Below are 87,433 nucleotides of genomic sequence, written 5' to 3' on the forward strand. Positions count from 1 at the left end.
TCAGGTTAGCGGTATTATCAGCAATGTCAACTGCAACCGTTTTCATGCCGCTAAATGCAACGCTTGCGGATATGGCATGGGACTTTACTCACCCTCTCACGAGAGAAATAGATGATATGAAGAGGAAGATGCGTAAAGAAAGAGATGATGCGACAAGGGAAATTGATAAGAAAATTGATGATATCTGGCGTTCCCGTTTTTCTAGCTCCCATTGTTCTGATAGCAAAAATGTCTGTCATTCTGATGATTTCCAAAAGTTTGTTGATGATTTCCGCAAGCTTTCTGAAGAAAACTCTAGAAGATTTAAAGCCAAACATAATAGGACGGAACAACAACAACATCAACATCATCATCAACATCATCATCATCATCATCATCATCATCATTATTATCATCATGTTGAAAACAAAACATATCATCACATTGAGCGTAAAAAGACAAAACACAGTAATATTCATATAGACAACTCAGGAGATGCTTTAGCGGTGGGTATTCTTGGTACAATTTTAAAAAAACCAGAACAACCACAAGTGGTTTATCAAATAGTACCACAAAATCAGGTAATTTATCAAAAAGTTCCGCAAAATCAAAGAGTTTATCAGGTGCAGCAAACGGTGGAATATGAGCCACTCCAGCAATCATTAGAATCTGATTGGCTTAACTATTGCAAGAAAAAATACCGTTCCTTCAACCCTAAAACAGGGACTTTTCGAGACCGTAATGGTTTGGAACACATTTGTTATGCCCCAATAAATTAACTTCTGTTCTACTAAAAAAGTCTTAAATGGCACAAAAAAACGCTTCAAAGCGTTTTTTTGTTTGCTCATATATTAAAATCTTGAAGAAAAGAATTATTTTGGCGCTCATAGCCTATGCTACTTTTAGGACCATGCCCACAGATAAAACAAACATCATCGCCTAAGGGTAAAACTTTTTCTCGAAGAGAGTGCATCAATTTTTCATGAGAACAGAAGGGGAAATCAGTGCGTCCAATAGAACCACGAAAGAGCACATCACCCAAGAGAGCTAAGCGTTCTTTTTCATTGAAATAAATAACATGACCAGGAGAATGTCCTGGGGTGTGAAAAACCTTAAACACATGTCCAGCAAAATGAACGCACTCACCATCTTCTAACCATTGGTCAGGAATACAGATGCACGCATCAGTGATGCCGTAATTTCTTGCGCTTTCGCTCACGGCATCCATCACAGGCTTATCATCGCGATGTGAACCGATAATTTTTACATTAAGCGCCTCTTTCGCTTGCATTGCTGCTCCCACATGATCAAAATGACCATGTGTTATCCAAATAGCCTCAACGATAACGCCATTCTTTTCGATTACGTCTTGAATCCGCGGCCAATCACCACCGGGATCAACGAGAACCCCCGTTTTACATTCACTATCAAAAAGCAAAGTGCAATTTTGTTGGAATGTCGTAACTGGAATAATATGTGCACTAAGATTCCCCATGACGTCCTTTTCAAAAGTAAAATTTTACTAAGTTTATAAGGAGCATTCCTCTCCCTCTACAAAAAATAGTCTGCTCGACAGCTTTATACAACTTATGTAAACTTGCATCTTGTGTAAACTAAATTTTTATCAAGGTTTTTAAGAATGACCAATCACGTTCAAGTTTTGTGTGACGATGCCCCTCACCTTCTTGTGATTGATGATGATACTCGCATTCGCAATCTTTTATTTCAATTTCTCATTAAAAATGGATTTCGTGTTTCAGTTTCAGCCAATGCTAATGAAGCAAGACGACTGTTGGCAAGTTTAGATTTTGATCTTCTTATTGTTGATGTCATGATGCCTGGTGAAAACGGTATTGATCTTACTCATTCACTCCGCCAAACAAAAGATGTTCCCATTCTCATGCTAACAGCTTTATCAGAAATAGACAATCGTATCCATGGCTTAGAAGCGGGTGCAGATGATTATCTTGCTAAGCCGTTTGATCCTCGTGAACTTCTCCTTCGTATCAATGCCATTTTACGGCGTGGCTTTCCCCTTAGCCAACCAAAAATTGAGCAGATCGTTTTTGGACCTTATATATTTTCAATTTCACGGCGCGAACTCAAAAAAGGGGGAGAAATTATTAAATTAACAGATAAAGAACAAGAAATGATGGTCATTTTTGCCGAAAATGCAGGCGATACAATTCCGCGCCATAAATTCGCGGCCGATGACAGCAATATAAGTGAACGTGCCATTGATGTACAGATCAACCGCCTTCGTCGTAAAATCGAAAAAAACCCAACACTGCCTATATGGCTCCAAACCGTACGAGGAATAGGGTACAAACTCTCTATTGAATAGGCACAAGAATGATCAAACCTTTAAGATTTTTTCTTCGATGGTTAACGAAAAAAATGCCTAAACGGCTTTATGCTCGCTCTTTGATCATTATTATCGCTCCAATGGTACTGCTGCAAACAGTCATTGCTTATGTCTTTATGGAACGCCATTGGCAAATGGTAACCGAGCGTCTTTCAATGGCTGTCGTGCATGACATTTCAGCCATTATTGATATTCTTGAAACATATCCACAACAAGATAACTATGGAGATATCAAGCGTATTGCACAACAACGCATGGGATTAAACATTTCTATTCTATCTCCTACCTCCTTACCCCCTCCAGGACCTAAGCCATTTTTTGCAATTCTTGACTATTTTTTAAGTGAAGAAATCACCCGCCAAATTAACCGTCCCTTCTGGATCGATACCGTAGGAGATTCTGATCTTGTTGAAATCCGTATCCACCTTGGTCACAATATCTTACGCGTCTTTGCTCCACGCAGCCAAGCCTACGCTTCCAATACTGCTATTTTTTTAAGCTGGATGGTAGGAACAGCTCTTGTTTTATTACTGATAGCAATTTACTTTTTGCGCAATCAAATTAAACCTATTCAACAATTGGCTGAAGCAGCAGAAAGCTTTGGACGCGGTCGTCCTTTACCAAAAGGATTTCAACCACAAGGAGCTGATGAAGTCCGTCGTGCTGGCATTGCTTTTTTACGTATGCGAGAACGTATTGAACGCCAAATCGAACAACGCACCATGATGCTCTCAGGAGTAAGCCATGATTTAAGAACCATTCTTACACGCTTTAAACTTCAGCTAGCATTAGTAAATACTGACTTTGATACTAAACCGCTTGAGCAAGATGTAAGTGACATGCAAAATATATTAGAAGATTATCTTGCTTTTGCTCGTGGTGAAGGAAGTGAAAGTGTCAAGACTTTTGATTTAAATGCTCTTATGCAAAAATTCTCCGCCGATGCTCATCTTCACAAACGTCAATTTTCTTACACCATTGAAGGTCCTACAGAAATACAAGTACGTCCCCGTGCTTTCACACGCTTGGTCAGCAATCTTGTATCAAATGCATTTTGTTACGGCACAACCGTTAAACTAACAGCTAACTCTCAACAAGAATCTTTTATATTGATAATCGATGATAATGGACCTGGAATTCATGAAAATATGCGTACAGAAGTTTTTAAGCCATTCTTTCGACTTGATAAAGCACGAAATCAAGATGCAAGTGGAACAGGACTTGGTCTTTCTATTGCTCAAGACATAGCACGCAGCCATGGTGGCAATATACAATTAGATGAAAGCCCACTTGGGGGATTACGCGCTATTCTTGATATCCCCCTATGAGCAATATTTCAGCAAACCATCTGTAAAAATAACAGACTGTGTATTTTAGGCATTCCCTACAGTTTCAAACAAAGTGTACTGCAGTGCCTTGTAAGCACTTTCTCCCGACAAAGCAACCATCTGAAATGCAACATAATGGCTTTCACAGACTTTAAGTGCATGTATCAACAATGTTTCAACCTGTATATGAGATGGATGCATCCCACCAGCCAAAAGAAGACCTTGCCGATAAATAACTGAATTATTCCTTTGCCAGTAATCAAAATGTCCCAACAACAACTTTTCATTAATTGCTAGCAATAAGCGCTGTATTTCAGCTGTTCGAGCATTTTTAATAGAGAGATCAAACGAACAAGCCAAATGAAGTGCTTCATGCTCTTCCATCCATGAAAAAGCAAGACGATAATTTGCGCGCTTTCCTTCCACACAAACGCTAATTTCATCTTGCGCATCCCGCTCAAACGACCAATCATATTCACAGGCAATCTGTTCGATAAAGTCAACAGGGTGCTCTTTTCTCTCTGTGGCGCAAAATGCAAGCCTCATCACAATCCTCAATCATCTTAAAAACATTGTCAACAGAATATAAACCGCCTAAACTGTAACAATATTTTGCTACAATCAGAACCTTTACACCAAACAAATACACATAAAAACATCGACAGTACACAAACACCCAGAACACAATCGCGCTGTTTAGGGCAACCTGATAGTCATAAAACGAATCATCAAGTCTTTTCAGTGTATTGATACAATTTCATAGCGCCAGCCCCCCTGATTCAAAAAAATGTATTTTACCCAAAAAAAAATCAAAAATAAACAAATGCTCCACTCTAACAGACTCAAGATTAAGCATTTTTTAGTTTCACGCATCATATTGAAAAATTGGGGATATTTTTTTGAAGATTCTTTTTTTTAAGAAACTATCTTACTTTTTTGTGTCTGCGTTTTTTAAATCATCTTTTTTTAAATCATCAAGGCGCCTTTTCAAATCAGCATTATCAGCATGGATTTTCAGCACCATCTCCTTAAAAGTCTCAAACTCTTCGCGAGAAACAAGATCAAGTTTGTTTGCTATCTTTTCAGCCTGCACACGAAAAGCTGTTCCAGCTTCACGTCGTATACCTTGCGCGACGTCAGCAGCATCTGTTGCTAATTTTGCTAATTCATCAAGAATACGATTTGATCCATTACGCATAACATTTTTCCTTAAATTTTAATTATTGACGCACGCATTATAGCGTATTCTCATAACATTTAGATACTGTAATTTGTTCCTTTTACCCTATATTTTACATACTGTGCAGATTTTTCATGACGATCTTTTTAAGATTTTTTAATATTTCTTTTATCACCATATTTTTTTACCGCGATAAACCAGTGGAAATCTATCCCCCTTTCTGACTAGCCTCCCTACTGACTTGACCATTGCGCATTCATCTGTCATTTCTGACCATTAGAGTCACTTCATATTCATCTCGTATAATGTAAGATGCTTAATTCATGAATAATCTGTCTTGTCCAGCCATTGCTTTTCCGTCTTTTCTTGATCCTGTCATTATCCAGCTAGGTCCCATAGCACTTCATTGGTATGGACTTGGTTACGTGGTGGGTATTCTTTTTGCTTGGTGGTATGCGCAAAAATTATTAAAAAAAACATCTCTATGGTATAGAGACCACCCTCCTATGGATAAAGAAAAGATCGGAGATTTTGTTGTCTGGTCTGCCATAAGTGTTGTTGTCGGAGGGCGTTTAGGACAAGTTCTTGTATGGGATCCCATTTACTATTTTAACCATCCAAGTGCTATCATTGCCGTATGGGATGGGGGAATGTCCTTTCATGGCGGACTTATTGGTATTATCATTGCTATGATCTGGTTTGCCCGTAAAAATCATATTAACATACGAGCCATGTTTGATATCATTGCTGCAGGTGCTCCTATCGGTATCGGCATTGTACGAATTTGCAACTTCATTAACCAAGAGTTATGGGGCAATATTACTACACGTCCTTGGGCTGTTTGTTTTCCTCTCGATCCTCACTATCTACCGCGCCATCCAAGCCAACTTTACGAAGCTTTCATGGAAGGATTTCTTCTCTTCATCATCTTATGCCTTATCATTTTTGCCTTCAAAGCATTAAAGCGCCCTGGAGCTGTTGCAGGAACATTTATTATAGGCTACGCAGTAGCGCGCAGCATTTCTGAAGTTTACCGTGCGCCTCAAGAAGATCCAGAATGGTTTTCGACTCTTTTCCATTCTACTGGTTTTACCTATGGCATGGCTTTATCTCTTCCCATGCTTCTTTTAGGGTTTTATCTTCTTCTCCATGCCTTTAAATATAAATCGACAGAAAATGGCCAATCTAAAAGAAAAAATTAAAGAAATTATTGCCCTTAATGGACCAATCACTGTTAGCCAATATATGACGTTGGCACTTACCGATCCTCAATTTGGTTATTATCAAACACAAACACCTTTTGGACGTACCGGTGATTTCATTACAGCACCTGAAATAAGCCAATTATTTGGAGAAATGATCGGGATTTGGGCTCTCGCAAGCTGGAACGCTCATGGTTCTCCTCGCCCTTTTATCCTCGCTGAAATAGGTCCAGGACGTGGAACTCTCATGGATGATGTTTTGCGTACCATTCAAAAATTATCCACGACAGCATTTGAATCTGCTGAAGTTTTTCTCCTTGAAATAAGTAAAAAGCTTGCAAAAGAACAAAAAAAGCGCCTTTGCCCTTATCAAAAACAAATCCATAGCATTGAAAATTTTAATCAAATTCCTTCAAAACCTCTCTTCCTCATAGCTAATGAATTTCTCGATACACTCCCTATCAACCAATATATTAAAGTCAATGGAGAATGGAAAGAGCGCTGCATTACAGTCAATCAAGATGGAGATCTCATCTTTATTGCTGCCCCGCATAAACTTCCCTCTTCTTATCTACAAACCTATTGTTCTAAAGTGCCTGACGGAACAATTTTTGAATATGCCCCCTTACGGCATCAATTCATGCAACAAATCAGCCACCATTTAGTGCAAGTGACAGGTTCTGCTTTGCTCATTGATTATGGTGCTGCTGATCTTGCATTTGGCGATACCTTGCAAGCACTGTCAAAACATAGATTTCGTGATATTTTTGATGCCCCTGGTGAACATGATTTAACATCCCATGTTGGTTTTTCTTTTTTAAAAAACATAGCCCTTGAACAAGGTTGTTTTGCTGAAATCTTCGAGCAAGGAGATTTTCTTTTAAAAATGGGGCTACTGGAGCGCGCAAAACAGCTTGGAGTTGGCAAAAGTGCTCCTTTGCAAGACAAAATCCGCCAAGACATCGAACGGCTCGCTGGTCAAGATCAAATGGGAAAATTATTTAAAGTTTTACATTTCAGTGATAAAAACATCTCCATACCTCCCCAATTTTGATGATCGGCGCTTTTGTCAATAAGCACATCATTATCTGAAATATTCATTGATAAATATGAACATCTCCACCCTCACTTCAAATAATCTCCATAAGGAACTTTTATGAAATCTATTCCTCATCCCATTCTTGCAAAAAATCTTTCTACTTTACACACCCATGGGATAGAACATGGTTTTTTTACTCGTCAAGGTGGTGTTTCAAAAAGCCTTTACCAAAGCCTTAATGTTGGACAAAGCTCAAATGATCACCCTGAACATATTACACAAAACCGCACTTTGGTCGCTCATTATTTTGATGTTGAGATACAAAATTTAGTCACTGTCAATCAAATACACTCTTGTGAAGTCATTGTCGTTGATAAAGCTTTTATCGGCTCCCCTCCTAGAGCCGATGCTCTCGTTACCACCACACAAGAACTCGTAATCGGCATTCTTACAGCAGATTGTGGACCCATTCTGTTTGCTGATCCACAAGCAGGTGTCATCGCTGCAACTCATGCTGGCTGGCGCGGAAGCTTAAATGGAATTATCGAGAAAACAATTGCTGTTATGGAAAAACAAGGTGCCAAAAGACAATCAATAACAGCAGTCCTTGGACCTTGTATTGGTCCTTGTCACTACGAAGTAACAAGTGAATTTTACGACCAATTTATTGATTGCCACTGCAAATACCAAAAATATTTTATAAAAACAGACAAAATAAATCACTTTTACTTTAATCTGTGGGCATTCATTATGAATCAACTCATCAAAGCAGGCGTTAATGCTTCTTGTGTGGAGCTTTGTACCTACAAAGATGAAAAGCGTTTTTTCTCCTATCGCCGTGCAATCCACCGCAGCGAACCTGATTACGGACGGCAAATTTCTGCTATTATGCTAAAAAATAAAAAATGATCCTCTTTTATGCTTTAAAACAATACCAAAACTGCAAAACTAAACTTTTTACTCAAATGTAAAAATAAATCCCATTGTATTTTGCTTTGCTTTTTTTACAAAATCATTTACCAGCCCATAAAATATGATAGCTTTTTCTCTGAATCATCTTCAATGTTTGGTTATAATGATTGAAGGCAAGATGATACTCCTTTTTATTTACTCCCCTTCATTCATCTTAAATATGAAACATTCCCCATATTGAAAGCATTTTTTATGACGTAATAACCAAAAAGCTTAATCAATATGTATTTATTTGCCGCATGGAGAAAAAACTTTGCTCTAAAAGAAACAAACTTTTGGAAAAAGAAAAAACATACCGCATAGCTCTTTAACAATAATCGATAAAATTGTAAGGCTTTTGTACTTTTGTAATTGTTCTCTTGCAATTTAATAAAAAGAAATTAAAACCGTGTCGCATTCCCACCATGATGATTCAGAGGTTCTACTATGAAACTTTTCTGCGGAAATTCTAATCCACGCCTAGCTGAAGATGTTGCAAATTATTTGAACATCCCCTTAGGCAAAGCCACCGTAAAACGTTTCGCTGATCAAGAGATTTTCGTAGAATTGCATGAAAATGTGCGTGGACAGGACGTGTTTGTTTTGCAATCTACATCCTATCCAGCCAATGATCACTTGATGGAATTACTCATCATGATTGATGCGCTTCGTCGTTCTTCGGCACGTCGCATCACAGCTGTTATCCCTTATTTTGGCTATGCCCGCCAAGACCGTAAACCTGGTCCGCGTACTCCCATTTCCGCAAAACTTGTTGCCAACCTGATTACTGAAGCAGGGGCCCATCGTGTTTTAACATTGGACCTTCATGCAGGACAAATTCAAGGTTTTTTTGATATCCCTACGGATAATCTCTATGCTGTTCCTGTTATTTCTCGCGATGTCAAAGTACATTATTCTCTTGAAAATGTTATTGTTGTTTCACCTGATGTGGGTGGTGTTGTACGCGCACGCTCGCTCGCCAAGCGTTTGAACAGTTTGCTTGCTATTGTAGATAAACGTCGTGAACGTCCCGGTGAATCAGAGGTTATGAATATCATTGGAGATGTATCGGGAAAAGATTGCCTTTTGCTTGATGATATTGTTGATTCAGGTGGAACTTTATGCAATGCAGCAAGTGCCCTGCTTAAACATGGTGCCAATAGTGTCACGGCTTATATCACGCACGGTGTTCTTTCTGGTAATGCAATCGAACGAATTACCAATTCAGAGATGAAAGAATTGGTTATTACAGATTCAATTATGCCAACACAAACTATTGAGAAAGCCCATAATATTCGTGTTTTGCCCATTGCCGACCTTATTGGGGAAGCAATTGCAAGGACAGCAGCAGAACAATCGGTTTCCAGCTTATTTGGTTAAAGAGGTTCCTTGGGGTCTCCTGGTGCTGTTTCAACACCAAGATCAGGAAATGCAACAATACGTTGGCCACTAAAATGCGTATGAATAACAATAAGACCACGCTCTTCAAAGTAGGTTAAAAGTCGGCGTGCACGACCTAAAGAATGAGTCCCATAAAGACGTGCTAAAAATGCATCGGATGGACATGGCTTTCCCCCTAATGCAGCCTGTGCTACATTCAAGAAGACTCCTTGGACATCTTCTTCTAAACTTTCTGATATCTGCAAAATATGTTTCCAATGTTCACTGACAGCCGTTTGTTCATCAACAAAAGCCTGAGCAATAGCCAATTTACGCCGAAACTGTGAAAGATTAAAAGGAACCTTTGACATACCATGGATACGACAACGAACTGAAAAATCTTGATAAAGCACCGCTGTTGAACGATAAAAAGCCTCAGAATCCTCAAGAATTTCCCGAATAATATGTTCTGCTTGGCCGTCACGCTCAACATCAGAAAGTTCAGGAAATAAACTCGGGGTTTCTTCCAACAACTCTTGTTTTTTATGCACTACCTCCTCTAACATCTCGTGCATTGATTTTTCCCTCATCGGCTCTCGTGTTTGTTTAAATGGCTTTAAAATTTCCTCTGGTGAAGCAGTAAAAACGAGCTCTTGCACATCATCCCGCTCTGTTGGAAGTGGCATTAATTTAGGGCTAGAAGAGCGTGCCAAAGTTTCAACAGAACCGATAATGATTGGTAAAGGACGTCGTGATAAAGCGGGGCCTAAAGCTATAAAATTCCCCCGCTCAAGATCTCTAAACATTTCCGCTTGGCGGCGCTCCATTCCTAAAAGATCAGCAGCGCGTACCATATCAATATCTAAAAAAGTCCGCCCTATTAAAAAGTTTGAAGCTTCAGCAGCAACATTTTTGGCCAACTTAGCCAATCGTTGTGTCGCAATAACACCAGCAAGACCACGTTTACGCCCTCGACACATAAGATTGGTCATAGCACTAAGAGAAATCTTACGTGCTTCATCAGAAACTTCTCCTGCCGCAGTTGGAGCAAACAATTGTGCTTCATCGACAACGACAAGCATAGGATACCAATAATCACGTTCCACATCAAACAGTGCTCCAAGGAAAGCCCCTACAGCACGCATCTGTTGTTCAGTATCCAAACCTTCAAGATTAAATACCACTGAAACCCGATGTTGTCGAATGCGATGGGCAATACGAGTCAATTCTAATTCACTACGTTGAGCCTCTACAATAACATGACCAAATTTATCTGCCAAAGTTACAAAATCGCCTTCTGGATCAATTACACAATGCTGAACCCACTTAGCACTTTGCTCCAAAAGACGGCGTAAAAGATGTGATTTCCCTGAACCGGAATTACCTTGTACAAGAAGACGTGTCGCCAATAACTCTTCCAGATCAAGAAGTGCTGGCATCGATTTATGCAAAGCACGACTCTCTGACATCTCACCCAAGGCAATCTCAACCTTCATAACATCTCCAGTGTTTGATTTTGAACATATCAGTGCCAGCGCATATTGGCTGATTCTCCATCCACGCCGTAATTTGTAACATTTCCTCCTTTTTAAGGGTAGAAATCATCGATTTTTCCCACAACTCTTGCATCTATGAATAGTTTGAATTATAGAACAAACTTCTGTGTAGACACCCTTGGAGGCAACGCAGAATGGAGCGATCGCTGTTAGTTAGCGCATATCTTCATATCCATGCAAAAACTATTACTGTTTTTGAAGGATCTCCAATCATGTAAAAAGGACTTAAATTATGAGCAAAAGCTACACTCTTAAGGCCGAAAAACGCGAGCGGGTTGGTAAGGGGTCCTCCCGTGAACTTCGCCGCAACGGTCTTATTCCTGCTGTCATTTATGGTGAAAAACAACCTCCCTTGGCAATAACAGTTCCCTATAAAGAAATTTTCTACAAAATTCATGCCGGTGGCTTTCGTACCACCATTGCAACGATTATTCTTGACAAGCAAAAAATTATGGTTTTGCCAAAAGATTATCAATTAGATCCCGTGCGTGACTTTCCCCTCCATGTAGATTTCTTACGCATTTCAGCAAAATCCGTTGTAGAAGTGAATATTCCTGTCCACTTCCTCAATGAAGATACAGCACCTGGACTTAAAAAGGGTGGTGTCCTCAATATTGTTCGGCACGAAATTGAATGTACGGCTCCAGCAAGTGCTATTCCTGAAGCTATTGAAATTGATCTCTCCAGCTACTCTATTGGTGACTCTATTCACATTTCAGCAGTGCAACTGCCAAAAGATGTGACTCCCATCATCCAAGATCGAGATTTTACCATTGCAACCATTGCAGCTCCTGCTGGCATGGATGTCAGTGATGAAACTTCTGAACAAGAAGATGAAGAAGAAGACACGCAAACTTCATAAAACTCAAAAGGCGGGAATTTTTTCCGCCTTAATTTATGAGACATTACCCTTACTCATACTTTGACTGAAGATACACATGTGGCTTATCGCTGGTCTTGGCAATCCTGGTTTACAATATCAAAATAACCGCCATAATATCGGTTTTATGACTGTTGATGCCATTTATCAGTCCTTCTCTTTTTCTCCATGGTCGAAGAAGTTTCAAGCAGAAATCTCTAATGGTTTCATAAATAATGAGAAAATTTTTCTTATCAAACCCCAAACTTTCATGAATCTCTCTGGTCAAGCTATCGGTGAAGCTTTGCGATTTTATAAAGTAGATCTGAAGAATTTGATCATCATTTATGATGAGTTAGACCTGTCACCGGGAAAAGTTCGTATAAAAATTGGTGGAGGAAATAATGGGCATAATGGTATTAAGTCTATTGATGCCCATTGTGGCACTGACTATTGTCGTATACGCATAGGAATTGGTCATCCTGGAAGCAAAGAACTTGTTCATCAGCATGTTCTGGGAAATTTTACCAAATCTGATCAAGAGTGGTTATCCCCTCTCTTAGAGACAATTGCAAAAAATATCGCTCTCCTTATAAAAGATGACAAATCCCTCTTTATGAATGAAATTTCACAAACGATAAAAAACAATCAAAACCATTGACTTGCGTGTCACAGTCGCGTGAAGCATATGGATAAGAACTCTTGAAAAAAATGTCTCTTATACACTTTCTCAAAGGCAAAATCTGTTGGCAACCTGAGAAGCTAGAAAATAAAATAAGAATACAAGCTTATACACACTTTTGAAAAAGAAAGGCTTATATTCTCTCTTGAGAGAAAGAGAAGATTGAACAGCAAACCAAAATACTCAAACAGTTCTCTTCAATTTTCTCCCCTAAATTAAAAAAATTCATTTGGCTGAATGGTCGACTGTAGCGGATCATAGCCATTTGATTGTTGACTATAAACTGTAGGAATATTCCTATTGTTTTGTAATACCACAACACGCGAACCAACGGGAACACGATCATAAAGATCAATAATATCTTGATTAAGCAAACGAATACACCCACTTGAAATAGCACGCCCAATTGACCACGATTCGTGTGAGCCATGAATACGGAAAAGTGTATCTTTCCCATTTTTGAACAAATAAAGTGCCCGCGCACCTAATGGATTATCGGGTCCTGGTGGCATTCCTTTCCCAAGATGACCATAACGTTCTGGTTCTCGAGCCATCATAGCTGCAGTAGGAGCCCAATTTGGCCAACGACGCTTGCGCTGTACAACCCCTTCACCTTCAAATGCTAAACCTTCCTTACCGACCCCAATCCCATAACGTAAAGCCTTTCCATTTTCACCAATAAGGTAAAGAAAACACTCTTGCGTATCTACAACCAATGTTCCAGGTGGATAAGATGTATAATAAATCACTTCTTGTCGCCAAAACTTTGGATCAATTGTCGCAAGATCAACAGCAGGTAACAAATAGGTCTCATTCGTTACAGGACCGTACAAAGCCTGTATTTCTGGTGGAATGTATCGAACTTGTTGAAAAGGAACTGATGACATATCTGACTGATGTGTAGCACATCCAGCTAAAGCCAAAAGTGCTGCAATTAAAAAGACACAACGAGATAACACTCTTCTATTTTCTCCGATTAATTATTTATGCAGATTTGCATACCATGAAAAACTTAGCACATTATTAACATTAATTCGAAGTTTTCTTATCCTTGAGACTAAGGAGAGCATTAAGATAAGAAGAACTAAGGTAAAAAAAGCAAATTATCTGTTACTTTAGACTTTTTTCTCACTTATCGCAACACAAAGACTATAACTCTTCTAAAAATATGCTATAAAAAAGAAGCTTTATCTTGACTATAAAATCAAAAGAAAAGAAAGACTCTCATGGGCTTTAAATGCGGTATTGTCGGATTACCTAATGTTGGGAAATCAACTCTTTTTAATGCATTAACAAAAACAGCCACTGCACAGGCTGCCAATTATCCTTTTTGTACCATTGAACCCAATACCGGTGAAGTTGCTGTTCCAGATTTACGAATGGAAAAAATTGCATCAATCGCTGGTTCAAAAGAAATAATTCCTACACGCATTAACTTCGTCGATATTGCGGGGCTTGTACGAGGAGCTTCAAAAGGCGAAGGTTTAGGAAACAAATTTTTAGCCAATATTCGCGAAGTCGATGCCATTGTTCACGTTTTACGCTGTTTTCAAAATGAAGATATTACCCATGTAGAAGGACGTATTGATCCTGTTTCTGATGCCACAACCGTTGAAACAGAACTCATGCTTGCCGATCTTGAGAGCCTTGAGCGACGAATCGTACAAATCCGTAAACGTGCAACCGGAAAAGACAAAGAAGCTCTCACAATTTTACCCATTATGGAAAAAGCATTAAACATACTGCAACAGGGAAACCCTGTCCGGTTATTACTCAAAGATATCTCTTCCGATGAACACCACATTCTTAAGAGTTTAAATCTTTTAACCTCCAAGCCTGTACTTTATGTTTGTAACGTAAGCGAAAATGACGCCGCTCATGGAAATAGCTTTACCCAAACAGTTGAAAAAATGGCAACAGAGCAAAATGCGCAAAGCATTATCATTTCTGCTTCTATCGAAGCGGAAATCACACAACTGAGTGATGCTGAAGCATCAGAATATCTCAATGCTCTAGGACTCTTTGAACCAAGTTTAAATCGCCTTATTCGTGCTGGTTACCATTTACTTGATCTCATTACTTACTTCACCTGTGGGCCTAAGGAAACACGAGCATGGACAATTACGCGTGGTACAAAAGCTCCCCAAGCAGCTGGCGTTATTCACTCAGATTTTGAGCGCGGTTTCATTCGTGCCCAAACCATCAGCTACAATGACTATATTGCTCTGGGTGGAGAAAGCGGTGCAAAAGAAGCAGGAAAAGCCCGCGATGAAGGAAAAGAATACATTGTGCAAGATGGCGATGTCATGTTATTTAAACATAATACTTAAATCTTCACTCTGTCTTAATAGTTTATCTTGAAAACTTTGTAATAGGTCCTTGGAATCTTGTCGCAAAAGCTCCCAAGAATTTTTTGAACAAAAAAATGTTGCTAGCATATTATTATGATAGCAACAGTTTTATCCATTAAAGAATGGGAATATAAAATTAGCGCGTCCAACGCCCTTCGTATTTAAATGTTGGAGCGTCCTTTAAAGAATCCTTTGTCGCATTTGTAATGAGTTTCCATTTACCATAATCATTTGTCATCTGGATTGTTTCTGGAGAAACGACCACATAACTCTCACCTATGCCAAGAAAACCACCAACAGCAACAACAAACCCTGCAATATTATTTTCACGTAAAATAATATCTTTTACTTCACCAATATTTTCATCTTCTATATTATATACATTGGCGCCTATAAGGCTGGAAGCAACAAAATCCGTTGCTAAAGGTGTCACATAACGCACAGACTTATCTACCCCCACCTGTACAATACCCGTCGAAGAGATCATTTCAGGTTTTGAAGGCACTTCAAAAGACTGGGCGTAAGTACTAGAAACCATCAAAATTGACATAAGAGTAGTACATGCAATTTTTTTCATTTTAACATCTCCGTTTTTACTTTATAAAACCTCAATGCATCATAAACAGATTTGTTCCTTATGCTCTTTATACTCTATACTCTTTCAAGCCTTGTCGCTTTATCATTTTCTCTTTATTTCGTCTTTTGTTTCTTTCTCTAACTCTTCTTCTAAACCACACCAAATACGATTTTTTAAAATATAAACAAGCCCGGCAAAAATGATTAAAAATAAAATAACACGAAAACCGGTTTTTTTACGAATTTCCATATGAGGATCGGCAGCCCACATCAAAAAAGCAGAAACATCGCGCGCGTAGTGTTCAATGATTTCTGGGGTTCCATCTTCATAAACAACCATACCATCACTCAAAGGAGGAGCCATAGTTAAAGAATTACCGGCAATAAAATAAGGATTATACCAATAACCATCCGCAATTTTTATCTCCTTCGGTGCCTTCTGATATCCTGTTAAAAGAGCTGTAATATAATCTGGACCAGCTGTATCATAATGAGCCAATGCATCAGTAATTAAAGCAGGAAACGGCAAAGATACACCACGTGCACGTGCCATCAATGACAAATCTGGAGGATAAGCACTATTTAAAATAAATCTTGCTTCTTCTTCATGTGCAAAGGGAGAAGGAAAATAATCCGTTGCAACCCCAGCACGTTTAAAAAATTTTCCTTCTCGATTAGGACCATCGCGCACTTCATATTGCCGCGCCAAAGCTTTAATCTGTTCTTGATCATACCCAAGAGCTTTTAAATTGCGAAAAGCCACATATTTTAGCCCATGGCAGCTGGAACAAACTTGTTTATAAACCTTTAATCCACGCCTCAATTGCGCCTTATCATAAAGCCCAAATGGACCTGAAAAACTCCATTCTTGTTTTTTAGGAATCCTTAAAGGAAAAGAAATAAATTCCTCCTCCTGATCAGAGGCATCCCCCGCTAAACTCTGAGCAGAAAAGCTCATAGCAACGATAACAATCAGTCCGACAAAAACATTTACCATAGTCTCTTTTTTTTCTGTTTTAAATCTTGCATAATTGAAGAAGGAAGAGAACAATTTTTTTCAAACGCTGGCAAAGTCGGCAAAATAACCAAAAAAAATATAAAATAATAAACCGTAGCTAATTGCGTCCATAAAAGGATTTTGTCATTTATTTCTCTTGACCCCAACCAACCAAGGAAAACGACATCAATAACCAACGCCCAAAAGAAAATTTTATAAACAGGTCGATATCTTGCTGAACATATTTTAGAGCGGTCTAACCATGGCACAAAAATTAAAATGCAAATCGAACTGACAAATAAAACAAAGCCCACAAAAGTTGAAGGGAAAATACCAATATCAAAAGTTATAGCACGAAGTATCGCATAAAAAGGCAAAAAATACCATTCTGGAACCACACGAAGAGGTGCCTTTAAAGGATCTGCCACACTATAATTTTCAGCCTGCCCCATATAATCAGGCATATAAAACAAAAACCAGGCAAAGAAGATCAAAAAAACAGTAATAGCAAAAATATCTTTGATAAGCGCATAAGGTGAAAATGGAACCGTTTCCTTATCTGATTGTATAGCAAGACCCGTTGGATTGCCTTGCCCAACACAATGGATTGCCCAAATATGCAGCCCCACAAAAAGAAGCAAAACAAATGATAAAACATAATGGAAAACATAAAAACGATTCAACGTTGGTTGTCCTACGCCATAACCACCCAGAAGTGTCTCATGCAACCATGTCCCCACAAAAGGTATCGTTTTTAAAAGCCCTGCAATCACTGAAGCCGCTGAAATAGACATCATCCCCCAAACAAGCACATAACCAAAAAATGCTATTGCCATCATGATGATATAAATAAAAATACCTGTAACCCACACCATTTCTCGCATATTTTTATAAGAACCATAATAAAGTCCACGTGCCAAATGGATATAAACAGCAATAAAAAAAAACGAAGAGCCTACAGAATGCCATGGACGAAAAAGCCAACCAAACTGCCCTTCACGCCGAAATCGTTCACTAGTTTCAAAAGCCAAATGAATATCTGGAACATAATGCATAGCCAAGACAATACCAGTCAAGAGCTGTGATAAAAGCATAATGGTCAAAATACCGCCAAATGTGTAAAAGTAATTAAGATTACGCGGAACAGGAAAAATCACAAATGTATTATAAAAAAAACGAGGAAGAGGAAAACGCTTATCAAACCAACGAGCAAGAGCATTTTTAGGACAATAAGGAGGAAACCTTGTCATAACCTTATCCTATTTTGAGCAAAGTATCAGAAAGAAATTGGTAAGGTGGAATAGCCAAATTATAGTTAGCTGGACCTGACCGCACTCTTCCAGCGGTATCGTAAACAGATCCATGACAGGGACACAACCATCCTCCAAATTTACCCGATTGCCCAAGTGTTACACAGCCTAGATGCGTACAAAGATTAATAACAATAAGCCAATTTTCACGTCCTTTACCTGCTGAACGCGCAAAATCTGTTGCTTCTTTTTCACCTTCAAGATTAGGATTGCGCGCTTGACGATCTTTTAGAAGACTCAATTCAGTAGCGCGCGCATCAGCAATTTCTTTTGTTGTACGGTTTCGAATAACAACAGGCTGTCCTCGCCACTTTACCGTCACCGACATCCCCTCTTCAATACCAGAAAGATCAACCTCAACAGAGGAAGATGCCAAAACAGCTTGATCTGGACGCAACTGACGGATAAAAGGCCACGCAACCGCTCCCATTCCAACTGCTCCTGCAACAGCTGTTACCAAAAACAGAAAATCCCGCCTCGTTTGCTCACCCATGGACTTAACTTAAAGAGACTATTTGCTAAAACATTCTTCTACCATACCCTCTCCCATTGTACAATGCTTGATCACTCAGTTGCATCAACCATAAAAACATCCCCGTAAAAAACTTCTGCCATTTGTATGGTCTATACAAAAAACTGTTTTATAATGATAATTCATCGTTTTACAGAGTGAATGAAATCCTGAAACACCGTAAGTTTCTTTCATTTCAAACCTATTCATATTAATCAATCAAAATTACTCCCCCGCCTGTGAAAAACGGAGATAGCGTGTAAATAAACACTCCTAAAGAAAGAAACATAGTCTTATTATGACCAGATCTCAGTAAATAAGTTGAGCTTATCGGTTATTTCTTTAACACATTTACAGCATCTCTCCCTCCCTCAATTCCAACTGGTTGAATGAGTATTTTTTCCGCTTCTGCTTTTGCATAAAAAGCATATTTTGTTGATTTTCATTAAAATGGATGATCTAACCTCATTAAATATCCCACTTTTCAACATAATGAGCCAATCCATTTCATGTATCGCTCAATAAAAGGAAGTCCCTAATAGGGAGATTCTCTCTTATCCCAAACAAACCTGTGTACATAACTTTTTCCCTGAAATTTAAAGTGAATAAAAATAAAACATAAAAAAACATGTATTTCTCAAAGCATATTTTTCGAATAAATTGTAACGCTTCTTTACAAAGTTGAAAGAAAAATCATATTACAGAGAACATGACACTTCATATAGCTCTTTTCCAACCTGATATCGCTGGTAATACCGGAACGATTTTACGTCTTAGCGCTTGTTTTGGTTTACATGTGCACATTATTGAACCCGCAGGCTTTAATCTGTCGGATCGTAATCTCAAACGCGCAGGATTGGATTATCTCGAATATGCTTCCTTAGAACGACACATTGATTGGCAACATTTTATAAGCTCCATGAAACACTTTAACCGCCGTCTGTTGCTTTTAAGTACAAAAGCAAAAACATGCTATACGCAGATATGCTATCAAAAAAATGATGTTTTACTTTTTGGTCGTGAAACAGCTGGCGTTCCCGATTATGTTCATGAAACGGCCGATTACACATTGAAAATTCCCATGCAACCACAGGCACGCTCTCTAAATCTCGCCATGTGCGTAGCCATAACAACGGGAGAAGCATTACGCCAAATTGGTTATCATGAAAGAAACTGTAATCTATAAAAACACAACAATTCCATTAAAATCTTTAATAGAACAATAAAAATACATGAAATATGGTTTTAAATAATTAAAAAAATCTTTTTTATAGAATATAGATAGTAATTAAAAGCGCATAAAGTTCAATAATACTTTTGGAATAACTTATAGAATGCCTATAAAAACTCATAAATTATCACGAAAAACAATATACAACATATCAAGAATAGTTAGAGCGTATAACGCTTATCATTTTCCAACAATCAAGTGCTGATAAAATAACATTTCTTAGTGCCCATCACATCCATTTCATATCACCACTTATGAATGATTAAATACTCCTCATAGTAAAAATCCATTGGACATCCCCCTCTTTATGCTCATACAAAGTGCAAACTGCTATCATTATTCTCTTTATCCGTTTTCACTTTCGAGAATCCTTATCTTTGAGATGGTTCATAAGAGACATTTTTTCTCTCTGTAATCATTTTTCCTCACACGGCTTCCCCCACTTGTAACGTGTAAGGCTATAATTTGGATTTATGTAATATGAACAGGTTTGAAATAACCTCACAATATTCGGAGCTCTTGTTTCACATGACGAATAATGAATTATTATTATAAATCAATTTTTTCTAATAATGCATGACGATCCATTAAAAATCCGCTTTCGACCCATATCATTTCTAACTCTTTAAGCTTTTTTCCTAAAAGCACACCTTTAGCAAAACCTTTCTTTATTAAATCGTTACCATTAATGGGAAAAGTTGGAATCTGCCATTTTTTGGCAAGCTGATGAAGCTTGACATAATCCTCTGCTCTTTGCAAAGCATCACTTTTTTCCAGATTATCGAGATGTGATGCAGCGACAGACAACGATAATTGATCTAAAACTGGCTGTCGTCCATGAAAATAAATCAGTTTTTGCACAAAATGATCAGAACAGTTTTGGTTTATTATTTCTAACTCTGCCCATTCTTTTAATCGTGTTGTTTCTTTATGGGAAAAATGCAAGCGCTGTGCCATTTCATGAAGACGTATGGGGTCAGGAGGAAGAAGGCTTTCTAGCCGTAACAATGGATCAACTTTCCAACCAAAAGCGTGTTCTGTCTTCACCAATGCGTGAATTGCATCAATACCCCATCGTTCTGTTTCAGGAAAAATAAGTGCCAAAATTCTGCTTTGTCGCATCCATAAAAGAGCACGCGTTGGATCAAACGCCGCAAGAAGCTTTTTCATTTCTGCCCAAATACGTTCAGAAGAAAGTTTTTTTAAACCGTGTTTTAAACTAACACATGCCTTCAATCCTTGTACATCAGGTCGCCCTGCTCCATACCATGCAAAAAAGCGAAAAAAACGTAAAATACGCAAATAATCTTCGCAAATACGATCTTCTGCAATCCCAATAAAACGAACTGTTCGGCTAGCAATATCACTCAAACCTCCCACATCATCATAAAGATTGCCAGCAGCATCACAATAAAGCGCATTTATCGTAAAATCACGCCGTTCAGCATCTTTTTTCCAATCACGACCAAATGCCACTTTTGCATGACGACCATCTGTTTCAATATCGCAGCGAAGCGTTGTAACCTCATAAGAACATGAATGAGCAACTACTGTTATTGTACCAAAAGCAATCCCTGTAGGAATAGCTTTAAATCCTGCTTCTTCTACACGTGTAATAACCTGTTGCGGCAAACAAGTTGTTGCAATATCAATATCACTAATAGGCTGCCCTAGCAGTTGATTGCGCACTGCTCCCCCTACAATACGCGCCTCTTCTCCCTCCAAAGACAAAACACGAAGAAGTGTTTGGATATCCTTTTGTTGTAACCACGCAACCTGTTTGAAGTCCTGTCTTATATTCACCCTTTAACCTTTCAAAAAAGTTGTCTTCATTGCTTTAAAGAACTCTCTTCATAAAACAAAATTTTTAAGACATCCCTTATAAAACACGTCTATTCCTTCCAAAAAAAACTTTTCTCTTCTTGTATACGAATATGAAAAAAATGGCATATGATACTTCATTTCTTCTCATTTTCTGTTACAAACAATAAAATATCCATTATCATGCAGAGAAAATTACCATTTTTGCGACAAACGCCTTAAGGAAGAAATATGAGTCAACATGATCTATCATCCAATTCTGTAAAAAAGGTCAATATCAATCATGAGGCTCAAGTCATTATTGATGATATTGATATGGCACACAAAGAATTGGATATTTTACAACAAGAAATTGACAAAGTTATTTTTGGGCAAAGTCAGGTAATCGAATATGCTTTAATCTCTATTTTTGCTGGTGGTCACGCCCTTCTTGTCGGTGCTCCAGGACTTGCAAAAACACGTCTTGTTGAAACATTGGGAACAGTCTTAGGGCTTGATGAAAAACGCATCCAATTTACTCCTGACTTAATGCCATCGGATATTATTGGTTCTGAAATTATGGATTCCGATAAAGACGGTAAACGTTCTTTTCGGTACATTCAAGGTCCTATTTTCACGCAACTTCTCATGGCCGATGAAATCAATCGTGCTTCCCCACGGACACAGTCAGCCCTTTTACAAGCTATGCAAGAATATCATGTTACTGTTGCAGGTATCCGTTATGATTTGCCACAACCTTTTCATGTTCTTGCAACGCAAAATCCTCTCGAACAAGAAGGGACCTATCCACTTCCTGAAGCACAACTGGATCGCTTTTTGATGCAAATCGATATTGACTATCCTGACCTCACAACAGAGCGACGGATCATTTTAGAAACAACAAAAGAAAAAAAATCAAATGCAAAACCAATTTTATCCGCCAAAAAATTGCAAAAAATTCAAAATATCGTTCGCAAAATGCCTCTTTCAGAAAATGTGATCGAAGCTATTTTAAAAATTGTCCGCTCAACTCGCCCTCATAAAGACAATAGCCTTGCTAATACTTATGTTTCTTGGGGACCTGGTCCACGGGCATCACAAGCCCTTTCACTTTGTGTTCGCGCCCGTGCTCTTTATTATGGACGCTTAGCCCCCTCACTTGATGATGTTGAAGCATTGGCCTATCCCGTATTACAACACCGCATGGCTCTTAATTTTTCTGCCCGTGCTGAAGATGTAACTGTAAAAGATATTATCAATAACCTTGTGAAAGATGCTCTTTGAATGGCTATTGGCAAAAAAGTTTTACAAAAGCCTCCATTGTCGCTGGCAAATGAACTGGATAAGGATACTGGCAAAATGCCATATTTCCTTTTACAAGCACGTCATATCGCTAATACACTGATAACCGGATGGCATGGACAACGCAAACGCGGTAATGGGGAAAACTTTTGGCAATTTCGTCCCTATGTTGAAGGAGAATCCATTACCCGCATTGATTGGCGGCGCTCAGCGCGTGATGAAAATACATATCTCCGCGAACACGAATGGCAAATGACACAAACCGTTTGGCTCTGTCCTGATCAGAGCGCATCAATGCATTACTGTTCGCGCTTTTCTAAAATCTCTAAAGGTAATCATGCCATTATTCTTACCCTTACCCTAGCATCACTTCTTGCTCGCAGTGGCGAACATATTGCTATTCCAAACTTAATGTCCCCCACAATGACATCCAATGTCGTAGAGCGAATAGCCTTTGCTTTAGAAAATCATTCAGATGAAAATTCATTTCCGGATTTTTCAACGATTACACGCTTTTCACATGTCGTTATAATGAGTGATTTTCTCGACTATCCTGAAAAAATCATCCAACATTTAACCGTTTTAACTACAAAACAGGTGACAGCTCATTTAATTGAAATTTCTGATCCCGCAGAAGAAAGCTTTCCCTACGCAGGTCACACAGAATTTTTTGATCCTGAAACGAAAGAGAAACATGTTTCCACAAAAGCAGAAGATCTTCGTAAGAGCTATTGTAAACTATATCACGCAAGGCGACAAGAGTTGGCAAATTTTTGCGCACGTCAAGGATGGTCTTATCACGTTAGTAAAACGGATCAACCTTTAACAGAGACCATTTTTCATCTTGCAAATACAATGGGCGACTCTCCATTGCAAAAAAGGAGGGCCCTTTGAGTTTTGCTGCTCCCTTTCTGTTACTAGGGCTTTTGTTCCTACCGGTCATTTGGTGGCTGTTGCGGATAACTCCTCCATCTCCGCGTAAAGAGCTTTTTCCTCCGTTACGCTTCTTACCCAAACCAACTCATCAGCAGGAAACAGCAAAACATACACCTTGGTGGTTGCTCTTGTTGCGTTTAACCATAGCGGCACTTGTTATCATAGCGTTAGCACGCCCCACGTGGGATCAAAAACCAATCAGCTTTTCCGGATCTCAACCCCTTGCACTCATTATTGATAATGGTTGGGCTTCTGTAAAAGAATGGAAAAAGCGCATCTCTATCGCTGAAATGCTCCTTGCTCAGGCAGAAAAACAGCAAAAAAATATTTATCTTATTGCAACGGCTGAAAATGATATCTCCAATATAGAGCCGCAACCCGCCAAGATTATAAAACAGCATTTAATGCATTTGCAACCGCGTCCTTGGCCTGTCAACCGTGTGCACGCACTGAAAAAACTCAGAAAAATAACCAAAGGAAAACCTCTTGATGTTGCTTATTTAAGTGATGGATTACAAACAAATGAAGATGAGCAAGCTTTTGCTTTGCTTGAAGAATTAAAACCTGAAAAATTCTTATGGTATTTGGCTGATATTTCCGATTTAATCGGCATAACATCCGTAGAAAATAACGATGGAAGCATGGTCGCGCGTATTATCCGCTCAACAACACACGGCAAAACTTCCGCTACACTCAACCTCTACGATTCAAACAATCAACTTCTCGGTCAATTTACGAAAAATTTCTCTGAAGGAGAAACAACAGCTCTTGTTCCTTTTGATGTACCACTTGAACTACGTAATGATATCGCTTGGATAAAAATGAATAATCAAAACCATGCTGCTGCAACTTTCTTGGTAGACAGCCATAACAAGATAAGCCGTGTTGCTCTTCTATCACCCGATACCAATGAAATGGCACAGCCTTTACTTTCTCCATTTTATTACATTATCAAAGCATTACAGAAATATACACAGCTTATAACCGCCGGTGGAAGAGAGCTTTCAACGGATATTGATTATTTGCTTAAACAAAATCCATCTGTTTTCATTATGAGCGACATGGTTAACATGCCTGAAAAAGCAGAAAAAAAACTTTCTGATTTTGTGAATAAAGGGGGAACACTCATCCGCTTTGCAGGAGAAAAACTCAGTAGTGCAGAACATTATGATAGTCTCCTTCCGATACCGCTACGTCAGGGGCAACGTTTCCTTGGAAGTATTATGTCTTGGACGAAACCACAAAAGCTTGCCCCTTTTGCAAAAAATAGCTTTTTCTTTGATCTTCCTTTTCCAGAAGATGTCACTGTCTCGCGCCAAATCCTCGCAGAACCAACCCCAGATCTTTTTGAAAAAACGTGGCTTAGCCTTTCGGATGGAACCCCTCTTATTACCGCAGCCAAACGTGGTAAAGGAACCCTCATTCTCATTCATGTTGCTCCTGACCCCACATGGTCTAATCTTCCTCTTTCTGGCTTTTTTGCACAAATGTTGCAAAAACTAATCACATTAGGGTCTAACGAAAACACAAACCTAACACACAGAGAAAAAAGAACAATGGTACAAAACCCGTGGCGAACCATAACCGCTGACGGACAATTACAAGTACCGCCCTCTCATGTTGTTCCACTGGTCTTTGACTCTCAAAATCCACCCCATCCTTCCTATAATACTCCCCCAGGACTTTATGGTGTCAAAAGCGATTTTTATGCACTCAATCTCTTAACTCGTTCGTCGCACTTGATGAAACAATCATCATTGCCAACTTCTCTTAATAAAAGCCCTTTATCTTACGATACAAAAGAAAAAAATCTTATCGGTCCACTTTTAGGATTAGCCATCTTATTATTCGCCTTTGACAATTTTCTCATTTTATGGATGGGAGATATTTTTTCTTTCATGAAACGGCGTAATATGTTTCTCCTCCCTTTTATAAGTCTTATTGCCTTGTTTTCATATGATCCAACTCTTTATGCACAAACGAAAGAAAATCATCATGATAGTGTACAAGCTGCTGGTGCAACACATCTTGCCTATGTTATAACCAATAATCATGAAATTGATACAACGAGTAAAAGTGGTCTAGAAGCGTTAAGTCAATTTATCGCAGAACGTACAATGCTTACCCCAGGCTCTGTTACAGCACTTGATCTCGATAAAGATGAACTCTCTTTTTATCCTCTTATTTACTGGCCAATTGATGTTAAGAGTCCTATACCTACTCCCAAAAGTCTTGAAAAAATAAATAACTTTATGAAACATGGGGGAACAATTTTATTTGACACACGCGATCAGATAAAGAGCAATCTTAATCTTGAAGGAGATGCCACTCCAGAAACGCAACGATTACGAGATATCTTAAAAGAGTTAAATATTCCATCCATTGAGCCAGCATCAACGGATCATGTTGTTGCACGTTCTTTTTATATTATGCCAGATTTTCCTGGTCTCTACCGTGGTTCACCTTTATGGATTGAATCCTCATCAACAAACAAAAAAAATAAAAATTCTCTTGCTAGCGGTGATAATGTAAGTTCTCTTCTCATCACCGCCAATAACTTTGCCGGTGCTTGGGCACTGGATGAAAAAGGGACATGGAAATATCCCCTTGTTCCCAATGATCCAATGCAACGTCTATGGGCATTTCGTGCAGGTTTAAATATTGTCCTTTATGTTCTTACAGGAAACTATAAAGCGGACCAAGTTCATGTTCCAGCACTCTTGGAACGCTTTAAAAGAGAAAGAAGGCAATGATATCATTTTTCACTTTTCAGCCTTTTTTACCACTCATTTGGATTCTGTTCTTAAGTGGAATATCGATGCTTTTTGTCGTTGTTGGTCTTGTTACGCAACGTCAAGGTTCTTTATTTCGTCTGATGGCATTAAGCGCCCTCATCCTTGCTTTGCTCAATCCAATGATCATAAAAGAACAGCGCGAACCACTGAAAAGCACAGTAGGTATTGTCATTGACCGCAGCAAAAGCCAAACATTTGGAACACGTACAAACGATAGTGATGAAGCGCGCGCGCAATTAACGCAAGCATTGGCGCATTATCCACAATTTGAACCACGCTTTATTGAAGCTGGAAAACTTGCTGATAATCAGTATGCGCCCTCAACGAATTTGTTTGATGCTTTAACACAAGCAGTATCTGATGTGCCGTCCTCTCGTTATGCAGGAACCATTTTTATCACCGATGGACAAGTACATGACATCCCTTCCATTTCAGACCTTCATCATAAAGCACCTCTCAATGCTCTGATTACAGGACACTCAGATGAATTTGATCGCCAAATCAAGTTTATTTCTCCTCCACGCTTTGCCCTTGTCAACAAACCACAAACGCTCTCCATTTTGGTAGAAGATAAAGGCCCCGCCAAAAAAACAATACCACAGAAAGCAAATATTACACTAAGCGTCAATGGACAAAACATTGGCCATTATTCTGTAACTCCTGGCGTGATTTTTCAAACTGAAATTACCCTTCCTCATGCTGAAAAAAATATTATCCAAGTGATAACCGATCCACACAAAGGTGAACTAAGCTTTGAAAACAACCGCGCCATAACAATCATTGAAGGAATCAGAGAAAATTTACGCGTTCTTCTTATTTCAGGTGCTCCTTATAATGGAGAACGGACATGGCGAGACCTTTTGAAAGGTGACTCCAATATTGATCTTGTTCACTTTACTATTTTACGTCCTCCCACCAAAGCAGATAATACGCCCTTAAGCCAATTATCCTTGGTGGTCTTTCCGACAAGAAAACTCTTTGTTGAAGAGATTAATAACTTTGATCTCATTATCCTTGATGGCTACCAGCACTCTGCTGCTCTACCCTTAATCTATTATGATTATATCGCCCAATATGTACAAAAGGGGGGTGCATTGCTGATGGTAACAGGACCTGAATTTACAAAAAACAACTCACTTGCGAAAACACCTTTAATAAGCATTCTACCGGCATTGCCCAATGGAACTATTATTGAAAAGCCTTTTCGCCCCACATTAACCAAAGAAGGTGAACGCCATCCTGTCACAAGGGGCCTTGCAACACTTAACCTTCCAGCTTCTCAATGGGGGCAATGGTTGCGACAAATTGCTATTCAAAACATAAATAACGGAATCGCCCTCATGAAAGGAGCCGATGAACAACCACTTTTACTTCTCGCGCATGTTGATAAAGGACGTGTAGGCATGTTGCTCTCCGATGAAAGTTGGCTTTGGGCACGAGGTTTCGAAGGCGGCGGTCCTTATGCAGCTCTTTATCGTCGTATTGCCCATTGGCTCATGAAAGAACCAGAGCTTGAGGAAGAAAAATTAAGTGCAACTAGCAGCCATCATCATTTAACAATTCACCGCCAAACTCTAAAAGACCATCCAGAACCCGCTGAAATAACCTTTCCTTCTGGAAAAAAAGAACATATCACTCTCACCAAAGAGCAAGAAGGTCTCTTCAGCGCAACTGGGACCACTAATGAAACAGGAATTTTTACCATTAAAAATGGCGATTTAACAATACTTTCTTCTGTAGGGATGCTCGATAATCTTGAATTGTTTGACTTAATTTCAACACAAGAAAAACTAGCCCCCATTATTAAACACACCGGTGGTTATATCGGACGGTTACATCCTGAGGGAAAAGAAAACATTCATCTTCCTCCATTCAAGCTGATTCAATCAAAAATAAACCCGTCTTCTTCCCCAGCACATTCAATTGTTCTGAAAGAAGCGACAGAAACCCGTTTAATTAATACCTTTTATTTTTCGATATTTTCTGGTTTCTTGGCGCTGCTTGCTTGCCTTTTACTGTTGAGCAGCATGTGGTATCGTGAAAGCCGTTGAAAAATCTGAAATTTCGTATAATAGTCTTAAAATTTAGCTTATTTTTTTGTGTATTTTCTTGTCTTTTACAATTAGATAAAAACATTGATCTATAATGATAATTTATCATTATAGTCATATTGAGTCATTATTCCCTGTAGGATTTTTCTTTTTTGTAATACTTTCTATATTAAATTAATTAAAATCACTCGCTTGCACATCATTAAAAGAGGTCTGTATGAATAAAAACCATTGAAGAAAAGAGTAAAGTACCTCTTATGAATCCTCTTAAAGCAAGGATTTTCACAAAATTGGGAGGGGAATAGTATAATGGTTTTACTTTGCACCTTGTATAAATGTAAAATGGTGGCGCATAATAAGCCTTATAAACGGGGCTTTTCATAGTATTGAGAACTTTCGTGAAATGGAATCAAGCGCACTGGGAAATATCTCTTCAAAACAAATATATGAATGTACAGCACAATGATATTTTATTTGGGATATTCCTCTTGAATCGTTCTGTTTTGCGTGAAAAAATCTCCCATTAAAAGCAATACATGGCAGCCCAAAACCGTAAAAATTCCTGATAAATACAATACATTCTTTTGCATTTTATACTGAATAATTAGATTTTTTATGATAATGTGTAGTCGTATAAAAGCTATTTAAAAGTCTTAAAACTTTATGACCATCATTTTAAAGTCTATCCCATCATACAAAAGACATATCAATTGCCAAGAATGATATGTTGTATTATGTTGCTCTTTTCATAAAAAATACAATACAGCGTTAATTCTTCAAAGAATTTTCTCATATTTTCAACAAGCTATTTTTCATTTTACAATCCTTCTTGCCTTTAAGTATCAACTTATCTTATGCTTATTCTCTAAATCATTTTTAATACTCTACGAGCTTTTATGTTTTATCTTGCCCATATATCGGATGTACATCTTTCCCCTCTCCCGCAACCTTCCCTTTTTGAACTTTCTGGAAAGCGTCTTACCGGTTATCTGAATTGGCAAAGAAAACGTAAGAGTCAAATGGTAACAAATGTCCTAGAAACTTTAATAGATGCCTTAAACAAAAAAAAACCTGATCATCTTGTGATCTCTGGTGATCTTGTGAATCTTGCTCTAGATAAGGAATTTGAACAAGCACATCGTTGGCTACTTAACTTAGGACAACCTCAAGATATTTCCTTGACATTTGGAAATCATGACGCCTATGTCCGCGGTGCTTTCCAAAAAGCATGTACTCTTTTTAAACCTTGGATCACAGGTGACGTCCCTCAAAAAAGCGCCTTTCTTTTTCCTTATATGCGCATTCGCAAAAATGTCGCCATTATAGCAACTTCTTCAGCCATCGCGACACCACCTTTTCAAGCTTCTGGTTATTTTGGTAAAATACAAGCGCAAACTTTACCACTCTTTTTAAAGGAAGCAGCACAGCGTAACCTTTTTCGTGTCGTCATGATTCACCATCCCCCCTTTCCCAAGGCAACATCTTGGCATAAAAAACTACGAGATATAAAACGTTTTCTAGACGTTATCAAATATCACGGTTGCGAACTTATTCTTCACGGACATACTCATTTACCTACATTGAATTACATTGAAGGACCTATAAAAAAAATTCCTATTGTTGGTGTTCCTTCCGCATCACAAGCTTTTGGTGATAAAAAACCACCCGCAGGCTTTAATTTATTTTCCATTGAACGCTTACAAAATCAATGGCACTGCCAATTGCAACGTTATAGCATTATAACCCCCCAAAACGAGATTGCATGTACTGAAACAATTAATCTTTAAACACCTTCATAGTTGCCAAAACAACCAAAAACATAGTTGCCAAAACAACCAAAAACGAAAGTATTTTTATTTCATATCCCTTTGGAAATCATAATTCTTATTTCTCTTTAAACGACAAAGTTCCACTTTCTCTGTCGATAAATCAATTTCTCTCAGAGAATTCCATCTGCTAACCCCTCTTATATGACTGGCTTTACAAACTCATTGGTTTACTTCCTTCCCGTCCTAAAGGACGAAAATTTCTACCACACCTGATCTATAAATAATCCAGATTCTTGTCGCACGGATTCCACCTGCTAATTGTGCATGTGATTTGCTTCACAAAGCTCTACACACAAATCCCGCCTTGAATTTCATCATACACTCCTCCAAAAGCATCTAATGCATAAAATCCTTATACCACTACAGTGATGATATTTTATAGAATAATAGAGAAGCTTATTCAGCTTCTATACCTGAAAATCAATGACTAAAAAATCCCAATAATAACTAAAGTATATAATTTCAATAACCCAACCTATTTGTAATTGATAAACAAACGATGCTGATTGATTTATCGTAAATAGATTTGAAATTATTCTCTCTTATTTCACTCGACATTTATTATCGTACATTTAAAAGATTTATAAAAAATTATAGATTCTATTTCGATAACAGGCATAGGTAACAATGTTTTTTATGTCTCGATAAATTTCTAATTTTCTATCTATTTTTCCTATAAATCACTTTATAATACTCTTTATAATTATTTTATTATTATAAATTATTATTTATAATATTAAATAAAATATTTTACGATAACGAAAAACAGAAAAGTCGATTGTATGAAAGGTATTTCAAATAAAACAAAACGCCATTAAGTTGCCAATTCATGTGTTTGTTAAAAAAGCATCTTTTAAAGCACCCAAATCCATTTCCCCATGGCACCTATGAATAATGTAATGATAAGTCCATTTAGTAGCACCATCTTTACATTTATGAAAAAGCAAACTAGTATCAAATCTCACACTTTGCCAACCCCAATCTAGCGACAGCCTTTGGCACTTGAGATGGTTCATAAGAGGCATTTTTATTCTTTCTTTAATGTTTTTTATCTCACGGCTCTCCCTCCTTTGACGTACAAAAAACATGGTTTTGATTGGTTCAACATGGTATAGGTTAAAAATGAGAAAATCTTATGATACTTGGGGCTCTCACTCAACATAAAAAGGTAAATTATATTTACAAATCAAAGTATTGTTCGAATAAAATAGTAGCTCTTTTGAGTGAAGGATATTTTCCAGCACATATCTAAAAAATAAAAGCCTCATTCGAAAATGAGACTTTTGAATTTTTAATTCTGCAAAAATTTAAAATTTATAAGCTACACCTACGCGGAAATCGTTTGTCTTGTAGCCCATTTCAAATTTATCATGCACGAACTTCTTTTTACCAAAATCTGAATAACGGTATTCTGCACGCACAATAACATTATCAGTCATTGCAAAATCAACACCACCCCCGAGGGTATAACCAATCATGGTCTTTTTTTCATCATGCAACCAATCAGAAAAATTAACTGCTCTGTTGTTGCTATCAGCAACTAACCCAAAAATATTCTGAAGCTGCGTATAAGCAACCCCTCCAGAAACATAAGGCATCACACGCTCAATCGCAAAACCAACTTTCACCCGCGTAGCACCAGCCCATTTTTGTTTTAAAGTATGGCGTACAGCTTCAATAGGTATTGCCGAATCCTCCTCATGAGAATCTCTTGTTAGATTTGTTTCTTCTGAAGAAGCTTCTTCAGTTTGACTTTTTTTTGGTCGATTAATATCTTTTGTACTCTTTTTATCAGACCACATAATATCCGTATCAATACCTATAATAAAACCATTATCGATATCAATATTGGAACCTGCATAAACTCCCCCTATAAAACCAGAAAGTTTAGGTAAATCCTCCTTTCCAATTGGATTCCATATCCCCGTCTCATCTTTTAAATAACTTGCAGTTGTTTTACCTGAAAAGCTACCAATCTGTCCTCCAAGATAAAATCCTGTCCAAGAAAAAGCAGGAACTGCAATAACAGGAACAGGCTGTTCAGGAGTAATGACATCCGCCGCTTGTACTACAGAAATTGAAATTAAAGAAAAGATAGATGTTGAGACTAAATACTTTGTAATCATAATTGCTCCCCTAAAAGCTAATGTGATACATAAATAATAGTAAATCGTTTCACATTTTTTTTAAAAAATCTATAGCAAAAATGACACAGTTACAAAAAAATAAAAGTAGTTTTAATAAATAATATTATAAAAAACTTTAAATATGCTTTGTATTTCCATTAATTATTACATATTATCTTTTATAGCTTCATATTAATCATTATTATCCATAATTATACAAATAATTATAATGTCATTTTTTTGAAAAAATGAGGTATGTAATCAATAAAGCTTTTTATCATATTGATTTCAATATGTTGGTATTATTAGTGTAATGAGACATAATCTCTATAAGTTTTTATATAAATCTGTACGATCAAATACGATCAAAATACTCTTGCATATATTCTTGTGTTGAATATCTCTTAATTCATAAATGTATCTGATATACTGCTGCTTAATAAATGACCCATATGCTTTTTCATATACAGGAGATAAGATTCATAAAGAATATCATTCACTAAACTCGTCACTCATCGCTTTTTGTATAAAGAATGACACCTAGAATGGCACATTTAACAGAGAATTTTTTTCATCACACTTGAGAAATCAGTAGAGAACTTCACTCTAACCCTCTCAAGCGTGTAATGAAATAAAAGACAAAAATTAATATATAAAAATCGAATTAATAATTTTTATTATTCTTATAGAATTATTTTAATGTTTCATGATTTTTGTAAAAACTGAACAGACCAATTGCCCAGTTTCTGCAATTAACTTTTCAACACGAAGCAAATCAGGTTCCCCAACACTATTTAACAAAAGGTCACTTAATCCAGGTGGCATATTATTGGGATCAAGAGAATCATTTAAGCAAAGCCGTATAATTTGACTCAAATTTGTATAAAGACGATAGGCATAATGTAAATCAGCAATACATGACTGATTAAGAAAACTGTTTGGTAAGTGATCTAAAATATCAGCTGTTGTTGCTCCAATTTGAAACTCAATGACATGCGTAATAAGAGAAAATTGAGCAATAAACTCCAAATCCATAATGCCACCAGACATCGTTTTTAAATCCCATTGATTTTTTGGCGGCTTTTCTTTTGCAATCAAGGAACGCATTTCACATACTTCTTTTGCAACTTCCTTCTTATCACGAGAAATAGCAATAATTGCACACACTTCATTTTCTAGCTTTTGTAAAAAATCAGGATCTCCTGCAATGCCTCGAGCCCTTGTTAAAGCAAGATATTCCCATATCCATGCTTCTTGGCGATAATACTTTTTAAAAAATGGAAAAGAAACAGCAACAGGTCCTTTATTGCCTAACGGCCGTAACCTTAAATCAACGACATAAAGAACACCTTGGCTTGTAAGAGTGGATAAAGCAGAAATGAGGCGCTGTGCTAAACGCGTATAATATTGAGAGATATAAAGAGGCTTTTCTCCATCAGATATTTCTGCATCATCATCGTGTTCATAAAGCAAAACGAGGTCAACATCGGAATCTGCCGTCAATTCGCGACTTCCAAGCTTCCCCATACCCAATATGCCAACACGCCCCCCTTTAACACTACCATGAAGACGAGAAAATTCCTCTTGAACGGCAGCAAATGTTTTTGTAATCATAAGATCAGCAAGCGCAGTAAAAGCAAAACCCGCTCTTTCTCCTGTAATTGCACCATTCAAAATTCGAATACCAATCAAAAAACGTTGTTCATCTGCAAAAATTCTTAAATGATCGAGAATTTCCTCATAAGGAAAGATATTTTCAAGAAAATATTCAAGCCGTTTTTCTAAATACATTTTTGTTGGTAATTCTGAAAGAATATTCGGATCTAACATTCCATCAAAAACATGGGATCTGCGTGTAATAATTTCTGCAAGACGTGGAGCAGCGCCCATAATAAGGACAAGCATATCCAAAAGAGAGGTATTAGACTGCAAAAGACTAAAAAGCTGAATTCCTGAAGGTAAGCCCTGTAAAAAACTATCAAAACGCAACATCGCCTCATCAGCTCGTTTTGTCCCACCAAAAGCTTTCAAAAGAGCTGGTGTTAATTCCGTTAATCTCTCGCGTGCTTCGGCTGATTGCGTTGCTTTATAACGACCACAATGGAGAGTACGCATAATACGACAAATATCACTTGCTCTTTCAAAGCCTAAACGGCTTAACGTTATTAATGTCTCCGGATCATCTTCTTCACCTGTAAAAACTAAATTACCAATTTCTAAACCAAGTTCTTGCTCATTCTCAAACAGTGCTGCATAATGTTTTTCAACAACCTGAAGTGTTTTTAATAAATCACGGATAAAACTGCTGCTGTCTTGATAACCCATTAAATAGGCAACACTTGTGAATTGAGCAATATCATTTGGAAGAAGGTGTGTTTGTTCATCGAAAAGCATCTGAATACGATGTTCCACATTTCGAAGAAAAGCATAACTTTTTATAAGGCTATTTCTGGTTTTCTCACTGATCCAACCAAGCGTGTGAAGTTCTGCTAACATTGCAACTGTCTGGCGTCCACGTAATTGAGGAAAACGCCCACCAGCAATGAGCTGTTGTGTCTGAACAAAAAACTCAATCTCACGAATACCACCACGACCTAACTTTATATTATGCCCATAAGCTGCAATTTGACCGTAATTTTTATGCGCATGAATTTGACGTTTGATCGAATGAATATCAGCAATAGCAGCGTAATCTAAATATTTCCGCCACACATAGGGAAAAAGCTCTTTAAGAAAGTTAAAACCTGCCCTCTTATCGCCAGCAACTGGACGTGCTTTAATCATGGCTGCTCGTTCCCAATTTTGCCCACGCCCTTCGTAATACCGCAAGGCAGTCCTTACTGGTAGAGCCAAAGGAGTTGATCCTGGATCTGGACGAAGTCGAAAATCAAGACGAAAAACATATCCTTCCGCAGTGCGTTCTTGAATGATACGGATTAATCGGCGTACCATTTTAGAAAATACGTCAACACTTTCAGAAAGATTACCAATATGAGGTGATGTTTCATCAATGAAAACAATAAGATCAATATCAGAAGAATAATTAAGTTCCCCTGCTCCTAATTTTCCCATCCCTAAAATAATTAAACCACAGTCTTTTTCTGGATTTTCACGGCTTAATAAATTGATCTTACCATGATCATGCGCTTCTCTTAATAGAAAACGCAGCGCTACACTTAATGCTGCTTCGCCCAAACGTGTCAACCAAACACATGAAACTTCGTAAGTAAAAACACCACTCAAATCAGCTAAAGCAATGAGAACATGCGCTTCTCGTTTTTTGCGCCTTAAAGCAGCCATCAATGAAGTTTCATTTATAGATTCATCCTTATCAATAGCCGTAATATCATCTATAATTTCGCTCAGCCTTGTTTCTATATCAACATTTAATAAAGCACTAAGATATGATGGATTGGCAATTAAAACCTCACGCAAAAAAGGAGATAAGGTCATAACCGAACTGATAAAAACTATCTGCGTTCCACTCTCTGAAATAAGGGAAACAAGCGATTCTAAACCTTCTTTCCTTGCTTGTTCTTCCATGTCTTTTAACCATTGGGAACCACTTTTATCGAGAGGGCATAAAGGGAGAAGCTGTGTTTTTAAAAAAGCTTGTTTCGTCTGCGCTCCCTTGAAAAGCATTTTGCCTTCCTTTCTATTGCTTTATACTTTTAAAATAGTTGTTACGTATGAAAAGAGAAAAGTGAAGAAAAATGTCTTTAAGGAAATAACAAAACAGCCCTAAGCCCTGGATTTGCATTTTCAAGTAACAATTCACCCCCGTGAAGCTTCATAACTGCTTTTGCTATACTTAAACCAATCCCAAACCCAGGTTGTGTACGGCTTTCTTCAAGACGAACAAATCGTTCTGTCACTTTTTCAAGTTTATCCTCTGCTATTCCTGGTCCATTATCACTCACAACAACTAACAAATGTTCATCACGATATTCCATTGATAAGCAAACCTCCGCTTTCCTTTTACCTTTAGAAGCATATTTAATGGCATTATCTATAAGGTTAAAAATTGATTGTGCAACAAGCTCACGATTCAACTTAAGCTCTTTATCAAATATATTCCCCAACCGAAGTAAAACACCTGACTCTTCAGCAAAAGGTTCGTAAATCTCAACAGCATCTTCAAGGATCAGTTTCATATTCATCATTTCAAGATGCTCAATTGCACTGCTGGCCTCAATACGTGAAATCATTAAAATCGCATTGAACGTACAAATAAGTTGATCTGATTCTGCAATAACCCTATCAAGGACCTGACGATATTCAAGCTTTGTCTTATTTCCTGAAAGCGCTTCTTCAGCGCGATTTCTAAGACGCGTTAACGGCGTTTTCAGATCATGAGCAATATTATCTGATACTTGACGTAAACCAATATTTAACTCTTCAATGCGGTCTAACATAACATTAAGATTAGTTGACAATCGATCAAACTCATCCCCTACTCCAGAAACAGGTAAACGCCCACTGAAATCACCATCCATCAGGCGCTGTGATGCAGCCGTTACATGATCAATCCTTTGTAAAGCTCTCCTGCCAACAAAAAACCATATGAGTAAAGCGCCTCCAACCATTGCAGCAAGTGCAATGATCACAGCTTTACGAATAACCACTGCAAAACGTTCTGGCTCATCCAAATCGCGTCCTATAAGAATCTTCATAGCATTAGGTAAATCAACAATAACCGCCAAAGCGCGATGTTCACTTGTTTTGCCATGTTCTCCAAAACGAGAATACAAAAAAGAGGTAGAAATAAAACCACTCTGATTCAAAAGACCTAATTCAATACGTGCTACATTTCCTGCTAAAATACGCCCCATAGAATCCGTGACAAGATAAAGAAATGCTCCTGGTTGTCTTGAACGATAATCAATAGTGCGCATTAATAAGGATAATCCCCCATAATTATAAGCATTTTCAATATACTTTAATTCTTCATGTAAAGCCTGTTCAGTTTGCTCTGTTAACAATGAAGCAGAAAATGCCGTCATATAAATAGAAAGCCCTGTTGCCACCAAGCCAAACAATAAAATATAAAGTGCTGAAAGCCTTAGCGCCGTCGTGCGCATTATATTAATCAAACGATTCATGCTTTGTTATCTGGTGCTTTCAGCATATATCCAGCTCCACGCACGGTATGGAGAAGGGGAACATCAAAATCTTTTTCAATTTTGGCTCTCAAACGGGAGATATGGACATCAATGACATTCGTTTGTGGATCAAAATGGTAATCCCAAACATTTTCCAAAAGCATAGTGCGTGTAACAACCTGCCCCGCATAGCGCATCAAATATTCAAGTAAACGAAACTCTCGTGGTTGCAATAGGATGTTTCTATCACCCCGTTTTACCGTATGTGCTAGCCGATCAAGTTCAAGATTACCTACACAATAAACAGTTTCTGCTTCTTTAGGATTTTTCCGCCGTTGTAAAACTTCAACACGCGCAAGAAGTTCAGAAAAAGCATAAGGCTTTGTCAAATAATCATCTCCCCCTGCACGCAACCCCGTTACACGATCATTAACTTGCCCTAAAGCCGAAAGGATAAGAACCGGTGTTTCATTGCCTTTAGCGCGCAATTCAGCAATAATAGAAAGGCCATCACGATGCAAAAGCATTCGGTCAACAACCATAACGTCATAATTTTCCGTGGTCGCTAAAGCGTATCCCGTATCCCCATCATAAGCAACATCAACAGAATGCCCTACTTCCAAAAAAGCCTTTTCGAGATAATGCCCCGTCTCATGATCATCTTCAATAACGAGTATCTTCATAAAACGTATCTCCATTATTTTATTATGTTGTAGGACAAACATTTAATAAACATTTGTCCTACAACTAAAGCCTTATTTTTTCAAAATTGGAAGAGCAACAAAACGATTTTGATCATTTGTTCGCACTTGTAAGAGTATAGCCTTTCGTCCTAACTGCTGAGCATTTTTGATTGTGCTAACAATATCAGAGACTTTTTTAACCGGTTTATTATTTACTGTCACAATGATATCTCCAGGGCGTATCCCTTTATCTGCAGCATCTGAATCGGTATCGACATCCGTTACCACAACCCCTACACCATCATCAGAAGGTATAACAATCAGACCATAATCTTCCAATGTTTCATCTAAATCACCCCGTTCATTTGAATGTTTTGAAGCCTCTTTCTTACTTTCATCTTCAGACATTGAAGCGAGTTTAACCTTGATACTTTCCTCCTTACCTGATCTCCAAATCCCTATGGTTACCGTTTCTCCTGGTTTAATATTTGCAATACGTTTCGCCAGATCACGTGCATCAGCAACCTTTTCATTATTCACGGAAATAATTACATCACCCGCTTTAATACCAGCCTTTTCTGCCGGCCCTTTTAACGGATCAGTGACCAAAGCACCTTTGGCTTCTTTCAAACCTATTGAATCGGAAATCTCCTTTGTTACCGGCTGAATCTGAACACCTAACCAACCACGTTGAACTGAACCTTTTTCAATAAGTTGTTGTACAACCTGTTTTACAGTCGCTGCCGGAATAGCAAAAGCAATCCCAACATTTCCTCCAGAAGGAGAAAAAATTGCTGTATTAACCCCAACAACCTTTCCATTAAGATCAAATGTTGGGCCACCAGAGTTTCCTCTATTAACAGCAGCATCAATCTGAATAAAATCATCATACACACCAGTGCCAATATCACGTCCACGTGCAGAAACAATACCTGCTGTCACAGTTCCACCAAGACCAAATGGATTCCCAATGGCAACAACCCAATCCCCAACACGAAGCTTTGAATCATCACCAAAATCAACATAGGAAAATTTTCTTTTATCACTTACTTTTAATACGGCAAGGTCGGTTTTGGGGTCTTTCCCAATAAGCTTTGCGTTCAATTCTGTACCATCATCAAGAACAACAGTATAACTTGTTCCGTCAGAAATCACATGATCATTGGTTACAATGTAACCATCAGACGAAATAAAAAAACCCGATCCAAAAGCAATAGGACGGAGTCTCCGTGATTGGTGGGGAAATTTATTTTTAGGTTTATCAAAATCATAAAACTCTTTAAAAAATCTTTTCAAAGGATGTTGGTCTGGTAATTGATCAAATCCTGGACCACTAAAAAAGTTGCTAAAGAACCTATCTTCTTTCTTTTTATTGCTCTTTACTTGTACTGCTACAACTGCTGGTTTCACTTGAGCAACAATATCGGCAAATCCCTGTTGTTGCATTAACGAAGTAAATACAGAACTTGCATGAGCCTTTGTCATCAACAAGCTTGATGTACATCCACTAAAAAACAGTGCACTTTCCAATATCGCAGAAAAACTCACTGCGACAAACGTTTTAAAGAAAGCCTTTTTAATCATTTACTCTATGCTCCTATTCAATTATACCTTTATTCCAATTGCGATCACTTATAAAATACTAGACCTTACCGTTTTCTGTCTAAATTATTAAAGTTTTGTAAGGTTTCAGTATCCCCTAATATAATTATAATAAGATTGTATGCTCATTGCAGATGAGCCGATTTTTTCTTTTATGTAACATCTTTTTTAATGCAATGGCATTTTTGACTGTCTTTTTCATTCAGATAACTCATTATTTTCTCATGATTATTCCGTTTTAAGTGGAAAAATATGATATTTGTGCCAATGATGATGATGATCAAAGGCGAAAACCATAAAAACCAAGTTATTTTATTCAATGGTGGTTTCAAGAGAATAAATTCACCATATCGTTCAACAAGAAAGTCAGTGACTTGCTGGTTACTATAGCCCATTTTTAGCCTTTCCCGAATTAAAAGCCGTAAATCACGTGCTAGAGCAGCATCTGAATCATCAATTGATTGATTTTGACAAACCGGACAACGTAAATGTGATGAAATATGGCGTGCTCGCGCTTCAAGAACCTTATCCTTTAAAATCTCATCCGGCTCTACTGCTATTGCTAATCGAAAAGGAAACGTTGCAATTAAAAAAAATAAAATCCAAAGATTTTTTTTCATCTCAATGTCTTTTCCAAAAATTTAAAGCAAGCAGTACCCTATTGTACATGCCAATGCGAAACCAATACCCCAGAAGAGAAAGACATCCGCCTACAGCCATCATGAATGCCCCTAACCAAATACATATTACATAAGGCTTCCACCATATGTGTACAACAAGACCCCGATTATCGGTATGTCCTGGTACAATATATAGCTGCGATAAGCCATGATTTTGAAGACCAACTTCTGTTGTTGATGTATTTTGGCTTGAATAAAATCGCTTTGAGGCTGTTACATGACCCACAATGTTTTTATTTTCATATATTTTAAAATAAAACTCCATTGCCGAATAATTCGAACCAACACCTTCATACACTGCATCAAAATGAAGCGTTTTATCCGCTATCGTCACCCTATCCCCTACGTTCATGATTAAAATACGTTCTTGCCCAAAACTTGCCACACAAACAATACCAAATAATGTAACACCTAATCCCATATGTGCTATTGCTGCACCAAAAGTAGACCATGGCAATCCAAGAAATCTCTTAACGCGTATTGAAAAAGCTCTCTTGCCATATCCACTCTTTCCCCATAGATCCGCTAAACTGCCTAGAAAAACAAACGCTGAAAGCCCAATCCCTAAAACTGCAAAGATATCACGCAAAGATGTCGCATAAAATATTATAAAACAGACGATAGCAGCCAATACAAAAACAAACCATAACCGTTCAAAAACTGCAAGAAAATCACCGCGTTTCCATGCCATCATTGTTCCAAACGGAACAAACAACAACAGCAAAATCATTAGCGGTCCACAGGTAAGGTTAAAAAAAGCAGCCCCTACAGAAATTTTTTGTCCTGTTAATATCTCAATAAAATAAGGATAAAGCGTACCAATCAATACTGTTGCTGTTATTGTTGTAAGTAACAAGTTATTTAAAACAATAAACCCTTCACGTGAAATTGGTTGAAAAAATCTTTCTGTTTTTAAAATAGGGGTGCGCAAAGCAAAAAGAAGAAAAGCCGCTCCCGTAAAAAAAAATAAAAGCGCAAGAATTGCTTGCCCCCGTGCTGGATCAACAGCAAAACTATGAACAGAAACTAAAAGCCCCGAACGCACAAGAAAAGTTCCCATCAGAGAAAGAGAAAAAGTAAGCAGCGCTAAAAACAAAGTCCAACTTTTCAATATTTCTCGTTTTTCGAGAACAAGAGCAGAATGTAAAAGAGCCGTTCCTGAAAGCCAAGGCATAAACGAAACATTTTCAACAGGATCCCAAAACCAATAGCCCCCCCATCCTAGCTCATAATAAGCCCAATAGGAGCCAACCATAATACCCAATGTTAAAAAACACCAAGAAAGTAAAAGCCACGGACGAATCCCACGCGCCCAAACTCTATCAACATGTCCCATAATCAATGCCGCAACGGCAAAAGAAAAACAGAGTGAAAAACCAACATAACCTAAATAAAGTAGCGGTGGGTGAATTGCTAATGCGATATCTTGTAAAAGAGGATTGAGACCATTTCCCTGCAATGCTGGTGGATTCACACGTAAAAATGGATTGGATACAAAAAGAATAAATAAAAGAAAAGCACTTGTAATCCAACTTTGGCAAATTAAAACAAGCGTCTTAAAATCTTCTGGCAAATGTTGGCTAAAAAAGGCCATCAATGCACTAAAAAAAGCAAGACTTAAAACCCATAACAACATAGAGCCTTCGTGGTTGCTCCAAACACCGGTAATTTTATAGAGCATCGGTTTTTCTGAATGAGAATTCTCAACAACGTTCAAAACAGAAAAATCAGATACAACATAAGCATAAATTATCACTAAAAAAGATAAAAGCAGTAATGTAAAAGTGATATATGTTAGAGGAACAGCTGTTTGCATTAACAAACGCTCTCTCCACCAAAAACCTAAAGCAGGTAAGAACGCCCCTAATAAGCTTACTGAAAATGCTGCAGCTAAAAAAATATGACCCAGTTCGACAAGCACACTCGAATTATTTCTCCATAATGTAATGTTTTTTTAAACGATCAGCTGTTTCTTTAGGCATATAAGTTTCATCATGTTTTGCTAAAATACGCGTCCCTACAAAAAAACCCTGTTTATCGAAATGCCCTTCTACAATCACCCCCTGACCTTCACGAAAAAGATCCGGTAAGGCACCGTTGAAAACCACTTTTTCATGTTTTTTGTTATCCGTTACAAAAAAAATAACGCCTCTCTCTCCAACATATTGAACAGTCTCCTTTTCAACAAAGCCACCCAAACGCAAAGGGCGCCCCGTTAAAATATCTTCTCTTGTAATTTCAGAGGGCATTCTAAAAAAACTGACCGCATGACGCATTGCATACACTATAAGACTTGCTGCAACTGTCATAACCAAACAACATAATAATATGATCAGCAAGCGCTTTTTTTTTCGCTGCTCTAAAATAACCTTCAACGAAGAAGAATTCTTTAAAGATTGACTTTTCATAGACACTCTACGAAAAAATTAAATATGTTATAATGAGTATCGATATTTTATTTTTTAAGAGCTTTTCACATCTTCTACATAGGTGCAACTTTTTATCCAATACCTCACCTTTGCTAACAAGCTTATCAATATCTTTCTTCCTTTTTTAGTTTTACAACCAATTTTTATTTAACCTATAACCACTTATATCACGCTCTTTACATTCTTCATTTCTGTTCTTCAATCTTCTTCACAAACACCTACTTCTAAGAGATTACTTCTCTTGTCTTTCTAAACAGCATTTCTCTTTATATTTCATCATCTCAATTGGCGATGATTGCTTTTCTTTGTATGCTCACTCGATAAATCATGTAACTGAATCATCATTTTTTTAACACGTGATTGTCCTGAAAAATTTTCAGGCATTGTATCAAGAAAGCTTTGTAAAAATTGCACTGCCTGCGCAGTTTTTCCTGCTTGATGCAATGCATCGGCCAACAATAAACGTGGATAAAAATCTGTTGGCGCTAAATCTGCTGCTTTTTGAAAAGCATTTTGTGCTTCTTGTGTTATCACTCCCCCTTCATAACCAACCAATGCTAAACCATATCCTACAAGCCTTGGAGCTGTTTCTCCATTCAAACGAAGTGCGTCTAAATAAGTATTCACAGCCTCTTGAAAAAGGCTTTCTTCGAGATACCCTACCGCTAACGCATCTGCTAGCTTGCCATCATGAGGTGCACGGAAAAAAAGCACTTGTAAACGAATAAGCTTTTCTTGCTTACTAAGAGTTTTAGGATCCTTATCCATTAATTCGCTAAAAAAATAACTTTTCACTTCTGGACTGCCTGTCAGCCCATAAATATTCCATGTCATAAGAAGAACAAATAAAATACTTAAAGCCTTAAGAATATTTCTTTTTTTATAATGCATATAAAGCTTGTTAAACTCAATCGTATGCTTATGACTTCTATAACCATCCACGGTTTGAACTTTCCATTCTTTCTTTATCTCATCGTCAAAACGTAGTGAACGAAAAAGAATACTTGCCAGAAAAGTCAGAAAAAATGCTGCAAAAATTAATAAGAGCATATCACTTTTTTCCAATACGAACAGAGAATGTCTCGCTTACATTTTACCCTCTTCATGAGAAGAGTGATGTGAATTGATAAAAATTCATTTTTTCATGGAAAATATTATAAAATCTATTGTCCATTTTTCTTATATATATCAACTAAACAAAGAAACTAAAAACAATGTTTCCCTACTCTTTATGTATTATCTGAAAATACTGCTTTACAAACTTTATAGACATTTCTTGCTTAAGGAGAAAATATGTTATTCTCCCATCTTAGGTAATAAAACTTTTGCATACAACCCACCCAAATCAGAACGTGATAAAAAGAGCTTGCCACCATATTCACTGACCATATCTGAAACAATTGCTAGCCCTAAGCCTGCCCCTAGTTTACTTTCATTAAACCGCCGCCCTCTTTTTAATGCTTCCTCCATTTTGTCTTCTGTTAAACCAGGGCCATCATCTTCTACAAAGATACTAAAATATTCTGTTTCTTCAACATTTTCTTCTAAACAACAAGAGATCAAAACCTTTGCTCGAGACCACTGAGTAGCATTTTCAATCAAATTCCCTATAATTTCTTCTAAATCTTCCTTCTCTCCAGAAAAAACAATATCATCAACATCCATAATAAATTGAATTTGTTTTTCAGGATTAAGCTTTTTCATAACCCGCACCAAACGTTCAAGCACACTGCGAACAGACGTATGATAGACAATACTATCGCATTGTGCTGCAATCCGCGCACGCTGAAGATAATGATTGATTTGAGCTTGCATTATTTGCGTTTGCTCTCTCAACAAACAAGCCTTTTCTCCGCGCATCTTATCTGTCTCATTCATAATCACGGATAGAGGCGTTTTCAATGAATGCGCAAGATTACCAACCTGTGTGCGAAATCGCTCAATAATACGCTGATTATTATTAATGAGAGCATTCATCTCTTGTACAAGCGGCATCACTTCGCTTACTAAATCCGTATTCACATAGTGAACTCTTCCTTCGCGAATATCATTCAATGCGCGTCGAATAAGCTTCAACGGTTGAAAACTAAAGAAAATAATAGCAATATTAATAAGGACACTCCCGATACCAAAACTCCAAAGAAAAATTTGCAAAGTTCGCTTAAATTCCTTTACTTGGGCATGAGCTTCATCGATGTTCCCAACAAGCCGAAAACGTGCAATATGATTTTTATTATCAAGAACAACATCACTCTCAATCACTTGTAGCTTTTGACCATTGTTCCCCTTTATCCGATAAGAGCGAAAGAACTTATTGTCAAAAGGTATATCAACATCACTTGGTGTAAATATCTCGCCTGTTCCCAATGAGGGGGATGTCAATCTTCCTTTTAAATTATGGGATATCGCAACAACTTCCCAATACCATCCTGTTGTTGGATCAGAATAACGAATATCATCAATCCCAGCCCCTCCTCTCAAAGTACCTTCCGATGACACCGTCACTGTTGCAATAAGACTGTAGAGTTGAGCAGAAAGAATACGCTCTAGGCTTTGTTCAGTTGAACGTTTATAAAATAAAATACTTACTGCAGAAATCGATAAAAGAGAAATAACAACCCATAATGTTGATAAGACCATAACACGTAAACTGAGAGATCGAGTAATTACAAAAAAGAACCTCCTACACCAATTATTCTCTTCGAAAGTATTCATTAATCACCTAGCGTTCTCACGCGATACCCCATTCCTCGAATAGTTTCAATCAAATCCACTCCAAGCTTTTTCCGTAACCGACCTACAAAGACTTCCACCGTATTCGAGTCCTTATCAAAATCCTGATCATAAAGATGTTCAGTAAGCTCTGTTCTTGAAATGACCCTGTCACAATGATGCATGAGATACGAAAGCAGTCTGAATTCATAAGATGTTAGTTTAATCAACTGACCATCCACAAAAACACGAGACGTCTTCGTATCCAACAAAACATTTCCGCAACATAATGCACTTGTCGCATGTCCCGTAGCGCGACGAATTAATGCTCGTAAACGTGCCATCACTTCCTCCAAATGAAATGGCTTCACAACATAATCGTCAGCCCCAGCATCAATACCGTGCACCTTATCAGACCAACGGTCTCGCGCCGTTAGCATTAAAACAGGCATGGAGTGCCCTTCTTGACGCCATTTTTCAACAACACGAATACCATCAATATACGGTAAACCTATATCAAGTATCACCGCGTCGTAAGACTCTGTGCTCCCTAAAAAATAAGCCTCTTCACCATCGAAAGCACTATCGGAAACATATCCTGCACGTCTTACAGCTTCTGCTAATTGATGGTGAAGATTCCGATCATCTTCAACGATTAAGATACGCATCACAACACCATCTGCCAAAGACTAATCAGCAGGAACAAAAAACTCAACACGACGTAACTTTTCCCCATTACGGGCTGGTACAACAATCACAATTGCACACATGCCCTTTCCATCCTGAACAACTGGGTTTGAACGGACGAGAACCCCGCTCTCTTGCGCAGCAACCTTCTTCCCTACTTCAGCACACCCAGAAGCCAGAACAGAATCTGCTCCTAAAAAAGCTGCTATTATTACGAACAAGAATTTTTTTTTCATCATAAATATTTCAATAACCCACCTCTTCTCTTCCTTGATAAAGGATAAAAGAAATAATGGCTTTTTTGGGTCGATTTAAAAATCACAAATGGAATAATCTATCCTCTATCTTACAGAAGAACGCATTAACACTACTCTAAATTTTAAAAAACTCAAAATAAAATATTTTTAATAATGAGAATAAAATTTATTAGATAAAATAATAAAATCTTAATACACTATCTTACGAAAAATGAATAATTCTAAAATCAACTCTTTCTCTGTTAGCACTATAGCAAAAAAATACTTCTACTCCATATAATTATTGTAGATTTGTTTGGTTGTATTTCTTTGCCATAGGCTCTCTTTAAATGTTTGATTTTTTTAAAAAAAAGAAAGGGAAACATCGTAAGCCATTTCACAGTCCTGCTCTCATTGAATTAGACGCACGATTAGATACAGCGCTTTATCACATTCGTTCTGCTAACAGTTTTTTCTGGAAAAAGGCAAAAATCATCTCACAAAATTTTCATCTTCAAGGATGGAAACGTTTTATCGTTGAAGTTCTCGATGAAATACTGACATTAGGGTTGATGGGCTTTACTCTTTTCACTATTTTGGGCATTTCTGTTTTTGAACTGACCAAAACAGATTGGTCTTCTCCTAAAAACTTTTCCATTCTTTTTCTAGATCGCTATGGAAATTCCATTGGGCACCGTGGTGCACTGCCGGCGATCTCTGTCCCCGTTGAAGAAATGCCTGACACTGTCATTAAAGCGGTTCTTGCTACAGAAGACCGTCGTTTTTTCGATCATTGGGGTATTGATTTTCAAGGACTTACACGGGCAATTTCACAAAATATGCAAGCTAAAGGTGTGGTGCAAGGTGGTTCAACTCTCACACAACAATTGGCTAAAAATTTATTCTTAACAAACGAGAGAACCATAACACGTAAAATCAAAGAAGCTTATCTTGCTCTTTGGCTAGAAGCAAATTTTAGCAAAAAACAGATTTTGCAACTTTATCTTGACCGCGCCTATATGGGAGGAAACAATTTTGGTATTGCAGCAGCTGCAAAATTTTATTTTGGAAAAAACATACGTCATGTATCTTTAAGTGAATCTGCTATGTTAGCAGGACTCTTTAAAGCTCCAACAAAATATGCTCCTCATAGTCATCTCTTTGCAGCTCAAACACGTGCCAATGTAGTCCTTTCTAATCTTGTTAATAGTGGCTTTATGACGAAGAGCCAGATTATCAATGCGCATCGCCACCCTGCTAGGGCACTTCCCCAAATAGAAAATAATCAGGCTGATTATTTTCTTGATTGGGCATTCGAGGAAGTCAAAAAAATGCGTAATCAACTTCCAAGCCATAGTTTAATTATTCAAACGACCCTTGATCCGAATATTCAAAAAGCAGCAGAAGAATCAATTGCATATCATTTACATCAATATGGTCAACAATATCGCGTAACACAAGCTGCCACTGTTATACTCGATAATAACGGTGCCGTATGCGCAATTGTTGGAGGACAAGATTATAAAAAGAGCCAATTTAACAGAGCGACACAAGGCGGACGGCAAACTGGTTCTTCATTCAAACCTTATGTTTACGCAACCGCACTGGAACACGGACTTTCTCCCTCAACAATCGTTTTAGATGCTCCTATTAATTGGGGAGGTTGGACACCCAAAAATAATTCTGGTCGTTATTTGGGGAAAATTGATTTAGCAACAGCTTTAGCTTTTTCCATTAATACAGTCCCTGTGTATCTCACCTATCAATATCTTCACCGCGATACCAAACCCATTATAGATCTCATCAAGAATATGGGGATTAACGCGCATATTTTATCACACAAAACGATGGTTCTTGGCACTTCCAACATGACCCCCATGGATCAAGCAACTGGCTTTAATGTCTTTGCGAATGGCGGGATAGCTGGTAATCGTCATGGGTTCACGCAAATCAGAACAATCGATGGACATGTGGTATGGGATTTCGAGCATAATGGAAATAAGTTACACCGAGTTCTCAGCAGACAATCAGCTGCCTATATGAACCAAATGATGGTGGGTGTCACAACACGAGGGTCTGGTAAGCGTGCTGCTCTGCCTATGACTCTTGTCGCTGGGAAAACTGGAACATCACAATCCTATCGTGATGCTTGGTTTGTTGGCTTTACAGGCAATTATACTGGAGCGGTATGGATGGGAAATGATAACTTTTCACCGATGAATCGTGCTTTTGGGGGTGGAGTCCCTGCCATGATATGGCAACGCATCATGCTTGCTGCACACCAAAATATTATGCTCAAACAACTCTATGGTGTTAAAGATTCTCTTCTTCCTTATCATCCCCCAATACTTTCCTCCCATGTAGATTCTGAATTTTTTCCCCCAACACCCTCTACGCTTTCTCCTGAAACATTGAATATTGTGCGATTGATCAACAAAGATCTGAAAAAAACATCTGCAATTTCTTTGAAAATGAAAACAACTGGAGATTCAACATTTTGAATTCAAGATATTCTATGATGTTTTTTAATATCACCATTTTCTTTTTTATCTTCGCTTTTTCCATTTTATGTGGAAAACTGAGTGTCGATTACGTGCTCAATTCCTTTCATCATTTTGGACTCTTTAGAATTGGAAAATGGAATGCTTATCCACAAATGGGAACCGCCAATATGGATCCTTATACCCGCGCCCACACCGCTAAACGAGGCATAGTTTCACTCGGACGCACTGAAGGTATTCAATTCCAGATTTGGCAAGATAACCAAGGGCGTCCACTCCACTCTCGCTGTCATTATTTGCTCAAAGGAACCATCCCTGAAACCCGTCTTTTTACCCTTTATACAGCTGACAAATCCCTAAAGCCCTATACTTCATCCAAAGAAATACCTTTTGAACTCCATACGAACGCTGTTACTTATGAGCATGATGGCTCATTGCACATCAATATTTCACCTACACCGCAAGCCGGAAATTGGCTTGCAACAGTTAGTCAAAAAGAATTCGGGCTTATTCTTACCTTATACGATACCTCAATCATCTCTGCAACGGCATTACAAAAGCTTACAATGCCCTCAATAGAACAAACTCCATCAGGACAAATAAATTGTGACTAGATTCATTTATATCGCACTTCTTGCAATCATTGGCGCTATTATCGTTCATATTTGCGTTCTCTTTCTGATCCCCTATTGGGCACAAAATAATATATGGACAGCACTTAAAAAATCCGGAGCCCCTTATCAATTTGTTGCTTTTACTCCCGATAATCCTATTCAACAATCTGCTGATCCACTCTTTCTTCTTAAAGTCTGCAGATTTAATCTTGAAAATGGACCTGTTCATTTAAAAGCTTTGAAAACACGACAATTTTGGACATTAGCAGCTTACACACACAACGGAATTATTTTCTATAGCCTTAATGACAGAACAGCCCCTGATAATATACTCGATCTTATTATTGGAAAACCAATACAAATAATAGAACTCAAAAAATCAAAACCTAAAAAAAATGCTAATTCAGTTTTGCTTGCTAAAAATTTGAATGAAGGTTTTGTCATTTTACGTATTTTTGCTCCTTCTTCACTTGCAAAAAAGGAAAGTGAATCTTTCCTTTCATCTGCGACCTGCCGCATATTTTATGAATAAAAACGGACTAACCTCTCATTTGTACAACACCTTACTTTCTATACAAAATAAACAAAGCCTATCAAAATGGTTATCTTTTTCCTCTATTAATCGAATATTCGAATTCAGGTTTGTCTGATTGTAGATCCCTAAATTTTTTATTGAAGTAGTATGAAATCTCTGTTGCACATCATCATATCCTATTTGATACACATTATCTGACAGAAAATACTCCCCGCAATCAGAAGAGAAAAATCAAAATTCTAAATAAATATGCTACTAACAACCGTAAAACTTGTTATTTGAATTTATTTCTTTTTATTTACAAACATTCCCATAAAATTCGCATCAATGACATGATAAACTATAGAAGAAATACTGATTACCTTCAATGAAGTGCCAAAATAATCGCTGGAAACTTATAAGACATTACGCATCCTTGACCTCAAAAATAAGTGCTTTATTTTTGTTTTATGAGCATAAGCTTTTTGTAAGGTATACACTCTGAAAAAACTTGGCTTATAGTTTACAATTGAGGGGAAAAAACTTCATGAAGAAGAGATATGTTCGGTTCGTTTCAAGAGCAGCAGTATGGTCCCCTCGATTTGGTGGATTGGCGTTCTTTATTTTATTATTTTCAGTCATTTTACAACGTTTTTCCGTCATTAACGTAACCGACTCCATAATTTTGATAGGTATCTCTACTGGCTGTGTGATTATTTCTCTTTTTCTTGCTGTAAAAACACTTTACAGCTTATGGGTCTATGGAGCCCTAGGGGGAATGAAAGCTTTAAAAGGGATCATTTATTCATTAATAACTGCTACACCATTGATGTTATTTTTTGGACTTTGGTTTACCTTACCGGCTCTTTACGATATTTCTACCGACACACAAAGCCCGCCAGCTTTTTTTCGCACAATACGTCCCAGCGATGCTTTACCGCTCAAGAGTGTATTGACTGAACAAGCAGCAATACAGATCTCACAATGGCCAGAAATGTCAGGGCGCCGTTATGATGGTTCACCTGATCGTATTCGCGAATCTGTTCTCAATGTTTTAGCAGCCTATGATTGGCCTGTTGTGGCACAACGAGAGTTTAAAGGTGAAGAAAATGCGCTTTATATTGAAACAATGGCAAAAACTTTTTACCTTGGTTTCATTTCAGACATTATCATTCGTTTAACTGATGAAGGGGATACTACTTTTGTTGATATGCGTTCTGCTTCTCGTTATTTACCAAGAGATTTGGGAACGAATGCTGCTTTTATTATCAATTTTATGGATGCACTTGATACAGAAATCGCCTCACTTCCTCTTTCTGAAGATAATGAGTAGAGGCTAGAAGTATAGTAAGTTACATTTACTAAATTAGCTTATTTCAAAAATAAATTTTGAGACGTGCGGAAACGAACAAATCAGTTATCGTCTCTCGACGGCCATAAGCATTACTGACAAGTTCTTTGAACACCCAAAAGCAACTTATAGCCTCTTTTTAGCGCGTGACATATAGATAAAATATTTGAATTCAAATTCTAAACTTAAATACTATAATTGATTTTACATATATTTTTTATGCTCAGAAATCTCATCATAAAAGTAAGAAAGAAGACTTCTCTAATAAGGAAATTAAGCATTTCTTACAGGCTTATTTTTCCAATGAAAATAGAAAAATATATCTTCATCAAGAAAGATGAAATACATTTATCATAAAATATGACGCATATGTAATATAGTTACAGAAAAATCAACAATAAAATACACATAAATTCATCTGTATTTTATAATAAATGATTATTGCAATTTCATAAAGAAATTTTATAATAATAAAATAAAAATTATATATAATTACAAATAATATAAACTTATTTAAATGAAAATCATTTTTATAAAACATAATTTAAATATAAATACTAATATCTAATATATTTAAACGCAACATAAATAAAACAAAACGCCAAAAATAACAAAAATAAACCACTAAATGTCTTAATCGCTTCCTTTATACTATTTTTCCAACTGTCACCACTGTATCTATAAATTAATGAAAATGAAAATATAAAAATAAATATTGAAAATAAAATATCAAAAAGATTATTATATAAAGATAATAAATAATCATTTTTCATATAAATAACGTATACAAATAAAAACTGTTATAGAAAGTAATATAACAAATATAATGAACAAAAATGTGCTTAAAAACATTTTTTTCACAATTTCTTTGTTACTATAACCTTTAAATTTATACCGTAAAAACATTGCATAGAAAAATATAAAGAAAGCACATGTAGAAGATAATAATTCTGCAATAATACGAATAATATCACTCATAAAAAATCCAAATTAAAAATATAGATAACAAATAAAATTTCAAAATTAACCTATAATTATAAATTAATAATCATTGTTCATAGAAATAACGTATATAAATAAAAAATGTCATAGAAAATAATATAACGAACAAAAATATTCTTAACAAAATTTTTTTCCAAATTTCTTTTTTACTATAACCTTTAGATTTATAATATGAAAACAATGTATAGAAAAATATAAATAAAGCACCTATAGAAAATAATAATTCTACAATAATACGAATAAGATCATTCATAAAAAAATCCAATTTAAATATATAATTTTGTAAAATTATGCACCTAAACCTTCCTGTCAAGTTTGTAGACACATAATTATGCCTACAAGCTTGTTCATTTTAGAAATATCTGCTGATTTTTATATTAGCGATAACATCCATAGGCTGTATTTCCTATACCTGTGGCAAATCCTACTGTAGAGCCAACTCCTCCTCCTAATGATAGACCTTCCAAAGCGCCTATTGGTCCTCCAACTGACCACCCATAAGTCCACCAACTACCACTCCCATATCATGTCCCCTATGTCCCATTGAAAATCCTGCAGAGAGATAATCTCCAACAGTACACCCAGGTCGTGATCCACTGCTTGAAAAATTCATTGATGAAATATTTGACCACGTATTAGAAACATGAGACCAACCATTAGAAAAACTAGAACCAAATGGACGAAACATATAAAACCTCTTTAATTATTGTTAAAAATAACTGTACCACAATGATACAGTGACAATTTCATTATTGTGCTGTTTAAAAAATGTCAAATATAATTTGTAAAAATAATAATAAAATACTGTATAAATAATAAATAAATTATGTTAATATCTTATTCACACAAAGTATATACTTTTTATTTAGCAATAATACTATTTACAATACTTTTTAAATATGCGACATCAATCGCTCTTTCTCTTAAACAAAATCATAAATTCAAATGAATCACTCACAAGAAAAGCTAGTATCGTTCTCTTGGTTTACAAGAACAACAAAGAAATATATCTATTATGTCATCGAACTCAGTTGCGTTGCTGTTGTTTTGCGTTTGCTGGGCTTGGTGAATCCTTTTATTTTTCAATCGATTATCGACCGTATTCTCCCTTTTCAGCGTATTGAAAGTCTCTATGCTATCGTTGTCTTGATGGTTGCTATCATGCTGTTTAGCACTGCTCTTAGCACTCTTTCAGGTTACTTAGGTGCCTATTTAGCCAATCGGCTTACATTAGAATTTGGACGGCGCGTTTACACCCATGTGTTAAGCCTCTCCTTGCCTGTTTTACGCACTTGGCAAGTGGGGGAACTGTTCACGCGAATCGGAGAAGTTGATACAATTCGTGGTTTTTTAACAGGAACCATTGCCACAACTGTGCTAAATGTTCTCTTTGCCATTATTTATATTGCTGCACTCTTTTCCATTAGTCCAAAACTGACCTTTATTGTCCTTATCATTTTACCTTTACAAATGGGTTCTTTAGCGTTGGTCGGTCCCTTCTTGCGCCGCCAATTACGCCGTGCTTTCACTCTGCAAGCCGCCCATCAATCGCGCCTCATTGAAAGTTTTACCAATCTTGAAGCCATAAAAGCGCATGTAAAGGAGCCAGCCCATACAATACGCATGCAAGAAACTTTAGCCCGTAGTTTAGATCAAAGCCTTACAACCAGTAAATTGCATCTTCTCAATGGAGCCATGAGTCATATTTTTGGTGATCTTTTCACTATTTTTATTATCTTTTTTGGTGCTCAGGCAGTTCTTCAAAACCAAATTACGCTAGGGCAACTTATTGCCTTTCATCTCCTCGCTGGAAATGTTTCTGGTCCTATCTTAAGCCTTGCATCCCTATGGGAAGAATGGCAGCATTTGAAAATCTCTCGTCTTCGTTTGGGCGATATTCTTAACTCCCCTTCAGAATGGGAAGAAGAAAAGCCGCCTCTTCAACTCAGCGCTCCTCCTCATCTTGAAGCCAACAATCTCTGTTTTTCTTATGGAGATAAGCCCATTATCAATCATCTTGATGTCTGTTTACAACCTGGGCAACCAATTATGTTACTTGGTCCTTCAGGGTGCGGAAAAACAACCTTGGCGAAGCTCCTTTGTGGACTCTACCCCCCAACAAGCGGAAAGATATTAATTAACGCCCAACCTTTACAGAATTTTGATGTCCGTAGCGTGCGTGAAAAAATCGTGTATTTTCCTCAAAATCCTTGCCTTTTTTCCGGAACCATTCTTGAGAATATGCTTCTTGCTAAACCAGATGCCACTAAAGATGAAATCGACGCTGCACTATATGTTAGTGCTTGCCATGATTTGATTGCTCTGTTGCCTTTAGGACTTCATACTCAAGTAGGAGAGCAAGGTGGTTTTTTATCAGGTGGTCAGCGCCAACGCTTGGCTTTAGCTTGTTTCTTTCTGATAAACCCAAGCCTGCTTATTTTGGATGAACCTACTTCCGCATTGGATGACACTGTCAGTGCACAAATTGTTGAGCATTTATATAAACTTTCGCAAGAACGTATTGTTCTTGTTATTACCCACAAAAGTGACCTCTTTCCTCAGCATGCAACCGTCTTAAACTTTACTGATTTGGAGGCAAAAAATGGCAGATAAAGCTCCCTATTTGCGCCCTTTGTCACCAACGCTTCATATGGTGGTTGCTGTTTTAGTCACCTTATTTCTCTTTATTGTGATCGGCAGCTTTATCGCAAAAACAGAGATTGTTGCACGGGGGCAAGGAAGTGTTATTCCCACCGCTTACGTTCAGCTGGTCCAAGCGCAAAATACAGGACGCATTGAGAAAATTCTTGTAAAAGAAGGGCAATTTGTTCATCAAGGCGATCTTCTTATTCAATTAGATCCTCGTGAAGCCCTCAATGAGTGCGCACGTGTTCAAGCAGATATCGCGCAACAAACCCTTCAAGCACAAATTGCAACAGCTATTTTAACAGCTTTGCATGAAAGTGATCCTTTGGATGAAGATTTTGTGACCAAAGGGCTTGCCTATCTGCCAGTTCCTCCTTCTGGCAATCAGACTGCAAGAATAGAAGGGGAAAAACTCATTAGCGCTGCCCTTCAATCTCTCCAAGATAAATTAAGAGCGCTAAAAGCACAAGCGGACCGCGTCGAGCGCAGCGGTGCAACACAACATGCGCAATTAGATAGGTTGGAAGATGATCGTCAATTAAGCCAAGGAAAATTAAAAGCTGCAAAAAGCCTGATGGAAACAAAAGTCATTAGCCAAGCGGTTTATTTAGAGCGTTTACATGACTTTAAAAATGTCGAGCATGAAATTTTAACCAATCAAAGACGTTTGGAAGAAAATGCCGCCGAAATAAACACTCTCCGCCAACAACGGAAAAGTCTCATTTCCGATGAAATCGCCCGCTATCGCCAACTTTCGCGTGAAACAGAACTGAATCTTCAAGGATTAAAAGCAAAGCTTGATAGCACTCAATACCATCTTGACCACTTATCACTCTATGCGCCTGTTGATGGACGTATTGATGATTTAAGTATCCATACTTTGGGCGGCTTTGTAGAAGCTGGTAAAACGCTCATGCGTATTGTCCCTGGTGCGGGCGGTCTCATTGTTGAAGCGTTTTTTGATAATCGAGATATTGGTTTTTTAGAAAAGGGCCAACGTGCTTACATCAAGTTTTCTGCCTTTCCACCTGAACGTTTCGGTGTTATCCACGGTACAGTCGTTAATGTAGGCGCTACAGCGCGCTATGATAAAGAAATTAATGGTGCCTACGCTGTTTTAATCAAAATTGACCAAGATCACATCACTTTGAATAACAAACATCTTAAATTTATCCCTGGCATGACTGTGACAACGGATGTCATTACCTCAAAACGTCGGCTCATTTCTTATTTCTTTGAACCTATCACCAAAATTTTAGAACAATCTCTAAAGGAAAGATAATGTCTGTAAATGAAAATTCATCACCTTCACTCATAGATCCTCTTACAGCGTTAGGAGCTATGGTTGTTTTAATGCTTACATCTCCCTTATACCGCCGCTGGCGAATCTGGGATATCGAACGAAATTTAGGACCAGCTTTACAGACTGGGCAATATAAACTCTATAAAAATGAACGTGGAGAATTTTGCGCCTTTATCACTTGGGCTTTTTTAGATGAAAAAAATCATCAATCTATGCTTGATAAGGGAGAGCTTTTGTCCGATGCGGATTGGCAAGGCGGAGAATATATGTGGTTTATTGATTGTGTGGCACCCTATGGACATGCTGCTGGTATGGTACGTGACATGCAGCGGCATGTGTTTCCTAATCAGCATTATTGCTACGCTGTTCGGCGTAATGAAGATGGTGGAATACGGAAAATCACCCGCTGGTGTTGCTATAGAGCAAAAAATCCAGCTAAATAGTTTTTCTAAAGCAAGTGCGCATAAATCATTTACCCCTCGTTTTATAGAAAAGAATCTTTTAAAAGAGCTCTTTAAGTGATAGCTATAGCAAGAGAACCTTACCATATTTAGAGCTAACCCGCTACAAATAGGTGTTTTTCAGCTTACCAGACTTGCTATGAATAGCAACAAATTCTTAAGAGATTTAATCCACTCTCAAGCTAAACTTTGATTAATTTCACTAGAATTGGCTGGGGTACCTGAATTCGAATCTTAAATTTAACTGCAATAAGATATTGATTTTATTTATATTTTTTAAGGTTAGGGACCGTATAATTAGGTTCGGGAATAGGATTTTCACACTTTCCTTTACAAAGCGCATTCTTTTTGCCAGCTTTCTCTAATAATTTTTTTAATAGTTCTAAATCTTCTTGTGAAATAATGTTTATCAGTCTAGAAAACATACCAACAGCTTCACATCTGAATGTATAAGAAGGCTTTATAGTGAAGCTTTTACGACAAGCATCTGATTCTCTTCTCAAAATTTCTGCTACCTCTTGATCTAAAGCATAGAGTTCAATTACCTTTTCTTCCAGTCCTACAGGAACAGATCTTTTGCCAATTTCTACAGAAGATAAAAATGATATAGATATGTCTAATTTCTTAGCCATATCTAAAAGGCGTTCAGAATGATCAATACGAAGTTTACGTAAGGTTTTACCAAATGGTGTTAGCATCTAAAAAAAATCCTATTAGAAAAAGAAGCTCTTACGTGATTCTAGCAGAAATTTTTAGGTTTTGGTTAGCTCCTTTTAAAATTAACTTCCTACCCTCCTTAATACACAAGGTTGTACGGCGTGATGGATAAATCTCTTGACATCAACTTTAATTGTAGTACATTGTAGTACAATTAAATAGGAGATTTAGCAATGGGAAAAATTCAAGCCCGCATACCTGATGAAGTTCAAGAAATTGCAAGTGCAGTTATTAAGTCTACGGGTTTAACTGTATCAGATGCAGTACGCATGTTTATGACCCGCATTGCTAGAGATCGAGCATTACCGCTTGATCTATTCCAACCAAATCCGGAAACATTACAAGCTATCGAGGATGCCGAAATGGGACGCGTTAAACGCACGTCATTAGATGGCTTAAGAGCCATGATTCGCGAAGATAGAACCGAAGCGCGTAAATCTGAAAAGCAAATCTAAGCTTGCTATGCGGGAAATTGTCTATACTCGGTCGTTTCGGCGTGATCTCAAACGTGAAAGCAAAGGTAAATATGCTAATGTACTAGAGGAGGATTTGCTGCTTGTGGTCAAAGCGTTAGCAGAGAATGAACCGCTAAAGGTGCATTGGAGAGATCATGCACTAACAGGTCAATGGCGCAATTGTCGTGATTGTCATATCAAGCCAGATTTAGTTTTGATCTATCGAAAACCAGATACAAAAACACTAGAGCTCTTACGACTTGGTTCCCATTCTGAACTACGCTTATGATTAGATCTCCTAAGAGTTTTTCGAAGTTTTTTCTTTTATGAGAGTTTTTCAATTTTTTGAGAACCATTGTTTTAAATGGACAAAGATACTGTCTATCGCATCCATGAGACGGGCAAAATCAAGGATCAACAAAAAGATAAAAAATACAATCCATTTCATAAAGCGAGACATCATTTTCACACTTTGGTAGGTGATGATCATTTCTTGAAGCATTTCTTTTTCTGTTTCTGTAAGCTCGGTGTATTTTTCAGTTTTTCTTCTGGCCATGTTTCCATCCACACAAATACTCACCCTGCTTGTTATGCTTTAAGATCTCTCTTGCTAAGTGCGAACTGATGGCATTCAGATCTTGCCGGCTTAAATAAATTGGCAACCAGCCAATACAAGAAGAAGCATGTTTATTTGTCGCGCAGCCAGTGAGAGAGAGCAGCACGCACATCAGCATCACTTTTTTTGTTAATTTCATTTTCTACCTCAAGCCGTGCTGTTACTGCCTTTAAAGCACTTTCTGTTTGCTTTTGCTGTTCAACCTTTTTCCCAAGGGTAAAGGCTCTAGCTAAGGCAATAAAAAAAGCGGCTAAAGCCGCACCTGTTACCATCAGATTTCTTTTCATCCATAAGATCATAGGCGGTGCTCCTGAAAGCGTTTAGCAACAAAGAAAATGCCAGTACATGCGGCTAAAACCATAATAGCGGCTAAAGCCCATTGGATTGGTCCATTGCCCGCTAAAAACCCACCAAGACCTGAGAAAGAACCAATAATCGGTGCCAATGCTTCTGCTTTGAGAAACCCTGTTGGTTGTTTCGTTTCTACTGTTTGATAATTGGAGGAAACATAAGCCCCTTTCGCCCATAGCCCTGCCTCTGCTACACGCCGGTGTACGAGACCTTGTAAACGTTTGCCTCCTGCTTTGGTCCATTTCTGCAATTCGGTTGGTACTGCTTCATAATCCCCCCGATTAAGCCTTTTAAGCAATGTAGAGTTTTGGAAAGCTGCAATACCTACATTATAACAAAAGGAAACAAGAGCGCCGAACTGCTCGTCGCTTAAATTCACACAAACTGCTTTTTCTACCGCTCTCTCATATTGCTGCAAATCTGCTAAAAGCATGGTTTCGGCTTTTTTTTCCGTAATCACCATACCCTCAACAACTGTTGGTTGACCGGCTTTTTTCGTATGACCATAACCAATCGTCCATATGCCAGCAGCATCTTGATAAGCCTGCAAGCGCAAACCTTCCCACTTTTTTAAACAGTATAAACAGTCTTTACTTATTTTCCGTGCCATTGTTCAATTCACCTTATAAATATACCTTTATGAGTACTGCTCCGTCACCACCGTCGCCGCCAATTTTGTCGCCTCCGGATTTCCCATCGAAATATCCCCCGCCGCCGCCGCCACATTCTTTACCACCTCTACCACCGTTACCACCTTTGTAACTCTCACCACCCTGCCCCATGATAGAACCCTTACATTTACCGCCACCGCCGCCGCCACCGCCAAGAAAAGAACTTCCACCAGTACCAGCTCTCTTGCCGTCACTTCCACTCCCGCCACCATTACCACCAGAAAAAATAAAGCTCTCACCACTGCTGCCCTCCCTGTTTCCTCCTCCATCGCCACCTTTCCCTCCAAAGTTAACGAGAGCCATGGAGACGGAATATCCTCCTTCTGCTGTAACAAGCCCTTTGATCATTGTTCTACCACCATTGCACAAAATGTTACTGTCATTGCCTTTACCACCACGACCAATGTAAGCTGTTTTTAATTTATCTAAATCAGAACCTTTCATTTTAACATGCACGCATTGACCGCCGCCGCCACCGCCATCTTTAACGCCACCACCTCCACCGCCCCAAGCCCATACTTCAATATCGGTGTCAGCAGTAATACCATCAGGCAATGGAATATCTCCGCTTTCTGTCATCAGAATTTCAACAGGTTTCCTAACCCCGCCACCATTGTTGCCGCTACCACCGCCGCTGCTATTGCTACTATTTGCTTTGATTGAAGCCATCAATTTGGCTGGTGAGATAAGTGCATCCACTGTCTTTGTGCCATCAATCCAGTCTTTTTTTGCAAGAGGTTGAATGAGATCAACTTTTTTCTGTACACTATCCGCTGTTTCTTGTGCGACACTTGCCACAGCTTGTGCCCTGTCTCCTGTTTTTTGTGCGGACTCAGCTATTGTTTGTGCAACATCCGCTGTATTGAATGCAGCACTCCCAATACTCTTTGCCTCACTTGCTGCATAAAGCCCTTGTTGTGCACTTTCCTGTGCGTGCTGTGCCACATCTTCAATTTTATCAATTTTTGCAACCTGTGCACGTTCTTGAGGGGTTAAAATAAGATGCGTATTCCCCTCTTTCATATTCTCCATATCAAAGGCATCTTTTTCTATTTTATCTAGATCATAAACTGATTTTGACATACCAACAGACTTTGAGCCTACAAAATAACGAATGGTATTTTTGAGATCTACCGGAGATATGGGATAATAAACACCTTCATCTCCCCTCCGCCATTTTTCCATCGTTGGCTGCGTAGAACTCAACCATCGTAGCTTTGATCTTTCCTCTGTGGTTAAAATCTTTTTGGTAGGACCCTCGTGCATATTTTCCATAGAAAATGCATTTGCCCCCACATTGTCGGGATCATATGTAGCAGCCTTCATATCGCCAATCCCTAAAGGCGATATTTTTACCCAGCCAGCGCCTGATAAAATCGCATTCTCATGCGCTTCACCACTTGCTTCAATATCGTTGATTGTGACCTTATCTTTGTAAGCAAGAGCTCCAATATCTCTCTTTGCAACAGCATCATCAGCCTTTTTTCCTTGAGCAGCAGTTGCAAAATACTCTACCTCATAAGCTGCTGCACTCCCCACTGAAACGGGTGCAAGAGCCTTACTATCTAAAACACCTTCTTTAACTTCTTTCTTTGTTGCTGGTTCAAGCTTAAATATATGCGTATGATAGGGTAATGGCATCGCGTTTCATTCCTTAGTAAGTTTGTTTTTGAGGTTGTGGGGGATGAGAGACTGTAATTCATCAATAAGTTTTTGCATGATCTCTATGCGTTTATCTGTTGCTTCTTGATACTGTGCCAAAGCGCTTAAAAGATCATGCTGTATATCGTTTTTGACAAGATCAAGAATCTTATTCAATGGCGCATGAACCATTCTATTGCTTGCATAAAAAAGGACGCGGATTTGCTCCGCGTCCGCAATATCATCAATAGCAGACGGATTATTGATCATCTGAAAACCTTATGATTTTATGGCATAAACAACCGTAGCATTAACAGGGCGCGTTTCTGCCTCGCCCGTTGAAGAAAGTGTTACCTTGTGCGTGTGCACTCCAGCAGGTTCTGTTGTCCCTGTAAGGGTTTGATAGTGATAAAAGGGATTCCTTCTGCCAATATCATTGGCGCTCCATCCAACTCCAGCATACTGAAAATTGTGTGCGTGCTGTCCCGCCGATTCAACACTACAAGCATGTGTGTGCGATTTAAGGCAATCTTGCTGTATATTGGCAAATTTTCTACTTCTGTCCAAACCTCGACCATTGTCAAAGCCGCGCAAAAATACTCCTCTAAAATCTGGAACTTTAAAGGTTGTATCGCTGTCTTTTCCCCATTTATCCCCTATCGCCTTGAATAATTGCGGATAATCCTTGCGTTCATAAGTAGCGCCATCACATAAAAGCCATCCGTTTGGGACTTCTTGCATAGCAAAGGTCGCAATAAACCCACAAGGAAAGGTTTCGACCTTTGGTGGTGGAATGGGGGTAGGATTTAAAAGATACCAGCCCTCAAGACCTTTTGTTGATGCGCCATCATTATAGACTATTTCATAAATGCCCCCTGTTTGTAACTCACCGCCTGTCAATGGTACTATCCCCGTGCTGGTGGCTTTATAGAGTGGCTTTGCTCCTATATTATTCATGTTTATTGTTGTCGTACCAATATTTATACCACGCGCCTTAAAGCGGATAATGATATCGTTTTTATATTTCGCTATTGGCGACACCGTCGTCAACGTGATTGATGTTGTTTGTTCCTTTCCATTCACAATAAACTTTGAGTCAAGAGAACCACCATTATCGGCAAGATATTCACGTATACGCTGCATCATGACCCGCGCACTATCATTAACAGAACTAGGCGGCTGCCCTTCTGCCCAATTAATCATACTATCGGAATTGGCATTTTGATCAGCTGTGAGTGACCAGTCATAAATATCAGACATGATAAGCCCCCGTTCTTCTTAATAGCTCTTCGCGCAATTGCTCTTCTTTTTGCCGCCCATAGGAACCAACAGATTGCCGCCTAGAGGGATCAATGAGAGCTGTTAAATCTGTCGGGCGCCCAGTCGATTGTGAGAAACCCGCCATGACTGGTTGCTGCAACATTTGTTGCTGTACCATCTGTGCCTGCTGTTTTTGTCTTTCTCCATTCTCTCTCATTAAATGAAGCAAGCCGGAAAAGCCCTTTTTAAGAGCACCTGCATCAATACCTTGCCCTTGCAATGGTGTGGTTTCCATAACCCGTCCTGTTAAATTGTCTCTGCTTTCAGGTGCCATCATTCTGTTTGGGAATGGCGTGTCATATGCCATTAATTGGTTGCCCCCTTGATTACCTTGACCCACCTGATTACCTTGAAGTGTCTTTTGAAGCCTCTCAACCCCACGCAAAGGACCCACCTCGTTTGGTGCTGCTTGTCCATTGCTTTGGTTTTGCTGTATCGTTCTCTTCAAAGCATCTCCCGTTTTATTGTAAAGCCCATAAATATGATTCATAAAAACCCCTGCTGTAGCTTCCATGTTGCCACCGTTGAGTGTGACTGCCTGTCGACCTAAAAGCTGACTTGCTGGAATATGTGGATTTTTGATAAGTTTTACTGCCCCTGCTGGTCCTTGTTGGTGTGCGAGGTAAAGCTCTGCCTCTGATGGCTCTCTGCCTAATGCTGTGGCTAAATAACGCGTATTATCCTTCGTTAACCGTGCCATAGCATCGGTTGCTTGAAAGGGATCAAACTTATCATTCAGTTGATAGTGTTTTGCTGTTGAATCTAAAAATTGATACAGCCCTCCCGCACTGCTGTTCTTATTTTTTGCATTTGGATTACCATTACTTTCTATCATAGCAACACATTCAAGAAAGCTTTCTGGCAAACCATATTTTTGTGCTGCCTGTGAGATAGCACGCTTCACATTAGGATGAAAATTGATCATTAGTTTATAACCATTCTATCAGCACTGCTATTCAAAAGAATTCCAAGAAAATTGATGAATTTTGTGTGATCTTCTTTTGTTATTAAGCGTTTCTTTTCTGCTTCATGAAACTTCTTAATTAATTCAACAGCTTTTTCCCTTGCTAACCCAAAATCTCCTTTTTCCCGTGCTGTTATGAGAGCCGCAATATCTCTCTCAGTATCTTTATGGACGCTTGAGAATTTGCGTCCAAATTTCCCTAAGAAATTTTTTACAACTGCCTTGATGAAAGCAATCTTTCCTATACCCATAGTCTGTTGTGCCCCCCTCTCTTCCACTTCACCCATATGGTTTGGCAATCGTGCAAAAAGCTTTGTTCTTTCCACTTCTGGTCGCAACACTTTCATAAGTTGCTTAGCTTTATCTTCACCAAAAATACGCTGTAATTTTTCTTGACCATTTTTTGTGTCAAACAAACTCAAAAGATTGTGGTCAAAATTCTGTGCATTGCCTGCCGCATGTTCTACTTGCGACCGTATACCTTTTTGAAACGCATCTTTTTCCATCAACCCAAAATCCGAAAGTTGACTGTTGATTGTGTCGAGATTAACGCTCTTCTTCAGCGCTTGCTCTCCCTGCTCGAGGGCATCACCAATAGTACGCTCGTCATAATAAATTTTCCGTGCTTTAGCATAATCTGGAGAGGACGTATCCAAAACGTCCAGAATGCGTTGTTTGAAATCAGTCAAATCTCGCGCATATCCTTGTTTTCCTTTGATGCGCGCAGAATTAATTTGATCATCCAAAACCTCTTTCATCTTATGTAAAATTCGCATATTCAGCTTTGGATATCCATTGCTCCCTATAACTGTTGCATCCGCTTCATTTGGCATTTGCGCAATTGCTTTTTTATAGGCTTTTTGGAAGGCAGGAGTTTCTTGCAACCGCGATAAATCTTTACTGACAGCATTAGAAATAGGAGAAGCTTTCGCCCTCTCATAAAATGGTTCAGCCTTTTTCTGTGCTTGTTTGATAATCTCTTGCTTTAAATTAAGCGTATCTACTTTTGGACCCATCACACCTGTCAACGCATCCTTTACCCGCAGTGCACTCGCATCTTGTCTTTCATTCAAACGATTACTTATGAGCGAATATGTATCATGGTCTTTTTTTGCTGCCTTAAAAGCTCTTTTAGCAAGCTCATCATGAAGATCAATAATCATTGAATCAGGACCTCGCTGTTTTAATGCTCTTTCAAGTTTATCAACACCTTCATCCCCTAAAGTTTGGCTTACATCCCTAAGCGCTCTATCGCTTATCTGAAATGCTTCTTTTTCTACACCTTGTGTTATTGGTTCAGTTTTACCAAACAATTTCTCAGCTGTTTTTTTGACAACAGCAGATGTTTTCTTAACACCAGAAGCCGTTACTTTGAATGGTTTTGTAACAAAAGGTGTAACCTTTAAAGCAGAATGTGCCACAAATGGTGTTGCAACGCCTAACCCTGCACCAAACCCAGCAGACACTAGAGTATCTGCAAGCCCTTCCCCTTCACCACTGCCTGCTATTCCACCATAAATGGCTCCAGTTTTTGCTGCACGCCCCAAGCTAAATTTTGCCGCCTCTTTACTTGCTACTGCTTTCATTGCTGCTTCACCTGCAGCTTTTGCCGCTGCCCGTTCCGCACCCTCTGCTAAAGCAGATTGCACCGCCCTTTCTCCTGCTGCTAAAGCTTTACTGGTTATTTGTGCTCCTGCAACACCAGCTCTTCCTCCCAGCACAACATCAGCCCCAATTGCCGCACGAGCAGCCGCAGGAGCGCCAAGACCTGGTATTAGAAAAGGAATTGCAGCACCCGCTAAATTCCCCGCAATAGATGCATAAAACTGATCTCGGTTCGCCGCTCTTTGATAGTCACGCCATCGCTTTGTCACTTCATTATATTTTTTAACTGCTTCTTCATCTCCCATCCAATAATTAATAGGTCCCAGAGGTCCCGAAGCGAATACTCCAGCTATTTCATCATCATACCCCATAGTTAACCCATGAAGAGCTCCCCATCCAAAAGCACCCGCTGCACTTGGATGTGGACCATCTTCCTCTGTTGCACCATTATTTCCTGTAACAGAACCACTTAGCCTTTCCTTATTCTTCGCGAAAAGCTCTTGAAGCTGTTCTGGTGTATAGTCACTTATATGCCCAATGACTCTTGTGTTTTTACGATTAATAAGAGGGGGGATTACTTCAGCCATTGGTTTGTTTCTCCTTAATGCGTCCATCTCTATCAACGAACAACATGCCTTCCGGCAATGCTTCTATCTGTTTTTCTAGTGGATCATTTGACTGTGCATGATTTCCCTTATAAGCATCTTGCCCATAGGCGGCTCGAACGAGCTCGTTTGTTGCTTCTGCACCACCAAAAAGAATTGCGCGCGTTGCTGCATTGGATTTATTGAAAGTGTCAATAACTGTTTTTAAAGATTTCTTCATTTGCTCTGCAGAAAGATCTTGATACAACGCCGCTACAGAGTTTTGCAATGCTTGCAATTCCATATTAGACAAATTCCCAAAGCCAGATGCACCATTTGGTGAAAATGCCTTTGCTTTTCTCAAGGCATCAAGCCCGATACTCGCCTTCAATGAATCGAGCATATGCCCGAAATCTTTTGCCTGAGAATTAGGAAGGAACGACATTATAGGACCAGTGAAACCAACAACATGCGGGTGTTCCTCAACAATTTTTAGCAATTCTTTAGATGCCGAAAGTATACGATTTGACCTGTCTGCTGTTTCCAAAATTCGCATTTGCGTTTGTTGGTTTTTACGCTCCTCCTCCTTCTGTTCTTGAATTAATTTATATTCTGCACCACTGCCTGCAATTGGCACCGCACGTATGCCACCAAGTGCATTTTCATCCTTAACATACATATAACCTGCTTCAGGCTTTGACACTGTGCCCCCCGCATTACTCCCAAATCCAGAAGCAGTGGAACGTTGTCCCCCTTGGACAGGTATAATTTTCCCTGTGCTTGTTGAGACTTGGAAAGTCATATCCTCAGGCAATCCCTGCTCTGCCTTTTCTTCTGATGTCAATGTTCTATAGCCTTCTTGAGGGCTTAACGTGTTGCCTATAACTTTCATGGCAAGATCTGGATATTGCACAAGGGCTTGTGCGTCTTTATCACTATATCCTTTAGAGCGTAAAAACTCAAAAATTGGTCTATTTTGAACACGTACATTATTGCCCTGCCGCATAACAAGTGCCGCATTTGAAAAACTTTCTTGCGGTGTTTTTCCTGATGCTAACCCTGCAAAAAAATCCATTAAATGCTCGGAAAATTCTGATTTTCTAAAACGCTCCCATAAACTACTTGGGTCTGCATCTTTATGAATAAAGTTTCCAACTGCGTTTACATAATCCGTTGCCTGTTCGGGCTTAGCATTTGCTTTTAAATGTTCTTCTTCTGGAATAGGCGTATGAGAAAGTTTTTCTTCATTGACAGGGCTGCTCTCCTGCGAATTTTCTGCCATAGATCTGTTGTTGATCTCTGCAATATAATCCGTCACATCTTTTTGCTGTCGCCCAGCTTCATCCCCACTAGACTGATCAATGTTCGCAACAAGTGGAGATTGAGGAATCATTGATGCAACACCTCCCTGCTCTGAGACGTCATGCTTTTGTTGCTCTGGCGCCTCTTGTATCTTAACAGTATCCTTTGAAACATCCGGTAATGGAGGCATTTGGCGCTTTAAATCATCCGTAGACATAATCAATTCTGCTGGCGTTTTTTTCCCAACTTCTCCTCCTCCTGCTTGAGAACCACGAATAAGCTCTGTAGGACTCAATTTTTGTGGAGTATTATCCCCATTTCTCGCATCAAAAGGGTTTGTGCTAAAAGCAGCACGTTCTAAAAAACTTGGCTTGTATCGCCCTTCCAACGGCGTGCTTGGAGGCGTAGAAAGCTGTTCGAACAAATGCTTTGGCAATTGAGGTATGACCTGATACATCAAGGGACGCAAAAATTTTGGATCAAACAACTTTAAAAGAGAATTTGTGTTTTCTTGTTCCATCACTGCACCCTTTCCATCTCAAAGCCAAGAGAGAATTTGTGTTTTCTTGTTCCATCACTGCACCCTTTCCATCTCAAAGCCAAGCTTGCCATAATCCACATGCAAAAAGCCTGTCGCCTTATGCAAGAAAACAGCTTCTGGCTTTGACTTCAAAACATCCTGCGCCATCACCCCACGATAGCGCTCTGGATAGCCCTTGTAATTATACTCATAGAGTTTGTGTCCATCTCGCTGCCCCACTTGCACGATATTTTCTTTCGCTCTGATGTCGCTAAGCCCAGCAAAAGTACCAAGGATAGTTCCAACATTTCCAACAATCTCCCACGGATTAGGTTTTGGCTGTGGAGTCAATGTCGTCATTTGTCCTGTGCGCGTTCCATAATTTCCAGCAACAGCCCCACCAGCTGCGAGCAACTTACTTAACTGGTCCCAATCAAGATTGTTCTGCTGCTCCCATTTTTGCCGCTCTTCATCTAATTGCCGTTGATGATTGGCATCAAGTACACTCCCTCCCGTCAACGCATTAAGATTTGCCTGACCTTGACCTTGAAAAAAGTTATTGGCTCCCGCCAACTGATTTTGGTTTGCTTGGTCAATGAGACCATTGGCATTCATCATGTTGTTGACATCTTGGTTATATTGCTGTGATAAAGCTTGTGTTGCTATGCCCCCCAATTCATCAGCCAAAACCCCAGTATGCGCCCCAGAACCATAACGCCCCGCACCTGCCAATGAACTATTAATAGAGCTTGTTGCCTTATTTAATGTGTTTTGAAGCGCTTCATCAAAGTAAGGGTTATTGCCTATTTGTTGCCCTGAAGCCATGTTCTTTAAGTTTTGGCTTGTTGAATTTTGCCCTGTGGCTAATCCATTTAAATAATTGTTATCATAGTTATGCGTATTATTGCTAAGCCCATTAATCGCATTCTTTGTTTGATCACTTAAACCCGCAACTCGCTGCCCGTCATAAACGGCTTTTCCGCTGCCTTGGTTATAAAAAGTCATGGCATCTTGAGCTGCGTGTTCAAAAATACCTTTTGCCCATGCAGGGGGTTCATTTGTTTGCGTCGTGTTTTGGGTATTCTGGATTGGTTTAGAACTTTTTCCCATATTAAAGCTGCTTTCTATATTCTAAAAGATTAACGAGATATCCATGCGATTTAAGAGATTTTTCCCACCCTCGCCTGCCTATGATGACAAGCTCTTTTGCCCCTTTTTTCTTGTAATAGGCTTCAATCTGAGTGATAAGCTTTGTTAAGGGCGCTCCTCCCTTTCCACCAAGCGTGACAATAACCGCCCTTAATGCTCCAGTGACGAGTTCCTGTAACTGTGTTGTGACATGCGCCATAAAGTTTTCATGCGCATCAACGATAATCCAAAGAACTTTTTCTCCCTTCAAAATATCGTTTAAAATGGTCTCTGTATTATAATCATCAGGGAATTTTTGATTAAAGTAAGCTATCGATTTTATGACATTCTCAAAATAGGGCGCCATTTGTTCAGCGCTCCATTTTTCTGTATTATAGATCTTAAAACTCATCTTATGCCCGCGGGTTTGAGCGTTACATCAAAGCCTGTTATATGTGTCCATGGCGTGCCTTCTGGTATTCTCAGACGCAAGGCGTGATAACGCGCCCGTGAGCGGATATTATACATCCCAATATTATAGCCGGCATAACGCTCTTTAGCCCAATTTAATTGGTTCTTGTTATCAATGATAAATGCCGCCCCAACACTTAAAAAACCTTTTGTTGTATCCGCTTGAACAAAAGCCTCACTCATCAGGTTGATTTGCCTGCCCGTATCCCCCACAATTTGTGAAGCAATAACTGCTTCCATCGGAGGACCTGCAAAAAAACCAAATTTGTTGTCTGGCGTAAAGGCTCCCAAAACAGGCGCACCATTTTGCCACATTTTACTATCAAGAGAAGCTGGTAAATCTTTCAAGCTCTCTTGTACTTCGTCTAAGCCTTCTAATGTATAACCGGCTGCAAAAAGGGGAAATAAGAGAAGGTTTTGCCCCTTAATGACACTCCATATTTGCAAGAGCCAATCATAAACATAAATATGCATCCCTTCAGTGTTGTCATTGATAGAAAAATAAACACGAGAATAGACCGGATCAATACATGCCCTCATCTCATCAATGGCAAAGTTATTGTAAAGTGTGAAGATAGTTTTATCGACTTTTCCAAAGCCAATAGGAAGCATTTCACCAGCACTGTTGATTTGATAAAAACCATCATCAGATGCAAAGAAAGTACAGTCTCCACGGCTTGCAATTGCTGTACTGCTTTTCGCCCCTATTTTGTCTTTTATTTTTGCAAAACTGAAGATAATTTTAGAGCCTGGTACAAAGGTTGCGTAATAAATGGCGGAACGCATAAAAATAAGTGGATTTGTTGATTCCGTAGACCCTTGAACATATTCTCCATCAGGAAAATCTTGATAATCGCAACTTTTCTCCCCAACTGTCCAATGTGTTGCATCATTGAGACCTGACCACTGAACACGGTTTGGCTTATCTGTTAGTTGCATCAGGCAAACAAAATCACCCCACACACGCACAAGTCCAGCACGCGGGGGATTACCGCTCAAATCACAAAACCTTTCATCCGTTTTTAACGAAAGCATTTGTGGTGGGTCATTGTTATTAACAGCAATAATATGATCACCAAAAGAGGCAAAAGACCAAAGCGCAGTCTCATTGGCGTGATATTGTGTGTGAGGCTTGCTAATGTCTTTCCAGCCGCGCGTACTGTTGTCATATTCATAAAGCTTTGTTGGGGCACCCACAATGATGCGCACACCACCCAATGAGCGCACAGCATAGACCCCCAAAATCACATCCGGAAAAGGATCTGAGACCGGCGCAACCATGGGAAACGGAATATACGAATTTGGTGCAGGCAAAACATTCACTATCTCATGAGAATAACCGCTATTAATAAATGCGGTGTCTGGTCTATATTCAGCAATAGGGATAAACGTCATCAGAAGTCCGTGTGTTGAATTTTGAACAGATTTTTGCGCCGCGAAGTCTCAATTCTCAATGCATCTAACTGTTCTTGGAACATGGCAAAAGCTGCTGCTGCCATCTGTGGTTCTTTAATAATATTGGTATAAATTTCATATTTTGCGCGGGTTTTGATCAATTCATAGGCTTCACAAAACCATATGGACGCTTCTTGTGCGCTCTCAATGTCTTTTATTCTCACAGGATCAAGAATAAGCCTGATGGAATAAACTCGGTCTGGTGTTGGATACAAGACAAACTTTTGTTCAAAATAGGCATAGCGCGTAGGCATGCCATGGTGAGAGTCATCCTCAAGGCTCTCAATGAAGAGCGCGTCCCCATGCAAAAGCTTTGATTTGCTATGATTATCCTCATAAATATAAGCATCAACAATTCGAACAGCCCCTGTTATAGAGGAATGTACCTCTGCGCCATAACGGCTTTTGCCCTTTAGAGTGGTGAAAACAATTTCACGGCTTTCATTGAAATAAAAAGGCAATCGTTCACAAAAGCGAATAGCCGAAAATATCGCCCTTTGCACTTGATCAACATACTCATCTGTTTGATCATCTATTTCATCCTGAATATCGTTTAACATCTGGATAAAATTTTTATCCCAAGGAACAATGGTCTCTTTTTCTCCAATCGGACCACCTGTCTGTACTATTATTGTCATATCACCCTCTTCCAAATGTCTTGGGGCATCTTGTATGGGAGGGGGACGCAAGCAATAAACGCCCCCTTGCCTTTAACGATTGGTGTAAAACTCAACAATCACCTCAGCATCCCCTTTGGTGCTTTTCTTGTCTCGTGTCATGTAAATCGTATTTTCAGCTTCTAATGGAACATCTCGTTCCTCCATGGGTATGTACACATTGCCATTGGTAGATTGCGTAAGCCCTACATCTCCATAATCATTACCATGAGGCTCTTTTCCAAATGTAGCGTTTACATCTTCAAAATCCTCCATGGTATAAGCTGTAATGCTTTTGATAAAAGCGCCTCGGGGTAGAACACCAATTTTTGTTATCAACCCTTGGTCTGTACATTTAATACGCGCCCGTAAAAAACTAACCTGCTGCGTAGAGTTGTTGCGTCCTTGCAAAACAGGTGGCAATCCCTCATCTATCATGCCAACGGTTTCAACAGTCTCAACGGTCTCAACGGTTTCAACAGGTTCCTGTGTAATTAGCGATTTTTCTGCCATAATTGTCATCCTTTAATAATTAGCTTGCTTCAGCAAAAGAAGGGATGACAATGGTACCAAAATCCTGTCCCCCTTGATCAGAATGAGGCAAGGTGTAGCGTGATTTTTTCATGCCGATAATGGTTTTAGCTGCAACCCCAAATTCACGTTGATAATCAAACAGTTCTTCAACAAGTTTATAGCGTGTTCCCCCTTTCCCATCGCCTCCTGTTGCTCCATTGCCAACGCGCCCATAAGCCATGATAACACTTTGCGCACCAAGCAACACAGCACGGCGAACAGATGTTAAAGGCTCTTGTGTCTTTGAATTGATACCATTGGGGACATGTTCAGCTTCACGTAAGATAACTCCATTATACATCCCCAGAGAGCCCTCAAAAATTGGGTTCTTAGCTCCAGAGCCATCATAAGCTGCCTTAGTAATGTCTAACCATTGCCCGCTCTTTGTATTGGTACGCAATTGGGTCACCTGTGTTGGGTGGAGATACATCACATATGCCGATTTTCCATCAACACGAACAGGGCGCAAACGTGGATTAGCAAGTTTATCGCGTTCAACAGCCCGATCTATAAGATCTAATGTAAAAACATCGTCTTTTGTAAGTTCTTCATCAGTCTTTTTCTTAGCTGGGCGAATAATACGCAGTTTGCTTGGCTCTAATGGAGCATTAAAACCATAATGTACCGGTTTAAGGGTTATGGTGCGTCCTTCGAAATGAATCCACGGTGCTGTATAACCTGCTGCCTGAATGAAGAACATCAAACTTAAACGGTCTGCATACCAATCAACAAGCCCATCCTTTGCTTCTGTTCGTAAATTAAATAAAACACGTTGTTGATCAATGGTGCCCTCATATTTTACGCGTACAGCATGAGAAAGCTCGTTAATACGCACCGTTTCATTCATAAATTGGAGTGCTTCTTCATTGCCTTCCAGCGTTTGTCCCTCGCTAACGCCATCCCCCATAAGTTGGACGCGTAATCCGCTCGTCACAGAGTCACCAGCGGATTTTCCTAGCATATCCAATACTTGAATAATGCTGTTTTTGCCTTTTCCCATCAGCGGTGCAATGGGCAACGCTTTTGAAGTTTCTGTGTTTAGCATCTTAGCCCAAACGCCAACGGCTAATGGGTCATTAAGATTTACCTGTGTTACTGCCATTTCAATCAATGCCTTTCTTGGTTTTTAAAACTCGCCTTGCGGCTCCCCAAACGATAACAATCACTTGGTTCTCTCTGTCGCGTCACCACGCACATCTCACGCTCTGCTCATAATTTGTTCAAATTTTTCGGGATTTTTCTCAACCCATACAGCAAATTCGGCTTCTGGCATGGAAAAGAGCGTTCTCACATCCATACCGCCGGTTGGAACTTGTCCGCCGCGCGCTGTAAGCGTCCGCGCTGCTTGAGAGCGCTCTTGAAGGGCTCCCACTTCGTCCTTAACTGGCGCTCCACTATAGCCAAAAGCTTTCGCTTTTTGCACCAGCACCTCAATTGGATTTATACCGGCTTTCTGACACTGCTGGCATATTTGGCGCAATTCAGCACCAATTTGTTGTTGCCGTGCCTCTGGGTCTTTCCATTGCGGATAAAGGCTTGCTTGCGCTTGTAAGACACTGTCTGCTCTTTCATAGAGATAGTCTGTGATACTGTCTAAATCTGGATATTTATCTTGTACTTGCGCTTTGGCTTCCTCGAAATAATCCCCCAACTTTTGGCGTTCATATTCCTCTTGTCTCATGCGCTCTTGGCTCTCTTTCATATGAGAAAACTCATCAAGCAATTTCTGTTGTTCCTGTACCTTATGACTAAGCCATGCAAAATGTGCTTTTGGGGTGTCTTCTAGGGAGGGAATATTTTCCTCACGGCGGCGCGTGATTTCTTCCTGCATTGCGGCATATTTTTGCGCAAGTTCAATAGCCAATTCACGCGCTTCAATGGCGCTTTGTTCTGCCTTTTGGCGTGCTTGCCGCTCTTGCTCTAATTTATCAGATTCTATTGCATCAGAATTTGGCTGCTCTTGAAGTGGTTCTACAGCTGGTTGTTCAGAACTTTCCTCTGCATCAAAAACTTCCTCAACTTGTTCAGGCTCGACCAACTCAACGGCATTATCACTGGCAAAATGTTCATCATAGATTGCTTGTTCTTCAGGCGTAAACTCTTCTTCCATATTCTGTCCCTTCAATGTGCTATTATATTTTTTGTCAAAACTCGATAGTGTTCCAACTGTGCCTGTAAAGCTTTGCGTTCTAAATCACGCTGCGCTATCTCATTTTTTGCCTGTTGCAATTCAAGCTGCATCCGCGCTTGTTCTTGTTTCAAGAAAAGTTCGATATTTTTCTGCTGCAATGCCGCTTGTTTCTGCTGCGCATCAAGTTGATAGAGTGTGCTCTTTGCTTGTGCTTCTTGCTGTAAAACAGCAATCTTTGCTTGTTGCTCTGGAGTTAATTGCGCCCCTTGACTTTGTTGCATCATTTGCTGTTGCTGTTGTTCTTGTTGTGCTTGCTGCGCCTTTGCGGTTAAACTTGCCACAAGTGTTGCCGGTAGTGGGGAAAGCTTTAAAAGATCTGGAATCATCTCCGGTGTTAAGAAACCACCAAGCAACGGCAACATCTGCGTAATTGCCGCAAAAGTTTTCTCTTTTTCATTGGGGCTTGTCGGTGAATCATCAACAATAATGTCATACTCAAGCGTCGTAACAGCTTCACGCGTCAACGGCACATATTGGGCATTCTCTTGTCCAGAAATACGTACCAGACGCCCATCAGAGAGATAATTCTGAATGAGATAAAGGATAATCTTTCCCTGCCTACACCGATAAAGCTTGAGATTATCAAACAGCCCCGCAAGCAAATTAAGCGTTGATTGCCGGCGTGTATTTTCCAGCACATTGGCTTGGTTGACCTCCCGTGTTCCAATAAACTCGGCCGATAACCCTGTTACATGCGTTATCGCTTCACGCGATTCATTAAACAGCTGGAAAAATCCATTGGGAAATTGTGCACTTGGCTTTGGTTGAATTTTCCCTCCTGTAAGCGCACCATTTTTAACCCAAGTAATCGTATCCGTTCGCGCCCAGCTTTCCATGGCTTGGCGATCATCATCGAAAGCGCCTCGTTCTGCCATCAAGCCGCCCTTAGACTGGCTATTAAGGATATACATCACTTGGCTAAAATATTTATTCGACCATTTTTGTGGGTCTTTTGCGGGGCGAACAATCCCGTAAAACTGGTTTTTAAGCTTATCCAGCGTGCCCGTGATACACTCCCACCCAAGTTGCCCATCAGGTGCTAATGGCTTATCGGGCTGGCTTAAAAGACGTCGTCCCAGAAAAGCGCGTCTCACCACTTTTTTATTAAAACACACCCCTTGTAGTTGTGGCATTACCCTTTGAAGCTGTTCAAACTCCCGTTTGCTATAGTTGCGCATCTGACCTGTTTGAAGGTCAGGCGCCTTGTAAGTGGTCTCATATTCAAACCAACGGCACTCAACCAGCGTAACATAGCGTTTCCCAGAACACGGCTCTGAGAGAGAAGTCGCATTGGAGTCATCTTGATACGCATCAAGAGACACATGAGAATCCTCAGAAGCGGTTGTACTATCGATAGCCCAATCGGCGTTAAGATCTTCAACAGCAACATCAGGAAAAAGACTTTTCGCATCCTCAACGGATTTGCGATCAACATACCACATACGCTGTGCGTCAATGAGATTTGGTCTTACAGCATTGGCATCCCAAACCATTTTTAAGGGATCTAAACGTTGAACAGCAGGTATCCCTTCGGGATCTGTATCATAATCAAGCCGCGTATCTGTCCAGCCCATACCGCAAATAACCATATCCTGAAAAGCATCGGAATCGGCATATTCCGCCTCTGCCTCATCACGAAACCATTCTGCTGCTCCAGTAAGCAATTCATTGGGTATTGCTGCTCCCATTTGCCGTGGTTGAAACTGTACTTCGCGCTTATTATTACGCTCCGCCCCAACAATAGCATTCACAAGGGGTGCAATGCGGTTAAAAGTCATGACAGGACGGCGTTGCTCTTTTAAAACCGCAAGATCTTCCTCTGCCCATTGACGACCATTATAAAAATCAAAATCTTCACGCGCCTGTTCACGCCATTCATTAACATGTTCAATATCTTCTGCGTACCAAGACTTTAAACGCTTATAGATTTCATATTCATCGAGGATTGTCGTTTTTTGAAAGTCTTGATCTAGAATGCCATCCATGATGCCGCTTCTCTTTCCATAGTGCAATAACGCTCTTGCTTGGGTTTGACACTGGGTGCTTCATAGACAATGCACATTAAACCAAAGGCATCCGCCCCATGGCTCGACCAATCATGCTCTGCACCCAAACCAATGCCGCGCTTCTCATCCCATTTCTCGTGATACCAATTCAGTGCTTTGCGCCCTGCTATCGTCATCTCTTCATTGAACCAAACAGACGGCAAAATACGCCGCACCGCCTCTATACGCATTTTCACAGCGCCTGCCCCTTGATTAGGGATCACTTGCGTTTCAAAACCCGCATCATTTAAAGCACTCTCAAAACTCACATTGTGCACACGGTCTCTGGTCGCACCATCATGGGGGAGAACCATCAATGCCTTCTCATAACCATTTTGACGTAACCACCCTATATGCTCCGATAACGGCTGCCCCTGTGCTTCGTAATAATTAAGCACTCTGATCTCTCTACCAACAAATTGCGCTATCCATATCGCTGTGGCATCTGCCTTGGCGCCCGTGCCCCCAATATCCCAAAAGGCGCGTATTTGCATCAAGGGGTCACGAGCAACACGCCCTATCCGCCCCTCTTGCTCGGCTGCCAACATTTCCTTTTGATAATAAGCGCCTTGAACCGCTGTAAGATAATCCCCTTCCCAGATATGCTTATAGGTCTCTGGACGGTTTCTCAGATCATCAAGTCGTGCTTCATTCAAGATCTTGGGAAACTTCGGATTGTCTGACCAGTTGATCTCCACACGCTTGATTGCCTCATTGTCTGAAAAGCGAAACCGCTTCTCAACGGGGGCATTCTCTCGCAATGGATTCCATGTCACCCATAACTCTGCCCGCCATCCCTCTCCCTCTTCTCGCAAAGTCGGTATAAGCGTTTGCCAAGCTGTCTCTGTAACGGGCTCTGCCTCATCAACCCAACAAAGCAAAATACGCCCCATGGATTTGATACTTGCAATATTCCGGTCAAGTCCAGAAAACTGAAAGGCTATACGACCATCAATTGACTTAATCGAAGATTCCCCAACCTTGTAATAGTCCTTTAAAAAGTCATGCGCTTCAATGGCGCGTTTAATCTCCTCTAATGAACTTTCTGCCAAAGAATTTTGAAACTGCCGTGCACAAAGGATAGTGCCTGATATCCCTTCCCTACCAAATTGATAGCCTTTTAAAGCAGCCATCAAGGCAAATGATCTTGTCTTTCCAGACCCTCGTCCACCCCAAGCAGCACGCACCAAAGCCGTACCTGCAAAAATAGGAATGAGTTTTGGTACAATATTAATCTGTCGTGTTGTCATTGACCAAAGGCGCGATTTCTACACGCGTTATCATCTTAATGGCTCCCCCATCTTCCCCTGTCACTTGAAGAGGCAAAATCTTCCCCAACAATGCCAAATAAGCAGCGGGGCATTTGATTGCCTGTTTTTCGAGATAAGAGATCAAACCATCATCACCATATTTCTTACCAGCGCGCTCTGCTGCCTTAAGCACTGCTTCTTTCAAAATACGTGTCGTTTTATTTGGCACGCCTTTTACCCGCCCTTGACCTGCCTTTGGGGGCGTTCTTTTTGCAAGTTTTTCAGTGGTTTTCATGTGTGTTTCTTTTTGTAAACAAGACAATAAAAAAACCCCGCAAAAGCAGGGCTCTGAACAATCAGATAAACTTATAAGAAAGGTTATACCTTTACCGTAATTCTAGACGCAATTCGACTAGTACAGCAACGCCGTAAAACACTATTTTTCATATCCTGTCAACAAAAAAATCACTATATTGTGTATTTTTTATTTTTTTCACCTAAATCTAGTGTCTTTAACAACCAACCACTCACAATTGTATCATCTCAACGAATCAATTATATGACTAGAAACTAATAAAAAGCGGGGGAGAACAATGCGTGATATTGTCATAGTAATAGTGGGTATACTCATACTATGGGCTATAGTCTCTGACATGTGGGAAGAAGCAGAGAATGGTCGGAATACAGAATTTCAAGGTACTCTTTTATTAGTCATAGTACTCGGGGTGCTTTGGTATCTTGAATTTTCAAGAAACTCTTTATTAGTGGTAGCAATTTTGTTGTTTGCTTGGAGAAATTACCTAGGAATAATAGCAAATTTGGAACATGATCGCTTAGTCGAATACTCTCAGATGGCGTTTGATTATGAGAATGAAAAAATTAATAAAGCGATTATACAACGAAACGAAGCAGTTAAGGAAAACAGTAGGATGGTCGATAGACACTACAAAGCGATTAAGGAACAAGAGAAAATAATTGAGGAATTATACGAAAAGCTTTGGCAACAACAGAAACAGATAATGATAATGGAAAAACAGAATAAATCTGGTTGAGAAAAAATCAATTATATGGAAGCACTAAATTATTGATTAGCAAAAAGTGGGGGGGAATTAATGTTATTTTTCAAAAAAGCAGATTTATGCAGAATTAAAAAGACATTTACAAAAATATTTGTATTCAAAAAGAACATATTAACGATTGCGTTTTTTATGGCATATCTTTTGCTAACGGCACATGGTTATGCCAGTATAAATGAATTATTTTGTTCTAAAATAATTGAAAAACTGAACCTAGAAAAAGATGCAAAAGAAAATGCGGAAAGGGGATGGAATGACACACAGAAGTTTCTAGAAATTACCCTCAATGAGTGGTAAACAATAGCTCAAGAACAGGATGCCCTGACTATAAAACTACTCAATATGAGTCCAAGACAGGATCAACAAAAGAATTATGGATTGTACACTATAATTCATACACGAAATAAAGCAATCAAAGCAAGACATGAGACAATACAATCCATTTTTAGCCTTGTTCAAAAGCGGCACATAGTGCTTCAAGCCATGGCAAAAGCATCTAAGTCTAAGCACACATCTGATGTGTTGAATTATGAGGCACAATTTTTTGAACTTCATCAGAATATTGAAAAAGTAAATAACATGATTGATGCACTGAGCAATGAAATTGATAAGATGGATCACCTTATTAAGAAAACTCTTAATCTTTAATATATACTTAAACTCCAGCCATAAAAGAAATAATGAATTATTTATCAGCAAAAAAAATAAGTTACTTATTAATCATAGTAATCAGTGTGCTTTTTCTTACCAACTGCGGACAAAAATCAGATGCAGATGAGAACCGCATTCCAAATAACCTAGCTGATGCAGTTGATATGTTTGATGTTGGTCCTCGAAATTTATATGATCTTCCAAACGAAGTGCTCGAAAAATTTGATATTAATCGATACAATCTATGTAAAATGTTAAAACAGCAACATAAAGATTACTATGGTTATGATAAATTTCAAGATGTTGATTGTAATAGCTATAAGTGAAGAATAAAAATACTAAAAATCATAAAACAAAACAAATACTTCATATCTTTCTTATTTTTAGAAACAAAAAGAGGCACTTCTGCGTACAATAGAATGAATTATTTTCCTTAGTCTTTTACAAGGCGTTATACAGAGAAACGTTTCACGTCACATTGCTTACTTTAGCATCGTTCTTAAAGATGCATAAAAAAACTATGTTAGAAATGTTGATAGCTTGGCAAGCACTTCATTCATAATCATGGGGGGAACTGTTTCCATTTTCCTTCCCTGACGCGCTGCTATATCGAGAGCTCGTGGTTGATCACAACGTATCACACCTGTGGTATGTAATCCTGTTCCTGCTAATGAAACAGCAAACCCTGCGGTTCTCGCAAAATTTCCTCCACTTGTAATAGGTAAGACAATTGGTGTTTTTGTGACACGATTAAACGCCTCCGGTGACACAACCAGTACAGGACGCGTTCCTTTTTGCTCATAACCAGAAGTTGGGTCAAGCGATACAAACCAAATTTCGCCCCGCTTCATTACAAGAGCTCTCTGCCAACAGGTTTGACATCAAACCACTCCATATCACCATCCGCAAAATCATCTGAAGGATTACATTGCGCTAACAATTCTTCAAGAGTATAGCTAGGGAATGCCTGTGGTTTTACAACCAATTTTCCATTGTCAATAGCCAAACCCACTTGCGTGTTTTCAGAAAGATGAAGAACATCAAGCAATGCGGGCGGTATAGAGAGCATAACAGACCCTCCAACTTTACGTAATTTTGTTGTGTGCATAAAACACTCCCTTTAATATTATATAAAAATATAACATTCTAATGCATATTCTTCAAGAGCTTTTCATGCTTTTATGGAAAAAGAACAATAAAACATTTACCATTTAGTTTTTCTGTCAAAATATTTATGAAGCGCGTTAAGAGCGACCCGCAATGAATTCACAAGATGTGGTAATGTTTGGTCTTCGATAACAATATATTGTATTGCTGCATAAAGATTATACTGTCTATAGAGATGTTGTGTTTCTTTTATCACCTCTTGCATATTAGAAAACTGTTCTGTTGCAAATTCAACCCATTTTTCTCTTGCTTTGTCATCAGAAGATGATGGTATTTCATCATAAACAGCGCTTGGTAAACCTTTTGCACACAAATAGTCATTTTTCACTTCAAGATATTTTTGCGCAGCATCATACTGGTCTTGAGTAAGCATGCCCTGCAAACAAAGCCGCCCAACATAAGTACCAGCAAGCGGATTTTTAGCCTCTTCAATCGTCAAACCAAAGCGTTTAGCACGCATTTCAATTGCCAATTGATTAACAGGATCTTGACGTACTTTCACTTGTGAAATGTAAGCATCTTTCTTTTTCATACATCCCCTAATCTGTGGGAGCCCACATACTTCTCTTTGTTATATTTTATCAATCAAAATGGTATGCTGTCATTAAGAAATGCACTATGATCAGCAGCACCTGAAGCGATAGCATAATTTTGAGAAGTAATAGATGAAGGGGCAGATTGCTCTTTCTTTGCATCAAGCAAATACAACTCGCCTTTGAATTGTGGTAAAATAATCTCTGTTGTGTAACGGTCATGCCCATTTTTATCTTGCCATTTGCGTGTCTGTAATTTGCCTTCTACGTAAACCTTTGAACCTTTGTTGAGATACTGAAGCGCTATTTTTGCTAAATGTGGATTAAAAATCACCACGGAGTGCCATTCTGTTTTCTCTACTTTTTGATTGTTTTTTTATCTGTATAGCTCTCAGAAGTCGCTATACTAAAATTGACTATTTCTGCTCCAGAATTCATTGTTTTGCTTTCGGGATCAGCACCTAAACGCCCGATTAACATCACTTTATTTAGCATGTTTTTTCTTACCTTAAATTTGTATTTTAATACATACAAAATCCTAGCATGATTTTAATATTTTTTCAATTATTTCAAAAGGATATTATTGTTTTTTAACATATAAAATTATGTCTTAAAGCGCTCTTTGATAAATAATCAATTGACATAAATGCATGGTGTATAGTATCAAGTATCAAGAGGGTATATATGGCAATCGTTAGTTTTAAGCATAAAGGGTTGAAATTATTCTTTGAAAGAGGAGTCTGCAAAGGCATACAACCCGCGCATGCTAAAAAATTAGCAAACATTTTAGTAATTTTAGATACAATATCCGCGCCTGAACAAGTTACTCTTAAATCGTATCGTCTACATGCGCTTACAGGCGATTTAAGAGGTTACTGGTCAATGCGTGTCAATGGAAATTGGCGTGTTACCTTTCGTTTCATTGGGACAGACGTTGAACTGGTTGATTATCAAGATTACCATTGAGTTTTGAGGTGTTATTATGATGTACAATCCTCCACACCCTGGCGGCATTTTGAAAGAAGAATTGCTTGATGAATTAGGGTTAACAGTAACAGAAGCTGCAAATCGTCTTGGTGTTGCACGTTTAACTTTATCCCGCGTCTTAAACTGTCATGCAGCGATTAGCATTAACTTAGCTTTACGGTTAGAAAAAGCGGGTTTAAATGATGCGGAATTCTGGCTTAAATTGCAACAAAAGCATGATTTGTGGCAAGCTCGGCATAACAGCCCAATCCCACATATTTCACCTCTAGAGCAAGTAGAGCATCTTTAGAAATACTTAGTCCATCTTTCTTCACACCTAGAGGTCATGTTCTTTAAAATCAAGCAACTTCTGATAGTTTTTTTACGCCTTTATTGATCTCGTCTATAAGAGGTTCGTAATTGAGAACGCTTTTCGGAATAGCACCACCGTAAACCCAAGCTTTTACTTGTACTTTGGTACTAAAATCCGCATTTTCTGGTGTGGTATAATACTGTCCGCCATCAAACTTTTCACACTCTCTTGTGCCGTCTTCATATTCGTAGAGGTTGTAAAAATACTCCTCTGCTCCGTCTCCCCAAGGAACATAACCAACAGCTGTTGCAACAAACTCTTTTTGCATGGGTTGTTTACGCTTTTTTAAGAACAGGTCTTTTAATATTCTCATGTTTTTAATCCATAATTTTACCAATTGGTCTATTTACCTAAAATTTGACCGTACAGAGCGTTTTATATTGCGGACATGTTTTTCGTCGTAAAATCTTTAAATCGCTTTGTATGGTACATTTTTGTCGATTTAAACACATGCCTAATCGTAAAATGATCAGCACTTTTCACTAGTTTGCTGTTTTAAGCCGCTTTAGAATTGCTACTGTTATGTTGCTCTTCACTAGGCTTGCCTATTCTCATGAATGAAATGCGCTTGCCTCCTAAAGCCAAATTACGGGTATTTTCAACTGCTATAAAAACTCTCTCAGCAACACCATAAAGCCTGCTTTCTAAATCACGACAATACTGCGCTAGATCAGCGCATGAGGGCACAAATGTTGTGGACATGCCTTTTGCTTCACCACGTATAAGATTTTTAACAGCTTGCAATAAAGACCAGAGTGAAATGCCGTTAAGAGCTGAGATATAAGCCTTTGCACGCGCTTCTACATTCGAAACTTTTTGCATTGTCAAACCACCTTCAAGCACATCAAGAGCCTCTGCTATGTCTTCAACAGACGCTTTCACGGTAAGTAAGTTTTGAACAGTCTGATAAGCTTCTAAAGCTTGTTTCTCTAGGTTTTTTGTCAATTGAATGCCATTTCTCAAGGTCCATGGGAACTCCAGAGTTACACATTTCTCTATCTGTTGCACGGTATCTTGTAGAGCGTCACTAAGCTGTGTTGCACCGATAAGATTACGGATTGTCTCTCCGGTACCACCGCGAGTTCTTTGATCTTTTGAAAAGTTTCCATTGTTTCCACCATTGTTGTTCGTATTTTTTGTTTTTTCTAAATCCTCGATAGCCTTGCGTACCCAGTTTCTCCATGCTGCTTGCCAATCACGTTTGATAGCATTCTTTCCTGCACAGGCTTTCCAATAATCTCGAAACTTTGCGATTTCGACTTTGACACGCTCTGGAGGCAAACCCTCTGCAATGGAAAAATCGTAATCGGGTTCAAAATCCTCAGGCAATCGACAACCGCGATTAGCTTGCGCTCGTTTTGCTTTTTTGGGAACGCTCTCTTGCTCGTGAATGGGAGGTTGGTTGGTTTCTAACGTTTCGATTTGCTCTGATTGGCTTTCAACAGCAACCTCTGTTGGCTCGTCAACCTGTTCGTTTGTTTCTAAACTTTCAGAACCAATTTCTTTTTTTAATAAAACGTTAGTTTTATTTTTTTTATATATATTCTTATTCTGGTTCTTTATAGCTTGATTTTGCTTAGCATTTGCTTCAGCAAAATTATTAACATGTTGTTTTGTATTATTTTTTGCTTGCGCACCTTTTTTACCAGCCTCACTACGAACTTGCGATATATGCTCTTTTTTATCAGCAAAATCGTTCAGCTCTTCTTCAACGCGCGTATTCCACAATCCATTATCTGTCTCAACAAGTTTATTATTTCTCATGAGATATTCGACAATAGCTGCAAATTTTTTCTGCGAACAATGACAAACGCGTGCAAGCGTTTGAAAATCTGTTTTAAGTGGTTCTTTTTTTTCATACATGTAAACGAGAAGGGTTATATAAACCCCCCGTTGTTCAGATGTCATTCCATTTGTACCACTTATCCAGTCATACAAATGGAATCTTATCCATGGCATACCATTAGACATGCGCATCCCCTTCTTTCTTTAAATATAAATTAGTGATCATAATCCCCCCTTAAGGCTGTTGCGTATTTATGCGTGCGCATGGTGACGCGTAATCTATTAATTTTGTCTCTTTATTTTTGCCTGTTTAAGAATGTGAATGGTGCTGTTGATGTTCATCATTATCTGTAGGAGCAGCAATAAAAGCAGAACTAGAGCCAGAACATCCTTTCAGTTGTTGCAGCTTTAGATAATTTATTACGGAGATAGATCCTCTTTTTTCCCACTTGCAAACAGCTGCTTGAGTTACACCAAGCATTTTCGCCATTTCTGATTGTGTCCAATTAAATTTGCCCCGTATTGACTTAGCCAAATTCTTAAAATCTTCTCGTTGATCCATTTACAAGCTCCAATTACAGCTTTGTCTTATTTTATTCATATAATTATAGTTATATAAAGTCAAGGAAATTTATCTTTATCAACGATAAAAAAATAAGGTAAGCAGAAGTATGAGTAATAAATCTAATATCATAAGCACATTAAAAAAGATTTTGACCGAGTTTAACTTAACGCAAGAAGATGTAGCCAAACGGTTAAACGTAACACAAGCTTCAGTGTCTAAGTGGTTAAAAGATTCTGATCCACGCGGCTCTAATCGAGATGCCATTTTAGAATTATACAAAGAACTAAAAGGGGATAATCACTTAACAACTTTTGTTCCTCTTATGGGGTATATTGGAGCAGGAACACAGATAGATCCAAGCTTTGAACAAATCCCTGAAGATGGTCTTGAACAAGTAGAAATTCCTTTTGCTTTACCTGATGATATGGTTGCTTTTGAAGTTAAAGGAGACTCTATGCTTCCAGCTTATAAAGATGGAGATATGGTTATCGTAAGACGGCGCCAAATTAAAACAATAGAATCCTTTTTTGGCAAAGAAGCCGTTATTTTAACACATGATAATAAAAGATATATAAAGCAGATTAGCAGGGGCATGAATGGTGAAATAGATCTGCTTTCTTGGAATGCCTTACCCATTAAGAATGTTAAAATTGTGTGGGTTGGAGAGATATTTGCTATTTTGCCAATAAGTTCTTACAGCAAGATGATTCGGACTTATCGCTAATTATCCCCCCCTCTTATTTAGCAAGATATTATAATATTTTTTATAAAAAATATAACTTTTTATAATTTTTTGCTTGCTATTTTATAATTATAGTTATATAAATAATTATACAAACCGCAAATAAACAATCGCCAAGAGGCGTTAGGGAGGAAAAATTATGGATAAGCCAATTCTTATAAATTCCAATGAAATTTTATTAGTTGCCTACGATAAAGATCAACACATTGCAGAGTCTGGACCACTTGATGCAAGCCAAATTCTAAGCATTGTTGATGAGGTAGATGATGCAATCCAAATCTTTCGTATAAATCCTTCTGAGAATAATTGTGAAGATATCTCTGAAGAGATTGCAGACGCATATGTAGAAGCAAATATCGAACATCTCCATGAGGATAGTAAGGTTCATTACTTTGTACGTGAAAGTGATGCTTACCACGATCTTTTATCTGATTTAGCAAAAGAAAAATATAATGATGAGATTTACGGTACTTACGAACAACAACACCGTTTGCGTGCATGTGATGTGCTTTAAAAATTCTAAAGGGCGCTTTTAAAAGCGCCTCCCCTTTTCCCATCAATAATTGATTAGAGTAAACTTATGACCACACATGATACTCATATTCATAGTGAAGGATATCTCATACCTGAAAACGAGGTAGACAACAAAATTGGTTGTGTCCAAATGGTTAATGCCCATGTAATGCATAGGCACTTACATTTGAAACAAGATTTTTCCACTTGGTTTAACGATTGTGTTGAAAAGCTTGATCTAAAAGAAGGCGTGGATTTTGTTTTTACAAAACAAGAATGGAACAGACAGAAGATTTGTCCAAAATCTGAAATAGAAACAGATAAAACTGATAATCATTACTTAAAAATTCACGCAGCAAAGAAAATCGCTAAAGCAGAGCGCCATAGAAACTATGGCAGAATATTATACCAAAACTTATGTTTTTCTTAATTAAGGGGGTGATGATGCGAAACTTTATTACAATACCTGAAAACAATTTTCAAAACACAACAGTTCAAACGATGTCTAGTCGTGAAATTGCAGAGTTATGCGGTAAGCAACATGCGCATATTATGCGTGATATTCGGCAAATGTTAGGAGAATTATATCCTGAAGGGGGTCAATCCAAATTTGGATCCACCTATTTAGATAAACAGGGTAAACCCCAAAACTGTTACAACCTCCCTAAGCGTGAATGCCTTATCTTAGTTTCCGGTTACAGCATGACATTACGTGCTAGGATTATAGACCGTTGGCAAGAATTGGAAAAGCAAGCAGTAATACCACAAATCGACTATTCAAGTCCAAAGGCTATGATTGGCTTTTTGAATTACCTACAAGGTCAAATAGATCAAAAAGACACCATCATTGAAGATTTAACACCAAAAGCCATGGCTCTTGAAAGCTTACAACGTCATGACGGACTCTTCGGTCTTACAGAAGCCGCTAAAATACTCGAGATGCAACCAAAACAGTTCATTCTCTTCTTACAGAAAAAAGGTTGGGTTTACAGACGAGCAGCAGGTGGAAATTTGCTTCCTTACCAAGACAAAATCCAAAAGAAACTTATGGATTGTCCAACCATCACACTTCAAACCGCAAGTGGAATAGAAAAAGTCATTCCTTGCGCAAAAATCACAGCAAAAGGAATTGGTGTGCTGTCTCAAGAGCTTAAAAGACAAAGCATGCATTAAGAGCAACAATCATGGAAAAGAAATACGAACGACTAGTCTTATAGTATCTCTATAAGCCGTTTCTAACCACACAAACAACTTTTAAACACAAGCGTGATTCACGCCACGGGGGAATTGCGCTCAAATAGGAGGAAATCAAGATGAGTGAACAAAACACTAACCTAACAGAAATTGAAGAAACACATCATTTAGCCGTCGAACAAACTGCTATGGAACGCATTTTAAATAGAGCCTTAGAAAATGACGTCGGTATTGACCGCCTACAACGTCTTCTTGATTTAAGAGATCAAGAAATAAAACGGCAAAACTATCAAAACTTTGTCCGTGATCTTTCGGCTATGCAAATGGAATACAAAAATATCGAACAAAACGCCATTAATACACATACTAAAAGCCTCTATACAACGCTTGATAAATATATTGATGCAATCAAAGAACCTCTTGCAAAATATCACTTTGCCTTGTTCTCTCGTATCAAAGACCAGAGTTCAAATGACATAACTGTAGAAATGACT

General features: G+C 38.6%; 85 protein-coding genes and 3 pseudogenes. 36 read left to right on the plus strand and 52 right to left on the minus strand.

The genetic code is table 11. The features are described 5' to 3' along the window. The coding region (locus tag ACFIKD_RS01635; RefSeq protein WP_375647044.1) for a BA14K family protein at positions 1–758 on the plus strand (758 nt) is incomplete at its 5' end. A gap of 65 nt (positions 759–823) precedes the next feature. Here ACFIKD_RS01635 and ACFIKD_RS01640 read toward each other — a convergent pair. Further along, complete coding sequence (locus ACFIKD_RS01640) at positions 824–1,474, minus strand: MBL fold metallo-hydrolase (protein WP_375635713.1); 651 nt, start codon at positions 1,472–1,474, stop codon at positions 824–826. A gap of 144 nt (positions 1,475–1,618) precedes the next feature. Here ACFIKD_RS01640 and ACFIKD_RS01645 point away from each other — a divergent pair, with 144 nt between their 5' ends. Next, positions 1,619–2,323 (plus strand): response regulator, encoded by a 705-nt coding sequence (locus ACFIKD_RS01645; RefSeq protein WP_375647045.1) that lies wholly within the window; start codon positions 1,619–1,621, stop codon positions 2,321–2,323. 8 nt (positions 2,324–2,331) lie between these two features. Beyond that, on the plus strand, positions 2,332–3,672 hold the full coding sequence (locus ACFIKD_RS01650; protein WP_375635715.1) for an ATP-binding protein: 1,341 nt from the start codon (positions 2,332–2,334) through the stop codon (positions 3,670–3,672). Positions 3,673–3,717: 45 nt separating this feature from the next. Here the strand turns inward: ACFIKD_RS01650 and ACFIKD_RS01655 are convergent, their stop codons facing one another. Beyond that, positions 3,718–4,218 carry a YbjN domain-containing protein gene (locus ACFIKD_RS01655; protein WP_012754893.1) on the minus strand — a complete coding sequence of 167 codons (501 nt, stop codon included), beginning with the start codon at positions 4,216–4,218 and terminating at the stop codon, positions 3,718–3,720. A 382-nt stretch (positions 4,219–4,600) separates the two neighbouring features. After that, the gene (locus tag ACFIKD_RS01660; RefSeq protein WP_012754892.1) at positions 4,601–4,870 is read right to left on the minus strand and encodes an accessory factor UbiK family protein; all 270 of its coding nucleotides are present in this window, start codon (positions 4,868–4,870) and stop codon (positions 4,601–4,603) included. A 305-nt stretch (positions 4,871–5,175) separates the two neighbouring features. On the opposite strand from ACFIKD_RS01660, the gene lgt reads away from it, so the two are divergent. The 4 genes from lgt (at position 5,176) to ACFIKD_RS01680 (ending at position 9,424) form a co-directional block, all read left to right on the plus strand. Further along, positions 5,176–6,054, plus strand: a complete 879-nt coding sequence (gene lgt / locus ACFIKD_RS01665) for a prolipoprotein diacylglyceryl transferase (protein WP_375628150.1) — start codon at positions 5,176–5,178, stop codon at positions 6,052–6,054. Beyond that, positions 6,029–7,108, plus strand: coding sequence for a class I SAM-dependent methyltransferase (locus tag ACFIKD_RS01670; protein WP_375635716.1), 1,080 nt, complete (start codon positions 6,029–6,031; stop codon positions 7,106–7,108). Before lgt ends, ACFIKD_RS01670 begins: the two co-directional genes overlap by 26 nt. Before the next feature lie 102 nt (positions 7,109–7,210). Beyond that, complete coding sequence (gene pgeF, locus ACFIKD_RS01675) at positions 7,211–8,002, plus strand: peptidoglycan editing factor PgeF (RefSeq protein WP_375635717.1); 792 nt, start codon at positions 7,211–7,213, stop codon at positions 8,000–8,002. A gap of 489 nt (positions 8,003–8,491) precedes the next feature. After that, positions 8,492–9,424, plus strand: a complete 933-nt coding sequence (locus ACFIKD_RS01680) for a ribose-phosphate pyrophosphokinase (protein WP_375635718.1) — start codon at positions 8,492–8,494, stop codon at positions 9,422–9,424. Here ACFIKD_RS01680 and ACFIKD_RS01685 read toward each other — a convergent pair. Further along, positions 9,421–10,920, minus strand: coding sequence for a helicase HerA domain-containing protein (locus ACFIKD_RS01685; protein WP_375647047.1), 1,500 nt, complete (start codon positions 10,918–10,920; stop codon positions 9,421–9,423). The two genes, ACFIKD_RS01680 and ACFIKD_RS01685, sit on opposite strands and share 4 nt — an antisense overlap. A 292-nt stretch (positions 10,921–11,212) precedes the next feature. Here ACFIKD_RS01685 and ACFIKD_RS01690 point away from each other — a divergent pair, with 292 nt between their 5' ends. Both ACFIKD_RS01690 and pth read left to right on the plus strand, forming a co-directional pair. After that, positions 11,213–11,842: a 50S ribosomal protein L25/general stress protein Ctc gene (locus ACFIKD_RS01690; RefSeq protein WP_375647048.1), complete on the plus strand. Its 630-nt coding sequence runs from the start codon at positions 11,213–11,215 to the stop codon at positions 11,840–11,842. 76 nt (positions 11,843–11,918) lie between these two features. Further along, positions 11,919–12,500: an aminoacyl-tRNA hydrolase gene (gene pth / locus ACFIKD_RS01695; RefSeq protein ID WP_375647049.1), complete on the plus strand. Its 582-nt coding sequence runs from the start codon at positions 11,919–11,921 to the stop codon at positions 12,498–12,500. A 236-nt stretch (positions 12,501–12,736) separates the two neighbouring features. On the opposite strand, the gene ACFIKD_RS01700 is transcribed toward pth, so the two are convergent. After that, positions 12,737–13,480, minus strand: a complete 744-nt coding sequence (locus tag ACFIKD_RS01700; RefSeq protein ID WP_375647050.1) for a L,D-transpeptidase — start codon at positions 13,478–13,480, stop codon at positions 12,737–12,739. A 267-nt stretch (positions 13,481–13,747) separates the two neighbouring features. Between ACFIKD_RS01700 and ychF the strand changes: the two genes are divergently transcribed. After that, on the plus strand, positions 13,748–14,851 hold the full coding sequence (gene ychF, locus ACFIKD_RS01705) for a redox-regulated ATPase YchF (RefSeq protein WP_012754883.1): 1,104 nt from the start codon (positions 13,748–13,750) through the stop codon (positions 14,849–14,851). Positions 14,852–15,008: 157 nt separating this feature from the next. On the opposite strand, the gene ACFIKD_RS01710 is transcribed toward ychF, so the two are convergent. The 4 genes from ACFIKD_RS01710 to petA form a co-directional block, all read right to left on the minus strand. After that, complete coding sequence (locus tag ACFIKD_RS01710; RefSeq protein WP_012754882.1) at positions 15,009–15,449, minus strand: PRC-barrel domain-containing protein; 441 nt, start codon at positions 15,447–15,449, stop codon at positions 15,009–15,011. Positions 15,450–15,551: 102 nt separating this feature from the next. Next, a complete protein-coding gene (locus ACFIKD_RS01715; protein ID WP_375647051.1) occupies positions 15,552–16,445 on the minus strand; it encodes a cytochrome c1 in 894 nt (297 codons plus the stop codon). Continuing rightward, positions 16,439–17,695 carry a cytochrome bc complex cytochrome b subunit gene (locus tag ACFIKD_RS01720; RefSeq protein WP_375647053.1) on the minus strand — a complete coding sequence of 419 codons (1,257 nt, stop codon included), beginning with the start codon at positions 17,693–17,695 and terminating at the stop codon, positions 16,439–16,441. Before ACFIKD_RS01720 ends, ACFIKD_RS01715 begins: the two co-directional genes overlap by 7 nt. Positions 17,696–17,699: 4 nt before the next feature. Beyond that, positions 17,700–18,248, minus strand: coding sequence for a ubiquinol-cytochrome c reductase iron-sulfur subunit (gene petA, locus ACFIKD_RS01725; RefSeq protein ID WP_375644862.1), 549 nt, complete (start codon positions 18,246–18,248; stop codon positions 17,700–17,702). 727 nt (positions 18,249–18,975) lie between these two features. Between petA and ACFIKD_RS01730 the strand changes: the two genes are divergently transcribed. Beyond that, positions 18,976–19,452, plus strand: a complete 477-nt coding sequence (locus tag ACFIKD_RS01730; protein WP_375635724.1) for a tRNA (cytidine(34)-2'-O)-methyltransferase — start codon at positions 18,976–18,978, stop codon at positions 19,450–19,452. A gap of 594 nt (positions 19,453–20,046) precedes the next feature. Here ACFIKD_RS01730 and ACFIKD_RS01735 read toward each other — a convergent pair. Continuing rightward, a complete protein-coding gene (locus ACFIKD_RS01735) occupies positions 20,047–21,300 on the minus strand; it encodes a CCA tRNA nucleotidyltransferase (RefSeq protein ID WP_375635725.1) in 1,254 nt (417 codons plus the stop codon). A 249-nt stretch (positions 21,301–21,549) separates the two neighbouring features. On the opposite strand from ACFIKD_RS01735, the gene ACFIKD_RS01740 reads away from it, so the two are divergent. The 5 genes from ACFIKD_RS01740 (at position 21,550) to ACFIKD_RS01760 (ending at position 30,168) form a co-directional block, all read left to right on the plus strand. Next, entirely contained in the window at positions 21,550–22,581 is a 1,032-nt protein-coding gene (locus ACFIKD_RS01740) for an AAA family ATPase (RefSeq protein WP_375635726.1), read from the plus strand. After that, complete coding sequence (locus tag ACFIKD_RS01745; RefSeq protein ID WP_375647054.1) at positions 22,582–23,493, plus strand: DUF58 domain-containing protein; 912 nt, start codon at positions 22,582–22,584, stop codon at positions 23,491–23,493. Then, positions 23,490–26,288, plus strand: a complete 2,799-nt coding sequence (locus tag ACFIKD_RS01750; RefSeq protein WP_375647055.1) for a DUF4159 domain-containing protein — start codon at positions 23,490–23,492, stop codon at positions 26,286–26,288. Before ACFIKD_RS01745 ends, ACFIKD_RS01750 begins: the two co-directional genes overlap by 4 nt. Then, complete coding sequence (locus ACFIKD_RS01755; protein WP_375647056.1) at positions 26,285–28,381, plus strand: glutamine amidotransferase; 2,097 nt, start codon at positions 26,285–26,287, stop codon at positions 28,379–28,381. The genes ACFIKD_RS01750 and ACFIKD_RS01755 overlap by 4 nt, the downstream gene beginning before the upstream one ends. 896 nt (positions 28,382–29,277) lie before the next feature. Beyond that, positions 29,278–30,168 carry a metallophosphoesterase family protein gene (locus ACFIKD_RS01760; protein WP_375635730.1) on the plus strand — a complete coding sequence of 297 codons (891 nt, stop codon included), beginning with the start codon at positions 29,278–29,280 and terminating at the stop codon, positions 30,166–30,168. Positions 30,169–31,517: 1,349 nt separating this feature from the next. Here ACFIKD_RS01760 and ACFIKD_RS01765 read toward each other — a convergent pair. The 12 genes from ACFIKD_RS01765 to ACFIKD_RS01820 form a co-directional block, all read right to left on the minus strand. Then, on the minus strand, positions 31,518–32,336 hold the full coding sequence (locus ACFIKD_RS01765) for an outer membrane protein (RefSeq protein WP_375644858.1): 819 nt from the start codon (positions 32,334–32,336) through the stop codon (positions 31,518–31,520). 696 nt (positions 32,337–33,032) lie between these two features. Next, complete coding sequence (locus ACFIKD_RS01770) at positions 33,033–35,978, minus strand: bifunctional [glutamine synthetase] adenylyltransferase/[glutamine synthetase]-adenylyl-L-tyrosine phosphorylase (RefSeq protein WP_375647058.1); 2,946 nt, start codon at positions 35,976–35,978, stop codon at positions 33,033–33,035. A 77-nt stretch (positions 35,979–36,055) separates the two neighbouring features. Beyond that, positions 36,056–37,438: an ATP-binding protein gene (locus ACFIKD_RS01775; protein WP_375635733.1), complete on the minus strand. Its 1,383-nt coding sequence runs from the start codon at positions 37,436–37,438 to the stop codon at positions 36,056–36,058. Next, positions 37,435–38,121 carry a response regulator transcription factor gene (locus ACFIKD_RS01780; RefSeq protein WP_012754868.1) on the minus strand — a complete coding sequence of 229 codons (687 nt, stop codon included), beginning with the start codon at positions 38,119–38,121 and terminating at the stop codon, positions 37,435–37,437. The genes ACFIKD_RS01775 and ACFIKD_RS01780 overlap by 4 nt, the downstream gene beginning before the upstream one ends. 72 nt (positions 38,122–38,193) lie before the next feature. After that, the gene (locus ACFIKD_RS01785) at positions 38,194–39,705 is read right to left on the minus strand and encodes a Do family serine endopeptidase (RefSeq protein WP_375635734.1); all 1,512 of its coding nucleotides are present in this window, start codon (positions 39,703–39,705) and stop codon (positions 38,194–38,196) included. Positions 39,706–39,875: 170 nt separating this feature from the next. Next, positions 39,876–40,343, minus strand: coding sequence for a cytochrome c-type biogenesis protein CcmH (locus ACFIKD_RS01790; protein WP_375635735.1), 468 nt, complete (start codon positions 40,341–40,343; stop codon positions 39,876–39,878). A gap of 1 nt (position 40,344) precedes the next feature. Further along, positions 40,345–42,324, minus strand: a complete 1,980-nt coding sequence (locus ACFIKD_RS01795; protein ID WP_375647059.1) for a heme lyase CcmF/NrfE family subunit — start codon at positions 42,322–42,324, stop codon at positions 40,345–40,347. A 7-nt stretch (positions 42,325–42,331) separates the two neighbouring features. Next, entirely contained in the window at positions 42,332–42,811 is a 480-nt protein-coding gene (gene ccmE, locus ACFIKD_RS01800) for a cytochrome c maturation protein CcmE (protein ID WP_375635737.1), read from the minus strand. A gap of 297 nt (positions 42,812–43,108) precedes the next feature. Beyond that, positions 43,109–43,882 (minus strand): tetratricopeptide repeat protein, encoded by a 774-nt coding sequence (locus ACFIKD_RS01805; RefSeq protein ID WP_375635738.1) that lies wholly within the window; start codon positions 43,880–43,882, stop codon positions 43,109–43,111. Between the two features lie 246 nt (positions 43,883–44,128). Next, on the minus strand, positions 44,129–45,547 hold the full coding sequence (locus tag ACFIKD_RS01810; protein WP_375647060.1) for an ATP-binding protein: 1,419 nt from the start codon (positions 45,545–45,547) through the stop codon (positions 44,129–44,131). Further along, entirely contained in the window at positions 45,547–46,212 is a 666-nt protein-coding gene (locus ACFIKD_RS01815; protein WP_012754861.1) for a response regulator transcription factor, read from the minus strand. Before ACFIKD_RS01815 ends, ACFIKD_RS01810 begins: the two co-directional genes overlap by 1 nt. 21 nt (positions 46,213–46,233) lie before the next feature. Then, complete coding sequence (locus tag ACFIKD_RS01820; RefSeq protein ID WP_375628179.1) at positions 46,234–46,470, minus strand: hypothetical protein; 237 nt, start codon at positions 46,468–46,470, stop codon at positions 46,234–46,236. Between the two features lie 347 nt (positions 46,471–46,817). On the opposite strand from ACFIKD_RS01820, the gene ACFIKD_RS01825 reads away from it, so the two are divergent. The 4 genes from ACFIKD_RS01825 (at position 46,818) to ACFIKD_RS01840 (ending at position 51,429) form a co-directional block, all read left to right on the plus strand. Further along, positions 46,818–48,968, plus strand: a complete 2,151-nt coding sequence (locus ACFIKD_RS01825; protein WP_375647061.1) for a transglycosylase domain-containing protein — start codon at positions 46,818–46,820, stop codon at positions 48,966–48,968. A gap of 17 nt (positions 48,969–48,985) precedes the next feature. Continuing rightward, entirely contained in the window at positions 48,986–49,582 is a 597-nt protein-coding gene (locus tag ACFIKD_RS01830) for a DUF1214 domain-containing protein (RefSeq protein WP_375647106.1), read from the plus strand. Continuing rightward, positions 49,575–50,114 carry a hypothetical protein gene (locus tag ACFIKD_RS01835; RefSeq protein WP_375635741.1) on the plus strand — a complete coding sequence of 180 codons (540 nt, stop codon included), beginning with the start codon at positions 49,575–49,577 and terminating at the stop codon, positions 50,112–50,114. Before ACFIKD_RS01830 ends, ACFIKD_RS01835 begins: the two co-directional genes overlap by 8 nt. A gap of 529 nt (positions 50,115–50,643) precedes the next feature. Continuing rightward, entirely contained in the window at positions 50,644–51,429 is a 786-nt protein-coding gene (locus ACFIKD_RS01840; protein WP_375647062.1) for a DUF1499 domain-containing protein, read from the plus strand. Between the two features lie 1,492 nt (positions 51,430–52,921). Here the strand turns inward: ACFIKD_RS01840 and ACFIKD_RS01845 are convergent. Then, entirely contained in the window at positions 52,922–53,137 is a 216-nt protein-coding gene (locus tag ACFIKD_RS01845) for a hypothetical protein (protein WP_375647063.1), read from the minus strand. Positions 53,138–53,394: 257 nt separating this feature from the next. On the opposite strand from ACFIKD_RS01845, the gene ACFIKD_RS01850 reads away from it, so the two are divergent. From ACFIKD_RS01850 to ACFIKD_RS01860, 3 genes are read left to right on the plus strand one after another with little or no spacing between them, the layout of a single operon-like run. Then, positions 53,395–55,062 carry a peptidase domain-containing ABC transporter gene (locus tag ACFIKD_RS01850; protein ID WP_375647065.1) on the plus strand — a complete coding sequence of 556 codons (1,668 nt, stop codon included), beginning with the start codon at positions 53,395–53,397 and terminating at the stop codon, positions 55,060–55,062. Further along, complete coding sequence (locus tag ACFIKD_RS01855) at positions 55,052–56,377, plus strand: HlyD family type I secretion periplasmic adaptor subunit (RefSeq protein ID WP_375647066.1); 1,326 nt, start codon at positions 55,052–55,054, stop codon at positions 56,375–56,377. Before ACFIKD_RS01850 ends, ACFIKD_RS01855 begins: the two co-directional genes overlap by 11 nt. Beyond that, on the plus strand, positions 56,377–56,841 hold the full coding sequence (locus ACFIKD_RS01860; RefSeq protein WP_375647067.1) for a toxin-activating lysine-acyltransferase: 465 nt from the start codon (positions 56,377–56,379) through the stop codon (positions 56,839–56,841). Before ACFIKD_RS01855 ends, ACFIKD_RS01860 begins: the two co-directional genes overlap by 1 nt. Positions 56,842–57,122: 281 nt before the next feature. Here the strand turns inward: ACFIKD_RS01860 and ACFIKD_RS01865 are convergent, their stop codons facing one another. Further along, entirely contained in the window at positions 57,123–57,557 is a 435-nt protein-coding gene (locus ACFIKD_RS01865; protein WP_375647069.1) for a helix-turn-helix domain-containing protein, read from the minus strand. A gap of 192 nt (positions 57,558–57,749) precedes the next feature. Between ACFIKD_RS01865 and ACFIKD_RS01870 the strand changes: the two genes are divergently transcribed. Next, positions 57,750–58,031, plus strand: a complete 282-nt coding sequence (locus ACFIKD_RS01870; RefSeq protein WP_375644606.1) for a type II toxin-antitoxin system RelB/DinJ family antitoxin — start codon at positions 57,750–57,752, stop codon at positions 58,029–58,031. Between the two features lie 7 nt (positions 58,032–58,038). Beyond that, complete coding sequence (locus ACFIKD_RS01875; RefSeq protein WP_375647070.1) at positions 58,039–58,320, plus strand: type II toxin-antitoxin system YafQ family toxin; 282 nt, start codon at positions 58,039–58,041, stop codon at positions 58,318–58,320. 48 nt (positions 58,321–58,368) lie between these two features. Here the strand turns inward: ACFIKD_RS01875 and ACFIKD_RS01880 are convergent, their stop codons facing one another. From ACFIKD_RS01880 to ACFIKD_RS01975, 20 genes are all read right to left on the minus strand, one after another. Then, on the minus strand, positions 58,369–58,587 hold the full coding sequence (locus ACFIKD_RS01880; protein WP_375647071.1) for a hypothetical protein: 219 nt from the start codon (positions 58,585–58,587) through the stop codon (positions 58,369–58,371). Further along, a complete protein-coding gene (locus ACFIKD_RS01885; protein WP_375647072.1) occupies positions 58,568–58,786 on the minus strand; it encodes a hypothetical protein in 219 nt (72 codons plus the stop codon). Before ACFIKD_RS01885 ends, ACFIKD_RS01880 begins: the two co-directional genes overlap by 20 nt. Continuing rightward, a complete protein-coding gene (locus ACFIKD_RS01890) occupies positions 58,719–58,946 on the minus strand; it encodes a hypothetical protein (RefSeq protein WP_375644603.1) in 228 nt (75 codons plus the stop codon). Before ACFIKD_RS01890 ends, ACFIKD_RS01885 begins: the two co-directional genes overlap by 68 nt. Then, positions 58,943–59,608, minus strand: a complete 666-nt coding sequence (locus ACFIKD_RS01895; RefSeq protein WP_375644602.1) for a lysozyme — start codon at positions 59,606–59,608, stop codon at positions 58,943–58,945. The genes ACFIKD_RS01890 and ACFIKD_RS01895 overlap by 4 nt, the downstream gene beginning before the upstream one ends. A 13-nt stretch (positions 59,609–59,621) precedes the next feature. Further along, positions 59,622–61,310 (minus strand): hypothetical protein, encoded by a 1,689-nt coding sequence (locus tag ACFIKD_RS01900; protein WP_375647074.1) that lies wholly within the window; start codon positions 61,308–61,310, stop codon positions 59,622–59,624. A gap of 6 nt (positions 61,311–61,316) precedes the next feature. After that, entirely contained in the window at positions 61,317–61,580 is a 264-nt protein-coding gene (locus ACFIKD_RS01905) for a hypothetical protein (protein WP_375644600.1), read from the minus strand. Positions 61,581–61,589: 9 nt separating this feature from the next. Beyond that, positions 61,590–62,570, minus strand: coding sequence for a tail fiber protein (locus ACFIKD_RS01910; protein ID WP_375647075.1), 981 nt, complete (start codon positions 62,568–62,570; stop codon positions 61,590–61,592). After that, positions 62,563–63,555 carry a transglycosylase SLT domain-containing protein gene (locus tag ACFIKD_RS01915; RefSeq protein ID WP_375647076.1) on the minus strand — a complete coding sequence of 331 codons (993 nt, stop codon included), beginning with the start codon at positions 63,553–63,555 and terminating at the stop codon, positions 62,563–62,565. Before ACFIKD_RS01915 ends, ACFIKD_RS01910 begins: the two co-directional genes overlap by 8 nt. Continuing rightward, complete coding sequence (locus tag ACFIKD_RS01920; protein ID WP_375647078.1) at positions 63,555–65,786, minus strand: hypothetical protein; 2,232 nt, start codon at positions 65,784–65,786, stop codon at positions 63,555–63,557. Before ACFIKD_RS01920 ends, ACFIKD_RS01915 begins: the two co-directional genes overlap by 1 nt. Further along, on the minus strand, positions 65,779–67,605 hold the full coding sequence (locus ACFIKD_RS01925; protein WP_375647079.1) for a hypothetical protein: 1,827 nt from the start codon (positions 67,603–67,605) through the stop codon (positions 65,779–65,781). The genes ACFIKD_RS01920 and ACFIKD_RS01925 overlap by 8 nt, the downstream gene beginning before the upstream one ends. A gap of 54 nt (positions 67,606–67,659) precedes the next feature. Continuing rightward, positions 67,660–68,715 carry a tail fiber domain-containing protein gene (locus ACFIKD_RS01930; protein ID WP_375647080.1) on the minus strand — a complete coding sequence of 352 codons (1,056 nt, stop codon included), beginning with the start codon at positions 68,713–68,715 and terminating at the stop codon, positions 67,660–67,662. A gap of 1 nt (position 68,716) precedes the next feature. Next, positions 68,717–69,100 carry a hypothetical protein gene (locus ACFIKD_RS01935; RefSeq protein WP_026500795.1) on the minus strand — a complete coding sequence of 128 codons (384 nt, stop codon included), beginning with the start codon at positions 69,098–69,100 and terminating at the stop codon, positions 68,717–68,719. Between the two features lie 41 nt (positions 69,101–69,141). After that, complete coding sequence (locus tag ACFIKD_RS01940; protein ID WP_375647082.1) at positions 69,142–70,599, minus strand: hypothetical protein; 1,458 nt, start codon at positions 70,597–70,599, stop codon at positions 69,142–69,144. Continuing rightward, complete coding sequence (locus tag ACFIKD_RS01945) at positions 70,599–71,297, minus strand: hypothetical protein (RefSeq protein ID WP_375647083.1); 699 nt, start codon at positions 71,295–71,297, stop codon at positions 70,599–70,601. The genes ACFIKD_RS01940 and ACFIKD_RS01945 overlap by 1 nt, the downstream gene beginning before the upstream one ends. A gap of 72 nt (positions 71,298–71,369) precedes the next feature. Continuing rightward, entirely contained in the window at positions 71,370–71,828 is a 459-nt protein-coding gene (locus ACFIKD_RS01950; RefSeq protein ID WP_375647084.1) for a hypothetical protein, read from the minus strand. A gap of 19 nt (positions 71,829–71,847) precedes the next feature. Further along, on the minus strand, positions 71,848–72,990 hold the full coding sequence (locus ACFIKD_RS01955) for a N4-gp56 family major capsid protein (RefSeq protein WP_375647085.1): 1,143 nt from the start codon (positions 72,988–72,990) through the stop codon (positions 71,848–71,850). Between the two features lie 96 nt (positions 72,991–73,086). Then, a complete protein-coding gene (locus tag ACFIKD_RS01960) occupies positions 73,087–73,998 on the minus strand; it encodes a hypothetical protein (protein ID WP_375647086.1) in 912 nt (303 codons plus the stop codon). Positions 73,999–74,009: 11 nt separating this feature from the next. Then, positions 74,010–76,064 carry a portal protein gene (locus ACFIKD_RS01965; RefSeq protein ID WP_375647087.1) on the minus strand — a complete coding sequence of 685 codons (2,055 nt, stop codon included), beginning with the start codon at positions 76,062–76,064 and terminating at the stop codon, positions 74,010–74,012. Next, entirely contained in the window at positions 76,049–77,374 is a 1,326-nt protein-coding gene (locus tag ACFIKD_RS01970; protein ID WP_375647088.1) for a PBSX family phage terminase large subunit, read from the minus strand. Before ACFIKD_RS01970 ends, ACFIKD_RS01965 begins: the two co-directional genes overlap by 16 nt. Further along, positions 77,355–77,669, minus strand: a complete 315-nt coding sequence (locus tag ACFIKD_RS01975) for a hypothetical protein (protein ID WP_015856329.1) — start codon at positions 77,667–77,669, stop codon at positions 77,355–77,357. Before ACFIKD_RS01975 ends, ACFIKD_RS01970 begins: the two co-directional genes overlap by 20 nt. A gap of 298 nt (positions 77,670–77,967) precedes the next feature. On the opposite strand from ACFIKD_RS01975, the gene ACFIKD_RS01980 reads away from it, so the two are divergent. The 4 genes from ACFIKD_RS01980 to ACFIKD_RS01995 all read left to right on the plus strand — a co-directional run bounded on the left by ACFIKD_RS01980 (position 77,968) and on the right by ACFIKD_RS01995 (position 79,427). Beyond that, positions 77,968–78,426: a hypothetical protein gene (locus tag ACFIKD_RS01980; protein ID WP_375647089.1), complete on the plus strand. Its 459-nt coding sequence runs from the start codon at positions 77,968–77,970 to the stop codon at positions 78,424–78,426. Between the two features lie 60 nt (positions 78,427–78,486). Further along, positions 78,487–78,747 (plus strand): hypothetical protein, encoded by a 261-nt coding sequence (locus ACFIKD_RS01985; protein ID WP_375647090.1) that lies wholly within the window; start codon positions 78,487–78,489, stop codon positions 78,745–78,747. 186 nt (positions 78,748–78,933) lie between these two features. Further along, on the plus strand, positions 78,934–79,098 hold the full coding sequence (locus tag ACFIKD_RS01990; RefSeq protein ID WP_375647092.1) for a hypothetical protein: 165 nt from the start codon (positions 78,934–78,936) through the stop codon (positions 79,096–79,098). Between the two features lie 32 nt (positions 79,099–79,130). Beyond that, complete coding sequence (locus ACFIKD_RS01995) at positions 79,131–79,427, plus strand: hypothetical protein (RefSeq protein ID WP_375636702.1); 297 nt, start codon at positions 79,131–79,133, stop codon at positions 79,425–79,427. Between the two features lie 192 nt (positions 79,428–79,619). Here the strand turns inward: ACFIKD_RS01995 and ACFIKD_RS02000 are convergent, their stop codons facing one another. The 4 genes and pseudogenes from ACFIKD_RS02000 to ssb form a co-directional block, all read right to left on the minus strand. Then, positions 79,620–79,952 carry a type II toxin-antitoxin system PemK/MazF family toxin gene (locus tag ACFIKD_RS02000; RefSeq protein ID WP_375636703.1) on the minus strand — a complete coding sequence of 111 codons (333 nt, stop codon included), beginning with the start codon at positions 79,950–79,952 and terminating at the stop codon, positions 79,620–79,622. Continuing rightward, a complete protein-coding gene (locus tag ACFIKD_RS02005) occupies positions 79,952–80,209 on the minus strand; it encodes an AbrB/MazE/SpoVT family DNA-binding domain-containing protein (protein WP_375647093.1) in 258 nt (85 codons plus the stop codon). The genes ACFIKD_RS02000 and ACFIKD_RS02005 overlap by 1 nt, the downstream gene beginning before the upstream one ends. Positions 80,210–80,305: 96 nt before the next feature. Then, entirely contained in the window at positions 80,306–80,800 is a 495-nt protein-coding gene (locus ACFIKD_RS02010; RefSeq protein WP_375647094.1) for a hypothetical protein, read from the minus strand. A 53-nt stretch (positions 80,801–80,853) separates the two neighbouring features. Next, positions 80,854–81,296 (minus strand): annotated as a pseudogene (ssb, locus tag ACFIKD_RS02015) (single-stranded DNA-binding protein). A gap of 189 nt (positions 81,297–81,485) precedes the next feature. Here ssb and ACFIKD_RS02020 point away from each other — a divergent pair. Together ACFIKD_RS02020 and ACFIKD_RS02025 are read left to right on the plus strand one after the other, a co-directional pair. Next, complete coding sequence (locus ACFIKD_RS02020) at positions 81,486–81,767, plus strand: type II toxin-antitoxin system RelE/ParE family toxin (protein WP_375647095.1); 282 nt, start codon at positions 81,486–81,488, stop codon at positions 81,765–81,767. 16 nt (positions 81,768–81,783) lie between these two features. Further along, positions 81,784–82,077 (plus strand): HigA family addiction module antitoxin, encoded by a 294-nt coding sequence (locus tag ACFIKD_RS02025; protein ID WP_375644582.1) that lies wholly within the window; start codon positions 81,784–81,786, stop codon positions 82,075–82,077. A gap of 49 nt (positions 82,078–82,126) precedes the next feature. On the opposite strand, the gene ACFIKD_RS02030 is transcribed toward ACFIKD_RS02025, so the two are convergent. The 4 genes and pseudogenes from ACFIKD_RS02030 to ACFIKD_RS02045 form a co-directional block, all read right to left on the minus strand. Further along, positions 82,127–82,453 carry a hypothetical protein gene (locus ACFIKD_RS02030; RefSeq protein ID WP_375647097.1) on the minus strand — a complete coding sequence of 109 codons (327 nt, stop codon included), beginning with the start codon at positions 82,451–82,453 and terminating at the stop codon, positions 82,127–82,129. A 182-nt stretch (positions 82,454–82,635) separates the two neighbouring features. Continuing rightward, the gene (locus ACFIKD_RS02035) at positions 82,636–83,022 is read right to left on the minus strand and encodes a hypothetical protein (RefSeq protein WP_375647098.1); all 387 of its coding nucleotides are present in this window, start codon (positions 83,020–83,022) and stop codon (positions 82,636–82,638) included. Beyond that, positions 83,006–84,111 (minus strand): annotated as a pseudogene (locus ACFIKD_RS02040) (DUF1376 domain-containing protein). Before ACFIKD_RS02040 ends, ACFIKD_RS02035 begins: the two are co-directional and overlap by 17 nt. A gap of 124 nt (positions 84,112–84,235) precedes the next feature. Then, the gene (locus tag ACFIKD_RS02045) at positions 84,236–84,487 is read right to left on the minus strand and encodes a helix-turn-helix transcriptional regulator (RefSeq protein WP_375644580.1); all 252 of its coding nucleotides are present in this window, start codon (positions 84,485–84,487) and stop codon (positions 84,236–84,238) included. A gap of 109 nt (positions 84,488–84,596) precedes the next feature. Here ACFIKD_RS02045 and ACFIKD_RS02050 point away from each other — a divergent pair, with 109 nt between their 5' ends. The 5 genes and pseudogenes from ACFIKD_RS02050 to ACFIKD_RS02070 all read left to right on the plus strand — a co-directional run. Then, positions 84,597–85,214, plus strand: coding sequence for an XRE family transcriptional regulator (locus ACFIKD_RS02050; RefSeq protein WP_004865405.1), 618 nt, complete (start codon positions 84,597–84,599; stop codon positions 85,212–85,214). 157 nt (positions 85,215–85,371) lie between these two features. Continuing rightward, a complete protein-coding gene (locus tag ACFIKD_RS02055; RefSeq protein ID WP_375644579.1) occupies positions 85,372–85,746 on the plus strand; it encodes a hypothetical protein in 375 nt (124 codons plus the stop codon). Between the two features lie 66 nt (positions 85,747–85,812). Then, a complete protein-coding gene (locus ACFIKD_RS02060; protein WP_375644578.1) occupies positions 85,813–86,175 on the plus strand; it encodes an antA/AntB antirepressor family protein in 363 nt (120 codons plus the stop codon). Between the two features lie 14 nt (positions 86,176–86,189). After that, on the plus strand, positions 86,190–86,918 hold the full coding sequence (locus ACFIKD_RS02065) for a Rha family transcriptional regulator (protein WP_375647108.1): 729 nt from the start codon (positions 86,190–86,192) through the stop codon (positions 86,916–86,918). Between the two features lie 140 nt (positions 86,919–87,058). Then, positions 87,059–87,433: pseudogene (locus ACFIKD_RS02070) on the plus strand (recombinase); the annotation flags it as partial.

This window comes from Bartonella sp. CR84HXZ (genome assembly GCF_042194535.1).
Taxonomy (GTDB): Bacteria; Pseudomonadota; Alphaproteobacteria; order Rhizobiales; family Rhizobiaceae; genus Bartonella; species Bartonella grahamii.

Coding starts and splice junctions, on each gene's coding strand:
- petA (WP_375644862.1), bottom strand. CDS start 18,248: ATGGGTGAGCAAACGAGGCGGGATTTTCTGTTTTTGGTAACAGCTGTT.
- ACFIKD_RS01855 (WP_375647066.1), top strand. CDS start 55,052: ATGGCAGATAAAGCTCCCTATTTGCGCCCTTTGTCACCAACGCTTCAT.
- ACFIKD_RS01820 (WP_375628179.1), bottom strand. CDS start 46,470: ATGATGAAAAAAAAATTCTTGTTCGTAATAATAGCAGCTTTTTTAGGA.
- ACFIKD_RS01850 (WP_375647065.1), top strand. CDS start 53,395: ATGAATCACTCACAAGAAAAGCTAGTATCGTTCTCTTGGTTTACAAGA.
- ACFIKD_RS01830 (WP_375647106.1), top strand. CDS start 48,986: ATGTTTTTTAATATCACCATTTTCTTTTTTATCTTCGCTTTTTCCATT.
- ACFIKD_RS01945 (WP_375647083.1), bottom strand. CDS start 71,297: ATGACAATAATAGTACAGACAGGTGGTCCGATTGGAGAAAAAGAGACC.
- ACFIKD_RS01770 (WP_375647058.1), bottom strand. CDS start 35,978: ATGCTTTTCAAGGGAGCGCAGACGAAACAAGCTTTTTTAAAAACACAG.
- ACFIKD_RS01860 (WP_375647067.1), top strand. CDS start 56,377: ATGTCTGTAAATGAAAATTCATCACCTTCACTCATAGATCCTCTTACA.
- ACFIKD_RS02020 (WP_375647095.1), top strand. CDS start 81,486: ATGGCAATCGTTAGTTTTAAGCATAAAGGGTTGAAATTATTCTTTGAA.
- ACFIKD_RS02045 (WP_375644580.1), bottom strand. CDS start 84,487: ATGGATCAACGAGAAGATTTTAAGAATTTGGCTAAGTCAATACGGGGC.
- ACFIKD_RS01950 (WP_375647084.1), bottom strand. CDS start 71,828: ATGGCAGAAAAATCGCTAATTACACAGGAACCTGTTGAAACCGTTGAG.
- ACFIKD_RS01985 (WP_375647090.1), top strand. CDS start 78,487: ATGTTATTTTTCAAAAAAGCAGATTTATGCAGAATTAAAAAGACATTT.
- ACFIKD_RS02030 (WP_375647097.1), bottom strand. CDS start 82,453: ATGAGAATATTAAAAGACCTGTTCTTAAAAAAGCGTAAACAACCCATG.
- ACFIKD_RS01885 (WP_375647072.1), bottom strand. CDS start 58,786: ATGAAATTAACAAAAAAAGTGATGCTGATGTGCGTGCTGCTCTCTCTC.
- ACFIKD_RS01775 (WP_375635733.1), bottom strand. CDS start 37,438: ATGAATCGTTTGATTAATATAATGCGCACGACGGCGCTAAGGCTTTCA.
- ACFIKD_RS01760 (WP_375635730.1), top strand. CDS start 29,278: ATGTTTTATCTTGCCCATATATCGGATGTACATCTTTCCCCTCTCCCG.
- ACFIKD_RS02065 (WP_375647108.1), top strand. CDS start 86,190: ATGCGAAACTTTATTACAATACCTGAAAACAATTTTCAAAACACAACA.
- ACFIKD_RS01745 (WP_375647054.1), top strand. CDS start 22,582: ATGGCTATTGGCAAAAAAGTTTTACAAAAGCCTCCATTGTCGCTGGCA.
- pgeF (WP_375635717.1), top strand. CDS start 7,211: ATGAAATCTATTCCTCATCCCATTCTTGCAAAAAATCTTTCTACTTTA.
- ACFIKD_RS02010 (WP_375647094.1), bottom strand. CDS start 80,800: ATGAAAAAGAAAGATGCTTACATTTCACAAGTGAAAGTACGTCAAGAT.
- ACFIKD_RS01805 (WP_375635738.1), bottom strand. CDS start 43,882: ATGCTCTTATTAATTTTTGCAGCATTTTTTCTGACTTTTCTGGCAAGT.
- ACFIKD_RS02055 (WP_375644579.1), top strand. CDS start 85,372: ATGGATAAGCCAATTCTTATAAATTCCAATGAAATTTTATTAGTTGCC.
- ACFIKD_RS01680 (WP_375635718.1), top strand. CDS start 8,492: ATGAAACTTTTCTGCGGAAATTCTAATCCACGCCTAGCTGAAGATGTT.
- ACFIKD_RS01810 (WP_375647060.1), bottom strand. CDS start 45,547: ATGAATACTTTCGAAGAGAATAATTGGTGTAGGAGGTTCTTTTTTGTA.
- ACFIKD_RS01755 (WP_375647056.1), top strand. CDS start 26,285: ATGATATCATTTTTCACTTTTCAGCCTTTTTTACCACTCATTTGGATT.
- ACFIKD_RS01905 (WP_375644600.1), bottom strand. CDS start 61,580: ATGATCAATAATCCGTCTGCTATTGATGATATTGCGGACGCGGAGCAA.
- ACFIKD_RS01865 (WP_375647069.1), bottom strand. CDS start 57,557: ATGCTAACACCATTTGGTAAAACCTTACGTAAACTTCGTATTGATCAT.
- ACFIKD_RS01910 (WP_375647075.1), bottom strand. CDS start 62,570: ATGTCTGATATTTATGACTGGTCACTCACAGCTGATCAAAATGCCAAT.
- ACFIKD_RS01690 (WP_375647048.1), top strand. CDS start 11,213: ATGAGCAAAAGCTACACTCTTAAGGCCGAAAAACGCGAGCGGGTTGGT.
- ACFIKD_RS01965 (WP_375647087.1), bottom strand. CDS start 76,064: ATGGATGGCATTCTAGATCAAGACTTTCAAAAAACGACAATCCTCGAT.
- ychF (WP_012754883.1), top strand. CDS start 13,748: ATGGGCTTTAAATGCGGTATTGTCGGATTACCTAATGTTGGGAAATCA.
- pth (WP_375647049.1), top strand. CDS start 11,919: ATGTGGCTTATCGCTGGTCTTGGCAATCCTGGTTTACAATATCAAAAT.
- ACFIKD_RS01915 (WP_375647076.1), bottom strand. CDS start 63,555: ATGATCAATTTTCATCCTAATGTGAAGCGTGCTATCTCACAGGCAGCA.
- ACFIKD_RS01790 (WP_375635735.1), bottom strand. CDS start 40,343: ATGAAAAAAAATCTTTGGATTTTATTTTTTTTAATTGCAACGTTTCCT.
- ACFIKD_RS01940 (WP_375647082.1), bottom strand. CDS start 70,599: ATGACGTTTATCCCTATTGCTGAATATAGACCAGACACCGCATTTATT.
- ACFIKD_RS01935 (WP_026500795.1), bottom strand. CDS start 69,100: ATGGCGCCCTATTTTGAGAATGTCATAAAATCGATAGCTTACTTTAAT.
- ACFIKD_RS01875 (WP_375647070.1), top strand. CDS start 58,039: ATGCGGGAAATTGTCTATACTCGGTCGTTTCGGCGTGATCTCAAACGT.
- ACFIKD_RS01660 (WP_012754892.1), bottom strand. CDS start 4,870: ATGCGTAATGGATCAAATCGTATTCTTGATGAATTAGCAAAATTAGCA.
- ACFIKD_RS02000 (WP_375636703.1), bottom strand. CDS start 79,952: ATGAAGCGGGGCGAAATTTGGTTTGTATCGCTTGACCCAACTTCTGGT.
- ACFIKD_RS01975 (WP_015856329.1), bottom strand. CDS start 77,669: ATGAAAACCACTGAAAAACTTGCAAAAAGAACGCCCCCAAAGGCAGGT.
- ACFIKD_RS01955 (WP_375647085.1), bottom strand. CDS start 72,990: ATGGCAGTAACACAGGTAAATCTTAATGACCCATTAGCCGTTGGCGTT.
- ACFIKD_RS01730 (WP_375635724.1), top strand. CDS start 18,976: ATGACACTTCATATAGCTCTTTTCCAACCTGATATCGCTGGTAATACC.
- ACFIKD_RS01670 (WP_375635716.1), top strand. CDS start 6,029: ATGGCCAATCTAAAAGAAAAAATTAAAGAAATTATTGCCCTTAATGGA.
- ACFIKD_RS01880 (WP_375647071.1), bottom strand. CDS start 58,587: ATGGCCAGAAGAAAAACTGAAAAATACACCGAGCTTACAGAAACAGAA.
- ACFIKD_RS01825 (WP_375647061.1), top strand. CDS start 46,818: ATGTTTGATTTTTTTAAAAAAAAGAAAGGGAAACATCGTAAGCCATTT.
- ACFIKD_RS01710 (WP_012754882.1), bottom strand. CDS start 15,449: ATGAAAAAAATTGCATGTACTACTCTTATGTCAATTTTGATGGTTTCT.
- ACFIKD_RS01980 (WP_375647089.1), top strand. CDS start 77,968: ATGCGTGATATTGTCATAGTAATAGTGGGTATACTCATACTATGGGCT.
- ACFIKD_RS02005 (WP_375647093.1), bottom strand. CDS start 80,209: ATGCACACAACAAAATTACGTAAAGTTGGAGGGTCTGTTATGCTCTCT.
- ACFIKD_RS01640 (WP_375635713.1), bottom strand. CDS start 1,474: ATGGGGAATCTTAGTGCACATATTATTCCAGTTACGACATTCCAACAA.
- ACFIKD_RS01890 (WP_375644603.1), bottom strand. CDS start 58,946: ATGATCTTATGGATGAAAAGAAATCTGATGGTAACAGGTGCGGCTTTA.
- ACFIKD_RS01650 (WP_375635715.1), top strand. CDS start 2,332: ATGATCAAACCTTTAAGATTTTTTCTTCGATGGTTAACGAAAAAAATG.
- ccmE (WP_375635737.1), bottom strand. CDS start 42,811: ATGAAAAGTCAATCTTTAAAGAATTCTTCTTCGTTGAAGGTTATTTTA.
- ACFIKD_RS02025 (WP_375644582.1), top strand. CDS start 81,784: ATGATGTACAATCCTCCACACCCTGGCGGCATTTTGAAAGAAGAATTG.
- ACFIKD_RS01765 (WP_375644858.1), bottom strand. CDS start 32,336: ATGATTACAAAGTATTTAGTCTCAACATCTATCTTTTCTTTAATTTCA.
- ACFIKD_RS01845 (WP_375647063.1), bottom strand. CDS start 53,137: ATGTTTCGTCCATTTGGTTCTAGTTTTTCTAATGGTTGGTCTCATGTT.
- ACFIKD_RS01785 (WP_375635734.1), bottom strand. CDS start 39,705: ATGATTAAAAAGGCTTTCTTTAAAACGTTTGTCGCAGTGAGTTTTTCT.
- ACFIKD_RS01780 (WP_012754868.1), bottom strand. CDS start 38,121: ATGAAGATACTCGTTATTGAAGATGATCATGAGACGGGGCATTATCTC.
- ACFIKD_RS01740 (WP_375635726.1), top strand. CDS start 21,550: ATGAGTCAACATGATCTATCATCCAATTCTGTAAAAAAGGTCAATATC.
- ACFIKD_RS01960 (WP_375647086.1), bottom strand. CDS start 73,998: ATGGAAGAAGAGTTTACGCCTGAAGAACAAGCAATCTATGATGAACAT.
- ACFIKD_RS01715 (WP_375647051.1), bottom strand. CDS start 16,445: ATGGTAAATGTTTTTGTCGGACTGATTGTTATCGTTGCTATGAGCTTT.
- ACFIKD_RS02060 (WP_375644578.1), top strand. CDS start 85,813: ATGACCACACATGATACTCATATTCATAGTGAAGGATATCTCATACCT.
- ACFIKD_RS01655 (WP_012754893.1), bottom strand. CDS start 4,218: ATGAGGCTTGCATTTTGCGCCACAGAGAGAAAAGAGCACCCTGTTGAC.
- ACFIKD_RS01895 (WP_375644602.1), bottom strand. CDS start 59,608: ATGGCACGGAAAATAAGTAAAGACTGTTTATACTGTTTAAAAAAGTGG.
- ACFIKD_RS01870 (WP_375644606.1), top strand. CDS start 57,750: ATGGGAAAAATTCAAGCCCGCATACCTGATGAAGTTCAAGAAATTGCA.
- ACFIKD_RS01685 (WP_375647047.1), bottom strand. CDS start 10,920: ATGAAGGTTGAGATTGCCTTGGGTGAGATGTCAGAGAGTCGTGCTTTG.
- ACFIKD_RS01815 (WP_012754861.1), bottom strand. CDS start 46,212: ATGCGTATCTTAATCGTTGAAGATGATCGGAATCTTCACCATCAATTA.
- ACFIKD_RS01995 (WP_375636702.1), top strand. CDS start 79,131: ATGAATTATTTATCAGCAAAAAAAATAAGTTACTTATTAATCATAGTA.
- ACFIKD_RS01930 (WP_375647080.1), bottom strand. CDS start 68,715: ATGGGAAAAAGTTCTAAACCAATCCAGAATACCCAAAACACGACGCAA.
- ACFIKD_RS01990 (WP_375647092.1), top strand. CDS start 78,934: ATGGCAAAAGCATCTAAGTCTAAGCACACATCTGATGTGTTGAATTAT.
- ACFIKD_RS01645 (WP_375647045.1), top strand. CDS start 1,619: ATGACCAATCACGTTCAAGTTTTGTGTGACGATGCCCCTCACCTTCTT.
- ACFIKD_RS01720 (WP_375647053.1), bottom strand. CDS start 17,695: ATGACAAGGTTTCCTCCTTATTGTCCTAAAAATGCTCTTGCTCGTTGG.
- ACFIKD_RS01920 (WP_375647078.1), bottom strand. CDS start 65,786: ATGGCTGAAGTAATCCCCCCTCTTATTAATCGTAAAAACACAAGAGTC.
- ACFIKD_RS01840 (WP_375647062.1), top strand. CDS start 50,644: ATGAAGAAGAGATATGTTCGGTTCGTTTCAAGAGCAGCAGTATGGTCC.
- ACFIKD_RS01970 (WP_375647088.1), bottom strand. CDS start 77,374: ATGACAACACGACAGATTAATATTGTACCAAAACTCATTCCTATTTTT.
- ACFIKD_RS02050 (WP_004865405.1), top strand. CDS start 84,597: ATGAGTAATAAATCTAATATCATAAGCACATTAAAAAAGATTTTGACC.
- lgt (WP_375628150.1), top strand. CDS start 5,176: ATGAATAATCTGTCTTGTCCAGCCATTGCTTTTCCGTCTTTTCTTGAT.
- ACFIKD_RS01925 (WP_375647079.1), bottom strand. CDS start 67,605: ATGGAACAAGAAAACACAAATTCTCTTTTAAAGTTGTTTGATCCAAAA.
- ACFIKD_RS01900 (WP_375647074.1), bottom strand. CDS start 61,310: ATGCCATTACCCTATCATACGCATATATTTAAGCTTGAACCAGCAACA.